Annotated in this window: 104 protein-coding genes (2 of these 104 cut by a window edge); 48 read left to right on the top strand and 56 right to left on the bottom strand. The window is 35.8% G+C overall.

Annotated features, from left to right (window positions below; translation table 11 throughout):
• Window positions 1-455, top strand: partial view of a T9SS type A sorting domain-containing protein gene (locus LF887_RS16430; RefSeq protein WP_236855337.1) — the end only. It extends 1411 nt beyond the left edge of the window; only the last 455 of its 1866 coding nucleotides appear in the window; its start codon lies beyond the left edge, outside the window; it ends in the stop codon at window positions 453-455.
• 81 nt (window positions 456-536) lie between these two features.
• On the opposite strand, the gene LF887_RS16425 is transcribed toward LF887_RS16430, so the two are convergent.
• The 9 genes from LF887_RS16425 to LF887_RS16385 all read right to left on the bottom strand — a co-directional run bounded on the left by LF887_RS16425 (window position 537) and on the right by LF887_RS16385 (window position 11362).
• A complete protein-coding gene (locus tag LF887_RS16425; RefSeq protein ID WP_236855336.1) occupies window positions 537-1568 on the bottom strand; it encodes a YncE family protein in 1032 nt (343 codons plus the stop codon).
• Window positions 1569-1598: 30 nt separating this feature from the next.
• Window positions 1599-2378 (bottom strand): phosphatase PAP2 family protein, encoded by a 780-nt coding sequence (locus LF887_RS16420; protein ID WP_236855335.1) that lies wholly within the window; start codon window positions 2376-2378, stop codon window positions 1599-1601.
• Window positions 2375-5302 (bottom strand): efflux RND transporter permease subunit, encoded by a 2928-nt coding sequence (locus LF887_RS16415; RefSeq protein ID WP_236855334.1) that lies wholly within the window; start codon window positions 5300-5302, stop codon window positions 2375-2377. Before LF887_RS16415 ends, LF887_RS16420 begins: the two co-directional genes overlap by 4 nt.
• A gap of 105 nt (window positions 5303-5407) precedes the next feature.
• On the bottom strand, window positions 5408-6334 hold the full coding sequence (locus LF887_RS16410; RefSeq protein ID WP_236855333.1) for an efflux RND transporter periplasmic adaptor subunit: 927 nt from the start codon (window positions 6332-6334) through the stop codon (window positions 5408-5410).
• A 2-nt stretch (window positions 6335-6336) separates the two neighbouring features.
• Complete coding sequence (locus LF887_RS16405) at window positions 6337-7602, bottom strand: TolC family protein (protein ID WP_236855332.1); 1266 nt, start codon at window positions 7600-7602, stop codon at window positions 6337-6339.
• A 155-nt stretch (window positions 7603-7757) separates the two neighbouring features.
• Window positions 7758-8186 (bottom strand): hypothetical protein, encoded by a 429-nt coding sequence (locus LF887_RS16400; RefSeq protein WP_236855331.1) that lies wholly within the window; start codon window positions 8184-8186, stop codon window positions 7758-7760.
• A gap of 79 nt (window positions 8187-8265) precedes the next feature.
• A complete protein-coding gene (locus LF887_RS16395) occupies window positions 8266-9516 on the bottom strand; it encodes a sensor histidine kinase (RefSeq protein WP_236855330.1) in 1251 nt (416 codons plus the stop codon).
• Window positions 9517-10191, bottom strand: coding sequence for a response regulator transcription factor (locus LF887_RS16390; RefSeq protein WP_236855329.1), 675 nt, complete (start codon window positions 10189-10191; stop codon window positions 9517-9519). It lies immediately after the preceding gene.
• Between the two features lie 244 nt (window positions 10192-10435).
• Complete coding sequence (locus LF887_RS16385) at window positions 10436-11362, bottom strand: ClpXP adapter SpxH family protein (protein ID WP_236855328.1); 927 nt, start codon at window positions 11360-11362, stop codon at window positions 10436-10438.
• A 268-nt stretch (window positions 11363-11630) separates the two neighbouring features.
• Here LF887_RS16385 and LF887_RS16380 point away from each other — a divergent pair, with 268 nt between their 5' ends.
• Entirely contained in the window at window positions 11631-12329 is a 699-nt protein-coding gene (locus tag LF887_RS16380; RefSeq protein WP_236855327.1) for a DUF1826 domain-containing protein, read from the top strand.
• Window positions 12330-12440: 111 nt separating this feature from the next.
• Here the strand turns inward: LF887_RS16380 and LF887_RS16375 are convergent, their stop codons facing one another.
• On the bottom strand, window positions 12441-13289 hold the full coding sequence (locus tag LF887_RS16375; RefSeq protein ID WP_236855326.1) for a sialate O-acetylesterase: 849 nt from the start codon (window positions 13287-13289) through the stop codon (window positions 12441-12443).
• A gap of 11 nt (window positions 13290-13300) precedes the next feature.
• Window positions 13301-13855, bottom strand: a complete 555-nt coding sequence (locus LF887_RS16370; RefSeq protein ID WP_236855325.1) for a TetR/AcrR family transcriptional regulator — start codon at window positions 13853-13855, stop codon at window positions 13301-13303.
• A 386-nt stretch (window positions 13856-14241) separates the two neighbouring features.
• Here LF887_RS16370 and LF887_RS16365 point away from each other — a divergent pair, with 386 nt between their 5' ends.
• Together LF887_RS16365 and LF887_RS16360 are read left to right on the top strand one after the other, a co-directional pair.
• Window positions 14242-14853 carry a hypothetical protein gene (locus LF887_RS16365; protein ID WP_236855324.1) on the top strand — a complete coding sequence of 204 codons (612 nt, stop codon included), beginning with the start codon at window positions 14242-14244 and terminating at the stop codon, window positions 14851-14853.
• A gap of 173 nt (window positions 14854-15026) precedes the next feature.
• Window positions 15027-15464: a hypothetical protein gene (locus LF887_RS16360; protein WP_236855323.1), complete on the top strand. Its 438-nt coding sequence runs from the start codon at window positions 15027-15029 to the stop codon at window positions 15462-15464.
• 160 nt (window positions 15465-15624) lie between these two features.
• Here LF887_RS16360 and LF887_RS16355 read toward each other — a convergent pair whose 3' ends face one another.
• Window positions 15625-15765, bottom strand: coding sequence for a hypothetical protein (locus LF887_RS16355; RefSeq protein ID WP_236855322.1), 141 nt, complete (start codon window positions 15763-15765; stop codon window positions 15625-15627).
• A 144-nt stretch (window positions 15766-15909) separates the two neighbouring features.
• On the opposite strand from LF887_RS16355, the gene LF887_RS16350 reads away from it, so the two are divergent.
• Entirely contained in the window at window positions 15910-16677 is a 768-nt protein-coding gene (locus LF887_RS16350; protein WP_236855321.1) for a hypothetical protein, read from the top strand.
• A gap of 525 nt (window positions 16678-17202) precedes the next feature.
• Here LF887_RS16350 and LF887_RS16345 read toward each other — a convergent pair.
• The 7 genes from LF887_RS16345 to LF887_RS16315 form a co-directional block, all read right to left on the bottom strand.
• Window positions 17203-18455, bottom strand: a protein-coding gene (locus tag LF887_RS16345) for an IS3 family transposase (RefSeq protein WP_236855320.1) whose coding sequence is annotated in 2 segments (ribosomal slippage) — window positions 17203-18128 and window positions 18128-18455 — 1254 coding nt in all. Because the reading frame shifts where the segments join, the coding sequence is not laid out codon by codon here.
• 148 nt (window positions 18456-18603) lie between these two features.
• On the bottom strand, window positions 18604-18768 hold the full coding sequence (locus LF887_RS16340) for a hypothetical protein (protein ID WP_236855319.1): 165 nt from the start codon (window positions 18766-18768) through the stop codon (window positions 18604-18606).
• Window positions 18769-19071: 303 nt separating this feature from the next.
• On the bottom strand, window positions 19072-19386 hold the full coding sequence (locus LF887_RS16335; protein WP_236855318.1) for a carbohydrate kinase family protein: 315 nt from the start codon (window positions 19384-19386) through the stop codon (window positions 19072-19074).
• Between the two features lie 209 nt (window positions 19387-19595).
• Entirely contained in the window at window positions 19596-20228 is a 633-nt protein-coding gene (locus LF887_RS16330; RefSeq protein WP_410680177.1) for a hypothetical protein, read from the bottom strand.
• A gap of 56 nt (window positions 20229-20284) precedes the next feature.
• Window positions 20285-20521, bottom strand: a complete 237-nt coding sequence (locus LF887_RS16325) for an alpha/beta hydrolase (protein WP_236855316.1) — start codon at window positions 20519-20521, stop codon at window positions 20285-20287.
• 93 nt (window positions 20522-20614) lie between these two features.
• The gene (locus tag LF887_RS16320) at window positions 20615-21502 is read right to left on the bottom strand and encodes a helix-turn-helix domain-containing protein (protein WP_236855315.1); all 888 of its coding nucleotides are present in this window, start codon (window positions 21500-21502) and stop codon (window positions 20615-20617) included.
• Between the two features lie 196 nt (window positions 21503-21698).
• Window positions 21699-22655: a DUF6624 domain-containing protein gene (locus tag LF887_RS16315; RefSeq protein WP_236855314.1), complete on the bottom strand. Its 957-nt coding sequence runs from the start codon at window positions 22653-22655 to the stop codon at window positions 21699-21701.
• Window positions 22656-23992: 1337 nt separating this feature from the next.
• Here LF887_RS16315 and LF887_RS16310 point away from each other — a divergent pair.
• From LF887_RS16310 to LF887_RS16255, 12 genes are all read left to right on the top strand, one after another.
• Complete coding sequence (locus tag LF887_RS16310; RefSeq protein WP_236855313.1) at window positions 23993-24451, top strand: hypothetical protein; 459 nt, start codon at window positions 23993-23995, stop codon at window positions 24449-24451.
• Between the two features lie 5 nt (window positions 24452-24456).
• Window positions 24457-25725 carry a SpvB/TcaC N-terminal domain-containing protein gene (locus LF887_RS16305; RefSeq protein ID WP_236855312.1) on the top strand — a complete coding sequence of 423 codons (1269 nt, stop codon included), beginning with the start codon at window positions 24457-24459 and terminating at the stop codon, window positions 25723-25725.
• A gap of 125 nt (window positions 25726-25850) precedes the next feature.
• Complete coding sequence (locus LF887_RS16300) at window positions 25851-30809, top strand: RHS repeat-associated core domain-containing protein (protein WP_236855311.1); 4959 nt, start codon at window positions 25851-25853, stop codon at window positions 30807-30809.
• A 2-nt stretch (window positions 30810-30811) separates the two neighbouring features.
• A complete protein-coding gene (locus LF887_RS16295; RefSeq protein WP_236855310.1) occupies window positions 30812-31357 on the top strand; it encodes a hypothetical protein in 546 nt (181 codons plus the stop codon).
• Window positions 31358-31579: 222 nt separating this feature from the next.
• On the top strand, window positions 31580-32032 hold the full coding sequence (locus tag LF887_RS16290; RefSeq protein WP_236855309.1) for a hypothetical protein: 453 nt from the start codon (window positions 31580-31582) through the stop codon (window positions 32030-32032).
• Window positions 32033-32175: 143 nt separating this feature from the next.
• On the top strand, window positions 32176-32583 hold the full coding sequence (locus tag LF887_RS16285) for a DUF4304 domain-containing protein (protein ID WP_236855308.1): 408 nt from the start codon (window positions 32176-32178) through the stop codon (window positions 32581-32583).
• A gap of 156 nt (window positions 32584-32739) precedes the next feature.
• A complete protein-coding gene (locus LF887_RS16280) occupies window positions 32740-33204 on the top strand; it encodes a hypothetical protein (RefSeq protein WP_236855307.1) in 465 nt (154 codons plus the stop codon).
• A 182-nt stretch (window positions 33205-33386) separates the two neighbouring features.
• Window positions 33387-34277, top strand: a complete 891-nt coding sequence (locus LF887_RS16275) for a hypothetical protein (RefSeq protein ID WP_236855306.1) — start codon at window positions 33387-33389, stop codon at window positions 34275-34277.
• Window positions 34278-34279: 2 nt separating this feature from the next.
• A complete protein-coding gene (locus tag LF887_RS16270; RefSeq protein WP_236855305.1) occupies window positions 34280-34837 on the top strand; it encodes a hypothetical protein in 558 nt (185 codons plus the stop codon).
• A 96-nt stretch (window positions 34838-34933) separates the two neighbouring features.
• Entirely contained in the window at window positions 34934-35542 is a 609-nt protein-coding gene (locus LF887_RS16265) for a DUF4304 domain-containing protein (protein ID WP_236855304.1), read from the top strand.
• A 77-nt stretch (window positions 35543-35619) separates the two neighbouring features.
• Complete coding sequence (locus tag LF887_RS16260; RefSeq protein ID WP_236855303.1) at window positions 35620-36063, top strand: DUF4304 domain-containing protein; 444 nt, start codon at window positions 35620-35622, stop codon at window positions 36061-36063.
• Window positions 36064-36363: 300 nt separating this feature from the next.
• Entirely contained in the window at window positions 36364-36549 is a 186-nt protein-coding gene (locus tag LF887_RS16255; protein ID WP_236855302.1) for a hypothetical protein, read from the top strand.
• Window positions 36550-37059: 510 nt separating this feature from the next.
• Here the strand turns inward: LF887_RS16255 and LF887_RS16250 are convergent.
• Genes LF887_RS16250 through LF887_RS16220 form a run of 7 tightly spaced genes read right to left on the bottom strand, consistent with a single transcriptional unit; the run spans window position 37060 to window position 43639 of the window.
• The gene (locus tag LF887_RS16250; protein ID WP_236855301.1) at window positions 37060-37221 is read right to left on the bottom strand and encodes a hypothetical protein; all 162 of its coding nucleotides are present in this window, start codon (window positions 37219-37221) and stop codon (window positions 37060-37062) included.
• Complete coding sequence (locus LF887_RS16245) at window positions 37218-38267, bottom strand: serine/threonine-protein kinase (protein ID WP_236855300.1); 1050 nt, start codon at window positions 38265-38267, stop codon at window positions 37218-37220. The genes LF887_RS16250 and LF887_RS16245 overlap by 4 nt, the downstream gene beginning before the upstream one ends.
• 3 nt (window positions 38268-38270) lie before the next feature.
• Complete coding sequence (locus LF887_RS16240; protein WP_236855299.1) at window positions 38271-38738, bottom strand: hypothetical protein; 468 nt, start codon at window positions 38736-38738, stop codon at window positions 38271-38273.
• Between the two features lie 20 nt (window positions 38739-38758).
• Window positions 38759-40420 carry an LlaJI family restriction endonuclease gene (locus LF887_RS16235; RefSeq protein ID WP_236855298.1) on the bottom strand — a complete coding sequence of 554 codons (1662 nt, stop codon included), beginning with the start codon at window positions 40418-40420 and terminating at the stop codon, window positions 38759-38761.
• Entirely contained in the window at window positions 40417-42096 is a 1680-nt protein-coding gene (locus LF887_RS16230) for an McrB family protein (protein ID WP_236855297.1), read from the bottom strand. The genes LF887_RS16235 and LF887_RS16230 overlap by 4 nt, the downstream gene beginning before the upstream one ends.
• Before the next feature lie 5 nt (window positions 42097-42101).
• Window positions 42102-43406, bottom strand: coding sequence for a DNA (cytosine-5-)-methyltransferase (dcm, locus tag LF887_RS16225; RefSeq protein WP_236855296.1), 1305 nt, complete (start codon window positions 43404-43406; stop codon window positions 42102-42104).
• A 14-nt stretch (window positions 43407-43420) separates the two neighbouring features.
• Entirely contained in the window at window positions 43421-43639 is a 219-nt protein-coding gene (locus LF887_RS16220) for a helix-turn-helix transcriptional regulator (protein WP_236855295.1), read from the bottom strand.
• Window positions 43640-43821: 182 nt separating this feature from the next.
• On the opposite strand from LF887_RS16220, the gene traM reads away from it, so the two are divergent.
• Window positions 43822-44259 (top strand): conjugative transposon protein TraM, encoded by a 438-nt coding sequence (traM, locus tag LF887_RS16215; RefSeq protein ID WP_236855294.1) that lies wholly within the window; start codon window positions 43822-43824, stop codon window positions 44257-44259.
• 135 nt (window positions 44260-44394) lie between these two features.
• Here the strand turns inward: traM and LF887_RS16210 are convergent, their stop codons facing one another.
• The 12 genes from LF887_RS16210 to mnmE form a co-directional block, all read right to left on the bottom strand.
• On the bottom strand, window positions 44395-45123 hold the full coding sequence (locus LF887_RS16210) for a hypothetical protein (RefSeq protein ID WP_236855293.1): 729 nt from the start codon (window positions 45121-45123) through the stop codon (window positions 44395-44397).
• Window positions 45124-45153: 30 nt separating this feature from the next.
• Window positions 45154-46485 carry a GIY-YIG nuclease family protein gene (locus LF887_RS16205; RefSeq protein WP_236855292.1) on the bottom strand — a complete coding sequence of 444 codons (1332 nt, stop codon included), beginning with the start codon at window positions 46483-46485 and terminating at the stop codon, window positions 45154-45156.
• 14 nt (window positions 46486-46499) lie between these two features.
• On the bottom strand, window positions 46500-46709 hold the full coding sequence (locus LF887_RS16200) for a hypothetical protein (protein ID WP_236855291.1): 210 nt from the start codon (window positions 46707-46709) through the stop codon (window positions 46500-46502).
• A 10-nt stretch (window positions 46710-46719) separates the two neighbouring features.
• The gene (locus tag LF887_RS16195) at window positions 46720-48537 is read right to left on the bottom strand and encodes a type IV secretion system DNA-binding domain-containing protein (RefSeq protein WP_236855290.1); all 1818 of its coding nucleotides are present in this window, start codon (window positions 48535-48537) and stop codon (window positions 46720-46722) included.
• A 4-nt stretch (window positions 48538-48541) separates the two neighbouring features.
• Window positions 48542-49384 (bottom strand): relaxase/mobilization nuclease domain-containing protein, encoded by an 843-nt coding sequence (locus LF887_RS16190; RefSeq protein WP_236855289.1) that lies wholly within the window; start codon window positions 49382-49384, stop codon window positions 48542-48544.
• A complete protein-coding gene (locus LF887_RS16185) occupies window positions 49381-49683 on the bottom strand; it encodes a plasmid mobilization protein (protein WP_168237402.1) in 303 nt (100 codons plus the stop codon). Before LF887_RS16185 ends, LF887_RS16190 begins: the two co-directional genes overlap by 4 nt.
• A 124-nt stretch (window positions 49684-49807) precedes the next feature.
• Window positions 49808-50638, bottom strand: coding sequence for a toprim domain-containing protein (locus tag LF887_RS16180; RefSeq protein WP_236855288.1), 831 nt, complete (start codon window positions 50636-50638; stop codon window positions 49808-49810).
• A gap of 214 nt (window positions 50639-50852) precedes the next feature.
• Window positions 50853-52082, bottom strand: coding sequence for a primase-helicase family protein (locus tag LF887_RS16175; RefSeq protein ID WP_236855287.1), 1230 nt, complete (start codon window positions 52080-52082; stop codon window positions 50853-50855).
• Window positions 52083-52170: 88 nt separating this feature from the next.
• Window positions 52171-52455, bottom strand: coding sequence for a helix-turn-helix transcriptional regulator (locus LF887_RS16170; RefSeq protein WP_168237404.1), 285 nt, complete (start codon window positions 52453-52455; stop codon window positions 52171-52173).
• Between the two features lie 99 nt (window positions 52456-52554).
• On the bottom strand, window positions 52555-53379 hold the full coding sequence (locus tag LF887_RS16165; RefSeq protein WP_236855286.1) for a hypothetical protein: 825 nt from the start codon (window positions 53377-53379) through the stop codon (window positions 52555-52557).
• Entirely contained in the window at window positions 53376-54515 is a 1140-nt protein-coding gene (locus LF887_RS16160; protein ID WP_236855285.1) for a site-specific integrase, read from the bottom strand. Before LF887_RS16160 ends, LF887_RS16165 begins: the two co-directional genes overlap by 4 nt.
• A gap of 160 nt (window positions 54516-54675) precedes the next feature.
• On the bottom strand, window positions 54676-56061 hold the full coding sequence (gene mnmE / locus LF887_RS16155) for a tRNA uridine-5-carboxymethylaminomethyl(34) synthesis GTPase MnmE (RefSeq protein ID WP_236855284.1): 1386 nt from the start codon (window positions 56059-56061) through the stop codon (window positions 54676-54678).
• Between the two features lie 451 nt (window positions 56062-56512).
• Between mnmE and LF887_RS16150 the strand changes: the two genes are divergently transcribed.
• Both LF887_RS16150 and LF887_RS16145 read left to right on the top strand, forming a co-directional pair.
• The gene (locus LF887_RS16150) at window positions 56513-57529 is read left to right on the top strand and encodes a hypothetical protein (RefSeq protein ID WP_236855283.1); all 1017 of its coding nucleotides are present in this window, start codon (window positions 56513-56515) and stop codon (window positions 57527-57529) included.
• 19 nt (window positions 57530-57548) lie between these two features.
• A complete protein-coding gene (locus tag LF887_RS16145) occupies window positions 57549-58055 on the top strand; it encodes a hypothetical protein (RefSeq protein WP_236855282.1) in 507 nt (168 codons plus the stop codon).
• 200 nt (window positions 58056-58255) lie between these two features.
• On the opposite strand, the gene LF887_RS16140 is transcribed toward LF887_RS16145, so the two are convergent.
• Entirely contained in the window at window positions 58256-58726 is a 471-nt protein-coding gene (locus LF887_RS16140) for an Lrp/AsnC family transcriptional regulator (RefSeq protein WP_236855281.1), read from the bottom strand.
• Between the two features lie 143 nt (window positions 58727-58869).
• Here LF887_RS16140 and LF887_RS16135 point away from each other — a divergent pair, with 143 nt between their 5' ends.
• The 8 genes from LF887_RS16135 (at window position 58870) to LF887_RS16100 (ending at window position 71230) form a co-directional block, all read left to right on the top strand.
• On the top strand, window positions 58870-60261 hold the full coding sequence (locus LF887_RS16135; protein ID WP_236855280.1) for an MFS transporter: 1392 nt from the start codon (window positions 58870-58872) through the stop codon (window positions 60259-60261).
• Window positions 60262-60381: 120 nt separating this feature from the next.
• Window positions 60382-61131 (top strand): metallophosphoesterase, encoded by a 750-nt coding sequence (locus LF887_RS16130; protein ID WP_236855279.1) that lies wholly within the window; start codon window positions 60382-60384, stop codon window positions 61129-61131.
• A 110-nt stretch (window positions 61132-61241) separates the two neighbouring features.
• On the top strand, window positions 61242-62156 hold the full coding sequence (locus LF887_RS16125) for an AraC family transcriptional regulator (RefSeq protein WP_236855278.1): 915 nt from the start codon (window positions 61242-61244) through the stop codon (window positions 62154-62156).
• Between the two features lie 216 nt (window positions 62157-62372).
• On the top strand, window positions 62373-63518 hold the full coding sequence (locus LF887_RS16120; protein ID WP_236855277.1) for an efflux RND transporter periplasmic adaptor subunit: 1146 nt from the start codon (window positions 62373-62375) through the stop codon (window positions 63516-63518).
• A gap of 9 nt (window positions 63519-63527) precedes the next feature.
• On the top strand, window positions 63528-66668 hold the full coding sequence (locus tag LF887_RS16115; protein WP_236855276.1) for an efflux RND transporter permease subunit: 3141 nt from the start codon (window positions 63528-63530) through the stop codon (window positions 66666-66668).
• A 17-nt stretch (window positions 66669-66685) separates the two neighbouring features.
• Window positions 66686-68098, top strand: a complete 1413-nt coding sequence (locus LF887_RS16110; RefSeq protein ID WP_236855275.1) for an efflux transporter outer membrane subunit — start codon at window positions 66686-66688, stop codon at window positions 68096-68098.
• A gap of 59 nt (window positions 68099-68157) precedes the next feature.
• Window positions 68158-68709 (top strand): DUF2652 domain-containing protein, encoded by a 552-nt coding sequence (locus LF887_RS16105; RefSeq protein WP_236855274.1) that lies wholly within the window; start codon window positions 68158-68160, stop codon window positions 68707-68709.
• 355 nt (window positions 68710-69064) lie between these two features.
• Window positions 69065-71230, top strand: a complete 2166-nt coding sequence (locus tag LF887_RS16100; RefSeq protein WP_236855273.1) for an outer membrane beta-barrel protein — start codon at window positions 69065-69067, stop codon at window positions 71228-71230.
• A 318-nt stretch (window positions 71231-71548) separates the two neighbouring features.
• On the opposite strand, the gene LF887_RS16095 is transcribed toward LF887_RS16100, so the two are convergent.
• The 5 genes from LF887_RS16095 to LF887_RS16075 all read right to left on the bottom strand — a co-directional run bounded on the left by LF887_RS16095 (window position 71549) and on the right by LF887_RS16075 (window position 77674).
• The gene (locus LF887_RS16095; protein ID WP_410681167.1) at window positions 71549-73759 is read right to left on the bottom strand and encodes a glycoside hydrolase family 3 C-terminal domain-containing protein; all 2211 of its coding nucleotides are present in this window, start codon (window positions 73757-73759) and stop codon (window positions 71549-71551) included.
• 296 nt (window positions 73760-74055) lie between these two features.
• Complete coding sequence (gene metQ / locus LF887_RS16090; protein WP_236855271.1) at window positions 74056-74865, bottom strand: methionine ABC transporter substrate-binding lipoprotein MetQ; 810 nt, start codon at window positions 74863-74865, stop codon at window positions 74056-74058.
• Between the two features lie 114 nt (window positions 74866-74979).
• The gene (gene metI, locus LF887_RS16085; RefSeq protein ID WP_236855270.1) at window positions 74980-75636 is read right to left on the bottom strand and encodes a methionine ABC transporter permease MetI; all 657 of its coding nucleotides are present in this window, start codon (window positions 75634-75636) and stop codon (window positions 74980-74982) included.
• Window positions 75629-76657: a methionine ABC transporter ATP-binding protein gene (locus LF887_RS16080; protein ID WP_236855269.1), complete on the bottom strand. Its 1029-nt coding sequence runs from the start codon at window positions 76655-76657 to the stop codon at window positions 75629-75631. The genes metI and LF887_RS16080 overlap by 8 nt, the downstream gene beginning before the upstream one ends.
• Before the next feature lie 18 nt (window positions 76658-76675).
• Complete coding sequence (locus LF887_RS16075) at window positions 76676-77674, bottom strand: EamA family transporter (protein ID WP_236855268.1); 999 nt, start codon at window positions 77672-77674, stop codon at window positions 76676-76678.
• A gap of 629 nt (window positions 77675-78303) precedes the next feature.
• On the opposite strand from LF887_RS16075, the gene LF887_RS16070 reads away from it, so the two are divergent.
• The 3 genes from LF887_RS16070 to LF887_RS16060 all read left to right on the top strand — a co-directional run bounded on the left by LF887_RS16070 (window position 78304) and on the right by LF887_RS16060 (window position 81401).
• Window positions 78304-78600: a GNAT family N-acetyltransferase gene (locus LF887_RS16070; protein ID WP_236855267.1), complete on the top strand. Its 297-nt coding sequence runs from the start codon at window positions 78304-78306 to the stop codon at window positions 78598-78600.
• A gap of 167 nt (window positions 78601-78767) precedes the next feature.
• Window positions 78768-80378, top strand: coding sequence for a Na+/H+ antiporter (locus LF887_RS16065; protein WP_236855266.1), 1611 nt, complete (start codon window positions 78768-78770; stop codon window positions 80376-80378).
• Between the two features lie 438 nt (window positions 80379-80816).
• A complete protein-coding gene (locus LF887_RS16060; RefSeq protein ID WP_236855265.1) occupies window positions 80817-81401 on the top strand; it encodes a Crp/Fnr family transcriptional regulator in 585 nt (194 codons plus the stop codon).
• Between the two features lie 182 nt (window positions 81402-81583).
• On the opposite strand, the gene LF887_RS16055 is transcribed toward LF887_RS16060, so the two are convergent.
• Window positions 81584-82240: a DUF1349 domain-containing protein gene (locus LF887_RS16055; RefSeq protein WP_236855264.1), complete on the bottom strand. Its 657-nt coding sequence runs from the start codon at window positions 82238-82240 to the stop codon at window positions 81584-81586.
• Window positions 82241-82388: 148 nt separating this feature from the next.
• Here LF887_RS16055 and LF887_RS16050 point away from each other — a divergent pair, with 148 nt between their 5' ends.
• From LF887_RS16050 to LF887_RS16030, 5 genes are all read left to right on the top strand, one after another.
• Window positions 82389-83147: a response regulator transcription factor gene (locus tag LF887_RS16050; RefSeq protein ID WP_236855263.1), complete on the top strand. Its 759-nt coding sequence runs from the start codon at window positions 82389-82391 to the stop codon at window positions 83145-83147.
• A gap of 113 nt (window positions 83148-83260) precedes the next feature.
• Window positions 83261-84136: a pirin family protein gene (locus LF887_RS16045; protein ID WP_236855262.1), complete on the top strand. Its 876-nt coding sequence runs from the start codon at window positions 83261-83263 to the stop codon at window positions 84134-84136.
• Between the two features lie 58 nt (window positions 84137-84194).
• Complete coding sequence (locus LF887_RS16040; RefSeq protein WP_236855261.1) at window positions 84195-84923, top strand: M17 family peptidase N-terminal domain-containing protein; 729 nt, start codon at window positions 84195-84197, stop codon at window positions 84921-84923.
• A 90-nt stretch (window positions 84924-85013) separates the two neighbouring features.
• On the top strand, window positions 85014-85439 hold the full coding sequence (locus tag LF887_RS16035; protein WP_236855260.1) for a hypothetical protein: 426 nt from the start codon (window positions 85014-85016) through the stop codon (window positions 85437-85439).
• Window positions 85440-85564: 125 nt separating this feature from the next.
• Complete coding sequence (locus LF887_RS16030; protein WP_236855259.1) at window positions 85565-87691, top strand: type IA DNA topoisomerase; 2127 nt, start codon at window positions 85565-85567, stop codon at window positions 87689-87691.
• A 219-nt stretch (window positions 87692-87910) separates the two neighbouring features.
• Here LF887_RS16030 and LF887_RS16025 read toward each other — a convergent pair whose 3' ends face one another.
• The 3 genes from LF887_RS16025 to LF887_RS16015 form a co-directional block, all read right to left on the bottom strand.
• Complete coding sequence (locus LF887_RS16025) at window positions 87911-90520, bottom strand: TonB-dependent receptor (protein WP_236855258.1); 2610 nt, start codon at window positions 90518-90520, stop codon at window positions 87911-87913.
• A gap of 634 nt (window positions 90521-91154) precedes the next feature.
• Window positions 91155-91580: a hypothetical protein gene (locus LF887_RS16020; protein ID WP_236855257.1), complete on the bottom strand. Its 426-nt coding sequence runs from the start codon at window positions 91578-91580 to the stop codon at window positions 91155-91157.
• Window positions 91581-91599: 19 nt separating this feature from the next.
• Window positions 91600-92469, bottom strand: a complete 870-nt coding sequence (locus LF887_RS16015; RefSeq protein ID WP_236855256.1) for a helix-turn-helix domain-containing protein — start codon at window positions 92467-92469, stop codon at window positions 91600-91602.
• Between the two features lie 103 nt (window positions 92470-92572).
• Here LF887_RS16015 and LF887_RS16010 point away from each other — a divergent pair, with 103 nt between their 5' ends.
• The 4 genes from LF887_RS16010 (at window position 92573) to LF887_RS15995 (ending at window position 96566) form a co-directional block, all read left to right on the top strand.
• A complete protein-coding gene (locus tag LF887_RS16010; RefSeq protein ID WP_236855255.1) occupies window positions 92573-93979 on the top strand; it encodes an aldehyde dehydrogenase family protein in 1407 nt (468 codons plus the stop codon).
• Window positions 93980-93997: 18 nt separating this feature from the next.
• Window positions 93998-95548 (top strand): GMC family oxidoreductase, encoded by a 1551-nt coding sequence (locus LF887_RS16005; RefSeq protein ID WP_236855254.1) that lies wholly within the window; start codon window positions 93998-94000, stop codon window positions 95546-95548.
• 136 nt (window positions 95549-95684) lie between these two features.
• The gene (locus LF887_RS16000) at window positions 95685-96107 is read left to right on the top strand and encodes a PaaI family thioesterase (protein WP_236855253.1); all 423 of its coding nucleotides are present in this window, start codon (window positions 95685-95687) and stop codon (window positions 96105-96107) included.
• A 114-nt stretch (window positions 96108-96221) separates the two neighbouring features.
• Window positions 96222-96566 (top strand): phage holin family protein, encoded by a 345-nt coding sequence (locus LF887_RS15995; protein WP_236855252.1) that lies wholly within the window; start codon window positions 96222-96224, stop codon window positions 96564-96566.
• A gap of 105 nt (window positions 96567-96671) precedes the next feature.
• On the opposite strand, the gene LF887_RS15990 is transcribed toward LF887_RS15995, so the two are convergent.
• The gene (locus LF887_RS15990; protein ID WP_236855251.1) at window positions 96672-97538 is read right to left on the bottom strand and encodes a chitobiase/beta-hexosaminidase C-terminal domain-containing protein; all 867 of its coding nucleotides are present in this window, start codon (window positions 97536-97538) and stop codon (window positions 96672-96674) included.
• 202 nt (window positions 97539-97740) lie between these two features.
• On the opposite strand from LF887_RS15990, the gene LF887_RS15985 reads away from it, so the two are divergent.
• A complete protein-coding gene (locus tag LF887_RS15985; protein ID WP_236855250.1) occupies window positions 97741-99735 on the top strand; it encodes a S9 family peptidase in 1995 nt (664 codons plus the stop codon).
• Window positions 99736-99859: 124 nt separating this feature from the next.
• Window positions 99860-100351 carry a DNA-deoxyinosine glycosylase gene (locus LF887_RS15980; RefSeq protein WP_236855249.1) on the top strand — a complete coding sequence of 164 codons (492 nt, stop codon included), beginning with the start codon at window positions 99860-99862 and terminating at the stop codon, window positions 100349-100351.
• Window positions 100352-100416: 65 nt separating this feature from the next.
• Here the strand turns inward: LF887_RS15980 and LF887_RS15975 are convergent, their stop codons facing one another.
• The 6 genes from LF887_RS15975 to LF887_RS15950 all read right to left on the bottom strand — a co-directional run bounded on the left by LF887_RS15975 (window position 100417) and on the right by LF887_RS15950 (window position 107521).
• Window positions 100417-101451 (bottom strand): phosphotransferase enzyme family protein, encoded by a 1035-nt coding sequence (locus LF887_RS15975; protein ID WP_236855248.1) that lies wholly within the window; start codon window positions 101449-101451, stop codon window positions 100417-100419.
• Window positions 101442-102350, bottom strand: a complete 909-nt coding sequence (locus LF887_RS15970; RefSeq protein ID WP_236855247.1) for an NDP-sugar synthase — start codon at window positions 102348-102350, stop codon at window positions 101442-101444. Before LF887_RS15970 ends, LF887_RS15975 begins: the two co-directional genes overlap by 10 nt.
• Window positions 102340-103737: a Gfo/Idh/MocA family protein gene (locus LF887_RS15965; RefSeq protein ID WP_236855246.1), complete on the bottom strand. Its 1398-nt coding sequence runs from the start codon at window positions 103735-103737 to the stop codon at window positions 102340-102342. Before LF887_RS15965 ends, LF887_RS15970 begins: the two co-directional genes overlap by 11 nt.
• Before the next feature lie 191 nt (window positions 103738-103928).
• Window positions 103929-105002, bottom strand: a complete 1074-nt coding sequence (locus LF887_RS15960) for a serine hydrolase domain-containing protein (protein WP_236855242.1) — start codon at window positions 105000-105002, stop codon at window positions 103929-103931.
• Window positions 105003-105235: 233 nt separating this feature from the next.
• The gene (locus tag LF887_RS15955) at window positions 105236-106771 is read right to left on the bottom strand and encodes a hypothetical protein (RefSeq protein ID WP_236855241.1); all 1536 of its coding nucleotides are present in this window, start codon (window positions 106769-106771) and stop codon (window positions 105236-105238) included.
• A 57-nt stretch (window positions 106772-106828) separates the two neighbouring features.
• Complete coding sequence (locus LF887_RS15950) at window positions 106829-107521, bottom strand: AIM24 family protein (protein WP_236855240.1); 693 nt, start codon at window positions 107519-107521, stop codon at window positions 106829-106831.
• Between the two features lie 595 nt (window positions 107522-108116).
• Between LF887_RS15950 and queA the strand changes: the two genes are divergently transcribed.
• The 5 genes from queA (at window position 108117) to LF887_RS15925 (ending at window position 113441) form a co-directional block, all read left to right on the top strand.
• A complete protein-coding gene (gene queA, locus LF887_RS15945) occupies window positions 108117-109166 on the top strand; it encodes a tRNA preQ1(34) S-adenosylmethionine ribosyltransferase-isomerase QueA (RefSeq protein ID WP_236855239.1) in 1050 nt (349 codons plus the stop codon).
• A gap of 113 nt (window positions 109167-109279) precedes the next feature.
• Window positions 109280-110314 (top strand): 23S rRNA (adenine(2503)-C(2))-methyltransferase RlmN, encoded by a 1035-nt coding sequence (rlmN, locus tag LF887_RS15940; RefSeq protein ID WP_236855237.1) that lies wholly within the window; start codon window positions 109280-109282, stop codon window positions 110312-110314.
• A 74-nt stretch (window positions 110315-110388) separates the two neighbouring features.
• Window positions 110389-111339, top strand: a complete 951-nt coding sequence (locus LF887_RS15935) for a sterol desaturase family protein (protein WP_236855236.1) — start codon at window positions 110389-110391, stop codon at window positions 111337-111339.
• A gap of 172 nt (window positions 111340-111511) precedes the next feature.
• Window positions 111512-112387 (top strand): hypothetical protein, encoded by an 876-nt coding sequence (locus tag LF887_RS15930; RefSeq protein ID WP_236855235.1) that lies wholly within the window; start codon window positions 111512-111514, stop codon window positions 112385-112387.
• A 76-nt stretch (window positions 112388-112463) separates the two neighbouring features.
• Complete coding sequence (locus tag LF887_RS15925) at window positions 112464-113441, top strand: polyprenyl synthetase family protein (RefSeq protein WP_236855234.1); 978 nt, start codon at window positions 112464-112466, stop codon at window positions 113439-113441.
• 1 nt (window position 113442) lies between these two features.
• Here the strand turns inward: LF887_RS15925 and LF887_RS15920 are convergent, their stop codons facing one another.
• Entirely contained in the window at window positions 113443-113736 is a 294-nt protein-coding gene (locus LF887_RS15920; protein ID WP_236855232.1) for a hypothetical protein, read from the bottom strand.
• A gap of 136 nt (window positions 113737-113872) precedes the next feature.
• Between LF887_RS15920 and LF887_RS15915 the strand changes: the two genes are divergently transcribed.
• Window positions 113873-115343, top strand: the 5' portion of a protein-coding gene (locus LF887_RS15915) for a thiamine pyrophosphate-dependent enzyme (RefSeq protein WP_236855231.1). Its footprint extends 962 nt past the window's final position; the window shows 1471 of its 2433 coding nt (coding positions 1-1471); it begins with the start codon at window positions 113873-113875; the stop codon falls past the right edge of the window.

Here is a 115343-nt window from a genome sequence, read left to right as displayed (position 1 = left end):
ACATTCTTAGTAATGTTGGTTCTCAGGATGAGTTTACGGCTATTGCTGTAGATAATGATGGAAATTATATATTGGGAGGCCTTTTTCATGATCAGTTATTTACTGATCCTAATGATGGGGTTGCTACTATGGGAGTTAATGTTCTGGGCGGAAAATCTCAATCTTTTTTTACAAAGTATGCTAAATCAGCTTGCAGCCAGATGTCCGTAGAGGAAACTGCTGCTCAGGCCGGTATACAGTTATATCCGAATCCTGTACAGGATGTTCTTACGATAAGAAGTAAAGATCCGTTGGTTTCTTATGAGATCTACGCTGCAACAGGACAATTAATCAAGCAGGGAAATCTAAGTATGATGCAGGAGAAAATAGCATTATCCTCTCTTCAGACAGGAGTATATTACATAAAACTTAAAACCAAATCTTCTACAGTAACAGAGAAAATACTTAAGAAGTAAAAAATAAGACTGAAAACTAATAACATTATAAAAAACAGTACTTTCTTTTGATAGTACTGTTTTTTTATGATTTAATTATTTTTAAGGTTTGCCAGTTCCTGCTATCCCTACTTCCAGTACCTGAAATGTTCCGGGTAATATTGCGGCTCTTCCTCTGCTGTCTTTTTCTTTTGTACTAAAATCAGCAGTGGGAAGATAAAGATGATGAGTGGAGGGATCCAAAGCTATGGTACGTGCTCCTTTTTTAGTTTCAATATTAGGAAGAGAGGTGTACTGATTGGCATGGTCCTGATGGACCACAGAAATAGTTCCTTCCCCATTTGATGTATAAATAGTATTAGACGCAGAATCAAATACAACTCCATCAGAGCCTTCTCCAATAGATGTTTTTTTGATCACTTTTCCTGTATTGGAATCCAAAATAACCAGCATTTTGTCACAGGTGCTGAAGAGTCTGTTGGTTTTGGTATCTATAGCAAGTCCGGAAGGTTCCTCTTCCTTATCCAGATCCCAATGATGCAGGACGGTAAAAGTCTTCACATCAATAACAGCCACTTCATTTTTATCTTCAATATTAACAAATATTCTCCCTTTATTGTCGCTCACGGCAGTTTCCGGTTTTCCGCCAACATCTATGGTCCTGATAACGGCATTGGTTTGAGGATCAATAATACTTACATCATTACTTTTTCCATTACAGACAATTAATTTTTTTGAAAAAATTTCATAGAATATTGCATCCGGATTTTTACCGGTAGGAATTTCACTGATGACCTTGCTGGTGTGAGTATCGAATACTTTTACCATATCCAGTTTACCACAGGAAATATAACCTTTGTTGGTGTCCGGGACAAAAGCTATACCATGAACTCCATTGGTATCTGTAATTTCAGCAACAGGGGAGCCTGTTACTTTATCGATGATATTTACCCGGCTGCCATGACTTACATACAGACGGTTATTTTGAGGATTGAGGGATAAATAGTCCCAACCGCTGCCATCTCCACCGATTTGCAATGTTTTGAGAACTTTCAATGGATTATGATTTTGAGCATAAATGTTGAAAGATAGTGTAAGAAATACAGCGGTGAGTGAAATGGATTTTATTCTCATAGTTGAATGGGTTTTTAAATTGGAAAAAGATTAAAATTGTTTTACCAGGCCAATAGAAAATTGCTTATTGCTGTAGCCCGGAAATATAAAAGCCTGATTTTTTTTGTTTTTACCGCCAATGTGAATCTTATCATAAAGCCAGTAAGATAGAGTAGTAGAAAGGATACCTACCCCAGCTCCGGCAGCCACATCACCCAGCCAGTGTTTGTTGTTGTACATTCTGAGGATTCCCGTTCCCGTAGCAACGGCATAGCCTGCAACGCCTATCCATGGTGAAACATTCCAGTATTCCCTGCGCAGAAATTCGGCAGAAGCAAAGGCGATAGCAGTATGTCCCGAAGGAAAAGACTGATTATTGCTTCCGTCAGGTCTTTCCTGGCGGGTCAATCTCTTTGTGGGAATAACAATAGCTGTAGAAATTCCTATAGACATTGCATATACAATCAGTTCTTTTTTTATGGAACTTTCCCCTTTTATACCAAATGCCTGAAGAGCAAAAACGGCAGCGCCAGGCAGAAACTGAGTATAATTGTCAATTGTGGTACGGAAGGTCGGATGATCCTCCATTATTTCATTTCGGGTATCGAAGTTGACCTTTTTAAACCATTTGGTCTCTGTAGCCAATACTCCATACGTAATCAATGCACCCGGAATAATAAACTGCCTGGCTTTTAGTTTGAAAGGCGCCTGTAAACTGTCTCTGACAGTAGCATTAGTAGTAATGGCAGCACTATCTTTTGCTGAGGTAAGAAGGCTGTCGTTTTGTGCGGATATTGCAAAAGGCAATAGAAAGAAGATTAGAAATTTCATTCTTCAGTTTTTTTTAATTGAATTTTGTTTAATAAGGTTGGAAAGACAATCAGTAAAAGAGGCAGGGCAATCAGAAAACCACCGATAACCGCAATGGCTAAAGGCTGATGCATCTGAGCACCCGTTCCAACTCCTAATGCGAGGGGCATTAAAGCAATGATCGCTCCTAATGCAGTCATTAATTTTGGACGGAGCCTTGTACTGATCGCATATATAATAGCCTGTTCTCTACTTTTGGAAGCCAGGCTCTCATGAAATTGCAGATAAGTGAAAATGGCATTTTCCCCAATGATTCCCACCATCATAATCAATCCTGTGTAGCTTCCCACATTCAAAGGAGTACTGGTGAGGTACAAAAGAAATATTCCTCCGGATATCCCCAGAACGGAAATAAATAAAATAAGAAGGGCCACCGTAATATTTCTGAACAGGAAAAGCATCACAGAAAATACAAGCAGACAAGAAATTCCCAGAATAATAAGAAGTTCCCGGAAAGATTGCTGCTGTTCCGCATAAGCACCGCCATAAACAATGGAGTAACCTGCCGGAAGCCTGATCTTCTGATCCAGTTGTTTTTGAATCTCTTTAATAGTACCTCCAAGGTCCCCGTTATCCAATCTTGCGGTTACAATTCCAAGCGTCTGAAGATCTTCTCTGTTTACCTCTGCAGAACCACTGGTAATATTTACATTAGCAAATTCACTTAACGGTTTTAATGTTCCGTCAGGTAAAGAAATCATGCTGTTGTTGATCTCATTAAGAGACTGATTGGTTTTGCTGTTGTACAGCAGCCGGATAGGAGTAAACTGAACCTGGTCAAAGATATTTCCTGCAACATTCCCATCCAGGTTGGCCTGAAGCTGACTCTGAAAATCCGGCAATGCAATTTTATACTGAGCTAAAACAGGAAGTTTTGGAGTAATAATCATTGAAGGGCCTGCAATGACAATTCCGTCAAATACGTCGGCAGTACCATTCACCTTTCCTACAATGTCAGCTACCTTTTTCGAGTAATTTTCAATAACTTTCTGATCAGCACCAAAAATTTTAATCTCAATAGGCTGTACACTGCTCATGAGATCACCCAGCATATCTGAAATCACCTGTCCGAAATCAACCGTTAAAGGAAGTCCTGAAGCATCTATTTTTGACCGGATTTCATCGGTAACCTCAGCAGTGGTTTTGCTTCTGTCTTTTTTTAGCTGAATCAGGTAATCACCCGTATTGGGTTCTGTGATAAAAAAGCCCATCTGTGTACCTGTTCTTCTGCTGTAGGCCGCAACTTCAGGATTGGAAACGATTATCTTTTCCACTATTTTCAACTCCCGGTCTGTTTCTTCCAGTGAGGTTCCCGGGGGCGATTTATAGTCCAGAACAATACTGCCTTCATCCATTTCCGGTAAAAATCCTGTACTGATATTAGGTAAAATAAAAGCAGTAACCATAATAAGAAACACAATGAAAATATAACTGAAAAGTGGTTTTCTGATAAAAAATCCAACCCATTTTCGCTCTTTAACATCATGATGCTGCAGGTTTTTTTCTTTTGTTTTTCCGGAAGAAAGGAATAGATAGATTACGGGAAGCAATATCCAGGTGGCAAAGAAAGAACAGATTAAAGTAACAATCATGGTATTCGTCATGACTTTGAAATAAGCTCCGGCAACACCGCTCATCAATATGAAAGGTAAAAATATGACGATTGTACTTAATGAAGAACCCACCATTGCTTTTAGGAGATAATTGATGGCTTTCTGAACCAATGTTCTGGAAGACTCTTCAGGATGTTCTTCGTGGGTACGGTGTATTTGCTCTACCACCACAATGGCATCATCTATAATAAGGCCGATGGCAGCAGCAATGGCTCCTAAAGTCATAATATTAAAAGTCTGCCCAACAGCATAGAGAACCAGCATGGTAAGACTTAATGTAATAGGAATCGTAATCAATATGACAGCACTGGCTTTCCAGGAGCGAAGAAAAATAATGGCAACAATAATCGCCAGTACAAGGCCGATCCATAATGCATCTGTTACACTTTTTATAGAATCATTTACAAAATCTGCCTGTACATAATAAGGTTTTAACACTACATCTTTCGTCAGGGTTTTCTGCAAATCCTCAATTTTGGCATTCATAGCTTTGGTCAGTTCCACTACATTCGCATTGGGCTGCTGAATGACAGCAATGAGGATGCTTTCTTGTCCATTGGCATTAACCTTAATATATTGTTTTGCCTGATGAATATTGATTTCAGCAATATCTCCCAATAAAACAATTCGGTTGCCGTTGTTGCTGATCACCAGATTTTTAAGCTGGTTTTCATTCCGGATCTGTGCATCCGTAAGGGTAAGGTAAAGATATCTGAAATCTGAAGAATATCCATTTGATTTAATAAAATTGGTGGTATTAATTGCCTGTTCAACAGTGGCTGAAGTAATCCCCAGACGGGCCATCATCTGTTGATTCATCAAGACCCGGAACTCTTTATCCTGCCCGCCGATCACTCTTATTTCGCTTACACCGGGAACCTGAGAAAGAAAAGGCTTGATGGTATACAGAGCAAGCTGTTTCAGGGCTATAGGATCTTTAGTATCAGAATTTAAAGAATATCCCATTACCGGAAGAATGGAAGGATTCATCTTTTCTACAGTAATATTGGCTTCCGGAGGCAGCTGATTTCGGACCTCATTGATGCTGCTTTCCACCTGCTGTTTCGCCAGGTCTACATTCACCTTCCAGGACAGGAATGCTGAAATTTCGCAATTCCCTCTGCTGGTTGTACTTTTAAGAATCTCAAGGTCAGGTACTTTTTTTATTGCATTTTCCAATACCTTGGTCACCCCTACAGTCATCTGGCTGACAGGTTGCTGTCCTACGTCTGCGATCACTTTTATTTTCGGGAAAGTGACCTGTGGAAACAAAGCAGACTGTATTTGCGTATAGGAATAAATCCCCCTGAAAGTATCAGAAAAATCAGGATCAGCAGGGGACTTTTGTAGGTTACAAAGAATGATTTTTTCATCAGATTAAGGGTTTTTAATTTTTACAGCAGCCGTATCGCTTAATCCGAAATTTCCAGAAACGATCACTCTGTCTTTTGTGGTAATATTCCCTGATTGTATCTGAATATATCGGTCTGTTTCAGCTCCTTTTACAACAGGTGTTTTTACAGCGGTGGTATCGTTCATCATTTTCATTATCCAGAAAGAAGACTGGGTTTCATCACTTAATACAGCCATTTTAGGAACAGATAAACCATAGGCCGTTGATTTGGAGAAAGTAACAGTCCCAATTAAATTTTCAGGAATAGTGCTGCCTCCTGCTATCTTCAAAAGGACTTTTACCGTCTGGGAAACCGCATCTACGGAAGGCATCACTTTGGCTATTTTAGCAGGCAGGCTGTTGCCATCGGGTAATTTTACCGCGAGAGAATTTTGATTTTTTATCAGCTGCAGATATTCATAAGGAACATCCACCACAAATCCAAAGCTGGAAGCATCCGTTACTGTTGCGAGGATTTCACCGTCCTGTACATAATCACCGATCTGATGATTTAACATTACTACATATCCGGTTGCCGGGCTTACCACAGTGGTCGCTCCATTGAATCTGAAGGACTGATCCAGTTTATTAATCGTATTACCTAAGGCCCGCGATTCTTTGGTCTGCAAACCGAAAAGTACAGAACCCCGGCCTATCCGGTCTCCAAGCCTTACATTCATACTCGTGATATACCCTGTACTGTTGGCTTTTGCATCCGATTTCAAAAGATAGGTTGCTGTAGCATTCAGGGTGACTTCATTATGAAGCTGGATGGTATCGGAAGGATAGGCAATAGCTACTTCTGTTTTAGGCTTTGCTTCCGGTTTTGCTTCTTCGGGAGCTGCAGTATCATTTTTCTTACAGCTGAATGTAAGAATACTCACTAATATCAGGTAAAATAACTGTTTCATGATTATTGAATAATTAGGTATTGCATCTGGTTCTGCAGGTTAAACAAAGTGGCATTGTACTGAATAATATTACCCTTTAGGCTCAATAAATTATTAATGGATAAAATAAAATCCACCATTCTTACATCTCCGGTTGGAAGCTGTTTGGCATTAGCTTCTACCAGCGTCTTTGCATAGTTGATCTGCTGGTTGGCTGTTCCTATCATTTTATAATACTGTTCCATCTGATTTTGAATCTGAAAAATTTGCTGCTGGTATTGTCTTTCTGTTTGTTCCAGATATTTTTGCCGGGTTTGTAGGGCCAGTTGATTTTGCTGCAGGAGCATTTTTTTCTGATGGCCGTCATAGATTGGAATAGAAACTCCTACACCAACTCCCAATCCGAAGTTTTTGTAAGGAGTTTGTATAAACGAAGATTGATATCCGCCATCAGAAAATGCAGTAATCTTGGGCTTATAATTGTATTTTATAATCTCACTGTCATTTTTTATTTTCAGACTGTCCGCTTTAAAAGATTGGTGATAAACGCTTTCTTTAAAATCTACTGGATTGAGGGTTTTATCGATATTGGGAGTATTCAGAGGAGAGAAATGAGTATCAACAATGCCACACAGATAATTAAGCAGGGCATAATTGCTTTGCCATTCAGCTTGCTGCTGCTCCAGGGTGAGTTCGTTTTGCTGAAGGGTAACTTTGAAGGTCAGATAATCTGTTTGTTTAAAAACGGACGATTGCGTTAGTTTTTTCAGAACCACATCTTCCTGACTAAGCAGACTGATGATTTCCTTACTGAGTTCATAACGCTGCTGGCTGGTGTAGGTGGCAATGTATTGATCCGTAATCTGTTTGTTTAAAGTCTGAATGCTGAGATTTTTCTGGGCCAGAATCTGGGCAATACCTGTATCATAAGCTTTTAACCTTGTATCAAGATTATTCCGGCTGATAAATTCTTTGGCAACTCTTACACCGGCAAATAAAGACTGTCCGTTCGTCAAAGCATTATCATATCCCCATCCTTTTATGTTCGGTGAATATCCTGCATTGGCTTCTCCGGTTACGATAAAACCGTAGGCAGATCTTAATTTTAAGCTGTCGATTTTATTGGACATCACCTGATTATTATAGTCATTGAGTAAAGGGCTGTTGGCCTGCGCTGCGGTAATAAAATAAGGAAGGGCATGCTCTGTCTGTGCCTTTACGGAAAAACAAAATAATAGGGTGGTCAGAACAATAAACCAGTGGGTAGGATATGGGTAGGTTGTGTTCATACAGACTATTTCAAATTGTTACATCAAAGATGAAACAGAATTCTGTGGAGATTCTGAATTTTGCGGAGTTCGATCACTTTTATGAAATCATTAAGCCATCAAAAAAACCGACTGTTTCCAGCCGGCCTTTTATCAATATTCCATTCTTCTATGGACTAATCTTTTTGGAACTTTACAAAATTCCCTTTGGTATCAAATAAAGCATCTCCTCCTTTTACCTCAGCTTCGTACAGAACAGTACCATCTGATTTTGTGATTTTTGAAGCTTCCTTTATATTTCCCAGTTTATGTTGTGCAGTATATTGAGCTACAGGGCTGGGAAGCTGATTGATGGCTATTTCTGTTTCATTTTCTTCTACGATACCTGATGCAGAATAAAGTACACTCATTTTTTTTCCATTCTGTTGAAATCCGGCTTCATACTTGCCATCTTCTTCTTCCCATTTGGCTTTAATGGCAGGATGACTTTTTTGAAATGCTTTTTCAACAGCCAAAGGAACTTTAAGCTTTTCTTTTTTCTCTTGTGCAAATGTTATGGTGCTGAATCCTGTCATCAACAGTATGATAAAAGTTGTTGTTTTCATTTTACCCATTTTTTAATTGTTGATGTAAAACTGAACAGATATTCTGTAGAGATTCTGAATTTTTTCGGATAAAGACAATTTAATTGAAAATAATACTGAACGTATGGTGCTGATCAGTAAAGTGATACTGGATTTCGTAGTGATAAAGATCGCAGATCTTTTTGCTCATCTCCAGGCCTAATCCGATACTGTGAGTGTTTTCTGACTGTTTTTTAAACCGTTGAAACAACTCTTTTTCATCAAGCTTTTTATTTGCCGGATTGGAGACTGTAAGTTTTTTCTGAGAAGTTTTTACAGAAATAAGACGCCCGTTTTCTGAATGCCTTATTGCATTAGACATGATATTTCCGATTAATATATCAATAAGGATTGGATGGGCTGTAATCTCTATTTCACTGTCCAGCATAATTTCCCATTGGATATTTTTTTGTTCAGCAGGCTCTTCATACTGATGCAGTAATTTTTGAATAACATTTTTAATTTTTACTTTTTCGGTATCCGGAAACTGATTGTTTTCGATTTTAGTCAGCAATAAAAGAGTCCGGTTGAGACGCTGCATTTTATTTCCTGCAATAGAAATATCCTCAATTAATTCTGCCTGTTCCTGAGATATAGGGGAGGTCTGCATCAATAGTTCCACTTTACTCTGCATCACTGCTATGGGAGTCTGAAGTTCATGAGAAGCATTTTCCGTAAATTCTTTTTGGGTCTTAAAGAGTTTTCGGTTGCGTTGTGTAAGATCTTTAATGGAGTTTCCAAGGTTTTTAAACTCTTCAATACGGGTCGGCATAAACTGATACTCCTCATTACTGTCTACCCGGTAAAGATTCAGTTTATGGACAATATCATTAAAAGGTTTCCAAAGATTTTTGGAGAGACGAAAATTAATAATCATAAGGCCGGCCAGCAATACAATAACCAATACCAATTGAAGAACCAGAATGCTGTTAAGAAGATCTTCATCCTCTATCATAGATTTTTGAATCCTGATTTCGTAAGGTTTACCATTTACAATCGTATTGGAAAGTAAAATCCTGTGCATCACCGTTTCATTATCATCAGGAATAAAAACAGGCTGGCTGTATAGAGAATCAAAAACCTTTGGATTATTCGAAGGGCGGACAATAATGCTGTTTTCGAAAGAAATAAAATTATCGGGAATTGTTGTTTTTAACTGCTTTTTTATCCATTCCTTTTGATGATGCATATTTTCATCCAGACTTTTCAGCATCAGATATTGTAAGGAGAAATAGAAGACAGGGATGGCTATCAGCAATATAAGAATGGAGTAGATAACATAACGGCGTGATATGTAGTGGATTAATTTCATTTAATATTCAAATTTATATCCCATTCCGTAAACAGATTTTAAATAGTCAGTACTTCCCGCAGCGCCCAGTTTCTTTTTCAGATTTTTGATATGAGCATAGATAAAATCATAATTGTCATAGACATCAGCGTTTTCTCCGGAAAGATGTTCTGCAATTGCTGTTTTGGAAAGAACCCTGTTTTTATTAATAGCAAAATAAAGCAGTAAATCATACTCCTTTCTTGTTAAATCAACTGTTTGCTGATGAACAGTAACGGTTTTAGCTACCGTATCAATGGTAATTTCATGAAATACCAGCACATTCCCCCCGTTAAATCTACGGCGGCGGATTACAGCGGCAATTCTTGCGCTTAATTCTGATAAATGAAAAGGCTTCGGAATATAATCATCTGCTCCCAGCTGTAATCCTGCGATTTTATCATCAATGGAATCTTTGGCAGAAATAATAATCACTCCGTCTGTTTTATTATCCTCTTTTAAAGTCTTTAAAACATTCAGTCCATTGCCGTCAGGCAGGGAAATGTCAAGAAGAATGCAGTCGTAATCATAAGAATCTACTTTTTCAAGGGCCGTGTTAAAGTTAGGAGCAACTTCACAAAGGTAATTCTCCTGTTTCAAATAGGTAACGATACTTTTGCTCAGTGCTGCTTCATCTTCAACGACCAGTATTTTCATAGAATAAATGATTTTACTCAAAATTAGAATTAAAATCTGAATGAAAACTGAATTTTATCAATCATTTTTAGGAGTCATTTCAGGATTGAATTGATTAGTGACGAAAACTGCCTATTTTCTCTGCTTCATTCTTTTTCAGTATAAATTCAATTTAGTAAAATGAAACCTGTATTTTTATATAATCAGACTGGCTTTTATATAATTAGCAAATAGTGAAATGATCATTAAAAAGAATGGATCACTGTTACAATTTCCATTTCCATAGGGCTCCGTTCTTCGTTGAAATCTTCTCTAACCGTCCATTTTCTGAAAGGCTGTTCAGTGCTTTTTCACTTTCGTTCCTTGGTGTTCCGGATAATACAGAAAACTCCTTTGCGGTAAGAGTGGGGTAGATCATAAAAAGGGATTCCCAGTTTTTGTTGTAATCGATTTTTACTGCTTTAGGAAATAATTTTAAGATTGTTTCTTCGTAAGAAGCATAGGGCTTTGAACCATATACGATTTCTTTATTTCCAGAACTGTCCATAAAAAAAATAGTAGGAAAGCCTCTTACTCCAAATTCTCTGGCAGTTTGCAGATCTTCATAAAAAAGGGGTTCTGCACGAGACTCAAAATCTGTTTTTAATTGGTTGGTATCTAATCCTGCATTTTGAGCTGCTTGAGCAATATGTTCCCATTGGGTAATATTTTTCTTTTGTAGAAATACCATTTCCCTTATCTCACGCAGAAACCGTATTGCTTTTCCTTTATCCTGAAGCTGTGCAGCTTTGAAGGCTATAGAAGGAGGGTAAGAAGAATGTAAGGGATCTTCCAGCCATACATCACCATCAATAGGCATGTCATAATAAACACTTACCTCATCCCAATGATGGGCTACGTCAGAAGGTTTGCTTATTCCTCCGCCATTATAGCTCCAGTCTGGCAGCAATCCTCCCATATGGTATTCAATTTCAATAGTATTACCATATTCAAGTTTCAGTTTTCTGAGCTGTGGTTCTATACCCCAGCAGGAAGAGCAGATAGGATCGGTAAAGTAGACAACTTTAACCGGTTTGTTTTTTGAAGGAATATTTTCTGAAGTAAAATCATTAGACCGGGTATCCGGCATTTCACAAATTCCAGTTTCAGGATTGCATAAAAGCGGGTTGGTATCGGATGTTTTGTGTGTCATTTTTTTATTGTTTTGCCCTGTACAACTTATAAAAGCAATTAACAAGATGGTTATTACAGTTTTTTTACGGATCATGTAGAAAGATAAACAATTTATTGCTTATAATGGGTATAACTTTTTTTCTGAATAATCATTCTATGTTGAAACAGAGTATTACAATTTACCGGACCCGGATAGTGAGAAGAAATGTTCGTCGGCTTAGCATTATCTTCTGACCTATTCATTATTTTTGTAAAGAAATAAAAGGCTAAATTTTTTATTCTAAAACATGGACAATAAATTTTCTGACAACAGCCAGGTCGGCGTAGTTTCTACTTTTTCTGAACTTGTAAATACCCATTTTCATGGACTTATAAATGCTATTTGCTGGCATAGAAAGCTGTCCGGAGATTTTGAAGAAATTGTATCTAAGCTTCAGTTAAAAGAAAATATTACAGAAGTTTCCATTGATGATCTTTTAAAGCTGCAGTTATCGGAAAACGGAAATGCTGCAAGGGAAGTTATCTTAAATGATTTACAGTTATTAACTGCTTTCGGAGCATCCCCTTCGCTTAATTTACTCAAAAACTATGAACGGGATCAGGAGTTCGATTTTATTTCAACAGATGTATATTCTTACCATGTTGACCGTTCGCCTGTTGGGACAGATACTTTTTTATGTACATATTACGGTGCTGCGAGTGATATCATACCCAATCATCAGGTGGAGCAAAAAATCCTGATTCCTGAAATCAGGGAAAAGCTTAAAGAATTACATGACGGCCCGGAAGCAGAATTTGAAACCTTCCTGAAAGACTGTTTCTTTGATTTACATTATCAGCCTAAACAAAATGCCCAGCCCACCAATTTAGGTTCAGGATATCTGTGGAGATTAGCGGTTGATCATCCGGCTCAGCAGGTTTTACCTTGTGTGCACAGAGCTCCTGTAGAAAACGATGGTGAATATCGGCTGCTATTGATCTGCTGAATAATTATTTGAGATAGGGAAGAATTTTATACTTAATTATTGCTGCAAGAGAGGTATCGTACGTAAAAAGTCCCTATAAATAGAGACTTCTGTGAATTTGTGATTTTCGTATTATTCCTGACCTATTGAAGTCAATTGTTCCAGATAATTCTTACTGTCAATATTTCCCAAAGCAAATTCCTGTTCTAGCAGTTTTACTTTTTCTGTCTTGGTATAAGGACGGTTATAGATGATGTCCAATACTTTACCTTCATCATTTACAGGATCAGAAAGATGTTTCAGATCACGGTAAGCATTATAATACCTTAGTCCCAATAATCTTTGTGATAAAGCATTGAAGTGGATTCTATCCGGATTGGAGGTAAGCCCTTTTGCAGTAACAAAATACGAGTTTTTGTGAGTATGTGCAAAATCCTGCAATGCCTGATTGACCAGAGGGTAAGACCTGAAATACTGTCCGAATATCCCATTGGTAAGATAATCTCCCAAACCACCGATGATAAGGGGAACTTCCGGAATATTTAATTCCTTACGCAACGCATCAATAATAACAGAAAACTTTTCAACATATTGAGCTGCCTTTTCAGGGGAACAGTCATTCTCTCCCTGATGCCATAAGACACCTTTTAGTGTGCTTGTTCGTTGTGCAAGTATGGCCTGTGATACTGCATTTTGAAACAATGCACCGTCAATAGCCCAGTCATCCAGACTTGTTCCTCCATCAGCACATGGAATCAATCCAATTTCATCTTGTTCATTATCCAGTCTCCAGGAAGCGGCAAATGAGGCCGCAAGTCCCACACCAGAACTGGGGCGGTCAAAATTAATCGGTTCAGACATGATCTGCCATAATCCGTTTCTCTGCATTTTAATATGTTCATCAAAGATTGATGGAACTTCTTTTACATAACCACGGCCAGCCATATTAGATTGGCCTATCATTAAAAAGGAATGTATCATTTTTTATCTGTTTATTGTATCCCTATACTTCTGCTGAATGAGTACCATGCCAGTTTCTTTACTTCATTCGGGGCAATATCCCCTGATCTGAATGCCGTGATGGTAGCTGTAATTATACTGGTGAATAAAATTTTTATCCACGGTAATGGTAAACGTTCATTGATCAGCTTTTCTTTTTGCAACTCCTGTATTGCACGGAATAAGTTGTTTCTTGTTTGTAAATAGTCTTTAGTTTTTTCGCTTTCAAAAGCTTCAGAGGAAGGCTCTACCTCATTCAGCTTAATGAGAAATGCATACTTTATCCCGCTGTCAATTCCGGCGTATAATAAGTGTTCCAATTGTACCAGCGGATTAGCAGAACTGTTGCAGGCTTTGATGGCTGCCTCTTCCCAGGACAGCATCATGTTTTTATTGCAGGCTTCCAGCAGTTCGTTGCGGCTTTTAAAATACCGGTGTAAAGTCCTTCTGCTGAGGTTGCAGCTTGCTGCTATTTCTTCAAATGTTGCCGAAAAATTCTCATTTAAAACGGATATAGCCGTCTCAATAATTCTTTGATGAGTATCCATTGTTTTTTTATTAGCTCAAATTTACGACAAATGTCTCAATGTTGAGACATTTAATTTTGAAATACTATGTTAATACTTACAGTTTTCAGAATACAGCACTGGTGATGATATTATATTATTCTGAATTTGTGAAGGGGGTGTATACCTGTAAATAATACAATATTGTAGGAGATCGTTTCAGCTATTAGTATAAGGCAAGGAACTAAAGGAGACGTTTATATATGACTATGGAGACAGATTTTACATAGCGGATCTGAATATAGGATGTTATTGATCTAAAAGGGGGCTGAATTTTCTACCTTGTGGTAAATAGTTTTTAGCTCCCTTTATGACCATTTGTAAATATTAAAAATTAATCGTAATATACATTATCTAAATGATTTACTATGAACATTCTTAAAAAAACAAATATTTTTTTATTACAAATATTAGCTGTATCAGTGCTGTTTTTCCTGTGTATTGCTTGTAATAAATCCAAAGTTGATCATCAGAAAAATGCTGGGGTAACTCCATCCAATTTGTCTGAAAATTCAGACAGTACTGTTGTTTTTTCCCGAGCAGGGCAGGGGCAGGTAACGATTGATAATAAATATTGTAAACATCTGGATGAGCCTACCAGAGCTATTTTGTTTTATTATGCAAGCAAATTCAATACAGGGTTTGATAATGCAGGCAACCCTTTACTGGCTGCTGCTTTAGAATCAGGAGGAAAAAAAATCGACGGTAAAAAACTTATTGATAAATGGTTTAAAGGGAATGACCTTGCTAAACTGAAAGAAGCCAATGTGAGTGCGGTGCTCCCTGATGGTGCATCCAATTCTACATGGTTTACTTTTATTTCAGTTGTAAAGGATAAAGATGTACGTCGGGTTTATTTTAGAACTTTGGATACAGAAAACGAAGAAAAGTATAGAGAAGCTACAGATCTCTTCCGGATTTCTGGTAATCATATAGAAGTTATCAAAATACATGATTTTGGCGATTTGCAAAAAAAATAATTTGTAAAAGTATAAACCGGAATATTGTTTCAAATAACATCAATTTGTTCCAAAAGGATTTAAAATATTAAAGTGGGTTGCAAATAATAGTAAATATCAGTCTTTTCGGAAACCCTTTTTCAGTATTGAAAGGAGGTTGTTACTTTTAAGAAATTAAATAATAATAAAAACTGATGAAAAATTTACCATTTGCAGAACCTGAAAAAAAACCACTCTATTTACCCATGCAAAAAGTATGGTTTGATGAAATTGAGACAGGCAAAAAAAAAGAAGAATACAGAGAGGGAACAAATCATTATAAATCCAGATTTTTTAAATCTGATAAAAATGGAAACCCGATTGCAATTCGAAATTACAGCACTGTATTACTGCAGGAGGGGTATAACCCTGGTGCACGCCGGATGTTGATTGAAGTTAATTCTATACAATATGATGGCGATTTCACGATATTTTTAGGTGCAATCATAGAAAGATTGAATTTTGACCGTTCTTCTGCCCCGAAACGTAAACCTTCATCTAAACCTCGTCAGCCTGGAGAAGCCAGGAAAAAAGCGAAAACTACCATTGAGAAAATGCTTTCACGCCGTTTAAAACGGTCAAGGAGGACTTAAAATAAATGTTCTTGAGTACTTTATTTAAAGAATGGTTGAATTTTATTTTTCTGTCCTACCTAATTTCATTCAATCTGAAGCTTAATGGAAATTGAATTAAAATAAGGATTTATTAATTTTAATTACAAATAATTTAATGGTTAAAAGCAATAATGTTAATTTATTTATGATTCAGGTCATAATAAAGAATGTAATCACTTCTTACATTTGAAAACATGAAAATTTCATATTTCTGACAAATTACACTTTTGCCTCCTGATACCCCGGGAGGCTTTTCTTTAAGAAGTCTTTCTGGATCCATCGAAAGAGACGAATGTTTTTTGAAACGCCCTCTAAACTGATTGAATAAAATCCGTGATTGCTGTTTAAATTTATTTACTACATTTGAGAAGCTAAACCTTTAATGTATTCAGTATATAGTAATTATGAAAACTCAACTTACATAATGAAGAATAACAATACAATAGATCCTATAGAAGCACGTAAACAGAGGATAGCCAGGCAGAAGGGGAGCCAGGCTGCATTGCTGGGTGTTTTGATCGGTCATGTTATGATTTTATTAGGCGGCGTATTAATCGCTCGTTCTATATTTGGTTTTTTGGAGCAGGATATGACGAATTCGGATGAACCTCCCTTAGCAATCTTTAGCATGGCTGCCGGGCTGCCATTTATAATCTGTGGTCTCTTTGTACACATAAGTGCCAGCCGCAGATATACCGGGAAACTACTTTCATTTCCTGGGATTGGACCTGGGCCTGTTCTTTTCACAGGGATTGCCATTGGTGCCTGGTGGGGTGCTTTATCGCTAACAAAGATGGGTGTATTATGGATTATTCCTGTGATACTGACTGTTATTGCCGGATTACTCTTGATAACTAGCATCCTATTAAGAATGAAGCGATCAGCAAAGTATGAAACTCTTACCCGCATGATCACTGAAGGGAAAATAATTCCTGCGCTCATTACCGATATTCCGGAAATTGATCCTAGTTCAGGCGGTCTCATCGGAACAATTACTGTGAAATTTACCGACGTGGACGGGGTGGATCGCTGGGTTCAGAAAACCGGCCAGTGGAAACGCAGCGATCTGCCTAAGACAGGAGATGCAGCAACTGTCCTTTATGATCCGAAACAGCCAGAAAATCTTTCCAGAATCTGGGTGGGACCACCGGGCTCAACTACAATAGCAGATTTTACTCTTTGGCATTCATGAGCTGTATAACTAATTTCTCAAGAGTTTACAATATTGAATTTGAGAAATTGGATTGAATAATTTAATGCTAGTACTAGATTATTGAAGAATAGAATTTCTGTTTATGCTTAAGATCAGCAATTAAAACAAGCTCAACGGCTTTGGTCTTGAAAGCCGGATCATCAATTTTTCGCTCTCGGTTTCATATGTTTGTTAAAATTAAGCTTATATTCTTAGCTATATTTAAGCTAAATGATATATCCAAGTCTGAAACAGATGCCGTCTTTACTTGATGAAAAAGACTACTACCCCATATCAAAACAATTCATTTTTCCTTGAGGAAGAACTAAACCGTAATCTCTCATTGTTTAAAGCTTTAGAAAAAGTCTCAGAAAGGAAAACCTAAACTCGAGAACATATAAAAGTAGTGAAGCCTGCTTTGAATAGGTTTAAACTAAACATAATAAAATTAGAGTTGGAGTATCTAAAGATTAAGGATATGACTAGTCCTGAAAAAGGTTGACTAGTTTTATAAGTTAAATATACTTAAATCAGAGTAGGGATTTTCCTATTCTGATTTTGTTTTTTATAGGTTTTTAATTTCACATTATTTTTCATGTGTACTTGGCTTGGAATATTATAATGTAATGAAAAATGGGGTCTCAAATTATTATAATAGTAAATTGATTGATCAAGCTGTCGAGAGAGATTTTTAAAATTTTCAAAAGTACCAATCAATCCAAATTCATATTTTAGAATGCCATTCACTCTTTCTGCTACAGCATTTTCATAAGGATCCGAGTTCTCTGTCATACTGATAAGAATATCATTCTTCTTTAGCATTTCGGTATATTCTTTACTACAATACTGTAAACCTCTGTCTGAATGATGAATTAAGGGATGTTTATATACCCGATTCCTTATGGCTTGTTTTAATGCCTTCAATGTAGAACTGGTCTGTAAATTATCACTCAATTCATATCCTACAATTTTTTTTGAATAAGCATCAGTAATCAGGTGAAGATAATAATTCCTCTCTTTAGTTTTCAGATAGGTAATATCTGCTACCCAAACCTTCTCTGAACATTTCAATTCTTTTTCTTTGATGATATTGGGATATTTCTTCATCCAATGTCTGGAGTTCGTTGTTTTAAAGTAACTGTGTCTTCTGGGAATTAAAAGATAATTTGATCTTAAAATCTTAAACAATCCATCTCTTCCTATTTGAATGCTTTCTTTGTTAAAATCATTTTTAAGTAAGAAATAAAGTTTCCGAGTACCTATTTTAGGCATCTTTTTGCGAATTGATACTACTAATTCTATAATTCTTTCTTGATTATTATTTAAACTCGGCCGGCTCCTTCTTTTGTAATAAGCTTGTTTACTGTATCCAAACAATCGGCAGATATCTTCTACTGGAAGATTCGTATGTGCCTTTATTTCCTGGATTGATTGGAACCAGACTTTTTTACAATTTCAATCTTTAATTCACGTTCAGCGATTTCTATAAATTTCCTAAAGACCTTGAGTTCTTCTTCCTTTTTTGATAAAGCTGCCTCAAGCTCTTTAATCTTTTGTTTCTGTGGGTCTTTCATGGGCCTGCCTTTACTTATTTGTTTTTCATAAGTAAAGTTACCATATTTTATTAACCATTTCGGAATACATGAATTACCACGGATATTGTATCGTGTTTGCAATTGGGATTTTGTATATAATCCCCGTTCATATTCAGAGACAACTTGTCTTTTGAAGGCCTCACTGTACTCATGTACAGGACCTGATGTTTTTTTTGAATCCATAACGCTGACTGGTTTTATTGTTTTTTAGTCAACTTTTTTCAGGACGAGACAATAAAATAAAATAACCCCTGTTGAAACAGGGGCTTTTTTCTATATTTTCGGTAACATACCACATTCTTATGTGGACCATGGAGTAATCAATTCCAATTTAGGAAACCTCATTTTTGGGTTTAAAATTTCTTCCGGCCCCTTGTCTTAGAAAGGTGATTTTCCCTTGTGTCTGCTTAGCTTTTTCAAGAACTTCCATAGCTCTTGTTCGTTCATTCATTTTACCTGCGTGCGTTATACTACCTTGATTTTCAAATTTTTTCATATCTCAATATAATGAATTTATTTTAGAAAAACAAATTTTCAGATTATTCATTTGTTTTTTAAGCTTCGGGTTTAAACTTTCCTGACGCGACTTTCCTGCTTATTGGTGGATCTAACTTTAAATCAATCCTTACTTTTTTTAGGAGAATCATATTCTTTTAGCAAACGCCCGTTTTCATCAACCATACAAAAGATAATATGATAGAAAATAGCATCATCATAAAAAAGCCGATGATGCCAAATATTTCGAAGGGTTTCAGCTCAAATTGTTGGTTTTTCATAAATTTTTCTATCTCAATGCTTTCTATTTCGGATTGGCACCAGGATGGCTTGCTATGATAGCACCGACAGCACTGGCAAAATCCGATACTTTTTCAGGTTCTTTATCACTGGTCAGTTTTGCGATAAGGGCGGCGAGATAAGAATCTCCGACACCTGCTGTACCTACAACTTTCATCATGAAGCCCTTACGGTAGTAAAAAGAATTTTCCCAAAGCAATATTGAACCATGTTTTCCTCTTGTTACACAGATTGCTTTTGTATTGGTGTTTTCTGCTATAAAAAGGATGTTCTCCTCCGGATAATCTGCCTGGAACCCAAGCTCTGAAGCAACTAACAATTTGTTTGTATCGTTACAGGCTTACCCTATTTTAGAATATTGAGGGTCGCTGAATGGTACGCTTTACCCAGTGCGTAATCGTCCAAATATATTTAATGTATTTATTTCTGTTTGCATTATCTTAATTTTTATAATACAAAGGTAAAAACAAAGCCCTACAACGATTTTGTTGTAAGGCTCAAATACCTTTAAAAGAATGAAAAATTGCACTAGACAAGATGTTTATTAAAAAACGGAACAATCTGTTCCAATGCTTTTCCGGTAGCTTCTTTTCCGTCATACAAATCATAATGGCTTGCTTCGGTAACAACTTGAATGCTCTTTTGTTTTGATGCTGCTTTGTCAAACAGTTCAAAGCCATCCCTATATGAGCCAAATGCTCCTACTTTATCGCCAACTACCACGTGAAGCGGCTGTGTAAGTAATAAATCTGCTAAATGGAACGCATCAAAAGCCATTGCTTTATCAAGACTGTCCACGCGTAAATGGTTTGGAGAATTAGGGTGCTGCGCTCTGGGTGTTTGATAGTAATCTACAGCTTCAATAATGTCGATGTCGTTCATTCCTGCAGCTTTTCTGTCTTCCTGCGAGTTTGGTCTGTACACCGTAATGGCAGGGTCAGCACCTCTTGCCTGTGCCGTACGTTGCTTGGCAATTCCCTCCAGAGTTTTAATAGCGGCATCAGCGGTATAATCCCCCTCACGAAGCAAACGTCCGTAATTTGCGCCAACAACGGTTACAACTGCCTTAAACCGTCTTTCGGTCATTGCTGCATTAGCGGCATAGCCACCTCCGCCACAAACTCCCAAAACACCAATTTTTTCTTCATCCACATAATTCAAAGTTGTTAGAAAATCCGCTGCACAACGGAAATCCTCTACACGGGTTGCAGGGTCTTCTAAAACCTTACTTCGCCACCGCTTTCTCCCTGATTGGAAGCATCAAAAACCAGTGTAATAAAACCAGCTTCTGCCAATGCTTTTCCATAAATATTTCCGGCTGTCTGTTCCTTACAACTGCTGATAGGGTGTGCACAAACAATCGCCTGATATTTTTTCGTTTCATCAAAGTCTTTCGGGAACTGCAAGATACCTGCTACGTCCCAATTTCTGTTTTTGAATTTTATTGCTTTCATTGCCATTTATCTTTAATAAGTTAGTGAACAGTACAAAGATAGTCTGACTTGAAAACTCAATCCTTAAAGTAATTACGGGAAGACTTTAATTATTTACTGATTTCGGAACACACTTGGGGAAATGCCTGTTTCCTTTTTGAAAAACGTGGCAAAATAGGACGGATATTCAAACCCTAAACTAAAGGCTATCTCGCTTATGCTTAAAGAAGTTGTCCGTAATTTGTTCTTTGCTGTCTGTATGAGCAGTTGATGTATATGTTCCTGTGGCGAACGCCCTGTATAATGTTTTATGAGGTCGCCAAAATAATTGGAAGATAAACTGGCTAAATCCGAAAAGTAGGAAACCGATGGCATTTTCATGGCATTCTGTTCATTGTCATAATACGCTTCGAGGTTCTTGTAAAAATCGGCTACCGTAATGTTATACAGTTCCTCTCTTGTATCAAACTGCCTGCTGTAAAATTTCTGGATATAGGATAGAATAAGCGAAGCATAGGAAATCACTATATCCTTAGAAAAGCTCTCGTTGCCTTCAAATTCTTTTAATGCTTTTTGGAAAAGGTCGGTAATTGTTTTTTCTTCCTCTTTGGTAATAAAAAGTGCTTCGTGATTGCCGTAGTAAGTAAAGCTGTATTCTTTAGCAATTTTTCTGAACAAACCTGCATCAATCAAAATATGATACCCCGAAATTTGATGTTCTAAATCCCATTGAAGAAAATCCCCCGGCTGGTCCAGATATACAAAGGCATCTGCCTGATCGAATAGCGTCTGACCAAAATTCTTGTCTTTATCAAAGTTGAGCTTGATTGCTAAAAAATAAAAGTCGAGCTCAATGGGAGCCGATTTTCTTCGCATATTCTTCTGCTTATGGTATTCCGCCAAATGAATATGATTATTCTTAAAGCCGCTTATATTAGTGTATTCAAGAAACTCTTTTATGGTGTACTTTTTCTTCAATGCTTTATCAATTGTAAGCTGCAAAGTTAAAAATTAATGAGGCAATGAGCTTTAATTTTTCACTGAAACACTTTCAATTTTTACGGTGATATGTGAAGAATACAATGCAGAAAGAAGTCATCTTGACTTAAAAAAAATATTTTATTTGAAATAAAAAAACCGCTTAAAACTAAACCCTAAACCTGCTATTTTTGCAAACTGCTTGTAGCAGACGTTTTTTCTATTTATTTAATTTTTCTAATTCAGGTAATTCACTTTTATACTTTTCAACATCCCAAATTAAATTCCAATTTTTAACATAATCAGAGATTGAACCTAAGCCAACTTCTGTTCTTCTTTTATCTACATGGTCAGGATCAATCAAAGGTAAAACATATTGATTATTAGTGTTTGGATTGGTTCCTATCTGACTTCCATATATTTGTTTTCTACCTTCTCGGATTTCTATTCTGTCAATTAACAAAGCTAAAGAACCTGGGTTTGCATTTCCTTTTGTTACAGCTTCTCTCATCATTGGTAAATATTTTTTTTGCGTTTCCAGATCTGAATGTTGAATGACAAGAAATATCGCATTATTGGCTTGTGCGCCTACTTTGTCTTTGCCAACCCAACCTTTTTCATCTAATATTTTTTTTACTTTTAATAAGTTAATTGAGTCTTTCTGAAGTGTTATTTTCCAAAGGTCTTGCATTTCTTTAGAATCATCACTGAATTTTTTTAGAGTTTCATGGATTTGCATCCTATATTTTTGGTCTTCTTCAAGAATTATCAATAATTCAGCCTGCAATGGTTTGTCATAATTTGCTTCTACTAACTCTAATTTTTTTTCTAACTTTTCAATCGTTTTTCCCCATTCTTTTTTTGAATGTAAATTTTCTAAATCAGTATCAGAATTTAAGTGCTTTAGATTTGTCCAACCTTTTTCTATTGATAAGTTCAACCATTTAAATGCTTTTTTTGTATTTCCTGCTAAAGAAGATGCACATGCGCCATTATACAGGTGACTTGGATTTTTGCTTTCAATTTTAAAAGCTTTATCATATAAATCAGTAGACATTTTATAATCTTTTGTTTCATATAATTTGTTGGCTTCACTTATTAATTTTGAATATTCTTGAGCATTAACGCTTGTGAATAAAAATAAAAATAATAACAAAGTATAAATATTGTTTCTCATTTTTTTCTGTATTAACTTCTAGATGTTTTCGTTCTGTTTTTTTAAAGGGTCTGTTAACTTCCAAATTTACACATTAAACCTGGTTAAACTTTCGTTTCTCAGAAAAATAAAAGCTTAAATTTTAATTGTTATGTTTTTGAACTTTATCAAATTTAATTAAAAAAGTCGTTTTTCAAAGAAGCAAATTTTAGAGCAATATTAAGTATCTGGCGACGTTCCTAATCAGGATCAACTTGATTTTTTAAATGAAGCATTTAGCAAAGAAGGTCAATTAGAAATCATTGCAAAAAGAAGGGAAGAATTTTTTTCATAAAATTAACCTTAAAAAAGCACAATCAATTCAATATTGAAGTGATTGCGTCCTGATATTTTAAAACACTTTAGATCATTTAAGCTATTATGAGATAAGATTTGTCAAAAACTCACCTGTGTTACTATGCACCAGGTATGTTTCTTTGGTTGATTAAAGTGTTTAATATCCTGCATTCTTTCACCCGGCAGATCTTGACTGGTAACAATTAAAATAGTTTTATAGTCTTGTTTTAATAGGATAGTATCACATTAAGATCAGCTTCGAAATAATAATAAATAGATTTTATTTCATTTTAAAGTGAGTGGTTTTAAAAAAATAGTTTACATTTGAGAGACAGACTTTTACGATTACCTTAAAATGACGGCTGTCAGACTCCGTGGTTTTTTACGGATTGTATATCTGCTTTAAAGCACGTAAAGTCGCTTTGCAAAAACACCGAATGATAGAAAAGAAATTAGGTAATCCCAATATTTCCTGTACTTAATTTCTTTGAACATGTGCGCTAAGTTTTTTACCTTATTCTTGCCGCGCAGGGCTTTTAAAGCCTCAGATTTTTATGTTTACTTTTTCTTTTATCAGAGTCTGATTTTTTAATCAGGTTATTTTATCGCTTTTACATATAAAAAGATAGGGTAGCATTATTTTAATTACCGTAAAAACCGGGATATAAAAGTATCGTGATTTTACGGATTGTAGAAAATCTCTGTAGTGCATAAGTTCGCTTAAGAGAAAAATAACACAAGATGAGAGAAAGAAATTATGTTCCACACCTAATTTCTTGTATGCACAAATTAAGGTCCTTCCTTATTTCTTTTGTGCAGGACTTCTAAAGTCTAAGGTCTCCCGTGACTGATTATAACAGATCCTGATTTTAAATCAGGCTATACCATCATTCTTTAAAATAAACATATGAAAGTATTGTGTCTTTCAGGGTAAATCTATCCTGTTATACAAACCCATATCAAAATATTTTCTCTATTAACTGGGAGTTAATATTTATTTTTTACATCAAAAATTCAAATCAATGAAAAAAAATTATTTAAGTGCATTATTCTTATGCGCTACCCTAAGTACGCTCAGTGCTCAGCAAACTGAAGTCTACTTCAAGTATGACGAGGCGGGCAATCAGCGCTATCGTGGCCCTGATGACATTGCTGGAAAAGCTTCAAAACACCTTAAAACTACTTCCCTTTCCACAAGCCAGTTGATGGATGAAAAAACCTTTTGGAAACAGGTACGGCTTTACCCGATTCCAGTAAATGATATGCTTACCATCGACTGGAGCGAGGAAACAGACAGGCTTATAGAATCAGTTTCTCTCTATCAGCACAGTACGGTACACTGGAAATTTCAACAGCAGAATATTCCAGGCCTTAATAGACAGTTAAAAATCAATATGACTGGCTATGATTGGGGGATATATGTTCTTCGCTTCACCCTGAAAGACGGTAGAATCTTCAGTAAAAACATCACCAAAAGATAAAGGCTATGGAAAAAAATTATCATCAGAAAATACAGCTGTTTTCATCGCTCGTATTATCTTTCATTTCAGTGTTCTGCTTTGCCCAGAATTTCCATGATACTAAAGGAAATATTGAAGTAAACAGAGTTGGACAGCTGCAGTTTTCATTGCCCCTGGACCTTACTCCGGGAATAAAATCAGTATCACCACAGATTAGTTTGGTTTACAACAGTGAATCAGGTAATGGTATAGCTGGATATGGATGGAGAATTTCAGGAATAACCACAATCAGCAGAACATCTAAAAACATAGAAAATACCGGAGAGGTAAAAGGACTTCAGATGGACTTCTCTGATTATTACAGTTTTAATGGTAAAAGACTGGTACTCAAATCAGGAGAATATGGTAAAGACGGCGCTCAGTATGTAACAGAGAAATATTCCAATGCGAAATTTAAATCTATAGGAACTGCCGCTGGATGGTATGGTCCGGAATATTGGGAAGTGACTTTTGAGGACGGTTCTCAGGCCTGGTATGGCCGTAGTGCAGATGCCAGAATTCCAACTGAATATAATATAAGTGAATGGCAAGATCCACAGGGAAATTATATTTCATACAATTATGTACAGGGAACTGGTGCTGCCCTGATAAGCAGCATAAGGTGGGGTGGTAATAAGGATATGAACACGCCTCACATGAACACCATACAGTTCACCTACAATGACAGAGATTTAAAAGAAGAATCTTATGTACAAGGACTCAGATCTTACCAAAACAAGATTCTTTCCGAGGTAAAAGTAATTACAGGTAATAATCAGTTTAAGAGATACAGCATAGAGTATACAGGTAATGGAACCAATTACCAGTTTGCTGGAAAAATTACTGAGTATAATGCCAATAATGAACCTGCGAATCCTGTAACTTTCAACTATCCTCCTATGGTAAATTCTTCTTATGCAGAGTATACTGCGGAGCCTGAGCCTTTTAATGATGTTAAGTTGGTAGGGGATTTCAACGGAGATTCTTATCTGGATTTTCTGATGAATAACGGTACAGTAAAGCTGGGTGCATTCAATGAGACTTTTTCAACTGTTTCTACAGGTAAAAATTTTGCCGGTAATGCTAAAGTAGTCAGTACATTATTAGATGAAGAGGGACAAGTGTATAACGGGAATGGGATTGTTGAATATAAAGACAGCAGAATTTATGGCTATATTTTTAGAAATAATGATTTTGTAAAAGTATTCGATAAAAGTCTGGTAATACAGTATTTCACGGATCAGGTGATAATTTAATCCTTGAAGTAGGTGATTTCAACGGGGATGGCATCCCTGATGCCTTTCTTGATGATGGAGCTCCGGCTGGATTTAATGTAAAGGGGATTGTAGACCTTAAAAATCCAGCTATTCCATTAATTTCCTTGCTGCTCGCTCCGGGAATCAATGAAAATATTTATAAGGAACGGAAGTATCTGGATATAGACGGAGATGGAAAAGTGGAAATTATCAATGTCTCTGATTCACAGTATACCGTTTTTGAGTTTGTAAAATATGACGCTACGCAGTACCAGCAAAAAATAAGGTTTTCCGGAAACCTGCTTGAAACTAAAGACCCTGAATTTCCGGTCTTATACGGAGATTATAATGGCGATGGAAAGCTTGACTTTGCGATTCCTGTTACAGATTATGCCATAGGAAAACCTGACGACTGGAGATTTTACATAGGAGTAGACAATGGGTTTGTCCCTTTCCTGAAGAAGAAATTCTTTACCTACAGGAAGTTCCAAAAGGAAATGACCGGTAATTATGCCAAATTTGCAAAGCAATATTTCTTTTCGGTTACGGACATGAATAAGGATGGAAAATCTGATATTGTTCAGGTCTTTTCCTATAATCAGATCAACCTATTCAATACCAACTACAGGAATTTCGGGTATACGGTAAGTGCTAAATTGGCTAATGGATCTGACGTTAACGGTACTCCTAATTTTACTTCCAACTGGTCATTCCAAAGCCCGCAGTATGAGATTCAGGACCTGTTGGATCTTACGCTGTTTACTCCAATTACCAATTCTATAAAATCCGGGAATAATTATTACAATGTTTTTTTATACTGGAAGCAGTTCCTAAAAAAAATAAAAGGACCTACTGCTGTTTCTGAGTTAGCAAGAGTGGCTTCAATTACCCAGGGAGGCGTAACTACCTCTGTAAAATACCTGGAAGTAGTTCCCGGTAATACAACTACTCCTGATTTTTATAAGAAAGAAAAGAAGGAGCTTTATCCTTACTACTCCATGGGCAGGGTCGATCAGGCCTATGCCGTTTCCCAGCTTGCAGAAGAAGGAAGAAAGCAGGATTTCCGTTACAGAGGGCTTATAGGAAATCTGCAAGGAAAAAAATTATTGGGTTTTCATCAAATCGCCCGTTCATCATGGTATGCTGAAGGTTTTGAAAACACCAAAATATGGTCGGGATCACAAATAGATCCAATTTTGGATGGAGTGCCAGTAAAAGAATGGAGCATTAGAACGAACAATGAAAGTATTATTTTTCCGGCAGATATTTCAGAGAATAATACCCAGCTGTTAAGCTTTGAATCTGTAGAATATAAAGCAGATAAGCTGCTGAACGGTCAGGTAGTTACTTCTGTACCTTCGGGATATCAATCCAAAATTGTTACGGCAATTGTTCCTAAGTTTACCAAAACAAAAGATTTCTTAACCGGGACAATCACTCAAAAAGTAACGACTTATGAAAACTATTATCTGCCTTCCAAAATAGAAGTGAGTACCAATTACGGTTACGCTGTATCTACCACAGAGTTCGACTATGCCCATAATATCTGGGGTACAGGAAAAGACTATTATTTAGGAAGACCTACCAATAAGGCTGAAAAAACGGAAGCTTATGGTGATATACAAAATACCTTTACTACTTATTCCTATGTGAATAACCTTTTAAAAAGCAGCCAGTTTTTCCCTGGAAATAATACGACCCAAGCAGTGACTGAAGGATATTCTTATGATGGGTTTGGAAACATTATATTCAAAAAAACCATATCTGGTATTGATGGGAATTCAAAAGCTCAGAAAGATGCGTATGATTCTACAGGAAGGTTTATTGTTAAAAAAACTGATAATCTAGGACGAGAAGCGCAGTTTACCTACAACAGTCTAGGGCAGATACTAACCCAAACAGATCCGGATGGCAACACTTTAGCCAATACCTTTGATGTGTGGGGTAAGCTGGTAAGTTCTGCTTCCAGCCTTGCAGGAACAACGACTTACAAGTACGCTAAAGACAACCAGTACAATGAAATGATTACCCGCAATGATCCTGATGGTGATGTTTCAAAAATTTATACCAATAAGCTGGGACAGGAATATAAAACATCTTCCAAAGCCTTTACACAGGGACAATATGTGTCTAGAGACATTCAATATGATATATTGGGTAGGAAACTCAAGGAATCAGAGCCTTATTTTGAAGGGCAGTCTGCCAGCTATTGGAATACTTTTGTTTATGATGATACCGTATTTCCGCCAAAGGTAAAGAGTACAGCATTTACCGGAAAACAAACAGAGACTATCATATCAGGATTTACTACAACGGTAAAGGAAACCAGTCCACTGGATTACGGAAGGACAACTTCCCAGACAATGGATGCTTTAGGAAATGTCATATCATCAACCGATAAGGGAGGTACGGTACAGTTTTCTTACAATGCCGAAGGCCAGCAGATCCAGGCCAAATACGCACAGCATATTGTGACCACCAAGTATGATGACTGGGGGAATAAAATACGGGTAGAAGACCCTTCTACCGGGGTATATGAATATCAGTACCTTGGTTATATGGGATCACTTTCAAGAGTTAAAAGCCCAAGAGGTGAGAAAAGATATAAGTATAATACCCTGGGACAACTTATCAGCCTAGAGGAGAAATCTACCACGGGTAACCAAACTGAAAAGATGATGAGTTTTTCCTATAATAATAAGGGAAGACTCAATGAAAAAGCAGGAATCTCCAATGGTAAAAAATATATTTACACAATAAACTATGACCCTCAGGGAAGGACAGTTTCCTCTTTCCAGGAGACCCCTGAAGCATATTTCTCAGACAAAAATATTGTTTATGACAACAATGGAAGGATAAGCTCATATGAAAAAGCAATACAGACTTCCACAGTAACAACCAATGTTGCTGTAGAAAATCTGTACAATGCATGGAATGGTGAGTTGTATCAGGTTAAGGATAAGACTTCAGGGAAAGTTTTATGGGAGCTGAAAGAAATCAATGCAAAAGGACTGCTCGTAAAGGCTAAATTGGGAGCGGCTGAGATTAATAATGAATATGATGGTAATGGATTTTTGGCAAATGTCAATCACTCCTCATCTGTAAAACCGAATATTCTTAATATTTCTTACACCTTTGATGCTATTAGAAATGAACTCAAAAGCAGAACATCGGGAACTATTGAAACTGAATATTTTGATTATGATGATAACAACCGCCTGGTAAACTGGACCGATCCGGTGACAGGACTTAAGCCTTCTACCAATAGAAATACATATGATGTAAAAGGAAGAATCATGGAAAATGATCAGGTTGGAAACATCAAGTATGAAAATGCAGACAAAATATATCAGGCGACCGGAATGACTCTAAACAATGAGGGAATGGAAAATTATGACCAGGATCTTGTTCAGACTGTTCTTTACAATGAGAATAATGACCCGGTATATATTGCTGGGGAAAAAGGTTCTGTAGCATTTCAGTATGGACTGACCGGTATGAGACAAAGGGTGACGTGTAAAGGAGTTTTTAATCCGGAAGATGACGGAGAATTCACCAAGCTATACAGCGAAGAAGGAAGCTTTGAAGTAGTAAAAAACAATATAACTGGAAAAGAAAAACACATCATTTATATTGAGGGGAATGCATATGAGAGTAATATTGTATTTTTGAAAAACTTTGATGAAAGTAACGGATCATTTAATTTTTTGCATAAAGACTATCTGGGAAGTATCTTAGCTATTAGTGATGAAGCCGGAAAAATGCTTGAGCAAAGGCATTTTGATGCATGGGGCAACTTAACCCATCTGCGTATCGGAAAAAGTAAATTAGCTGTTGGTAAAGCTAACATAACCATTCTGATAAACAATTCCGAAGGAATGCTTATAGACAGAGGCTATACCGGACATGAGCACTTTATAGACGTGGGAATTATCCACATGAACGGAAGACTCTACGACCCGCTGCTGAGAAGATTCCTGAATGCGGATGAAAATATCCAGGATCCTTTTAATACCCAAATCTACAACAGGTACGGGTATGTAATGAATAATCCAATGATCTATAATGATCCTAATGGAGAGTTTGCATGGATTATTGTAGGAGCAGTTGTGGGAGGCTACTTAACAGGAGTAAAAGCTAATGGCTCATGGAACCCTGTACAATGGAATTGGGGAGCTACCTGGGGGAAAATAGCAATGGGTGCTGCCGTAGGAGCATTTACCGGAGGGGTTGGAGCCGCTGTAGGTTCTGCTGCTCTTACCGCAGCCGCATCATCCGGAATACAGGGAGGTCTTTTAGGAGGAGCCATTGCCGGAGCATCTGGAGGAGCTGCTGCAGGTGCTATCAACGGATTTGCAACCGCAGTAATGTTTGGGGAAAATGTAATAGAAGGAACCATGATGGGTGGTTTGTCAGGAGCCGCTATAGGAGGTGCTGGAGGCGCACTATTAGGAGCTGGAGGGCAGATTGTCAAAAATATAAAGGCGGCTGAAATAGGTGCTCCGCAAGGAACAATATTAAAGGGCGCTCCTATTGCTGAAGGTAGAAGTGCATGGACCTTCAATAACACCCCGAAAACTACTACGGTAGGAATAACTCCAGTGAAAACAACCCCTGTGGTAATTGGAGATATTGGTGAGAGTGTTGATCAACTTGCCGGCTACAATCTTGTCAATGAGCAGCCAGTTCCAATATATAAGGAAGGACCTCAAACCATTTATAAAGGTGAGTACTCAAGTAGTAAAGGTGGAAGGCTGGGAAATGCAGAAACAAGAGCGCAGTTAGCAGAAATATCGACAGAACTGGAAAGTAGAGGGTATACTATTACAAATGGAGGTGGAGAAAGAAATGGAATAAGACTTCCAGAAGAATACTTAAAACCACTAAACGGGGGAAGAAAAGGAGGTTCTTATCTTGATATTACTGCTACGCATCCTAAATACCCTACCTTAAGGATAAATACGGTAGATGTATTGAAGGATGGTATTACCCCTAATGCAAGAGAATTGAGGAATGCAATAAGAATTAGAACCCAAATTCAACCAGGAGAACATTTATTATTAATACCTAAAAAATTGAAATAAATATGAATAGTAAACAAGTTTTGTTTTTTGCAACTAAATCAGATATTGAACAAATTATTATTTCTATTGAGACATCTTATCCAATCAAATACTACGAGATGGGATTATTTGATATAGAATCTGATAAATATTTTAACACGGTTTTGGAAGTTCCGGATTTTGGGGTCGCTAAATCCGGAGACTGGAATAGAGATTTAAGATTAATGGCAATTCCTAAGAATTTGCCAATGATTATAAGACCTGTTAATCAAAGAAAAGGGGGGATAAAATATGCTATTGATCCTATTTTAAACCATATAAGCATATGTTTTCAATTTGGAGGAATATACAAGGAAGGTATTTTACTTGCTGGAACTTGTTTTACTACTAACCTCAATGATTTTTCCTTACAGGTTTTTAAAGACTTTTCTTCTAAAATCAAAAAGAGCTTTAAAAAAATCGATATGTTCTACGTAGGGCCAGAAGCAGAAGAAAAGCTTAGGGAAGGCTGGCGACTGGTACAGAATGAAGGTTTCGCAAAGGGATATGATTTGACTTTAAAAGGGTAGCATAAGCATTATTTCAGGCGGTATGAAAACATATCGCCTGTTTTTCACCCTATTCCTTACCTGAATAAAATAGTTTTAAATAGTAAAATTAATATTATAGACATTTTAAAAGAGTTAAAAAAGGAGCCGGAGATATAATTCCAGGATCAGTAAGGAGACACTTTAATTTACTATAACATGCTAAGGCCTACTTGTAGGCTTTATTGTATAAAAAAATAATTTATGAACAGTAAAGAATTTAAAGAAATATTCGGAGAAATAGCAAAAAATAATGCATTTGAAAGTGCTTTTGGAGGTTGGTTTAATGATGGAGTTGATAGTATCGTAGTACTTGATTTACAGAAATCAAACTATGGAGAATATTTTGAATTGAATATTAAAATTTATGTTCAGGGTATGTTTGGTAATAATTATTTTAGAAATAAAGATTTGGTAAAAAAAGAGATAGGAAATGTTTCAAGAAGGCAACCGTCTGAATATAGATCTTTATTTAATTTTGATGAACCAATGAATGATCAGGTAAGAAAAAATAGATTAGAACAATTTTTCACTGAATTCATTACTCCTTTTACAGAAAGAGCATTATCTATTTCGGGACTTTTAGAACTGGAAAAGCGTAAAGAAATTCATATTACGCCTGCTGTAAATGAAGAGTTAAATAGACTTTTAAAGTAACTATTTATAAAACACATACTTTTAAATCAGGGGCTGCCTGTATTTGCGGGGTAGCCCTTTTTTATAAAGTGCTTTTAAGTCTAAGAAATTATAAACATGTTTAGAGGTTTATTGTTAAAAAGAGATTTATCGAAAAACAAGAATTGATCAAACTTTTAGATGACATATTTATTACGGCTGGATTTAAAAGGAAGGGTAATAATTGGGTAATGAATGGAGAAGAAATTAATAAGATAATTAATCTTCAAAAATCCCAGTATAATAATTCATTTTATATTAATTATGGTTATGTAATAAATAGGTTACCATTAAACGGTTTTGTAAATCATGTAGATAATCGTTTAAGTTCAGCAAGCAATTTAGAAGATATACGAATATCAGAAAATATGAGAATAACCTATTTATTGAGTCTAGAATCAGACATAGCGGATAATGACAGGCTTGTTCAGTTGAAAGAACTCATAAATGATAAAGTATTAACTGAAATGAATTCCACAAACAATGAGCAGGATTTATTAAGCATTTTAAAAAATGGAATTACTTCTAAGTAAATACCAGAAACGAGATATACTCAAAAATTTATGCAGGATAAATATATGGAGCCTATCAAGAAATTCGAAAATAGGAAAGACGCATGGGATTGGGAATTTAATGAGAATCAAATTAACAAAGGACCTTGGAATAAAAATAATCATTAATATAGAAACATGGAAGAGAATACAAATATATTAGGTTGCTTTATGAAAATTGGATTTGATCCTAACTTAAAAGAAAATGAATTTACGGCAATATCGGAAGCATTTAGACCTTACATTTGGGGAGAAAAAGGCATTAGTAAAGAACTGAAAAAGCTTCACTGGAAAGATTATGGCAATGATTTAGAATTAGCTCTATTTCAATTTCATGTAAAGCCATATATAACAGAGCTCCAATATATAAAAGAAATAGAATCCTATCGCAAGAATGAAAAAGCTATAGGCATTCCTATCATCGTAAATGATGAAAATTTCTTCAATAAAACAGAAGAAGGTAGGTATGAATTTTTAAAACAATCTATTTTGCAGAAAATGGATTTGCTTGCAGAAGTTGTGAAGAAACGAAAACTGGACACCAATATGGATTTATTAAAATCTAATTTGGAAAAAGTTTTGCAAGAATTCATGATCAAGTAGTAATTTTTTAAATGAAGCTATCCGGATTTTCGGATAGCTTGTTTATACTTTTGGGGTCAGCTCACGAAACGGAAAATATTTAGGGTTAAGGATGAAATCTATCATAATATTATTTTAATAGATAAAAAGCTGATTGTGCTATATTTTCCTTTTTCGTTGATCTACCTTTTTTATTCGAATGTATGTTGAGAGAATTTATACTCCTTTCAAAAGACTTAATAAAAAGTCCAATAGGAGATATAAATGAAAATGAAACAGATCAATATAGGCGAATATTTGACTTTGATAATCCATTAGATGATTCTTTAAGAATTGAAAAATTAAAAGAATTATTTACGACCGCAGGTGCTATTAGTGGATTTGCAACCGCAGTAATGTTTGGGGAAAATGTAATAGAAGGAACCATGATGGGTGGTTTGTCAGGAGCCGCTATAGGAGGTGCTGGAGGCGCACTATTAGGAGCTGGAGGGCAGATTGTCAAGAATATAAAGGCGGCTGAAATAGGTGCTCCGCAAGGAACAATATTAAAGGGCGCTCCTATTGCTCAAGGTAGAAGCGCATGGACCTTCAATAACACCCCGAAAACTACTACGGTAGGAATAACTCCAGTGAAAACAACCCCTGTGGTAATTGGAGATATTGGTGAGAGTGTTGATCAACTTGCCGGCTACAATCTTGTCAATGAGCAGCCAGTTCCAATATATAAGGAAGGACCTCAAAAAATATATGAAGGGAATTATACAAGCAGTAAAGGAAGGCTGGGAAATGCAGAGACAAGAGCACAAATATCTGAAATTTCATCAACGTTGGAAAGTAGAGGATATAAAATAGAATTTGGAGGGCAAAGAGGCTTTAAAGAAGAATATCTCAAGCCTTTGAATGGAGGAAGAAAAGGAGGCTCTTATCTTGATATTACTGCTACGCATCCTAAATACCCTACCTTAAGGATAAATACGGTAGATGTATTGAAGGATGGTGTTACTCCTAATGCAAGAGAATTGAGAAATGCGATAAGAATAAGAACCCAAATTCAACCAGGAGAACATTTATTATTAATACCTAAAAAGAAATAATTATGGCAGGCAAACAATTAATGTTTTATGCAACAAAAGAAGATTTAATTCCAATATTATCCCATATAGAATCTATATTTGATATAAAATATGTATTGACAGGTCTATTTGAATATAATATTCCCACTATTTATGAATCATATGAGGAAATTCTAGACTTAGGATATATTGATAATCCATACTATGGATCATCTCAAAATAGCTTAATGATAATGGAAAAAAGTAATGAGGTTATCGTTCGAGATATTCCCCAAAGAAAAGGAGGTATTTTATATGCGGTTGATCCAATGAAAAATCTTCAAAGTATAGAACTGAGATTAGGAGGTATTTATACAAAAAAAGAAAATATATTGGTCGTAAGTAGGACTGCTTATGTTAACGAAAACTCATTTTCAGAATCTACCTATAAAGAACTTATAAAAAAGATTAAAAAATCTTTTAAGAAATATGATTTTATGGAATGGATTGGTCCGAATGCAGAACAAAAACTAAAAGAAGGTTGGCGTTTAGTAGAGGACGCAAGGCGTTCAACAAATTATGATTTGAGATATAAGGGATAGCATAAGCATTATTTCAGGCGGTATGAAAACATATCACCTGTTTTTCACCCTATTCCTTACCTGAATAAAATAGTTCTAAATAGTAAAATTAATATTATGGACATTTTAAAAGAAATTATAAAATCTATTACTCCATTTCTCAAAGAAAAAGGATATAGTAAAAAAGGAAATAGTTTTCACTTAAAGTCAGATAACAATTTTGGAATTATAAATTTTCAAAAAAGCCAAGATGGTAATAAAGATGAAGTAAAATTCACAATTAATTTTGGTGTGTATTCAGATCTTTTAGGAAAATTTGTAGATTTTGATTATGATGCTTCAAAAGTACCAGATGTATGGTCATGTCATTGGCAGGCCAGAATTGGTCAGTTTATGCCTAGCAATCCTGACCATTGGTGGTCTATTAAGGCGTCAGATTCTCTTAATAGCATCAATTCTATTCTCATCTCTAATATTCAAAATATTATTTTACCTGAAATTGATAAACGCTTAACAGATGAAAGTCTTATGAAGAGTTTGATAAAAGGAGATTTTATTAGATCAACAGCTGTCGAAGAATTTAAATATTTAACCATATTTTTAAAAGCTAAAGGAGATATTGAAGCCTTGAATAAAGCTGTTGAAAAATTCATGCAACAACCAGACGGTAAGAAATATCCTGATATAGTTAAAGAACATTTGGAGGAAATAGATTATAGTAATTAACTAATTAGCGGTAGCACATTGAAAAAATCAATGTGCTACTCTTTTTTCTTATTTAAACAACTTCAAATAGAAATTTTATGGAAAAACAGGAACTTACAAATATAATTACCGAAAGTTTAAAGCCTCTAGGCTACAAAAAGAAAGGAAATTATTGGATTAAGAATAGGGAAGAAGTTAATACAATGGTTAATTTACAGAAATCACAATATGGAAACTACCTTTATATTAATTATGGATATATTTTAAATTCAATTCCCTTGGATGGATTGATGATGCATATTTATAAGAGAGTTGCAACAACAGATAAAGTAGAAAATAAATTAATTCATGATTTATTAAATTTTGAATTTGATATTTCCGATTCTGATAGAGAGGAGGAATTAAAAAGAATTTTAAATCAATATTTGGTTATTCCTATTACGACCATTGAAACAGAAACAGACATTTTAAAAGAGTTAAAAGAGGAGCCGGATTTAGATATGACTCCAGGATCAGTAAGGAGACACTTTAATTTACTATAACATGTTAAAGCCTACTTTTGTAGGCTTTACTGTATAAAAAAAATTTATGAATAGTAAAGAATTTAAAGAAATATTCGGAGAAATAGCAAAAAATAATGCATTTGAAAGTGCTTTTTAAGAGTAATACAAAATTTATGGTTGAAGAAATCAAACCAATTCCAAGCCCTATTAACCCAAGCGAAAATATAATATTTATTAAATTAATTGAAAAATAAAGATGGAAAATAAAGACAAGAGAGAGAGAGATTAGAACTTCTATTATCAAGAAATGAAATTTTAAGAGAAAAGCTATTTTTTGATGTGCCAAAAAACATAGATATAGATAAATTTAAAAAAGACAATGAGGCTGAATACAAAGAATACTATTCTAATACAGAAGAAATCAGAACGTTAAAACTGGAATTAATGACACCCGAAGAGAAGTTAGAATACTACCGTCAAAAGGAGCTTGCTAAAGAGAAATATAAAAAATCTGATTTGAGCTAGTTATGATTTACTCTGACAGTCATTTATATTTAAATATTTAACCTTATGAGTGGGTATTTACTCTGAAATATAGCCTTGACCCTTACGGGTTGAGGCTTATGTTTTTATCTAGATAAATATCGACAAACAGGAAGATTAAAAAAAATCTGCTACATAATACCAATACATACTGCAAATTTATATTAAATAAATCCCTCTCAAACCATTCTAACCACTCTAATCGGGAAGAATCTACTAAAAAATGGACCATGCCAATTCAAAATTGGGGTATTGTTCTTAACCAGTTTATGCTTATTTTTGAACAAAGGCTCAGATTATAAAATCCAAGCCCTAACTTTTTAACTTACACACTTCGTGAGATAGTGTCGATTAAACGCAGTATTCATAAGGGATTGTAGAGACAGGCTATTTCCCGATACAGAATCTAAAAAACACTTTATTAATAATGCTTTACAACACTTAAGTTGTACGAAAGATGTACAAAAAAAATATTTCAATTAAAATAAAAATTTAATCATCAACCTTCCGTTTAGTAATTTTTATATAGTTATTATCTAATTTAATCTTAACATTATTTTTATTTAAATCTTTTTTAGGCATTACGAATTTAGGGACTGTATTTTCAGCTCTCGTTAATCCATTTTTATTATATTTTATTGCCTTGATTTTCACAATTTCAATGCTTGCTTTATTTTAGAAAAAACGTTAGAATTAGTCAAATTATTGTGACAATGAGATGTTTCACGTTGTTCTCTAGCAGTAGAATTATTTGTTTTAGTCGTAAGTATACTAATGTTTTTTGGATTTCCAAAATCTACCACCACTTTATATGTGTGAGTACCATTATCTCGCTCCCAAGTATGAATTACTGGTGTTTGTGAAAACCTCCAGTCTAAATTTTCATCTATATCACTCAATTCATTTATTAATTCCAAAACAGTTTGGTGTCTATCTGCAATATTTAGATTCATTGCTTTATTTACAACTCTTTGCAGTTTTAATGGGATATGGGGGAGATAATCTGTTCTATCAGGGAACCTTCCCGTAGTTATTGCATTTATGTAATCAGGTTGGGTTTTAAAGCTATGTAGTTGATTATGAAAACATTCTTCCCCATTTAGTAATCTATATATAGTTAGTCCTGCTAAATAAATATCAAAATGAATGGTTTTGTCGGAACTTGTAAAAGTTTCAGGAGGAACTTGTTTACTATAAATTTGTTCAGGTGAAGCAAATCCAAAACTGTTCATTGCCTTTGTCAATCCAAAATCAGATAAAAGAGCTTCATCATTATCGGAAATCAAAATATTATCAGGTTTAACGTCAAAATGAATTAATCCTTTTGAATGAATATGATGTAATCCTGATAAGAACTGTATTGAATAACGAATAATTTCTCTAATTGTTAGGTTTTTTGTAGCAATAAGTGATTTAAGTGAGCCATTCTTATAGTATGGCATAGCTATATAAATATAGTCAGTATCTGAACAACCATAATTTACCTTAACAACATTACTATGTGAGGATGCATAAAGCTTTTTCGCTTCTTCGTAATACTCCGTGGGATTAATAATTTTACTTTTCTCAATTTTTTTAACGACAATTTCTCCGTCAAGTTGTTTGTCGTGTGCTAAAAACACCTGTGAGTTTTTCCCTTCCTGACCTATCTCTTTTGTTGTTTCAAAATTTAGCTCCGTTGTATGTAGTCCTAATGGCATAATTTAAATATTTAAAGCACTAATTGCAGACATTAAACTCTCTCTTTGTTCTAATGAAAAATTTTGCCAGTTTTCTATTTCCATAAAACTATCTTTACCTTCGGCAAATGGTTTGAAAGTGGCTCTTTCTATTCCAAGGTTGGCACTTATACTGGAAATTTGACCAACATAATATTTAACAATAGTTGAACTTGCAAATAATTCTTGAATAACTCCCTCAATATAAATTCTTGTAATATTGATGGACTGTGCATTTGATTCAGTAATTCGAATACAAGCATTGGTAATGCTAAATTCATTAATTATGTCACAAAGTGTATTTCTTAAAAATTTCAATTGTTCTGGAATATTTAGCGCTTTAGGATTGTTTATTTTATCCACCAATGTAATTTCCAATTCTTCATTTTCGTATGTGACAACTGAAAAGTACACAGTAGAAGGCGTTACCCTAATTCCTATTGATTTTCTCATAATTAATTGACTTGATTTTGTTAATTCAGTTTGTACTCAGCACTTTCTTCTAATTCAGCTTGAATTTGTAAAATTACTCCATCAATGTCAGAGCCTTTTTCAAAGGCTAAAATGACTTCGTTTTCAAGTTGTGACGGCTTGTAAATTTTGCCATTTAGCAGTTTAAAATGCTTATAGATGAAATTCTCTTCAATCGGTTTGACTTTATAAAACTGATATTTTTCATTGATAAAAGTTACTAACTTTTCTCTGAATATTTTTTGCGTATCTTTTTTAAAATTGTTTTTCAAAGTTGAATTTCTTGATAGATAGCCCGAAAGCACAAACAAGAAATTGATGTTGTATGATTGAACAAATAATGTATCCCTATCGAAAAGTCGGTTTTCGAAATGAAATTGCATTATTGGTTTTCCTGTCTCGTTCAAATATGATTTAGAAAAATCAAAATCTTTATTTACAAAGGCAGAAATGAAAAAATTCGGAGTGATGTTATATCCTTCCGTTTCGTTTTCTCTGTATCTTATTCTTTGGTCTAAATCTCCTTTATTAAATAAATCAATATTATACTGAATTACATTTCTGGCATAAGTAAATTGTTTTGCCTTTGAATTTTTCCCTACGCTATTTTGAGGTTTATAATATTTACTGTCTCCAACAAAATAGATTTCATCTTCAATCAGAAGTGATTTATATTTGTAAATATGGTCAACCTGTTTTCCGTCAGCGTGATTTTTTAATTCGGAAAATAACGTACTATCTCCGATTAAATCATCAATCATATCCTCGAATACAATATTAAAATCCTTGATTAGAAGAATTTCTTCAATTTGTTTCTTAGATTGGGTTCTTTCACTTCGTTCAAAGTAGGTAAATAGCAAATTGTACAGACAAATCATTTTGTCCGAAAAGTATTTGTACTTAATATTTTTCAATAATCTGCATCCTCTTCTTAAAACCGTCTCAAATTGATGCCCTTTAATTAGAGTATAATTTTGAGGGATTTGAAAATTAAACGCATACTTTTCTTTAATGTGATTTAGCGTTGAATAAAAAAGTATGAGTAACTCTTCGTCATCATTTACTCTTTTTCTTGTTGTTGCTAAATCAACATAAATTGGCTGGTTATTATGAATAATTGGCTGTTTTTTGTTAATAGTTTTGTGCCAATTGATTTTGTTTTGTTGTGAGTGTGCTGTTTTTGCAATGAAGGTAAATAAGTCCTGATTTTCCTTATGAAACCTCAATAAACTTAAAATAATGTCAAGCTCAGTACTTGAATTTTCATCCAAATTGGTTACAATTTGATTGATAAATTGATTTTCTGAAATCGAATTGTAAAAATGTCTTCTGTTGAATTGCTGAATTGCCCGATATAACCAAGTTGAAATTTCAAAAATCAGCTTGTCTTTTCCTGTTTCAGTTAATCTTTGTGTTGTTTCAAATGTTGGATTGATTAAAGATTCTGGCGTAAACTCATCAAAAGCTAGATTATGTTCATTGATAAAAACTTTCGGAAATATGATGATAACATCGCCTTTTCCCTCATTTATCTGCGGATTGAAGTAATACCCAACAAAGTTGATTTTTGATTCAATACCATTAATAGGAAAGTAGTACCTTTCAGTTAAAAATTTTGAAAGGTCTTCCGTTTTGTAATGATATTCTTCAAATAATATTATCATTGTTCAGGTTCTAATCCGTTGAATTTCAAAAATGCTTTTACAATATCTGTCGCATTTCCGTTATAAAGTTCTCCAAATTGGAAATCTATTGGATTATTTTCTTCGAGTTCATATTTAAAAATTGAACTTTGAGTTCCAAATTCATCTTTGTAAACTTCTGACCATAAATAAAACAAGACTTTAGACCTGAATTGGTCGAATGTTATATTTCTGTCTTTAGGGTTTACAAAGCGGTTTCCAAGTTGTTTGTCTTCACTACCTGTCAGTTCTTTAATTTTCGGATTGATGTTCTCTATAAATTTACCCCAATTATATGTACTATCTCCGATAACGATGTTTAAAGAATTCGCATCATCATAATTGATTGGTACAAACTCCCAATCCCAACGTCTTTTGAATGCACTATCCATTGGGAATAAAGATTGGTCAGAAGTGTTCATCGTTGCCAAAATGTAAAGATTATTTGGCAGAATGATTTTATCAAAATCTTCTGTTTGAATTATCGCTTTGTAGCTTTCCACTGCTTCCGTATTGACAGAACTTTCAAATACAAATTTTAGATAATTTGCTAAATCCTTGTCACAATTGATTTCATACTTTGAAAAGCCATTATCATCCCTATCTAAACATTGAAATAAGTCTCCGAAAATTTGAGCACAATTTCCCCTGTTAATTTCTTCAATGACTAGAAAATATGGCTGTTCAGGATTTAGCCAAGCATTGCAATATGCTTTTGTAAATGCTTGCGGAACAAATTCATATTTGATGTTGATTCCGTCCATTACAGGCTTATAGCTTCCTACAAAAGAATGATAATCTGTTTCAGGATGGAATGTTGTTCTTGTTCGATTATGACCATTTGTTCTTATTTCAATTTCTCGACTTTTTCCTGTTCCGGGAGAGCCATAGAAAATGATTTGATGAGATAGTGAGGTTTCATGACTGAAATTATCTGCAATAGAGTTTTCAGTTCTTCCAATTTTATAATATTCTGTGATATTGAAATTAGCAATTAATAAACATTTCAGGTTCTCCTGACCTGAATAAAGAGGCTGAATAAATGGACCTCTTGTTAATTCTCCAGGGTTTGCAGTAATAAGACTACTATCAAATCCTAATGTGAATTTTGAATTATCCGTAATATTGAAATGATTTTTTAAATCTGAAAATAAAGAGTTTCTGTCTAGTATAGAAGATGAGAAATCAATATTTATCTCATTTTGAAGAGTAAAATAAACATTAAATACATCCGTTAGATGATAAATATTAAGAAATTTTTCAATAATATCTTCGTAAGAAAAATCATCTTCAAATTCTTCATTCTGTAAACAAATACAAGCTACATTTTTCAATGGAAGTTGATTGCTTTTTAACAAAATTTGAAAAACATTAGAAGCCCAGTAGTTTGGAAATATAATATTCAATGTGTCTTGTGAAGTAAAAGCCTTTTTATTGTCCTCATCAAAAAAGAATTTATCTTGTAAAGAGCTCGATAAATGACTAGAAAAGACATTGTACTGATAATTCGACTCAACAGAATTTCCAGTTTTAATATTCAAATGTCTTAAAATCTCAAGTATTCCAAAGAATTTGTTTAAAGAAGCCCGGCTAATCTCCCCTTGCTCAATAATATTTTTCCAAGATTCAAAAACTGTTGATTTTGATAAATACTTCATCTTTTCTATTTAGTTGTTTCTAACATTTTTTTGATTATTGCTTCCAAAACAGGAACTGCAACAGAGTTTCCAAGTTGTTTGTAGGCTTGATTATCCGAAACAGGGAATTTGAAGTTATCAGGATACCCTTGCAAACGTTGTGCTTCTAATACCGATAATTTTCTTTGTAAATCCCACAATTTAGGTACTCTGTTAGCAATAATTGTAGGAGCATAAGTTTCCTGACAAGCATAAAAGGCTTCTTGTATTTGTGTTTTTGCAATATCACCAATATGAAATCTTAAAGCTCCATCAGGCTTTTGGTAGGAAAAAACACCATGCTTCCCTTTTTTTGTGTTGGGCTTATATTTTGAATTGTCGTGTTGAACACGTTCTTCATTTGATTTAAAGTGAAATTCTATTCGCTCAATTTCAAATGGCGTTAATTTCAATTTTCTGTCGCTATTTGCCTCAGTATCTATAATAGATTTAAGCTTTACACCCCTCTTGTTACCTTTGGGGAATTCAAAATCAACTTTATCTCTAAATCCCACACAATACCATCTTTCACGATATTGAGGCAATCCAAAATCGTAGCTGTTTAATATTTCCCACTTTATAGTATATCCTAATTCAGTAAGCGAGTTTTCAATTACTCTTAGTGTTTGCCCACCATCATGAGATTTAAGACCTTTAACATTCTCTAATAGAAACATTTTGGGAGTAGTATTCTTTAAGATTTCCAAGATGTCAAAAAATAGCGTTCCTCTAGTTTCGTCGAATCCTTGTTTTAAACCTGCATAGCTAAAAGGTTGACAAGGAAAACCTGCACATAAAAGGTCGTAGTTTTTTGGAATAAATTTTTTTGTCTCGTTTTTGGTAATATCTCCAAATGGAGATTCACCAAAGTTAGATGCATAAGTTTTTTGTGCAAATTCATCCCATTCACTTGAGAAAACACAATTTCCACCAAGATTTTGAGATGCTAATCTAAAACCACCAATTCCTGCAAATAAATCAATAAACCTAAATTCAGGTTCCTCTGGCGATGGAAATGGAATATTTTCTATTTTATAATTGAATAATAGATACTCCATTGCATTTTCGGCAACAGAATTAGTTACTTCAACCTCAGGGTATTTCAATTCTAATAAATGTTTTAAGTACTGATGTGCACCTTTTTTGTAATATTTCGATATCCCGTTTTTACTATTATGCAGATAATGTGTCAATGACGCTTTTCCATAATCAAGGCTTTCGATTAATTTAGTTTTATAGGTTTTGTCATTAATTTCTTCTAATGATATCTTTTCTACTAATTCTAATTCCATTTTCATTTTACTATTTATGAAAGTTTTGCAGGAGTTTTAATTTTTTTTATTTCTGTCAATAATTCTTTAGCTTCGACATCTAATATTCTTGCAATTTCAAATAATATTTCAACTCTTGGTTGTTGTCTATTTTGAGTATAAGAGTTAACCATATTATAACTCTTTCCTAATTTTTCCGCAAGCCACTTTTGCTTAATACCTTTTTCTTCTAAAACTTCTTTAATTCTATTCATATTATTTAATAAATAGTTTTGACTTGGCTAATTTAGTGTTTTTTTATATCTCAAAAAATGAGATATAAAATGTGTTTCTTTTTTGATTTAACATATTAACATTAAATTTATTTAAAATTAAAATGTTACTTTTATAATATATTACAAAACCATATTTTTCACAAAATTAAATCATAAAAAATATGAAAAAAATAATAACAGCTATATTCCTAGTTATAGCATTTTCAGTATCTGCGCAAACATCTATCAAGACGGATGATAAGACCAAAATATCTTCAGAGAGTTTGCCGGATAAACAAATAAAAGCACGTATGTTAACCAGTGGTAAAATTCAAACCGGAAGCTCTTTAACATTGATTCTCTCTGAACCGACTTCAATTGCTGGTGTATCTACTAAAAAAGGACAAACAATATCTGGAATTGCAAGAGAACAAGATGGGAGACTTTATGTTGATGTTAGTACTGTCAAAATTGATGGTAAAGTTTATCCCGCTAAAATAAAAGTATATTCAGATAATGGAATAGAAGGATTTGGTCTTAATGGAAGAATGCCCAATTCTAAAAAGCCAATTGAAATTCCAAACACTGGTATGCATGCTATCGTAATGATTTATAGTTAAAATAATAAGTCCGACATATCTAATATGCCGGATTCATTATTTAAAAGTTAAAATTTTGAATAAAGGAACAACGAATGGCAAGCGTTTTGAAAAAACGAGTAGTCTGAGGAAGTGACGACTGAAAAATTTATTCGTCTAGAAATGATTTTTATTTAATTTATGTAGTAATATTGCGTTTTTAAGGTGAATGTAATCCTTATTCTCATTATATAAAACCTCCTTTTTTCTTTTTGAAAATTTAGCTATCAAATTATTTGTCAAACTAGGGATATATTTATTATAGTGGTCAACAAATTTTACAATTGCTGAAAAAGAACTAAAATAATATTCTTGAGAATTTAGTTGAATTATCCATAATGAAAACCGATAATATTTTCCGTTACCACTTTCTTCAATTAATGGATTAAATTTTTCTTTTACAAGAAATTGAAATAAATTATACATTTCCTGATCAAAAATATGTTCAACTACATCACATGTTATAAGTTCAAGGTTACTAAATTTAGCTTGTACATTTCTATGGTTTCCTCCTGCAATAAAATATTTTGAACCGTATTTAGAATAACCAAAATCATTTTTAGTCAGTTTTTCACTCCGACTAAATTCTAGAAAATTTTGATAATTATATTTTTCAGAAAATTTTTTCATATTATAAACCAATTCAATCCATAATGAACCACTATAGCTAGGGTGTAACGTTCCGATAACATCTTTGATATAAACAGAGTGTTCTTTTACTATTCTGCTTTTATTATAAAATTTGTAATTATCTATTTCAGATGAATCCAAAAGTTTTTCAAAACACCAATCCTCTAATTTAAAATTAGGATTAAATTTTTTTACGTTATTTATGAGCACTTCCATTTTATTTGTTAAAAATTATTATAATTTTTCTCATTCCCATGTCCATTCTTTTTTATCAAAATCATTTTCAAAATCATCAGGTATTTCCTCTTCATTTATAGCCTTTAACGATTCTACTTCTACTTTTACTTTTGTATTTTTATCTAATTTGACCTTTAACTCTTTACAAACAATTTCGATATCATCAAATAAACAGTAATATGTTTGCTTATCTTTTTCAAGCTCAATATAGCAAAACGATACGTCTTTTACTTCAAGTGAACTGATAAATTCTTTTTCACTAGTGTTTAATAAATGATATTTATATTGGAAAATGTAACTTTTAGAATATTTATCCGTGTCATTGAAAAATAGTCTTACTCCATTTTCATCCAGTCTTGTTATTGATAGGAAATTTAAAACTCGTAAATAATTTTCGACTTCAAAAAAACAGAAGCAAAACCTTTCCTTATAATCAAAATCGATATTCCCAAAAATAGAAACCCGTAAATTGTGGTTTTTTGCATTTTTTAAAAACAATAATTCATCCTTGTTAAGATTTTCAAAATATCTAGACAAAGAATAAACATTAAGTTCTTTGTCTAACTCCATTTCAATATTGGAATAAGAAATATCAGTTTCTATAAATAATTCATTAGTAGAATTATGACTATCAAAGAAAAAAGATCTTATAAGTTCTGTGATTTTTACAATATAAAGATCTCTTTCAGCAAAAACTGAATCTATATAATCTTGAAGCAGATCTTTGATTTTATTGTTGGCTGTTGTATTTCTAATAATCCTTAAGCATTCAATAATCTGGTTATTTTTTATATTCTCGATACTGAAATTAGGTTTTCGTTCAAAGTATTTAAAGTCATCATCAGCATAGTATACCATATTTCGATAATTTGCCCTTTTTGTTCTCATAAATTTTGCCAAGTCAATACTATCCGGATAGCCAATTCCTCTTCGTTCTGATTTTATTTGCTCTAAAAGATTGATTGCATTTTCTTTTAAGATCGCATAGTTTTCATAAGGAAAGTCTCCAGTCTTAAAAACATTAGAATATTTTACACTATTATTTTTTATTTTTTTGAGCAAATCAATGCTAGGAACATGTCCCTCTTTTAAACTCTCAATAAAATCCAAAACAATTTCTTTTTTATAAAACCATTCACCTGCAATATTTTGTTTCGAGAATAATCTTTTAATACGTGATTCTAAGGAACTTAAATCAGGATAATGGTATACATTGATGATTTCATTATCTTTTATACCTGAACCTGTTTTAATATTATTAAATCTACTTTTAAAATCCTGTGTAATTCCTACTTTAATTTTCTGTTTAAGTTCAATTACATAAAAATCTTTGTTTTCCATAATTTGATATTTTGTTATTTGGTTTTCTTTATAAAAATGATGTTGTTTTCAATTCGTTCTACTGTGGTGGTAATATGTCTGCCATTCAGATTAAAAGTATAGTAGTCTCCAATCTTAGGTTTAAAATCATTATCATATCGCTGAGTTTCCCTTTCTACCAAAATTATTTTGTCCGGTAATTCGAAAATTTGCTTTATAGTATAATTGATATGTCTATTATTCATTGTGTAATGTTTAAATTAAGTTTTTGCTTTCTTCAATAATTCTGAAATAATTTTCACTCATTTCTTTATCACTGACAAATTCTTTATAAGTGGGTTTGTCAGATGCAAAGTCTTCTAAAAATTGAGTTTTTAAAAACTCTTTTGGTTCCCCTTCAGCTATGATACCATAGAATTCTCCTGGGTTAAGATTAATTAAGTCACTAACTTTTACTCGGTCTCGTTCTTGAATGTTTTCACTTTTACTTTTGCTATCATTACTTTGAATGTGTATTACAGTTCCGCTTGTTCCTGTTCCTGTATTCTTATTAATAAAAGTTCTATCCTCTTTAGAAAATAGGGTTTTAACCATTTCTGCAGTCTTTCCATTAGTGACCCTACCAAAGAATTGATTTCCTAAATTAGAAATAATGATTTGCGCTTTATCTTGTCCATAATTGTCAACTAGCTGACTAAAGTCCTGTACTCCAAATATTGTCGCAATTTTATTGCTTCGAGCTGTGGCGGGAATTTGCTCTATGTTAGGGATGTAAATTGTTGGAGCTTCATCTAACAATACAATACTTTTCTGCTGTTGTGGTTTGTTCATTTGTCGCATACCCACACTTATAATTAGAGAGATTACAGGCGCATAAACCTGCGGAAGTGTACTATCATTCCCTAAACATAAAAATGTTGGATTCTTGGGATTATTTAAATTCAAATCAACATCGTTTTTTGACAAAATCCAGAATACATCTTTTGTATTTAGCTGTGCAACAGCTGTCTGAATGGTAGACAATATACCTGCAACTTGATTCTGTGCTTCATTTTCTAATGATTGTCGCAAGGAAGAAACCATTCCTCCGGCTTCATAATTTTGGGAAATTTTTAATAATAGTAATTTAATATCAGTGTGTAATAGTAAGCTAATTACATGAGGCAAAGTACAATATTCAGGATGTTCCTCTTTTAGCCACCATATTACTCCTGCAATAATCATTTTAGTATTATTTGACCAAAAATCAGCTTTCTTAATACTTTCAGGAATAAGGTTGTTGACCAATGCTTGTGAATATTCAATAGCAATAACGCTTTTTGTTAAATAGTGGGGTGCAATCGGATTGATCCTATCGCTTTGTTGAGGGTTTTTAAAGTCTACATTTTTAAGACAAACATTGCCATTGTAATAACTTGACCTAACCTTATTTGTTAATTCAGGACTTTTAAAATCGTAAAGAATACCTGTATATTCTTGCTGTGAAATTTGTTTGATAATAGGCTCAAAAATACTTGCACTCTTTCCAGAACCTGCACCACCTTGTATGTAAATTCCCCTGAATGGATTAGCTAGTTTTATGATTCCTGATTTTGTTTTAAAGTTTAAACTTTCATCATCAACCTCTTTTGCGAATTTTTGTATATGAGAATATTTTAGCTTGGGCTTACTTAGATCCCGGATAAGATAAAAAGCGGATATTAAAATTGGAGTAAAAATCAGAATTACTCCCAAATTTCCTAAAGATGATTTTGTTTTTTCTCCAATAAGCCCCGTTAAAAAGATAGAAAGTACTGTGAAAATTCCAACATATACGAGACCAGTTGGAATGCTCTTAAACTTCCCCAACTTATATACAATATGCCAGAACGACAATCCTAAAAGTGAAAAGCATATATTTAACCAAATTGGGGCTTTAACAAATAACCCTAAAGGCGAATGTGAATATTTTTCTGGTAAAAAATATTTAGTGACTGGTGCAGTAATAAACATAAAGTTTACTGCTATAAAAGCTATACAAGTAACAACTGCTAAAGCTTTTAATATCTGAGGTAAACAACCTAATTGATTCATAATTCTAATTTTTACTTATTCCTAAACTTTGTGATTTCTCTTTATTTTTTGAAGTTTCTAATTGTTTTTTCCGACTATTATCCAAAACAGAATTAAACTTATAATCCAAATCATACTTTAATTCTTTAGCCAGATTATTAGCAGACATTTCTCTTTTAATTTCAGACATCTTAAATTCTTGTCCTGATTTCTTATCATTTACAGTGAAACCTTGTATTTCCCCCTTCCTATTAATGGTTGGCTTTATTTCATGTCCTAAAGCTTTCATGTATTCCATATACTTGGAAAAAGTTTGGGGTTTGATCTTCATTACTTGGCTATGAGATTCAAAGATTTGTTTCTTTATCTCTTTGGACTGCATAATTTTATTTTCCTGATTTTTATGCATGATATCCCTTGCGGAGATTAACCCTCTTTCTTTTGCTATTTTGTGAACAGTATTTTGAGCTTTAAGAACAATGAAATTGTCTTTAATTGCCTTGTTTTTTTCGTCTATACGATTGATCAATAAATGAACATGTTTATGATTCTTTTCCGTATGTACAATTGCTAAGTAAGCTTGCTTTTCAGGGTTTACACCAATTCCTTTCATAAAATCATGGCTGATTTCCTTTAGCTCTTTATCTGTTAAATTCTGTCCGTCTTTAGGATCTGGGCTAATGTATGCCGTAAAGAATTTTTTATCACATGTGTAGTTTTCAGATTGCTGGATTCTGAAACTATTCATAATCTCTGTGGATGTTTCTCCATAAATGAGATTTCGATCTAATTCATATCCTTTATGCTCGGCAATTAAATAATCGACACCCTGCCGGCTTCCTCTTATGGATTTTGCACTTGCTGTCATCTTAGGAATTTTTGAATTTCAACTTTAATTTGTTCATTAATATTTTTTAACTCAGAAATCAGTTCCTCTCTATTTTCCTTATTTAAAATATTAGTTAGGTTTCGGAGCGCTGTACTGATAAAAGTCAAATTTTTCCAAGCTTCAATTTCTTCTTTTGAAAAGCGGAAATTCAAACTCTTATCTAACGAAGCTTTTCTTACATATTCAGAAGTTTTAAGACCTGTTTTTTCAGCCTTATCAGAAATCATTTTCTTTTCATTTTCTGAGACTCTGATTTCAATTTTCTTATTCCTTTTCATTGTAAAATTTTTGCGACCAACGGGAGCAAAACGAGAAGCCTTTAGGACTGAAAAACGAAATGTAGCGTAGCGGAATTTGGTTTTGTCAGGACAAAGGCACTTCTCGACCTATGCACCGTAATAACTAAAATGTTTTTTGCTTGTCAATAAAAAAGTCATTAAAATCTTTGTAGCCTTCGTATAGTTTTGAGCAATCTTCAGCATTAGAAAAACAAGATAAAATTTCGTTTTTTGACCTTTCTCCTGCCTTATCATTATCCAGAAAAAGCTTTATTGAGCTAAAATTTTGCAACTGTGTTTTTGCTTTTTCAAGCATAGAAACCGAGTTTAAAATCAATAAACTTTCAGCATTTGAAGTAGTAAATTCAAGGTATGAAAGAGCGTCCATAAATCCTTCAAAAACCGAAATTGAAGCATCTGATTTTTGAATAAAAGAAATATCTTTTGAGGTACATCCTTTATAAAAACTATTGCGTAATTCATAACCTCCGGAAAGGTTTCTAAAACCTATTGCATATAACTTCCTATTACTGATTGTAAATTTCACCTCATTAAGTAGATGATAAGATTTACTACTAATCCCTCTACTTTTAAGATATTTTTTGAGATAATAATTAGAAAGTGGTTTGACTTCAGTAATATTAATATTAGCTTTTGATAAATCGTTTTGCCTTTGAAAAGAAAAATTAAAGTTTTTTTCTTCTGCCCATGATAAAGCCTCGGAAACAGAACAGTTAAAGTATTTCACAATAAAGTCTGCCGTTTTTCCTCCTTTGCCTTCAGAAAATAGATACCATACGTTCTTATGTCTATCTATCTTAAAAGATGCTTCTGTTTCTAGTCCAAAAGGATTAAGAAACCAAGCTTCTTTTTCATTACATTTTACAGGTAGGTGTCCAAGCGAAGCCAGAACTTCTTCCAGTCTTATATTATTATTTAGAGTTTGGCAATTCATAAAATTCGGGTTTATATTAATTGGAAATTTGATGAATTGATGAAAAATGAAAGTAAGTGGCTTGTTTTCAGATGTTTATTATTTCATCAAATACTCATCAATTCATCAAACAATTGTTTAATTGTCTCATCGTTATCTCATCAAAAAGTGTTAATTTTTATTTTGATGAGCTTTTGATGAATTATAATTTGTTATTAATTAGATGTTTATACATCTATCTCATCATTTCATCAGAAATTTCTGTAATGAAATTTCTGTTTACTGTAAAGTATCTTCCAATCTTATTTAGCTGATAAAAGCTTCCATTATATTCAATATCATATTTTACATAGGCTAAAGAATTATTTTTCGGTTCTATTTTCCAGTTGTTCTTCAATAGTTTTCTAACATCAGACACCGACCAGTATGCTTTAAACATAGTTTTTAACATTGATACTATATCCGTTGGAGTAAACTGTATTTCGTTTTCATCAAAATTTTCAAAAATCTCATTGAAAAGTTCTATCATTTGTCTCTCAAGTTTATTGTTGTTTCTCCAAACCAGTTTTCGTAGTGCATCGGTTTTAATTTCATTAGGAGAAAACCACATTCTTGATTTTTTTTCTGTTGTAAATGGATGTGTTAACAGAAAAGAGAGGAAATAGGGGATTTCATTGACCAGCTGATGTAAGAACTCTGTATTTTCTTCTTTGATAGGTTTTACTTTAATAATCCAAAACCGGATTTCATTTTCGTCTATCTGGATAAAATTGTCCTCGTTATTCGAACAAAGTATAAACTTTGCGAAAAAATCAATTTCTTCTCTGTCGTGCCCCTTTCTTTCAATTTTATCTTTATCCGTTGTGGAAAGATATTTTAAACGTTCTGTGATTTCTTTTCTGTCAAAAAATACTTCATCAATGGCAACAATAAGTTTAGCTGTCCAATCTGCATTGAATTGAGAACTAAAGGAATCCCCTTTAATATAGGTCATATTAAGTCCGAAAATAGCTTTAAGCCACTTTATCATTGTCGTTTTTCCGGTCGCTCTCTCTTTACTTACTAAGCAAAGTATTGGTAGATATTGAGTAGGGAGTTCTAGAAGGATTTTTAGGTAATCTATCCCCAGGAGAAATTGATTGCCAAAAATATGTTTTAGAAATAAAATTGATTTTTCAATTTTTGGAGAATCTATATCAACTTTTTCTTCAACTGGTTTAAATGGCAGTTCATTGTAAGTATTGTAAAAATTACCAATTATCCTCTCATAATTTAGATTGTCGGGAATACAAATAAAATCATCAAGTTTAGGAATATTACTTATAAAATCTTTACCATGATCAGTAATTATTGTTTCTCTGTTCCATTTTGACATTAGAGAAATTGTATCACCTGATATTGTTGGTTTTCGAATGATCTTATAGTATGATGTTCCCACACGTATATATGGATTTTCCTCGTTCATAAGTAATTGGATTATAAATCCGTATATTTGTACTACGGATTGATTAGACAAAAGATATAAGCGTAACTACTGCAATAGTTGCGCTTTGTTATTTTTGAGATTTGAAAATATAATTTTCAGCTTCTTCAGTAATTTCCGTATCGGATTTAGAATAGTTGCTTCTTAGCCAATTATCTATTTTAGACTTTTCAAAGAATAAAGTCTTGCCGTTTGGTTTTGAATAAGGAATAATATTAGAATGTACGAGCTTATAGATATACGATTTACTAAAACCTGTATAATCTGCAAGTTCTTCAACATTAAAAATACTTTTTGCACCGACTAACAATTTTTCAAGTCGGTTAAGCTTTTGTAAGATTAGGTTACTTTCCATTGCTTGTTTTTTTTGGATTTATGACAGCAAAGGAAAGACTGTGATGTAAGTGAAAAAATACTCTGATACTCTAAAAGTCCCTTTTAGTAGGAGTTTAGACTATCTTTTTAGAGTGTTACGAGGTAATATAAAGTTGGTGTATGCTCCATTAATAGTATTAAAGGAAATCTCTTTAATTTCTTCTTCTTCAAATTTTACAAAATTATCCGTAATGAAATTCATTAAGGCTTTTCTTTTCTCTCTCGAAAATTTAATTTCACCTCCTTCAATTACCGCATGTAACACTAAAAAAATTCCGGTATATGTAATGCTATTTTTGCCAGAAGTTCCAACCCATTTAATTCTAGAGTCCAATTTCTCTCCTTTTAAAAGTTTTTTAAAATCTTCTATTGAGCTTTTATCTATATTACTTTTATTATCATCTATTAGAGAATCTAAAACTTTTGAATCTGATATCATAATCTTGATATCATGACTAACAATATTTTTAAGTTCAGGAAGAATTAGGGTTTCAAATTTTTTAGACCAAATTAATCTTCCAACCACAAAAGAACCAATGAGAAGGTAAAAAATAAGTGAAAGACGATTTAGTATTAGTACATAATCATTTTTGTTACTTGGAAAGTTTGTAACGACTAGATATAATACTCCAAAATAAACTATATATATAAGTATTCTTGGTCTTTGAATTCTTTTATCCCACCAGCTGTTATCTATGCAAAGAAAATAATTTAGAATCCATTTAATATTAACTTTAAAAAAAGGATAAAAGGTAAATAGTATACAAGAAAACAAGAGTAGTTTTAATAAAAAAACTCTATCTTCTAAAGAAAAGAAATAAATTCCCCAGAGTAGAAGTGCTGAAATAGCAATAATTAAAGCAATAAATAAATATGCCTTGATTATAAAACGGTTCTTTTTCATAATTTAATTTTAAGTTCAGGAATTATTTCGGCGGTCTCTTTCATCTTTTTATCTACAATTTTGGCATAAATTGCTGTTGTTCTAATTTCACGATGACCTAATCTTTTAGAGACAGTATAAATATCTGCTCCGTTTTCTAATAATAAAACAGCATTTGTATGTCTTGCACTGTGAAATGTTATATGTTTTGATATACTTGCCCTATTACACCATCGGACAATTTCAGTATTATAAACCATCCCATATTTAAGTCCACGAAAAACCCTATCTTCCGGAGACTGTCTTTCACCAAGTAGTTCTCTTGCTTGTTGAGAAATGTATAAATATTCAACTCCATCTGTTTTTTCCTGGCGGAAGTTGATTTTGCTTATTTCTCCCTCGTCTCTTACCTCTGACCAAACCATTGTATTAATATCACTCCATCGAAGCCCACTTAAACAAGAGAACAGAAAAGCACGTTTGAGTACATCATATTTACATTGAGTACTGGCTAGGGCTTGCAACTCATCAAATGTTAAGTATTCCCTTTGACTTTCAGCCTGTTCAAATGATTTTATTTTACTGGCATAATTGATAGAAAGGTAGCCTTCATCAAAAGCGTTCCTTAATGATGCTTTAAATTTGTTGAAATAAGAATATTTAGAATTTTGGGATAATGGAAGATCACTCTTAGTTTTTGCTTCGTTGTCAAAATAATTTCTAATCTTTTTAATAAAGTTTTCCTCAACTTCATCAAAAGTAAAGTTTGGTGATATGATTTTCTTTAAATGCTGTAGGGTAGAAAACCAGTTTCCATAATTGTTAGAAGTATCTTGTTTCTGTTTCTCTTCTGTCTTTTCAGAAAAATACTCAAGAAATCTTCTTTTGGATTTGCTAGTGTTCTTTATATCAAATTTTCCCTGTACATATTCTGCTTTGCGTATTGAAAGAATATTTTCTGCCAGTTTTTCATTTTCTTTATTCTCTTTTTTTTCTTGAGCAGTTTTAGGAAATTGGTATAAATAAATTTTTAAATACTCAAAATCCCTAAGATGAATCCTTTTTCCTGACGAATCACTTGTTGAGCCTTTATAGTATTCAATATAAAGACTAACCATTCCATTTTTAAGTAGCTTTTGTTTAAGAGTAATTTTCATACAATATTATTACAGATGTACACTTGTACACCTTTTATACTGAAAGGTGTACTAAAGATGTAACAAAAGTAAAAACAAACTCTTAAATAAGAAAATAAAAACAGGTTAATTTACTGTAAATCAAACAAAAGAAAACAAGGGAAACTAAAAGAAAATGAATTTATTTCCCGATACAGAACTTAGAAAAGATATTCCCCAGCACCTCATCATTCGTTACTTCCCCGGAAATTTCCCCGAGATGTTCCAAAGCATTTCTAAGCTCGTAAGCCAATAGTTCTGTGGATATCTGGGAAGAAATAGCTTCTTTTACTTTATCTACGGCATCCAGAGATTTACGTAGGGCTTCAAAGTGACGTTGGTTGGTAATCACAACATTACTTTCTTCAGTCTTTAAATGCTCCACATAAGAAGATAGTTCATTTTTAAGATCCTGAATGTTTTGATTTTCCACTGCTGATATTTTAATAAAATCAAATTCGTGGCCAATTGCATTTCTAAAGATATCTTCTACAACTTCATATTTGGTTGGAATTACTTCATCAATTTTGGTGGCACAGATAATAAGTTTCAGATCATCCCTTAATAAAGATTGAATCATTTCAATATCTTCTGAGTAATCCTCAGTAGCGGCATCGGCCAGGTATACAAGGATATTGGCATTCTCTACCTTTTCTTTGGCTTTCTTTACTCCAATAGCCTCAATTTCATCTATCGTATCACGAAGTCCTGCCGTATCGATGAGTCTGAAAGCGTGGCCTTTGATATGAAGGATTTCTTCAATAGTATCACGGGTTGTTCCGGCAATATTACTTACAATCGCTCTTTCTTCTTTCAACAAAGAGTTGAGTAGAGTAGACTTTCCGGCATTTGGTTTTCCGATGATGGCAACGGCTGTTCCGTTTTTTATGGCATTTCCGTATTGGAAACTTTCAATCAGGGAGTTTAATTTTAATTCGATCTTATCCAATAACCCATTTAGTGCAGTTCTGTCTGCAAATTCTACATCTTCTTCAGCAAAATCAAGCTCAAGTTCAATAAGGGAAACAAAATTCAGAAGATCGGTTCTTAAAAACGATATTTCGTTGGTAATTCCCCCTTTCAGCTGATTGATAGCCACCTTTCGGGAAGCTTCATTTTCAGAGGCAATCACATCGGCAATTGCTTCAGCCTGGGAAAGGTCAATTCTGCCATTGATAAAGGCGCGGAGTGTGAATTCTCCGGCTTTAGCCATTCTAGCTCCATTTTTGATCAGGGTTTCAAGAATACGTTTTCCGATATGCGGAGAGCCGTGAAAAGCAATCTCAACAGAATTTTCAGTGGTGAAACTTTTCGGAGCCAGAAAAATAGAAAGCATTACTTCATCAATAGCTTCTTCTTCATCCATGAAATAGCCGTAATGAATGGTATGAGATTTCTGTTTTTCCAGCTTTTTTGCCGGAAAACTTTTCTGAACTATTGGTAATGCGTTATCTCCTGAAACTCTGATAATGCCTAAAGCACCTATTCCATTGGCGGTAGCCAGTGCACATATGGTATCGTTATTCATGCTGCAAATTTACACTTTTTAATGTTAATTTCTCACGAGGACTGTTATTCAGATTATCTATTGTTTTGTTTAAATAAAATAATAGTGATGTTTTATTATATAAATAAAATTCAGAAATGTTTTTATGATTTATTGTGTTGGCAATCAGAGTGATATGTTTTGATATGAAGTGTGCTTTTTATTCAATAAAAAATCAATATGTATAAAAAATAACATTGAATTTTTAAATAATATTAGAAATAACTTACAATTAAGTGTAACTTTTCAATGATATAATGTATTGTTCATAAATAGATTATACAACTGTTGAAGATGAGTTTGGTATGTTAATTGTTTATTAGCCGGTTCTTGATATTGAATAATTATATTTTTGGCTAAAAAATGATAATAATTTGTTAAAATTTTATAAATATACATGAATAGCTTATTTATTTTAAATATTAATAAAAAAATGATTTTTTTATTAATGCTTGTCTTTTACAGTGTTGCCGGCGCGCAGTGTATTCCCTATACAGGGCAGGCAATGACAAGCGGGAGTACCTATTGTCTAAACGGAAACCTTACTGTGGGAAGTAATATAAGTATACCGAATGGGGCAACACTTATTATCCAGTCCGGGCAGTTGCAGTCCGTGAGTATCCAGGTTGATGGAGTGTTGGACATCAGTCCGGGAGCAAGTGTAAAGTCCATAGGTTCTATTCTGATAGGAACATTTGGAAGTAATCTGAGTTCAAAGGTCATTTTGGGAGAGAAATCATTTTTATCACTCGGTGGATCTGTAGTTCAGGGAGACCCTTCTTTTTATGGAAATTATCCTAATGTGACTTCCACTATTGAAATGGGGACTAATAGTGTAGTGGAAATATGTGGAACATTTACTCAGCAGTCAACCACTTACCCTTCTGTTAAATATGTAGGGATACCTACCGGTAAAGCTTACTGTATTGCTAAAGCAGATGTAAGCGGCGGGGGCGGCGCTTCGGTGATCAGTAATGACAGCCAGATTGTAGCAATTGCTATGGGATCTGTAACTGGTCTGGGGATGGGGAATTCGAGCTTCTGCGGTCCCAATGCAACACAGGCTCTGTGTCCCGCTTTATGGCCTGAAGGTCTGTCAGGAGATAAATTAAGCTGTGGTAACGCACCTATTATTATTGATGATATGGATGGGGTGTGTACTAAGCTGCCTACTTCAGGAACTCCGGATGGCTTTACCAGTTTTGGAATTACTGTACAGCAGAAAAGCTCATCATGGCCGGGGAATATTCCTAATGGTTTTCTGGCTATGGAGTCAAAAGATAAAGGTTTTGTGATTACCAGAGTGCAGCATGTAAGTCAGACCCCGCAGCCCGGAGATGCTATCGCTGAGCCGAAAGAAGGAATGCTTTTATACGATATCCAGGACAAATGTGTAAAGCTCTATAACGGGACCCAGTGGAAATGTGTAGAAAAGAGCTGTAATGATTAATTTAATTGATAAAGTTAGTATGAAAAATATAACAATAGCAGTTGCTCTGATTTTTTTTAATATTTCTTTTGCTCAGGTAGCAATAGGGAAACAAACAGTTGACGGGAATAGTACAGTGTTGGATTTTGATAATATATCAGGAAATACAAAAGGGGTAATTCTTCCTGCAACATCGGGATTTCCTACAGGATCGCTGGTAAATGGAACGTTTATTTTTGACGTTACGGATAATAAGATTAAAATGTATGAAAATGATCTCTGGAAATCTTTATCAGATGCTGGTGACTCAAGTTCGGTTGTTGCCAATAATTCCTCAGAACTTGGAAAGGGAGTTGTTATCGGGAACTCTTCCAGTACGGCAGATGGGGTGTTGGTGTTGGAAGCTCCGGATAAGGCCATGATTCTTCCTCAGGTTGAAAAACCTCATCTCAATGTGAAGAACCCGTATCCCGGAATGATATGTTATGATACAGCGAGTAAGACATTAGCGGTTTTTGACGGGAAACTCTGGAATTATTGGAAATAAATTTGGTGCAAATACAGGATTAAGTCTGATTTCTAAACTTCACGCTTACAATAAAAGCATAATAACGGATTTGTACATTTGTACAGAACAACTTCCCTGATTAGAAGAGGTTTTCTCAAAAGTACCTTCTCTTGGACTCCCGTAGGACAGTTTTTGTCATTTCTGAGATTTTACCTTTTGAGACCGCTTCTTTTTATTTATTAAACAATCTGTGCGCTTTCCTTTATGCTGCTCATAACGAAAATACTCTTCGTCTGTCCAATGCCTTCAATTTCAGAAAGCTTGTTCACAAAAAACTCATGAAACTCATCCATATTTGGAGAAAGTATTTTAAGCATAAAATCAAAGTCTCCGCTGATGTTATAGAATTCCACAACTTCTTTCAGTTTACTGACTTCCTCAATGAATTTTCCCGCAGTTTTTTTATTGTGGACATTCAGTGCAATCATACAGATCACCATCATTCCTTTATTCACTTTCTTACGGTCCACCACGGCTGTGTATTCTTTAATGATTCCCTGTTTTTCCAAACGTTTAATACGTTCATGAGTAGGAGTGGGGCTCAGGTTGATTCTTGCGGAAATATCACGCACACTCATTTTAGCATCTTTCTGAAGAAGGCGTAGGATGGACAAGTCTTTTTCATCCGGAATATAGTTTTCTGCTGCCATTTTGTTCTGTTTTAGAAGTTATTATTTGTAGGAACAGGTGTTTTGTTCTTTAAAATATTTTATATTTTTAATATTGTTCCAAATTTAATGTTAAATTTTTATATATGTTCTGTTAATTTTAATTTTGCAGGAAATTTGAATATATGGATACGAGGAAGAGTGTAATATTAATACTGGCATCAGTAGGAACTTTTGTAGAGGCGTTGGATATTGCTATTATTAATTTAACGATTCCCGCTATCCAGAAACAGTTTCAGATTGGAGCAGAGACCGTTCAGTGGCTGCAAACCCTCTATGTATTATTCTTTGGAGGATTCCTGATTATTGGCGGTAAGCTTTCCGACCAGATTGGAAGAAAGAAAATGTTTATGTGGGGAGCTTTGATTTTTATGCTGACTTCCCTGGGTGCAGGTTTGTCTGAGAGATTTGAAGTGCTGGCTGTATTCCGTGCCCTGCAGGGCTTGGGAGCAGCTTTAGTAATGCCTTCAGCCTTATCTATTGTTACCAATACTTTCAGAGGAGAACAGGAACGGAATCGTGCAATCGGAATTTTTAGCTCTTTTGCGGCAATTGGTTCCGGTAGCGGACTTTCGGTAGGAGGAATTATAAGTACTTATATGAGCTGGCACTGGGTTTTCCTTATTAATGTACCTGTTCTTCTTATAACGCTGGTGCTCTCATATTACTATCTGCCTGCAGATGAGAAAAATGAAACCGGTCAGAAAACAGATCTTATTTCCGGACTCATGATGGTACTGGGGCTTTTAAGTTTAACGTATGGAACCCATGAGCTGCTTCATATTAATGAACAACCCTTCCTTGTGGTAGGTTCGCTTATTCTTGCTGTATTTCTTTTGATCATGACGTTTTTCCGCTTAAAATCTGTTGCAGAACCTTTATTTGATTTAAAACTTTTTAAGCACAGGTCGCTGGTGGTTTCTAACTTGGCTTTCTTTGCCCTGGGAGCATTTTTTATCGGATTTTTATTCCTTATTTCCCTGATGCTTCAAAAAGATATGGACTATAGTGCTGCTTCTGCAGGGCTGATGCTTGTTCCCTTCAGTGTTGTATCGGCATTGACTGCAAAGTTTATTTTGCCTTATATTTCAAAAAGGCTAAGCTCTTCCCAGATGGGCGTGTTCGGATGGCTCTTTATGCTGGCGGGAGGATTGCTGTTATTAACATCAGTATATACAGGACACCCGCTGTCATTAGTTTTATTAGGTGCAGCATGCATTTCCGGAGTAGGAATGACATTTTGTTTTACAGCCCTTTCAGTAATGGGAATTCAGGATGTTGAACCTTCAAATTACGGATTGGCATCAAGTTTGAGTTCTACAAGTTACTTCCTGGGAGCTGGGATTGGATTATCATTCATGACCTTAATGAGCCAGGTCTTTCCTTCGGAATTTGCTGTAGGAAGCCTGAATCTGATTATCCTCATAGGGTATGCTCTTCTGGCGATCGGAATGTTATTTTATTTTATACTAAGAAGCTTAAAAGTGAAGCAGGCTGATGTAGCCGTTTTACCATAAGCGGCCTTAAAATTACACAAACTATATGAGAGAGAATCGGTGCTTAAGGTGTCGGTTCTTTTTTTTTCTACTTTTTTATTAATCTTTTGCCGGTTTTTTTCTGTTGCCTACTTTTGTGATATGAAAATACAAATCATCAGTGATCTTCATCAGGAATTCGGAAGTACGGAATTGTGTTTTGATAATTCCGATGTTGTTGTGCTGGCAGGAGATGTCAATCTGGGGACAAAAGGGATTGACTGGATTAAAGAGAAAATATCCGATAAACCGGTGATCTATGTCTTAGGTAACCATGAATATTATAAAGGTTCTTATCCAAAAACTCTGAATAAAATTAAAGAAGCTGCCCGGGATTCAAACGTCTTTGTGCTTGAAAATTCTTTTGTAGACATTGAAGATATCCGTTTTCATGGTGCGACTCTGTGGACTGATTTTTCAATCTTTGGAAATCCCATTCATTACGGAATGATCTGCCAGCCCAAAATGAATGATTACAAAATGATCAGGAGAGATCCTTCTTATTCTAAAATGAGAACAATGGATACCTTTAAAATTCATCAGATTTCAAGACAATGGTTAAAAGAAAGCCTTGAAACGTCAAAAGGACTCAAAAATATAGTGGTTACCCATCATGCTCCAGATATCCGGTCTGTTCCGGAAGAGTATAAAGAAGATCCATTGACTTCGGCCTACGCTTCCAATCTGGAAGATATAATAGCAGAATACCAGCCATTGTATTGGATTCATGGGCATATCCATACCCCAAACCGTTACAAAATAGAAAATACGGAAATCATATGTAATCCTCATGGTTACATCGATGAAAAATATAATGGCTATGAAAAAGAACTGATCATTGAAGTTATGTAGTAAAACTGTAAAAGAATAGATGGACGCATCCTGTTATTGGCTTCTTTGTTCTTTTGCGATTTCTCCTTTTACCGACAAAAGTATTACCTTCGTGTTATAATTTCCTTTCAATGGCTAAAAAAATCCTCCAGGAGCCTGAGTTTGTTTCACAGTTGGCTTTTGATGAAGTTTTGCAACAGGTAGAATTTGATCTTAGGATCAAAGAATTTGTGGTGATGGAAATTGACAGGGAAAATTACGCGATAAAGCCTAATATTCCTTATCGTGCAGACTATTTCTGTATTTTTCTCGTACAGCAGGGAAGTGTAAGCTTCAGGCTTGATGATAAAAGCTATGAAGTTTCAAAAGGAGATATTGTTTTTTGTCCCATTTCCGAAACATTTTGGGTGGATCAGATTTCTGACGATTACCATTCAAAATATATCTTCTTCTCACTGGACTTTATTTCTGATGCGGGTTTTAATTATAAATCCAATAATGTTCTGAAAAGTCTATCATCAGATCCTACACATATTATCAGAAATGAGCCGGATGTGTACAGGAAAATAACCTTTCATCTAGATGAACTGAAGGTTCTGAACAATAAGGAAAAAGAAAATTATTATTTCAATGAAATGATCTGGCATCACTTTTCGCTGGTGATCTACGAAATTGACAATTATTTTAAAAAGATAGAGAAGCCTCATGTGGTAACCCATAGAGAAGATGAGCTCACAACTGGTTTTTTTAAGCTGGTTCAGGATCATTTCAAAGAAGAGCATAACGTTCAGTTCTATGCTGATAAGCTTTGTATCAGTAGGAAATACCTTACAAAAGTGATCAATAAAGCCGTACTGAAATCCCCAAGAGATATCATTCATCAGGTGCTGGCAGTAGAAGCCAGGCTGCTGCTCAGGAATCCCAATCTTAATGTCAGTGAAGTGGCTGCCCAGCTTAAATTTTCTGATCAGGCTTCTTTCAGTAAGTTCTTCAAAAAGCATACAGGGAGATCTCCTTTGGAATATCGTAAAGATGATTTGTATTGATAATGAATGGGTTGTATTTGTAGGTGTCTTTTTGATAAAATCGTGTCTTTTTTTGATTCAAAATAGTAAATTATCTCATTTATTTTATCTATAAATGATATTTCTCATGTTTTCGAAAATGAGGAGTCTTTTTGACAAAATAAGGAGTTTTTTGAATAATCCTATTGAATTTTTTTCGCTCGATTTTTGTGCGGAAAATTTAAAAGGAATATTGTTATGCAAAGATTTTTTATTCAGAAATCAACCATACTTTTCCTCTCGCTCATTGTTTTGGCGGGATGCAGGAAAAATAATCAAAATCAGTCTTATCAACAGCAGGCACCGGAGCTTCCCGTAGAAATCGTGAAGCAGGGAGATGCTTCTGTTTCCAGAGAATATGCAGCATCCGTAGAAGGAATTTCCAATGTGGAGATCAGACCACAGATTACAGGATATTTAAGCAAAATTTTTGTAGATGAAGGAGACTTCGTAAGGGCAGGGCAGGTATTGTTCAAAATTGAAGATCAGATATTTCGTGAACAGTTGAAAAGCGCACAGGCAGCTTTGATTACTGCACAGGCTAATCTTTCAACTTCAAAAATTGATCTGGACAGGAAAAATGAACTGTTTAAAAATAAAATGGTTTCGGGGATTCAGGTCAAAGAAGCAGAGGCTGCTTATAATGCGGCAAGGGGAGCGGTAAGCCAGTCGGTTTCTTCCATCGAATCTGCTAAGATTAATCTTAATTTCTCTACGATTAAAGCTCCTGTAAGCGGGTTTATCGGAAGATTCAATTATCGTCTGGGAAGTCTTATGACGCCGGGTAATCAGGATCCGATCACTTTGTTGTCGGATATTCATCAGGTGTATACCTACTTCAGTTTAAGTGAAAATGACTTTAATAATTTTCAGAAACAATATGTGGGAAGCAGCATTGATGAGGTGATCAAAAACACCCCTACGGTATCGCTGTTGCTATCCGGTGGTGAAAAATATGCCGAAGCCGGGAGAATTGATGCCGTGGAAGGGCAGTTTAACAAAACTACAGGTTCTATTACTTTGAGGGCAAAATTCAATAACCCGAAGAATCTTTTAAGAAGTGGAAATACCGGGAAAATCCTTTTGGACCAGTTTTACAGCAATGTGGTTCTGCTTCCGATTGCTTCTACCAGAACCATTCAGGATAAAGTTTTTGTATTCACAATCAAAGGCGGGAAAGCGGCAATGCTGCCTGTTGAAGTAAATGGAAAAGCAGGAGATAATTTCATTGTATCCAAAGGTCTTAAAGCTGGGGATCAATACATTGTCAGCGGTTTCGACAGATTGCAGCCGGGGACTCCTGTAGTGGCGCAAAAGAAAAATGCTCAACAGAAAAAATCGTAAGAAAAAATCATGTTAAAGAAAATTATAAAAAGACCCGTACTGGCAACGGTTATTTCCGTATTGCTGGTTATTCTGGGGGTTGTCGGCATGGTCAGTCTGCCGATTACCAAATTTCCGGATATTGCACCGCCTACCGTTATGGTAACTGCTGCTTATCCGGGAGCCAATTCCGAAACCATTGCAAGATCAGTAGCACCGCCACTTGAAAACGCGATCAATGGAGTGGAAAATATGGACTACATTACTTCTACAGCGAGTAATGACGGAACATTAAGTATTACCGTTATCTTTAAACTGGGCACAGATCCAGATCAGGCGGCCATCAACGTTCAGAACAGAGTAGCACAGGTAACCAACCAGCTTCCGGCAGAAGTGATTCAGGCGGGAATTACCACCGTAAAAAGACAGAACAGTATGATTGCGATGGTTTCGCTGACCAGTAAAGATGGTTCTATGAACGATCTTTTCCTTGAAAACTATGCGAAGATCAATATTGTACCGGAACTGAAAAGGGTGAAAGGAGTAGGAGATGCCATGGTTTATGGGAATAAAGATTACTCCATGCGTATCTGGCTTGATCCTAATAAACTGACTTCATATAACCTTACACCTTCGGACGTTTCCCGAGCCATTCAGACCCAAAACCTGGAAGCAGCACCCGGAAGATTGGGGGAAAGAAGTAAGGAAGTCATGGAATACGTCCTTCGTTACAAAGGAAAATTCACTGAGCCGGAACAGTATGAAAATATTACCATTAAAGCACTGAATGACGGTTCTGTTTTGAAATTAAAAGATATTGCCAAAGTAGAATTCGGAGCATACAGTTATACGGTTTCTTCCAATTACAACAAAAAACCTTCTGTGACGATGGCTATTTTCCAGATGGCAGGATCTAATGCAAATGAAGTACAGATCGCCCTTCAGGAAAGAATGAAAGAACTGGAAAAATCTTTCCCCGAAGGAATGGATTATGAAATCCCGTATGCTACAAAAGAAGCATTGGATCAGTCTATTGAACAGGTAATTCATACCCTGATAGAAGCATTTATCCTGGTGTTTATTGTTGTATACATTTTCCTTCAGGACTTCCGTTCAACTTTGATTCCGGCCATTGCAGTTCCGGTATCTATTGTAGGAACATTCTTCTTTATGAAAGTTTTCGGATTCTCTATCAACATCCTGACACTGTTTGCACTGGTGCTGGCCATTGGGATTGTGGTAGATGATGCTATTGTGGTGGTAGAGGCCGTACATGCCAAGATGGAACATAAAAAACTGAACCCCAAAGCGGCAACCATGTCTGCAATGAGTGAAATTACAGGTGCTATTGTTTCCATTACCCTGGTGATGTCTGCGGTTTTCGTTCCCGTGGCGTTCATGAGCGGTTCCACAGGATTATTTTACCAGCAGTTTGCATTAACCTTAGCGATTGCTATTGTTATTTCTGCGATCAATGCACTGACGCTGAGCCCCGCATTGTGCGCTTTATTTTTAAAACAGCATCATCCGGAAACTCATGAAAAAATGAATTTCAAAGACCGTTTCTTTGCAGGATTCAATGCTGGTTTTAATAAACTGACATTCCGGTATGGGAAAGCTGTCCTGTTCCTTTTAAAAAGAAAATGGATCGCATTGATTATATTTGTTGTATTCGGTGGATTATTTGCGTGGATGTCTGTGACTACCCCTAAAGGATTTATTCCGGATGAAGACCAGAGTTTTATTATCGTAACCGCTAATCTTGCTCCCGGGGCTTCCAAAGACAGAACTTCAAAAGTGGTTTCAGATACAGAAGACCTCCTGATGAAAAATCCGGCAGTAGAAAAAGTAATTTCGGTAGATGGACTGAATCTTTTCAGTGGTTCTATGTCATCTTCAGCAGCTTCTATTTTTGTTAAATTAAAGAAAGGAGGAGAAAGAGGGCCTGTTCATAATATCAATGACATTATAGGACAAACTCAGGGAATGCTTTCTAAGGATAAAAGAGCCAATTTCCTGGTGATTAATACACCTACTGTAGACGGTTTCGGAAATACCAGTGGTATGGAGCTTGTGCTTCAGGATCGTACAAACGGAGAACTTCAGAACTTAGGAAATATTTCCTATGGAATGATGGGAGCGCTTATGCAGAGGCCGGAAGTGGCTGTAGCTTTTACAACATTTGATGTTACCTATCCGCAGTTTGAAGTACTTGTGGATGAAGTGAAATCTGCTCAGCTGGGAGTAAACGTTTCTGATGTGCTGGGAGTAATGCAGGGATATTACGGAAGTATTCAGGCTTCGGATTTCAACAGATTCGGGAAATATTACAGAGTACTGGTACAGTCCACACCGGAGACCAGACAGGATAAAGAATCTCTGAATGGTGTTTTCGTTAAAAACAATTTAGGCCAGATGGTTCCTATCAATACCCTGGTAAGCCTGAAGCAGGTAACAGGTGCAGAAGTGGTAGACCGTTTCAACCTTTTCAATTCTTCTAACTTAACAGTAATGGCTGCTCCCGGATACAGTACCGGACAGGCAATGGCTGCGGTAGAAGAGGTGAGCAAACAGGTACTTCCTCCGGGATATACTTATGATTATAAAGGAATGAGCCGTGAAGAAGCAGGTTCCAGTTCACAGTCGGTAATGATTTTCGGATTGTGTATTGTATTTGTATTTTTCCTTCTTTCTGCTCAGTATGAAAGTTATATTCTTCCATTAGCGGTACTTATTGCTATTCCTGTAGGATTATCAGGTGTGTTTGTAGGAATTACGTTTGCCGAGCTTTCCAATAACATTTATGTACAGATCGCTTTGGTAATGCTCATAGGTCTTTTGGCAAAGAATGGTATTCTGATCGTGGAATTTGCGATTCAGAGACGTAGAGCAGGGAAAAGTCTTATTGCATCGGCTGTTGAAGGTGCCAAAGCACGTCTGCGTCCTATTTTGATGACTTCTTTAGCATTTATTACAGGATTGCTTCCATTACTGTTTGTGGTAGGTCCTTCAGCAATGGGGAACCATTCTATTGGGTATGCAGCGATTTCGGGAATGCTTTTCGGGACAATCTTAGGAATTTTTGTGGTTCCGGTTCTCTTCGTGGTATTCCAGGCTTTGCATGAGAAAATCAATGGGAAAGAAGTAACGGATGCTGACTGGGAATATTAATTCAAATGATTTTAAAAATGAAAATTAAAAATATAGCCTATATCGCGCTCATTTCGGGTACAGCTGTTTCCTGTAAGGTTCAGCAATATGAACAGCCGGAAATCAAAATGCCTGAAGCTTATAGAAGTGACAGTATTGTGGCAGAACAAGATGAAAATATAGCGAAGATCAGCTACAAAGACTTTTTCAAAGATCCCGTTCTTGTAGGATTGATTGATAAGGCCATGATACAGAATAATGATCTTCAGGTGGCCTTAAAGCAGATTGAGTTTGCTTCATTAGCTTACAATCAGAGCAAATGGGGAAATATTCCTACAATAAGTGCCGGAGCCAATGCCAATATCAACCGTCCGTCAGACAACAGTATGAACGGAATGATGGCAGGACAGTTCATGGGAAAAAGATATATGGAAGATTATACTACATCTGTCAATTTTTCATGGGAAGCTGATATCTGGGGGAAGATTAAAGGAAGAAAAGAACAGGCTTTAGCTGAATATCTTAAAACTCAGGAGGCGGCAAAGGCTGTAAAGACACAGGTTGTGGCTGCAGTGGTTCAGGGGTATTATAATCTGCTGATGCTGGATACTCAACTGGAAATTACAAAATCTAATCTGACCTATGCTGACAATACCCTGAAGTTTCTGACTAAGCAGCAGGAACTGGGGCTTACAACAGCTTTGGCGGTGCAGCAACAGGAAATTGCAAAAGATCAGATTCTGAAATCTGTTCCAGCTATTGAAAGTTCTGTGACCTTGCAGGAAAATGCACTGAGTTTACTGACGGGCTCAATGCCCGGGAAAATTGAAAGAAGTGCAAGCCTCAATAATGTACAGTCTCCGGATCATATTGCAGCAGGGATTCCTTCAGAATTGCTAAGCTACAGACCGGATATCAAAACAGCCGAGCTTGGGGTAAGAAAAAGTGCAGCTGCCATTCATGTTGCAAAAATGAGTATGTACCCTTCATTGAATATTACCGCTCAGGGAGGAGTGAATGCTTTCCAGATCAGTAAATGGTTCAGTGTTCCCGGATCTCTTTTCGGAATGGTTGCCGGAGCAGTTGCCCAGCCTATTCTGAACGGGAAACAGCTGAAAACACAGTATGAGCAGTCTAAAGTATTGGCAGATCAGGCCGAAATAAGCTTTAAGCAATCGGTCTTAAAAGCCGTGGGAGAAGTGTCTGATGCATTGGTACAGATTCAGAAACTGGAAGAACAGCAGAAAATTTCTGAAGGACTGGTTGTGAAGACTAATGAAGCTGTTAAGAAAGCTGATTTGTTATTTAAATACAACTCAGCGACTTATGTGGAAGTAATCATTGCTCAGACCAATAAGCTTCAGGCAGAATTGGAACTGGCTTCTCTGAAAACCCAGAGACTGAATGCCATAACAGCCCTCTATCGCTCTGTAGGAGGCGGATGGCAATAAAGTAAAATTGAATCTGCTTCGTCTTTAAGGATGAAGCAGGTTTTTAATCTATTATCATTATGAAGACAACTATACAAGAGGGGATCATTCTTATTCCGGATTTCAGCGGATTTACAGAATTTGTATTCAATACGAAACTGTATACCGGTGAATATATCGTGAGGCAGCTATTGTCTACACTTATTGATGTGAATGATCAGTATTTTGAAATTTCTGAAATTGAGGGAGATGCTATTTTATTTTACCGCTACGATGAAAATCCTTCTTATCAAAGGATTTCCGGAATGCTTTTGAAAATGAGAAATGCCTTCAACAGGAAAATAGAAGAATTATGCAAAAGCTTAAGTACCACCATTGATCTGTCTCTAAAGTTTATTGTTCATTATGGGTCGTTTTCACAATATAATATAGGGAATTTCAGAAAGCTATACGGAAAAACGATTGTAGAAGCCCACCAGTTTCTGAAAAATGGATTGGCAGAACAGCCTTCCTATGCCCTTTACAGTAATTCCTTCCTTGAAAATACGAAGAATCAGGAACCTGAGTATAATCAGGATAAACACCACCTGCCGGAAGTAGGTGTTATCCATTATTTTGAAAGTTTAAACTAGCATATTTTTTAATATTAATCCTTGTAATTTTGCTATTGCTAGCAGCCCGGGTGAGATCCGGGCTTTTTTTGATGAAAGTTTATTGAACAAGGACTTTGGATCCGTTTAACGGGAAGTATTTATAGATGATTTTTAAATAATTTTTTTTTGCGTTAGAATGAATTTTTTAAGATATTTTATTATGAAGTTTATTGATATTATTTCATTTTGTTAGTGAATTAGTATTGCTTTCATGTTTATGTTTGAGGGATTATTTGTTATATTATTGGGAATTAGATATTTATTTCATTTTTTTTACTTTTAGATGTAACAATTAGGGGGAGATAGTGGTCTTATAGATAAAACTAAACTTCTCATGAAAGTAATTTTATTTCCGATCGCGGTATTAACGGGTTCTTTGGCATTTGCCCAGGCCCAGACTGCAAAGGATACCGTAAAAACAAATGCAAAAGAAATAGAAGCGGTTACCCTTGTTGCCAGAAAACCCACAGTAGAATCCAAAGTAGACAGAACCGTCTTCAATGTAGCAAACAGTGCTATTCTGGCTGGAAACACTACCTGGGATGTTCTTAGAATGACTCCCTTGGTAAGTATAGATAATAATGATGCTGTAAAAGCAGAAGGACAGACCGTCACTGTATATATTAATGACCGTAAGTCGGTTTTTACAGGGAAAGAATTAAAGGAATATCTAAAAACAATTCCTGCTGATAACCTGATGAAAATTGAAGTTATTACCAGCCCGTCTTCACGATATGAAACTTCCGGATCCGTTATCAATATTGTCTTGAAAAAGAGAGATGATGAAGGGATGAAAGGAAGTATCTCACTGAATAACAGACAAAGTACCAAGAATTCTCAATATACCAATTTTAATCTTAATTATCATAAGAAGAAATTTACCCAAACATTCATAGGGAGCTATAACAATGGAAGCTACGTGCAGAAAAATGAAACACTGGATACCCGTTATAAAACTAACAGGATTAATAAAACAAGTGTTGAAACAGAATCAAGAAATGAAAGCCCTTCTCTTTCTTCCACTTCAGAATTTGAGCTTAATGATAAAAATAACATCGGGCTTGTTCTGGAGTATTTTCAAAACCGAAGCTTGTCATTCGGAGAATCAGACGGGAGACTGTCAGAAGATGGAAAGCCTGATAACTTCTATCACCAGACTCAGAATACATGGGGATTCAGCCGTACTTTAGGAACCAATTTTTTCTATAAATATTATGATAAAGAAAAGAGTAAAATATTAGACATCAATATAGGAACTAATTATTCCGGGTATGATAATGATAACCTGATCAACAAGCAGGGGTCGTCAAAACCTGAAGAGCTGGGAGCAATCAGCAACAGTCAAATGCGTAATTATTACCTGAAAGTAGATTATACCCAGCCGATAGGGAAATCAGGAGGAACGCTGGAAGTAGGAGGTAAAACAGATTTTAATAATAATATTATTCCTAACAGTCTCTACGGATTCAGTATGAATGATGTCAAATCGGAATATTATAATCTTGCGAGAAATGACCGCTTTTATTATGAGGATAATATAAGCTCTTTATATGCTAATTACAGTAAAACGTTTTTTAAAAAACTGGAAACCAGAGTAGGACTTCGGTATGAGTATATTGACTACAAGGTGGGGCAGGATGTTGCAGGCACACAAAGAAAAGATTCGTATGGTACATTTCTTCCCAATTTGTTGGTGAAGTATACCTTTTCGGATAAATATGATGTCAGCCTTACTTATAACCGCAGCATATGGAGACCATGGTATTCCGAGTTTAATCCTTTCCTTGTTCCTGATATTAACGGAACGTATTCCAGAGGAAATTTATATCTGAATCCTAATCCCAATGACCGTCTTTATCTGAAGTTCGGAATTTTGAAGAAATACTTTATTTCTGCAAGATATATGCATACCAATCAGGATTATTGGACAACCTATGCCACGGAGAACGGGAGAACGGTTTCTGTGCCTGGGAACTTTGATGGTAAGGTAGAGAAATATTATTTGTTCGCTAATACCAATCAGAATTTTATGAAAAATAAACTGAACGTGAATGTTGGATTTGGATGGTATTATATTAACAATAAGGATTTTAATGAAAAAAATCAGATTGGGGGTAAAGATTATATCAGCTATTGGGGCGGATCTGCAAATGTATCTTACACCAATCTTTTCAATAAAAATATTAATCTGAGCGCATGGATGGAAATTGCCAATCAGAATAACGGAAATTCATATGCCAATAATACCAATGTTTTTCACAATATTTCGGTAACCAAAATATTCCCTAAAACGCAGATGGAACTAAGTATGCAGCTGATGAATATTTTTAAAAGACCTTATTCTGATACCACTACCTACAGCCAGGACGGAACGTTCAGGGATTATTCAAAATGGGATTGGTATGGGGTTTCACTTACTTTTGTGAAGCGTTTCGGAAACCAGAAGGTAAAAGAAAATACGAAGACCGATGTAGAGAAAAACTCCGGCGGAGGAAAATAATTCAAAATCTGTCAGAAGAAATACAAGCAGATCCCAGTAATGGAATCTGCTTTTTCATTGTATGGAACCTGAAAGTTTTAAGAGGGAAGAAGTGAGAGACGGAGTATTTCTATCTATGAAAAAAACTGCCTGATTCCCAATAAAAAAGGATGAGGTTTTTAAGTGTACACCTATTCACAAAGTATCTTCAAGTCAAGGGTTGCTATTTTTGTGTCTGTAAGAAAAATAAAAAAACAGATTCCCATCGGAATCTGTTTGCATTCTATCAAATAATTATTAAATAGAAGAGCTTTGCGCTCTCAACTTTCAATTTTTTACTTATTTCAGAGTGAATTTCACTTTTGTTTTAATAGCATCTGAGGAATTTCCGATCTGTGCTTCGAAGTCTCCGGGTTCAGCTACCCAATCGTGTTTGCCGGCATCAAAATAACTTAATGCGGTTTTATCAATTGTAAAAGTTACTTCTTTCTGTTCGCCAGGATTTAAGAATACTTTTTCAAAACCTTTTAATTCCTTTGCAGGACGTGGAACAGATGATTTTAAATCACTGATGTATAGCTGGGCAACTTCCGCTCCGGCTTTTTTTCCGGTATTTTTTACACTTACTGTAAAAGTGATTTTACCGTCTTGTGAAATCATAGTTTGATCAGCCTTTGCTTTTCCAAACTCGAAAGTCGTATAACTCAGTCCGTGTCCAAAGCTGAATAATGGTTTTATATTTTTAGTGTCGTGCCAGCGGTAACCTACAAAAATACCTTCGTTATAGGTAATATTGATTGGGTTTTTCTGATCCTTTCCTTTTCCTGCAGCCAGCTCATCTTTCTGTCCAGGATATTCTCCCAGCTGATGTGCTGAGTTGTCTTCAAGTTTTACAGGGAACGTAAACGGAAGTTTTCCTGAAGGATTAGCATCACCTGCTAAAATAGCTGCAATGGAGTTTCCTGCTTCAGAACCAAGGTACCATGCCTGTACTACAGTTGGAACTTCTTTGATCCATGGCATTGCTACAGCATTTCCGGTCACTAAAACAACAGCCAGGTTTTTATTGGCTTTAGCAAGAGCAGTGATCACGTGGTCCTGATTGTAAGGAAGTCCGTAGCTTTTTCTGTCATTTCCTTCACTATCCTGGAAATCAGCTTTATTTAATCCGCCTACAAAAATTACATAATCTGATTTTTTTGCCAATTCTACAGCTTCATTGATCAGTTCAGATTCTGAACGGGTATCTTTTAAATCCTGTCCGGATTTTACGCCATTATATTCTCCGCCAATATCTCCCACATAGCCTCTGGCATACTGCACATCAGCCTGTTTTCCAAACCTGGATTTGATTCCGTCTAAAGGGAGTGCTTCATATTTTACTTTTAATGAGGAAGAACCACCACCGACCGTCATGATCTTAATGGCATTTTCACCGATAACAGCAATTTTTTTAGCCTTATTGATATCAATAGGAAGAATATTTCCTTGGTTTTTCAGTAAAACAATTCCTTCTTCTCCAATTTCCTTTGCGATTGCTTTGTGCTCTTCAGATGCAACATTTCCAAAAGGCTTGTTGCGGTTCATGGTGGTTTTATAGGCAAGGCGAAGCAGTCTGGTTACTTTGTCATCAAGTTCTTTTGTTCCTACTTTTCCAGCCTTAATCAGATCAAGATAAGGTTTGGCAAGATAGTAATTGTCGTAAGCATTTTTGGTTCCGGCAGAAAGCCCGTTGGTCCATGAGCCGAATTCAACATCAAGGCCATTGTGAATAGCCTGCTCGGTATTGTTTACAGCACCCCAGTCGGAAACTACCACTCCTTTATAATTCCATTCTTTTTTCAAAATATCATTTAAAAGGTACTGGTTCTGGCTTGCATACTGGCCTTTGTACATATCATAGGCCCCCATGATCGTCCAGGAATCCCCTTCAGTTACTGCTGCTTTGAAAGGCGGAAGGTAGATTTCATAAAGGGTTCTGTCGTCTACATTTACATTACTTGTGTGACGGAACATTTCCTGATTGTTCAGGGCAAAATGCTTTACAGAAGTTGCCACACCATTAGACTGTACTCCTTTAATATAAGGGACTACCATTTTTGAGGTCAGATAAGGATCTTCCCCCATATATTCAAAATTTCTTCCGTTTAAGGGTGTTCTGTAGATATTAACTCCAGGGCCTAAAAGAATATCTTTTTTTCTGTAACGGGCTTCTTCACCCAAAGCTTTGCCGTAGTTCCATGACATTTTTTTATTCCATGTTGCAGATAAAGCAGTAAGGGCGGGATAAGCGATGATAGAGTCGTTGGTCCATCCTGCCTGGTCCCACTCGTCCCACATGACTTCAGGTCTTACTCCATGAGGGCCGTCTGTTGTCCAGAATTCCGGAATTCCCAGTCTCGGAACACCCGGTGAACTGAATTTAGATTGCGCATGAAGCATAGCTACTTTCTCCTCCAGAGTCATTCTGGAAAGTGCATCCTGAATACGCTGTTCTACTGGTTTGGATTCATCTAGATATACCGGTAGAGTAGTATTGGTCTGAGCCATATAAGAAACAGAAATAAAGGTGAATAAACTTATAATGACGGTTTTCTTTAACATAATGCCTTTCTATTTGATAAGAATAACAAAAGTAAAGAAAATTTTTATTATCTCAAATTGAGAAAATAAAAAAATGAATAATAAAAAACTGCCACATGATTGATTGACAGTTAAAAGTTGAAAATTCATCAGGAAGTTTCCGGAATATTTAAAGAAGTAAAGAGGGGAAAATTGAGAAAGAAAAAAAATAAATGAAATGATTTACCCTTATCCACTCTCGTATTGTCATCCACTCCAATTCATTAATCCCATCCTTTTACCGCTCCTCCTTTGAAGATTTCCTTAGCTTTCTTTTCCACTTCAGGAGATTCGTAGGCTTTTACAAAGTTTTTAACTTTTTGGCTGTCTTTGTTGTCCGGTCTTGCTACAATTACATTGACGTAAGGAGAGTCTTTATCTTCTACAATGATTCCTTCCTTTTCCTGATTTAATCCGGCCTGAGCTGCAAAATTGTTATTGATAATTCCTACTACAACATCTCTGTCTTCCAGAACCCTTGGAATCTGTGCGCCTTCAATCTCCATGATTTTAAGCTGTTTAGGATTGGCTGTAATATCAGTGACTTTCGGAAGGAGCCCGACACCGTCTTTTAATTTTAAGAGACCGCTTTTTTGCAGCAGAAGTAAAGAACGTCCGCCATTGGTAGGGTCATTGGGAATCACAACGGTACTTCCATCCTGAAGCTGGCTGATATTTTTTATTTTTTTAGAATAAGCTACAATAGGGAATACAAAAGTATTTCCTACCGGTACGAGGTGGTATCCTCTCTGCTTGGACTGTTCACTTAAATAAGGAATATGCTGGAATGCATTGGCATCAATATCTCCATTAGTCAAAGCTTCATTAGGAACTACATAATCATTAAAAGGAATAAGCTCTACTTCCAGATTGTATTTCTCCTTTGCAACTTTTTTGGCGACTTCAGCAATTTCCTGCTCCGGGCCATAGGTGATCCCTACCCGAATAAAGTTGGGGTCATCTTTTCTTCCTGAACAGGCGTTGAACAGAAGTAATCCGGCTGTTAAAAAACTTAAAATCTTTATTTTTTTCATTTTATTTTCTATTTAAACAGATCTAAGGAAAAGAAAGCGAATCGGGAATATATTATTTTCCACTCCACATTCTCCATTTTTCATTTTCAACTCTCCAATCCTATAAAACATTTTCTATCTATGGTCAAAACTTTTTGAAAGCCTGTCTCCTGCGAACTGGATAATGAAAACCAAAAGTACAAGCAAGATCAATACGGTATTCATAATGACAATATCATACCCGATATATCCATATTGGTAGCCAACCTGCCCTAATCCACCGGCTCCTACAGCACCTCCCATCGCTGAGTATCCTACAAGAGTGATCAAAGTGATCGTTGCATTATTGACTAATGAAGGAAGTGCTTCGGGAAGCAATACTTTTCTGATGATCTGTAACGGAGAAGCTCCAAGGGATCTTGCTGTTTCTATAAGACCTTGTGGAACTTCAATAAGGCTGTTCTCAACAAGTCGTGCAATGAACGGAGCTGCTCCTACACTTAAAGGAACCAACGCTGCATTCACTCCAATAGAAGTTCCCGCTAAAATTCTTGTAAAAGGAATCATCCATACAATTAGAATGATAAAAGGAATAGCCCGGAAAATATTAACCAGAATAGATAAAATTCTGTGGTAAAAAGTGTTTTCCATCAGCTGTCCTTTTCTTGTTAAAAACAACATAATCCCAACCGGAAGTCCCAGTACAAATCCGAAAAATCCGGACATAAACGTCATATACACTGTTTCCCAGGTTCCTTTTGCCAAAAGGGCAATTACCGCATCACTAAGCATATCCTTTTACTGTATTTTGAATTTTATTCTGATTAAAATAGTAGATAGCCTGCTGATTTTCTTCCGCAGCTCCCTGAAGTTGCAGCAGCAGTTTTCCAAAATTGGAATCTCCCAGATATTCCACGTCTGCTTTTAAAAGTTTATAAGGGATTTTATATTGGTTGTACAGCGTTGAAAGAAGCTCTTCAACACTGATGTTTTCATTAAGTTCTATTTCGACCAGCGGAAATAAACCATCCTTTGGCTCTTTCTGCAGTCGGTTATTGAGTTCCTGTGGCAGGGTCATGATGTCTGAATTTATAAATTGACGGATTACCGGATGTTCCTTATCCGAAATAATCTCGCTTAAAGTTCCTTTTGTTACTAATTTTCCTTGGTCTATCACTGCTACATGATTGCAGACTGCTTTGATGACCTCCATTTCGTGGGTAATTAAAAGAATCGTAATTCCCAGTCTCTTATTAATATCCCTTAAAAGCTGTAAGATAGACTGTGTTGTAGCAGGATCTAGTGCACTGGTGGCTTCGTCAGAAAGCAGCAGATGGGGATCATTAGCCAATGCTCTTGCAATAGCTACCCTTTGCTTTTGTCCTCCGGAAAGACTTTTAGGATAATCGTTGGCTTTATCTTCCAGTCCAACAATTTTTAAGAGTTCATTGACTTTTTTATTGATTTGATCTTTACCTTTATTATCCAGCTCCAGAGGCAGAGCTACATTATCAAAAACAGTTCTTGAAGAAAGAAGATTGAAATGCTGGAAAATCATTCCTATTTTTTTACGCTCTTCAGCCAGTTGCTTAGAACTTAGCTTAGTGAAATCCTTTCCATTAATAATGATCTGCCCTTCATCTGGTCTTTCCAATAGATTTACCGTACGGATCAGTGTACTTTTACCCGCTCCTGAAAATCCGATAATCCCTACGATATCACCTTTTTCGATATTGAGGCTCACCTTATCCAGTGCCTTGAAGGACTGCTTTTTCTGATAAAATGTTTTTGATATATTTTTAATTTCTATCATTCTGATATTGTATACTTTTTAAATTGGCTGATATCGTCTGCCTGCTCTGTTAAAAAATCTTCTTAGTCTTCTGATTTTAACCTTCGACCGTTTTGAAAGCCTGAAGTACTTGGTGACATTCGTCAGAAGTACTCCCAGTAATATGATAGATAAACCATATAGCTGGCCTCCATTAATGCTTTGATGGGCAACAATCCAGCCTGCAATAACCGTTACAATAGGGTTAATGTAGGTATGGGTGCTTACTAAAGCGGCGGGTTTTACGGACAATAGCCAAATGTACGACAAATAAGCGATTATCGATCCAAAGAAAATCAAAAACAGAACCCCGAACCATGCTGATAAAGGAACAGCTGAAATAGAAAAACCAGTCCATTCTTTTCTTATAAAAGCAATAAAAAAACATACTAATCCCGCTACTATAAGCTGTTGTGCAATATTCATAAAAGTGGATTGTGAAGCCGGATTTTTCTTAGAATATAATGAACCCAGCACCCATGCTACGGAACTTAATCCCAATACGATAAATGCCGTAATACGCAGATGGCCGTTGCCCACCGCATGAGCTGCACTTGAATGGACACTTCCTTTTAAGAATAATATTAATCCTGCAAAACCAATTGCCAAACCGATTGGAATAAACTTATCTGTAAAATAATATTTCCAGTTTTTTTTGTCAATAGCGATGAACCAGAAAGGACCGGTTGCTATTGAAATTGCAGCTTCAGAAGCAGTTACATATTGTTCGCCCCAGGCTACAAGTCCGGTTCCCCCGGCAAGGATAAGAATTCCTGTGACTGCATTTTTTTTCCAGTTGATCAGTGAATTTGCTTTTTCTCCTCTTGAAAGAAGATATCCTATCATCAGAATTCCGGCAACCAGAAATCTCAATCCTGAAAGGATGAAGGGGGGGAAACCTTTTAAGCCAAATGAAATAGCTAAAAACGTAATTCCCCATATCACATAGATATTTGTAAACGCCAATGGAATCAACCATTTGTTTTTAGAATTGCTCATTTTTATTTTTTTAATGTTGTTTGTTTTTCAATAAAAAAGGCCCTACATCGTGGTAGGGCCTTTAAAAAATATGTCATATAAAAGTAAGGTCAACCACAGTATTCTTGATGTATAGGCATACAGGTAACCATCATCATTGTTTTGATGGTATGTTTCTTTATTGAATTATTCTTGAATTCTGCCTTCATTTTGTTTTATTTCCTGAATACGTTTGCAAATATATAATATAATTTTTATTAGTCCACTAAAAAAGTAGACTTTTTGAATATTAAATTATTGTTAATGGATTAATGGTTTGATTTGTAGTGTTTTGGTGTTTGTTTTTAATGCTCTCTTAATTAGGTGAAGCTATTTTAAATATTTTAAAAACCAAATTTTATTAAAATACAGCGTTATAAAAAAGATAAAATAAGATGTTTTTTTTAAGAATTATATAAAGCAGTAGGTGGTTTTAAATGAAAAAGTATTTACTAAACCAGTTAAATGGACACCATTTCCCTGAGCTGTAATTTAGCATTAAAATTAAAGATATAAATGCAGTAAAAAAGGACTGCTACCGAACTTATCATAGGTCATCGGACAGAACTATAAAGAATACTAATTTTGAATCAATAATTAAAAACAAAAAAATGGAAAGAACAGAAATCGTTTTAGAAGGAAGAAGAGGAGAAATTCAACTTTTTTCAGACAACCATAAAGCAGGAAAAATGGATATTTCAGTGATCGGGCAGAAGCTGACAGTATACCATACTGAGGTTAATCAGGAATACGAAGGAAAAGGTTTTGCCAAAATTTTATTAGAAAGACTGGTGTCCTATGCAAGGGAAAACGATCTGAAAATTGTCCCTTTATGCCCTTACGTCCATGCTCAGTTCAAAAGACACCCGGAGGAATATAATGATGTTTGGATGAAGGAGGAATTATAAAGAAGATGCGGGTAGGAGGGTTGGAGAGAATGGATAATGAAAAATGGAGAATTAAGAATTGCCAATTTTTCTTTTCTTCTTTTTACCCCTCTTTATCCTTCTTCAGCTTCTACAAAGACACAACCTCATCATTTCAACTTTCAACTCTCAATTTTTAGCTTAAAAAAATGCACGAACAACTACTTTTAATTCTGGGACTCCTATTAATCGTTATGCTTCTGGTTATGCTGGCACAGCGCATCAAAATTGCGTATCCTATTTTTCTGGTCCTTGCGGGACTGGGTATCAGCATGATTCCGGGTGTTCCGGTTTTAAAACTGGATCCGGAGATTATATTTTTAATCTTTTTGCCCCCGCTTTTATATGAAGCGGCCTGGTATACCTCATGGAATGATTTCTGGAAGTGGAAACGTCCCATCAGCCTGCTGGCTTTTGGATTGGTATTCCTGACTTCTTTGGTGGTGGCTTTTACTTCCCGGATGCTGATTCCCGGTTTTACTTTGGCGTTAGGGTTTTTATTGGGGGGAATTGTTTCTCCGCCTGATGCGGTGGCTGCAACAACGGTCTTAAAAGGATTAAAAGTTCCCAAACGAACCATCGCCATATTGGAAGGTGAAAGCCTGATCAATGACGCCTCTTCACTGATCGTCTTCAGATTTGCACTGGCTGCTGTAATGACAGGTGTTTTTTCCATGCATGAAGCAACAGGTCAGTTCTTTCTTGTGGCAGGGATGGGAATAGTAGTAGGAATAGTGGGTGCCCATATTTTCTATGCCATTCACAGGTTTTTGCCTACGACACCGGCCATTGATGCCGCTCTTACGGTAATGACTCCTTACATTTTGTTCCTTTCTGCTGAACATTTTCATTTTTCAGGGGTGATGGCTGTGGTGAGCGGAGGTTTGTTTATGTCTTTCAGGGCCCATGAGATGTTTAAAACTGGAACAACAAGGATCAATATGACAGGCGTATGGAATACCCTGATCTTTGTAATGAACGCATTGGTTTTTGTTTTAATTGGCCTTGAACTTCCGGACATTATCGACGGTTTAGGAGAAACTTCCTTAATGGATGAAATACAATATGGCTTAATGATAAGTCTCATCGTCATTGTGGTACGCCTTTTATGGATTTATCCGGTTGCTCATATTCCTAGATGGCTGAGCAAAAAAGCCCGTCAGGATCCGAGCCCGGGATGGAAAAATCCTTTAATAATAGGCTGGGCAGGAATGAGAGGAGTTGTTTCTCTGGCTACGGCACTTTCTATTCCGGTGATGATGAATAACCAGGCTCAGTTTCCGATGAGAAATCTTATTATTTTTATTACCTTCATTGTTATTTTTGTGACATTGGTTTTTCAGGGACTGACGCTTCCGCTGATTATTAAATTAACCAAAATCGGAGAGATTGATTCTATTCTTCCTTCCCACGAGCAGCAGGCAGGAATTCAGATGAGACTTGACCAACTTGCTGTGAACAGGCTTAATAAGGAATATGAAAGTTCAATAGAGAGCAACAGTCTGGTTGAAAATCTTAAAATAGCATTGGAAAATGATATCACACTCCATCAAAATCATTTAAGTTCCATTGAAATGTGCAGCAACAGACAGCATGATATGAAAGAATACCACAAGATCATGCTTGATATTTTTGAGCATCAGAGAAAAGAGCTTTTTAAAATGAAACGTGAAAAACTGTTCAGCGATGCTGAAATCAGAAAAGCAGAATCACAGCTGGACCTGAATGAATTGAAGATAACGGGAAATAAACATCTTTAGGAGTTGAAAATTGAAAGTGAGAAATTGAAAATGCATACCTGGAAATGATTAATTTTACGTGCAAATGATTCATTGCCCACTTTCAATTTTTAATTTTCAACTATTAAAACAATTACAATGAAAACACTCCATTTTTAGTAATCGGAAAGAATCAGGAGATTCTGGCGGTCTTAAAAAGAATTATTGAAAACAACGAAGGCTGGGCAGCTGAAATCCAAAGCGATGAACACTTCTGTTATGAATATATAAAAGAAAATAAAGTAGATATTGTTCTTTTAAGTTCAGGTCTGGAGGACGAATTTGAAAAAGATATTAAAGTATTCTGTGAGAATTTGGATAAGGACGTAAAGGTAATTGATCATTATGGCGGAGGAAGCGGTCTTTTAAAGAATGAAGTTTACAGTCTTTTTCCTAATTTGCAGGGATAAACTTTGATTCATGTTTGAAAATATCACCAGAAACATTACAAGATTCATCACCATTACAGAGGAAGAAGAAAAAATATTTACAGACTTACTGACCTGCCAGTCGTTTCCTAAAAAGACTGTTTTATTGAAAGAAGGGGAGATCTGCCAGTTTGAAGGATATATTCATAAAGGGTGTGTGAGAATGTATTGTCTGGATGACAGCGGTTCTGAAGTGACCTTATTATTTGCCATTGAAGACTGGTGGATCAGTGATATCGCTTCTTTTCAGGATCAGAAACCTTCTAAAGTGTATATTGAAACGCTTGAAGATTCGGAAATCTATATACTGAACCCAACAACGAAAGAAAAACTGTTAAGTGAAGTTCCGAAATTTGAAAGAGTGTTCAGAATGCTGGTACAGAGAAACCTGACAACACTTCAAAGCCGCCTGGTGAATACCATTTCAAAAACTGCTTCAGACCGGTATCTTGAATTTATCAAGGTCTATCCTTCCATTCCGCAAAGAGTGGCCCAATATTATATTGCTTCCTATCTTGGTGTTTCAAAGGAGTTTGTGAGTACCATCAGAAAGCGTCTTGCTTCAAAAGAGAAATAGGTACAACTTTTTAATAAAAGAAGTACCTACAGGAATGAAATAATTTAATCATCAATCCAAAAATCCTTAATCAACCTTTACCTGTTTATCCTTTTCCACAACCACAAGGTTTTATAGGATAAAGGCTGAGTTTACTTTAGCTGATTTTAGAGGATTATGTATCAAATTTCATATGATTGATATTATTTGTTTTTGTTGAGCCACTCCAGTCTTCTCTGATCAGGAAGGTGCTTTACCTGAAAATGTTCGAATTTTGCATTAAAACCATTCCCATCCGGACAGGCAGCCATTAAACCGACCATAACAGGAGTGTTGTCCTGAAGATGAGCATTTCTCATCATGATATAATTTTTGTCGTCGAAGGAATAGAAGATCTCAACGGCATCCAGGCGTCTGACCGCTTTGATCCAGACGGCCTGTGGTTTCTCTTTCAGTTCTATGACACTCCAGTCACTTGTGGTATGGGTAACTACGGTACTTAAATTATATTTTCCATCTACATATTCAATTCCAAATTTAATGTAATTCTGAGGGTCCGTACGAAGCATCAGTCCCATCTGGTCAAAACGGACTTTATAATCACCTGTAATTTTTACTTTGACTTCAAATTCACCACCATAGGTTGAATAATAAAACGGAGCATCATCCACCGTAAATCCATAATGTGAAATACGCCAATAGTCACTTTGCGGAGTAACAAACATGGATAATGAATTATCCTTTATTTCCCATTTTTCAGGCTCATTGAACCAATTCATCTTTTCTAAACGCTGCGCTCTGACATTGTGCAGGAATCCTGTCATGAAAGACAGTGATGCTGCTAGTAATAATTTTTTCATTAAAAAAAGTATAATATAAGCTTAGTATAAAACAGGAGGTTATTGAGTGAAACTGATCCCCTGTTTCATAGAATGATCATTAAAAAATCTATATTTACAAAGGTAATTTCCCCAAAAAAAGAATTCAATAGTTAGAAATAACCATACGATGAATATTAAAGCTAAACTTGACAAAGCATTATTAGACCAGTCTTTTGAAAACAAGGATACCTCCGGAATATGGTTAAAGTACCGGTCCGTTGCAAAAATGTATTCCGAAATTGAAAATGCCATCTGTGTGCTGACAGACCTTAAAACCAGAAGAAGCACCATTCACTATGGCGGTATGAGTTCGCTGATCGGGGATGACCGTTGTGGGGAAGAAATAGAAATATCTTCTATTTGGGAAGATGAAATACTCAGTAAAGTACATCCTGAAGATGTCAGAAAAAAGCTGGTTCTGGAACATTATTTTTTCCATTTTTTGAAAGAGGTTCCAATGGCTGAGTGGACAGATTATTATATGGCTGTTAATCTTAGAATGCGCAGTCATTCAGGAGAATATCTGACGGTTTTGCACCGTATGTTTTATGCTGTAGAAGAAGATAAGGTGAGGCTGGGGCTTTGTATTTATAATATATCCGGAAACAATGTGAATGCCCTGCTTCACGAAAATGGGGTGATTGTGAATTCCATGAATGGTGCTACGCTGTATTACAATGAATTTAAATATACCGATGTACTGTCGGCAAGGGAAAAGGAGGTGCTTTTGCTGATCGCTCATGGTAAAATGAGTAAAGAAATCGCAGAATCACTTGATATCAGCTTAAACACCGTCAACAGACACCGGCAGAATATTCTTCAGAAGCTGCAGGTAAAGAACTCCATTGAAGCTTACAGGCTGGCTAAAGCAATGGAACTGGTTTAGACAATAAAGGAAAATATTTTTTTATTAAGGTGATTTATTAAACTAGTTAAATGTGCAGCCCTTTTCATTTATCTAAATTTGTCATATCAAAAACGAACAAATAACTACTTGATATGGACAGAAAGGATTTTATAAAAAAAGGACTATTGGGAACAGGAATGTTTGTAGCATCTGCTTCTCTTGCAAAAAACATGGAAAATGAGATCGACGAGATTGAACCATTAGAACCTATCGGCTACAATCATCTTCCCAATACGGAATCAAAAATCAAAGAAAATTCTGTTATCCATAAAGCCGATTCAAGAGGAAAAGCGGATCACGGATGGTTATTAAGCCAGCACACATTCAGTTTTGCCAATTATCATAATCCTGAAAGAATGCACTTCGGAGTTCTGAGAGTGCTTAATGATGACAAAGTAGAAGGGGGAAGAGGTTTCGGTACCCATCCTCATGATAATATGGAGATTATTAGTATTCCATTGGAGGGCGATCTTGAACACAAAGACAGCATGGGCAATACAGCCATTATCAAAAGTGGAGATATACAGGTGATGAGCGCGGGAACGGGAATTATGCACAGTGAGTTCAACAGAAACAGTGATCAGTCCGTAAAATTCCTGCAAATCTGGGTATACCCGAATAAAAGAAATGTAACTCCAAGATACGACCAGATCACTCTAAACAAGACAAAAAGCCATAACCGGTTTCAGCAAATCCTATCTCCCAACGCGGATGATGAAGGGGTATGGATTCATCAGGATGCATGGTTTCATCTGGGGACTTTTGATAAAGATACAGAAACGGTTTATGAAATTAAGAAAAAAGGAAACGGGGCCTATTTCTTTATCATTAAGGGAAGCGCAGAAATTGAAGGTCAGAAAGTTGAAGAAAGAGACGGGTTCGGAGTCTGGGATATCAAAGACCTGAATATTAAAATACTGCAGGAAGATACAGAGATCCTGATCATGGAAGTTCCAATGACTTTATAAAATAAAGATCAAAAAAAGAACTTTCTGTCGGCAACAAAATAACCAGCAACAAAAAAATATGAAAACTATTCTAAGCCAATCACTAGTAATTGCAGCTTTAGTATTCTCTGCTTTAAATTTTGCACAGACAACCACTACAGCTCCTCCAAAGACCGCTGCCATAGGAACTTCCAAAAACTGGGGCTCGGTAGACGGAATCTCCATCATAGGTTGGGTACAAGGTCCTTCTTCAGCCAATACTGATCTTCAGGTAGCCTGTGTTTTTGAATATACGGAAGGTGACATCTTCAATGCTCCGGCTTTACCAGCCAGTTTAAATGGTTTGGTACACCTGGACGAAGCTTTAAAAGGTGAACTGACCAATATCAGAAAATCAGGACAGTTTCAGGGACATTCTTTGGAAACGATTTTAATAACGCCTCCCGCAGGATCAATGTCTGCAAAGAAATTATTGCTCATCGGGCTTGGTGACCGGAACAAATTCACTCCTGATCTGATGACTTCCGTAGGAGAGGTGGCAGCCCGTGAAGCAATGAGATTAGGGGTTGCCAATTTTGCTTTTGCCAGCGATCTTAAAGATGCCGGAATAGACTCTCCAACTGCCTTGATAGCCGGAAATGTAGTAAGAGGAATTGTCCATGCCAACCGTTCTGAAAACTATCTGAAAGAACATCAATTATCCACCACCAAAAAAATAGAAAAAGTATATCTGCTGTCCGGCCCTGCCTTCTTTGAAACCGCAGGCGGTGGGATCTCAGAAGCCATTGCAGAAGTGAAAAAGAAATAATGAACTTAGTTTCGTTACTATTGTTGATGGAGCCCTCTTTTTTTAAGGGGGCTTTTTGTTATATTTACTTTTTAAGAAAAAGATATGGGATTGGGACTCGAAATAAGTTTTGTATTTGATAAAGAGGAGCCTTTGTGGCAATATCTGGACTTGAGAGATCAATACCATTTTGACGGAAGAGACGGTTTAAATCTGGTTATGGCCGATGAGAGTCCGGAAGATGATGACAGATTATTGTATCAAATAGAAAGAGTCTTACATATTGACCTGAAGATATTGGATTTCTGGACTTTTTATGAAGAATATATTGATCTGGAGGTTTTAAAATCTAATCTGGTAGAATTGAAGAATGCATTGAAAAACCAACCTGATTTCTATAAAAAGATAGCGTATGGACATGATATTGAAGAGGGTTATCTGAAGGAGAAGTTTGCTGAGGATGTTAACTTTCTTATTGAAAGGCTGGATCTGAATATAATAAACGGTGCAGAAAAAGTAATGTTTGTCAGCTCATAATTATTAATATTACTGGCAGGTTTGTGATATTCGTGTGTATAACTTATCAAAGATCAACTCCCAACTAAATTAGTTAAAGTCAAAAAAAATCCCGATTTTTGCAGCCCTACAATAAACCCGAGTTCATGAAATTATGTATTGCCGAGAAACCCAGTGTTGCCAGAGATATCGCCAAAGTATTGGGCGCTACCACGCCTAAACAGGGCTATATGGAAGGGAACGGCTATTGCGTGACATGGACGTTCGGACACCTTTGTACCCTGAAAGAACCTCACGACTACGGACCTCAGTACAAATCCTGGAATTTATTTCTGCTGCCTATTATTCCAAGCAGCTTCGGTATAAAGCTGATCCCGAATAAAGGCGTTGAAAATCAGTTTAAAGTGATTGAAAGATTAGTCGAAGAATGTGATGAGGTCATTAACTGCGGGGATGCCGGGCAGGAGGGAGAATTGATCCAGCGTTGGGTACTGCAGAAGGCAAAATGCAACAAGCCTATTCAGCGTTTGTGGATTTCCTCTTTGACGGAAGAAGCAATCAAAGAAGGTTTTGCCAGTTTAAAACCCGCGGAAGATTATAAAAATCTTTATCTGGCCGGAAATGCCAGAGCTATAGGAGACTGGTTATTGGGAATAAATGCCACAAGACTTTTTACTAAAAAATTTGGTGGTAATAAAGCTGTTCTTTCCATTGGAAGAGTTCAGACGCCGACATTAGCCATGCTGGTTCAGCGTCAGAAAGAAATTGATGCTTTTAACACAGAAGAATATTGGGAACTGAAAACGAAATACCGTGACGTTATTTTCAACGCAGCGATTGACCGTTTAAAAACCCTTGACCGTGCCGAAAAAGGACTGGAATACCTTAAAGTAAATCCTTTTGAAATTGTTTCTTTTGAAATTAAAGAAGGAAAAGAGAAAAATCCAAGACTTTTTGATCTTACCGGACTTCAGGTAGAAGCCAACAAAAAATATGGGTATTCAGCTGAAAATACGCTGAATTATATACAGAGTCTTTACGAAAAGAAACACGTAACCTATCCACGTGTTGATACTACCTATCTATCGGAAAGTTTATATCCGAAAATAGGAGGGATTCTTCAGAAGATGTATCCCTATCAGGATTTGATTGCACCATTGCTGGAAGCACCGATTCCTAAATCAAAGGCTGTTTTTGATGATGCAAAAGTAACCGATCACCATGCAATTATTCCTACCGAAATTCCACCGTCTCAAAACCTGAGCAGGGAAGAAAAGCTGATCTATGATCTTATTGCCAAACGCTTTATTGCTGTTTTCTACCCGGAATGTAAAATTTCAAATACTTTGGTGGAAGGGAAAGTAGGAACCATTCCTTTCAAAACCAGTGGAAGACAGATTCTGGAACCGGGATGGAGAGCCGTTTACGCAAAAGAGCCTAAAGAAGAATCTACAGATAAAGAAAAAGAAAAGGAAGAAGAGCAGACTATTCCTGAATTTATTGTAGGAGAAACAGGGCCTCACGATCCCATGATCCATCAGGGAAAGACCACCCCGCCAAAACCTTATACGGAAGCAACCTTGCTGAGAGCAATGGAAACAGCCGGAAAACAGGTAGAAGACGAAGAACTGCGTGAAATGTTGAAGAATAACGGTATCGGAAGACCATCTACCCGTGCCAACATTATTGAGACCCTTTTCAAAAGAAAATACATCGAAAAGAAAAGGAAAAACCTGATCGCTACCCAAACAGGAATCCAGCTTATTGATACTATTGAAGATGAGCTTTTAAAGAGCCCGGAACTTACAGGAGAATGGGAATCTAAACTTCGCAGAATTGAAAAAGGAGAGTATGAAGCCAATCTTTTTAAAGAGGAGCTGATCCAAATGGTGACAGAGCTTACTGATAAAGTAGTGTATGGGAAAGGAAAAGTGATCACCCTTCAGGAAGAAGAAAAAGAAGTGGTGAAGGAAAAGAAAAAAAGAGAACCCGCACAGAAAAAAGAACTTCAGTCCTGGGAAGAAACAAAATGTCCGAAATGCAAAGAGCATAACCTGATCAAAGGTAAAACCGCTGTGGGCTGTTCCGATTTTAAAAACTGTGGCTTTAAAATCACTTTTGATATTTTCGGTAAAAAACTGTCTGATAAACAGCTTTTAGATTTGGTTTTAAAAGGAAAAACTTCAAAACTGAAAGGATTCAGCACCCATTCGGAAAGCATAACAGAAGGAGTATTGTCATTAACTGATGATTTTCAGGTACTGCTTTCGTAATGTTTTGACTCTAAAATCTGCTAAATAAGGAAGAGATTGTCATATCTAAATTCATTTGTCCATCACAGCTAATCATTGATACAGAAGAGTTTTTAAATGCCTAAGATATTGAAGTTTTAAACATTGTACATATAAAATATGAGTTGATACATTAGATCAACATAAGAAAACCCGCCATGAAAGGCGGGTTTGATTGTTTCAGTACTTATATGGATTCTATCAGAATCTCAACGTGGCTGCAATAGACCAGGTTCTTCCAAAGCCTAAAAATCCTGTATTCCCATCAGCAATTCCCTGATAGACTCTACCTGCGTCCTGGTATGTTCTTCCTGCATCCGGACCACTGGCAATCTTATCACTGGTGAAAATATTAGAACTTAGCTCAGAAATATAATATTTATTGAATAAATTGTAGACGTTAGCTCTTAATGTTAAAGATTTTTTCGCGTCAATCGTGAATTTATAAGTAGCACCTACATCAAATAAATGATAGCTTGGCAATCTTACAATCCCTTTTTCTCTTGCTGCTTCAGTAAGGAAGTTGATCGGGTTGAATTGTGCATATAGTTTGTCATAATATTCCCAGTTGGCATCAATGCTGAAAGCTTTGGTAATATTGTAGTCAGCACCAATGCTTGCTGTTGTTTGTGCAGCATCTCCTACCTTCAGATCCTTAATGTTGATCATTCCCGTTGCTCCGGAAACCTCCTGATTGTTCTGAATATCAATGATGTTGAAATTTGCATTTCCTTTGTATTTCCAGTTTCCTAATGATACCATCCCTCTAAGCCTAAGGTTAGTAAGAGGTCTTGCTTTTGCTTCCAGCTCAATTCCCTGGTGAACCTGCCCTACATTCAGAGCATTGTAGAAATAAGCATTACCAAGTTTTAATTGGGAGAAGTTGGCAATATCTGCTGGAGTAGCATTGAATGTTCTTGAAATAAACCTGTCATCCCATTGTGTCCTGTAGGCGTTGACATTAATATCCAGATAACGCGATTTGAAACCATATCCCAGCTCCAGAGAGAAGATTCTCTCATTCTTTGCATCATTGTAGATGTTTTGGTTAGATGGAAATAACGCATTGAATAACGGCTGTCTTGAAATAACACCAGTATTGAAAAATACATTATGATGCTCGTCTATATTATAATTGGCACCACCCTTTACAATATAACCTGTTTTATGATACCATTTGGTTTCCTGGTTTCCAGGAGTATACAGCATATAGTCTCTTCTCTTGTAATATTGCTCGGAAACTGATCCCTGAACGGATGCACTTAATTTTTCAGAGCTATATTCAACCATTCCATAGATACCGGCCCATTTTACTAAACCTTCATTATAGATTGATACTTTCTGTGCATTATTGAGCTTCGTGAGAGGTTCCGGTTTTACGGTACGGTCTATATAATAACCCTTTGGAGCATTTACCGTATTAGGTACAAATAATGCATCTGAGCCCAGCATATCAGTAACGATGTCATAAAGAGCTCCTTTGTATGTTTTAAGGTCAATACCTCCGTTAAAGGTCCAGTTATTTTTTTTGTAATTAAGATCTGCAATTACTCCATACCAGTCATGAGAATTGATGCTTTGTTTTCTCACGATACCATTGGTACCGTTCAGAGTAGCTACATATTGTCCGTTGTAGTCACCAGGAGAACCTGCAGGAGCAGTAAAGGTTGATTTCTGGAAAGTATTTCCGTTATAATCTGTTACCATACCTCCTCTGTTATAACGGTAGATCATATCCCAGTTGATAGTTCCGTCTCCACCCGCACCATAATTCATGAAGTTCATGGTTTGTCCGCTGGCATTTTTAATGGAACCATTAAGTCCCGTACCACCGCCGCCACGTCCCCATGAGCCATAAACAACTGTGGATAGTTTCAGATTATCATTAATATTCCAGTCCCAGTTCAATGAGGCAATAGGCTTATGATAGAAGTTGGGGGCTAAATTGAATTCAGAACCATTCAGCATTCCTGTTTGTGGATTGTATCTTCTTCCGTAGCTGTCAAGCTGGCGTAAAGTGGCTACATTAGCTCCGGTTGCAGAAGATCTTCTTGTATCGTGTACCTGTGGTGCTCCGGTTGCAATCAAATTGAATGCATGCTTCTCATTCGGCTTAAATCCTGTAGAGAAAAACCATGAATATCCTTCTCCTTTGGTTCCGTTAATATAACCGTCACCCTGCCAGCGGGATAGTAATACCGTTGTTCCCCATTTGTTTTTTAACCCTGAAGAATACATTGCTGATAGTCTGGAGTAATTGTCGTTGCCCACTTCTCCTTTTATCATTGCTTTTTGCTCAGAATCGGTAGCTTTGGTTACAATATTGATGGTTCCCCCTACAGACGGAACTACAAATTTAGAGGCTCCCAAACCTCTTTGAATCTGAATAGAGCTCGCAATATCTGCTAACCCGGTCCAGTTAGACCAATATACAGTACCTCCCTGCATATCGTTAACAGGCTGTCCGTTGATGATCACCGCAATATTGGCGCCATCAAAACCTCTCATGTTAATTCTGCTGTCTCCAAATCCGCCACCTACTTTGGTAACGTACACGGATGGAGTAGACTTCATAATTTCTGGGAACTCTCTATTTCCCAATTTCTCCTGAATTTCAGCTGCCTTAATGTTGGAAACTGCAACAGGGGTTTTTCTTTCTTTGGCGGTCTGGGAAAGGTTTCTTCCCACTAACATCACCTCATCAATGGATTTAGACTTTTCTAATGAATCCTTCGTACTCTGCCCGTAATATAAGGCTGCCGTTGGTAATACAAGCGCTATGAATAGTCGCTTTTTGAAAGTAATGCTCATGAAATAAACTAGCGTTTTTGATTTTAAGGCTGCAAAGATGGATATTTATTTTTGAATAGAGTATTAAATCTTTTTGAAGTGACTTAACAAACAATGTAATCAATGGATAATACAGCGTTTTTTCAACTATATTAATTTATTTTAATCTATTCATTTAGATGCTATTGTGTCGGTAAATTAATAAAAAAACAAAGCATTAAAACTGATGAAATTTATTTTACAGGTATAGTTATCCCATTTTCTCAACCACATAGGATAATGAATTTGCGATGCCTGTGTGTCCAGCTTTAGAATTTCAGAAAAGGCTCTTTACAATTCTTTTGATTAATGTATTCCTATGTTTTCTCTCAGATCATAGATAATACAATAACTATTTCGAATGTTTGTCAGTAGGTGCTTGTGATGATATGCAAGATCTACATGATTATTCATGTGAATGCGTTCCAAATAAGAAATAAATTTTAATCCCTCAGTTAGAGTGATTTTTATGTCTTTTAATAATTGCTTTCTCCGGATTGAGCGTATGGCATTCAGGTTTTAGTGAAGACTTACCTTGATCTTAGAGTTCCTTTTTAGGATATAATTTGCGTACTTGTGCTTAGCCAATTATTAAAAAAGTTGAAATAGATTCAATTTACCGGAACAATTTATCATACCATCTGTCAATATCTGTTTTGATATCTTCATGGTATTTACATAAAATGATAGCCAGTTCCAGTTCTGACCTTTCAGATTTATAGGTATTTAGAGTAAGATATCCATAGAAGTTGCCATCCTGATCAACAATAGCGGGAGGGTAGGACGCATAGCTGCTCCATGGCGAATAAGTGCTGTAAGAGCTTCCATAATTTCCATAAGAATTCCAGATCGATTTTGAACTGAATGCATTCCCATAATCACTATACTTGTTCCAGACTGAGTTTTTATCAAAAGTATCACAATTTAAACATCCCAAATATTGATTCTGATCAGCGCCTCCATACAAATGAAGGGTTTGTGCCTGAAAAAGGCAGCATACCAGAAAGCTTACAATCGTGAAAACTTTTTTGATGTTCATCATGAAGGCTTCTTTTACAGATTTAATTTATTTTGAATTTTTTCGGAGATTTTCCGGTGATCTGAGTGAATTTTCTGTAAAAATATTCCAGCGTATTAAATCCGGATTCGAAACATATATTTTTAATCCCAATTTCCGGGTTACTGATCAATAACTGCTTAGCATGTTCTATTCTTAATTGAATAATATATTCTACAGGAGTACAGTTGTAAGAATGTTTAAACTTTTTAAACAGATTCGCTTCGCTCATTCCTGCAACCCCGGCCAGCTTTTTTATCGTAATAGGTTCTTTGTAGTTCTGTTTGATGTAATGAACCACCTCCTGAAGTCCGTTTTGCATATTTTCAGCTTTATCAGTTTGCAGCAGAATATGTTTGGCATTGGTCTTCATCAGTTCATAGATCAGTTCTTTAAGGCTTAAGCTTAAAAGAAAATCTGATGTTCTGGAGATACTTTCGTCTATTCTTCTGTTATAAAGATTCGTAAGGCTTCTCCATAAAGACTCATCCGAACTTACAAATTTTTTCACTGCATTCTCTTTCATCATAATTCCTGTTCTGTCCCAGTCAGGATGCCAGCTCTCAATAACTTCAGAAAAAACACTGTCAATATACTCCTGCTCTATATCCAATACCAGACACTTCGTAGGCTCCCGGAAAACAGGATGGATGTCTATGCTCAGCTCTTTATTGCAGGGCGGAATAAACACACTTCTCTCATTAAACTCAAAAGTTTCTTCCTCACTTCGAATAATCTTATTACCACTCAGCATAAGAGTGATCACAGGTTTTTCAAAAAAGAAAGGGAAATCATGGCATACTACGTTCGTTTCGAATACATTCAATTCTCCGAAAGGAATACTGAAAACAGTTCTTTCTTCGATCTTTTCCATTATAGCATAGAGTTTAGGTTAAAAAATATAGAGAATAAGCAAATGATTTATATCATGTTTTCGTCATTTTCGGGGTATGTAAAATACAAAATTATTTAGAACAATGGAAAATACATCATTCATAGAAAAAGCCAATACCGTAGATACTGCTTTTTTATCCTTAAACCCCTCTACTTTAGAGGTTATTGGTGAAGTTGCCAATACTTCCGTGGAAGAGATAGAAGCCAAAATCGGAAAAGCAAAAAAAGCCCAAAAGCTATGGTCAGCAAGGCCAGATGAGGAAAGAAAGGAAATCTTACTGAAAGTGGCGGAAGCCTTACAAAACAATTCAAAACATCTTGCAGAATGGATCACACGAGAACAGGGGAAACCTCTCAGCGGTCCGGGAGCCAATTTTGAAATGCAGGCTTGTGTAGGCTGGACGCAGGTTCCGGCCTCTCTGGATTTACCGGAAGAAATTGTTTTTGAAGACGAAACCAGAAAAGACATTCTATACAGAAACCCAATTGGCGTTGTAGCAGCCATTGCTCCATGGAACTGGCCCTTGATGATTGCGATCTGGCAGATCATTCCGTCTCTGAGAATGGGGAATGCCGTGATTATAAAACCCTCAGAATATACAACGTTCTGCAGTCTGGAAATGATCAGAGTGATCAATACTGTACTTCCGGAAGATTTATTACAGGTCGTTACCGGCAGAGGTGAAGTGGGAGGTTACCTTACCTCACATCCGGAAATCGGAAAAATAATGTTTACAGGCTCTATTGCCACAGGGAAAAAAGTAATTGAAGCTTCTGCTAAAAATATGGCACGCTTAACACTGGAGTGCGGCGGGAATGATGCAGGAATTATTGTACCGGGACTTGATGTGGCAAAGCATATAGAAAATCTTTTCTGGGGTGCCTTTCTAAATATGGGCCAGACTTGTGCCTGCCTGAAAAGACTCTATGTACATCAAGATGACTATGAAAAAGTCGTGAATGCACTGGCGGAATATTCTTCTCATATTCCAATGGGGAACGGAGCAGAGGAAACTTCTGTTTTGGGGCCTATACAGAATAAAATGCAGTACGATAAAATCCATGATCTTATCCTTGATTCCGAAAACATAGGGGCAGATTTCCTATTTAAGGGACAGAAGCCGGATCTGGAGGGGTATTTCATTCCGGTAACCCTTGTTGGAAATGTTGATAATGGTGATAGAATCGTAGATGAAGAGCAATTCGGGCCGGTTCTGCCAATTATTAAATACAAAACGCTAGAAGAAGCGATCAGTAAAGCTAATGATTCGGAAAATGGATTGGGGGCCTCAGTATGGAGCGATGATCTTGACCAGGCACAGAAAGTGGCTGCTCAACTGGAAGCAGGAACGGTGTGGATCAATCAGCACGGTGCTATTAACCCTTTTGTTCCATTTGGGGGTGCAAAAAAATCCGGTTATGGCGTAGAATTCGGAATCGAAGGCTTAAAAGCGGTAACGGTTCCTAAAGTAATCAGTATCAAAAAGTAACAAATCAAATTAAAACTCATGAAATACGATTTTATAGTTGTCGGATCCGGTTCGGCAGGAGCTGTAGTAGCCAATAGATTAAGTGAAAATGAAAATATAAATGTACTCCTGTTGGAAGCAGGACCGGATGATCAGGTTTCTGAAGTTCAGGACCAGTCAGGCTGGCCTGCCATATGGAATACCGAAAGAGACTGGGCCTATCAAACCGTTGCGCAGGAAAGTGCGGGAGGAAATTCCCGGTATTGGCCTCGCGGTAAAACATTGGGAGGTTCAAGCTCTATCAATGGAATGATCTATATCAGAGGCCACCAGCAGGATTATGACCACTGGGCCTATAACGGATGTGTGGGCTGGGACTGGGAAAGTGTTTTGCCTTATTTTAAAAAATCAGAAACTCATGAAGACGGTGAAGATCAGGTGCATGGAGGGGAAGGACCGCTTTTTGTAAGCCGTATCAAGCATCCGAACGCAATTTCAATAAGTGCGATCGAAGCCTGTAAAGAACTGGGATACCCTTTAACAGATGATTTTAATAAAGAAATCTGGGGAGCGGGGCTTAATCATCTGAGCGTAGGAAAAGACGGCAAAAGATGCTCTACAGCAAAAGCATTTTTAGATCCTGTTAAATCCCGCCCGAATTTGGATATTCAAACCAATGCCATGGGGCAAAAGTTATTGTTTGAAGGAAACCAGTGTGTAGGAATTCAGTACCTAAGAAATGGAGAAGTACTGGAAGCAAGAGCAGATAAAGAAGTCATTGTATCCTGTGGAACTATAGAATCTGCCAAACTTCTGATGATTTCAGGGATTGGAGATAAAGAAGAGCTGGAATCAGTGGGTATTTCAGTAATAAAGGATTTGAAGGGAGTAGGTAAAAATCTTCAGGATCACCTTTTGACGAGCGTTATTTTTAAAGCTAAAAAAGAAATTCCAGCTCCGGAAGCCAATTTGCTGGAAGCACAGCTATTCTGGAAAAGCAGAGAAGAAATGGTTTTCCCTGATCTGCAGCCTTTGTTTATGGGACTTCCTTATTACAGTCCCGGATTCACAGGTCCTGAAAATGCGTTTACTTTCTGTGCCGGATTTATCAGACCTGCCAGTAAGGGATATATTAAACTGACCTCTTCCGATTCTTCTGCACCGCCGGAAATTAATCCGATGTATCTTTCTGAAGAATCCGATCTTGAAGCCCTTTACCGCTGTGTAGAAATCTGTCGTGAAATGGGAAGGACAGAAGCGATGAAAGAATGGAATGACGGTGAAATTTATCCGGGGGAAGGTAAAACCAAAGAAGAAGTGATTGATTATATCAAAAAATCATGTTCTACCTATCATCATATGACCGGAACCTGTAAAATGGGTATAGACAGCCATTCCGTGGTTGATCCCAGGTTAAAAGTATATGGTGTAAAAGGACTCCGCGTAGCAGATGCTTCCATTATGCCGGATGTAGTTTCCGGAAATACCAATGCCCCTGCAATTATGATTGGAGAAAAAGCTGCTGATATGATTAAGGAAGATTATCATCTGAAAACTTCAACCGCCTCTGAAGAGTTATTGTTAGTTTGAGATAGCGTGTGAAAACGCAGATGAAGAGCCGTTTCCGTGACTTGTGAAACGGCTCTTTTGTATAATTTTTGCTTATATTTCCAAATATAATTGAGTGAAAATACTATAGCACTTACCTTTGTTTAAAAATAAATTCATGACACCAGAAAAAATAAAACTCATTACAGACAGCTTTGAACGCTCAGAAACCCTGAAGTTCTATAAAGCAGAATTACTGGAAGTAGAAACGGATTTTATCTCCATGAAAATTCCCAAAATGGAACTGATGACCCGAAAAGCAGGGATGTTCAATGGAGCTATGATTGCATCATTGGTGGATGTTTCTTCCGGATATGCCGCAGTAAGCCACTATCCCGAAGACTGTTATGTAGTAACCGTGGAGCTGAAAGTAAATTACCTCCGCCCTGCAATAGGAGATGCTCTTATTTCCAGATCGTATGTCATAAAAGGTGGAGCAAAGATCAGTGTAATAAGGACAGAAATTTATGTTTTGGATGAAAAAACATCTTCAGAAAGTCATGTTGCTACTTCTCTGGTTACAATGATGAAAATAAAATAAAGTCATGGTATTACCGAACAAATATCCATGAATAAAGGGTTTTGTGAAAAAAAAAATATTGAAATGGAATGGCTTTTGCTCAATAACCCCCATAAACATTAAAAAATTAACGAAATGAACTTAATTATCAGATTGTTTGTGACAGCCATAGTTGCATACCTTTTAACCAAAATTTTACCGGGAGTACATTTTGAAGCATTCTCTTCAGCAATCATTTTTGCCATTGTATTAGGGGTCCTGAATATATTTGTGAAACCTGTTTTAAGTCTTTTCGGACTTCCATTGACGATTATCACCTTAGGATTCTTTGCATTGGTGATCAATGCTGCGATTGTTCTGATTGCAGACTACTTCATAGACAGTATGGTTGTGGATGGCTTCTGGTGGGCATTTATCTTTAGTATACTATTATCTCTTGTCACTTCTCTGGCCAACTCAATGTTTTCAGATGGAGATTAGAAAAAAATAAATAATATTTTAAAAAGAAAGAGTTCTGTACTGTACAGAACTCTTTCTTTTTTATTAAATATAATCCTTCATTGCTGTAATAATGGATGTATTCTTTTATTTCTTAATGAATTTCAGTAAAACCAAATCGCCCTGTGCATCTTTAAGTTTTAGGAAATAATTTCCTGAAATAAGATGATTGATAGAAATTTCTTTTGTAAACTGATCCTTTGATACTGTTTTTCCGTTAACATCTATAATCTCGTATTCCTGGAAAGGCCTGTCTGTATTTACTTTTAAAATATCTGAAACAGGATTTGGATAAACCTTGATCAAAACATCTTTACCTTTGGGTAGAATTTCCTTACTTCCTAAAAACAAGCATGAAGGCGGAGTAGAGATAATTCCATCCGTAAAATCATAGTACAAAGTACTTCCCGCCGGGATCATACCGGTACTGATCGCTTGAGGAAAATTTTCATAAGGGAAGCAGTTATTAAAACTTACATTGGCATTTTCAAAATTTCTGTTGATCTTGTACCAGCCTTCGCATCCTGCAGGCTGCATTGTCACTCCCGGCCAAAAAGCATCTATTACAAATCCGTTAATTGAATTTGGGTTAACCATATCAATCATTACACAGCTTCCGGATGTCCATGTAGTAGGAGCTTTAAAATAAATATCAGCAGTAGGAATACTTCCGGTATAATATTTTTTACTGATTACAGCTGAAGATGCCCCCTGTCCGTTAACGAGAAATGCCTTGATCTCTTTATTCTGGTTAATAGGAATTTCCACACTGTTGGTTGCCGAACTTGAACTTAGTGTTGGTGTGCTTCCGTCAGTAGTATAATAAATCGTTCCGTTTCCCGTAATAGTGGCCTGATAAGAAGTATTATAATGATTGGCATAAGGACTTATCGTTATCTGCGAAAAAAACAATGATGATAAAAAGAATGACGCAAGAAGAGAGATTTTTTTCATGAAAATGGGTATTAGTTTAGTTTTTATAAAATTATAAAAATTTACCAGAGCATAAATCATTTATTTCATTTTTAGAAAACTTAAATGTTAATTCTTTCGTTCATTTTATTTTAATAGTTAACTTTGGCAATCTTTGAATTTAATAAAAGGATTTATGAAATCACTCGCATCTCATAGCTCCGTTAAAAATGAATAGCAACATATGAAACTTAAGTACAGTCTGCTGGCTCTGGCAGCTCCGCTTTTAATGAACGCACAACAACTAATGACGCCTGAAATTCTTTGGACTTTGAAAAAAGTAGGAGTACAGGCAGTTTCACCGGATCAGGCTTCCCTTATTTATAAAGTTGGACAGGTAGATCTGAAAACAGAGAAAACAAAAAGTGAGAACTATTTTCTAAATGTTCTTAATAATCAGTCCTCTAAAATCGATTTCGGCAAAAAAGCGCTGATTCAGTGGGATAAGAACGGTATTTATGCGCAGGAAGGGGACAAGATCTATCTTTCTAAAGATACCGGAAAAACCTGGACAGAATTTTATACAATCGGAGAAGCTGACAATATCGTTATCTCTCCGGATGGTAAAAAAATAGCGTTCAGCAAGCAGGTTTTGGTAGAAAAATTAATGGGAAAAGATAAATATGCTGATACTCCTAAAACCACTGCTCAGGTATATACAGATCTGAACCACAGACATTGGGATTACTACAACGAAGGAAAATACAACCATGTATTTGTAGTGAATATTTCCGATAAAGCAGATGCAGCCAAGGATCTTTTGGAAGGAAAAACATGGGATTCACCTCAGAGACCTTTCGGGGGTGCTGAAGATTTTATCTGGAGCCCGGATTCTGCACAGCTTTTATACGTTACAAAACCTAAAAGCGGTAAAGAATACTCAACCAGTACAAATACAGACATCTTTGCTTATGATATGGCTTCAGGAACTACTAAAAACCTGACAGAATCAAACAAAGGCTATGATGTTAACCCTAAGTTCAGCCCGGATGGGAAATCTTTGGTGTGGCAAAGTATGGCAAGAGACGGCTATGAGGCGGATAAAAATGATGTGAAAATCATGGATTGGAAGTCTGGGAAAACAACAAATCTTACTTCCGCCTGGGATGAAAGTGTTTCAGGAGATGTTCTTTGGGGAGCAGATTCAAAAACAATCTACTTCACTGCTGCATACAGAGGAACAAAACAACTTTTCTCTTTAGATTCAAAATCTTCAAAAGTACAGCAGATTACCAAAGGAGACTTTGACGTTAATGAAATCTTTACAGATAATAAATCTTCCCTTGTAGTAGGAAGAACAGATGTAAACCATGCTACAGAACTATTCTCTGTGAACCTTAAAAATGGAGAAATGAAGCAGGTGACCGAAGCTAACAAAGATGCTTATGCTAAATTAGCCCAGGGGAAATCTGAACTGAAAATGGTAAAAACCTCAGACGGGAAAGAAATGGGAGTATGGTTCCACTATCCGCCCAACTTTGATCCGAACAAAAAATATCCTACGTTGGTATACTGCCAGGGAGGTCCACAGTCTGCACTGACACAATACTTCAGCGTAAGATGGAACTTTGCCCTGATGACCGCAAACGGTTATATCGTAGTAGCTCCAAACAGAAGAGGTATGCCGGGATGGGGTACGAAATGGAATGAAGATATTTCTAAAGACTGGGGAGGGCAGCCAATGAGAGATTATCTATCTGCAACAGATTATGCTAAAACATTACCATACGTAGATGGAGAAAGAGTAGCTGCTGTAGGAGCAAGTTATGGAGGATACAGCGTATTTATGCTGGCAGGAATTCATGAAAACAGATTCAAAACATTCATTGCACACGACGGATTATTTGATATGAAATCGTGGTACCTTACTACAGAAGAACTTTGGTTTGCCAACTGGGATCTAGGTTCACCGTGGGAAAAACCATTGCCCAAAGCATATACAGAATTTAACCCAAGTAACTTCGTAGAAAAGTGGAATAAGCCGATTATGATCGTTCAGGGAGGAATAGATTTCCGTGTACCGTACGAACAGGGGCAGGAAGCTTTTCAGGCTGCAATACTAAAAGGACTGAAATCTAAACTGGTGTATTTCCCGAACGAAAATCACTGGGTACTTCATCCACAAAACGGATTAGTATGGCAGAGAGAATTCTTCGATTGGCTGAAGGAAACACTTTAATAATTAATGGAGAATTAAAAATTAAGAATTAACATTAATTCTAATATCAATAGAAACGGGCTTTGGCCCGTTTTTTTATGATTAAAAATTCAAATGGCTTTAACCAAAATTTATATATTTGAATATGCAAAACCGGATTTCTTCATTTTCTGCAATTATTGATGATCAGTCTGCAATTTTGATCTTAGGATCCATTCCCGGAGTGAAATCGCTGGAAATGCAGCAATATTACGCCCATCCGCAAAACAAATTCTGGAAGATCATTTTTGAACTGCTGAAGGAAGATTTTACCGAAGATTATACGCAAAGAATTGAAACCATAAAGAAACATCATATTGCCCTCTGGGATGTCATTGACTCTTGTGAAAGAAAAGGAAGCCTGGATTCAGAAATTAAAAATGAAGAAGCCAATCAGATTGCAGAATTACTGGAAAACCACCCAAATATCAAAGTGATTTTTTGTAATGGCGGAAAATCTTATAAAAATTTGCAGAAACTCTTGGGAAAAAATTACAGGCTGCCAGTTATTTTATTGCCCTCAACGAGCCCGCTTCATACAGTTTCCTTTGAAAAAAAGATTGAAGAATGGAAAAGGATTATTGAGTTTCTTGTATGAGAGCGTTAGAATATTGTAATTTTAAAATACTTAAAATAACTAAAGTGTTAAAAATATTTTGTAGTTTATTCACTTCCAAGATATTCTCTCAACCCTTTCAACAACTGAAGCTGATTCTTAGTCCGGTCCAAATTATGTTCAGAATATTTTGTAGAATAATAAGTACTCCCATTCAGGTAATCGGTTAAAAAACGAAGCTCCTGAATATAAATGGCGACTTGTGCGGCATAATCAAGGTTTTGAGATTCTGATGGCGTCAATTTTTCCTTTAGATAGAATAAAAAGCCTTCTTTTACAACCTTATACATTTCTGGGTTGAAATTGTTTTCGGCACTTCCGTCATCTTCATAGGTTGTATTGGTATAGGACTGGATCATCGTTCCAAAATCATATAAAATAGTAGAAATCATCATGGTGTCCAGATCAATTACAGCTAACGGATGATGATTTTGATCGAAGAGAATATTACTTATTTTTACATCTGCATGGATGATTCGTTTCGGGATTTGATTGCTTTTCTCCATTTCTATCCAATGATCCGGTAAGGACAGAAGTTGGTTGGTGATTTCTATTTCAGCCTTTGCATTTTTTCTTAAATGAGGAGCTGCGTCTTTTAGTGAATTTTTGTAATCTGCTACTCTTTTCTCAAAATTGAGAAAATCAGGAAGGGTATCTTCAATAGCAGGTAGTTTTTCAGTATTTACGATGGTAAGAAAATAACTGAAGGTTTTAGCTGCTTCAAAAGCGGTCTCTAAAGATGGAGCAGTAAGGAATGTAATACTGTTTTCCACGAAGCTTAGCATACGCCATGACTGTCCATTTGAATCTTTTACCAGAAGTTGATGGGTAAGGGAAGGGATAGGTTCTATAATTTGAAATTGATAATTATTTGACCTGAGAAGCTCATTAATCATTACATGATTCTTGATGACTACCTCCGGCTGTTTAAATACATTTTGATTGATCTTTTGCAGGATAAACTTTTCTTTCCGGTCAAGATCTTCCAAAAGGTAAGTTGTATTGATCAGCCCCTCAGTGATAGGAGAGAGGCTGTAATTATTTGAACCTATAAACTGGATAATAATATCATTTATTTCCATACATTTTCCGGATATCTGTTTTTTTGAATCTCTGCGGTCAGAAAATCTTTAATATTCTTTTTATCATCAGCATAAGTGACGCCCATCCATTTTGAAGGTGAGGACTTTACCAAAACCTTTACTTTTTTTTCATCCATCATTCTTTGTACAGCAGAAGGAATATAAAATTCCTGTGCAGGACTGGGGTCAGACTCTATAAAATCATAGAAATAGGCTTCTAATGAACAGAAAATACGGGGATGAAAAATGAAAAAATTCATTGATACCAATGTATCAGGTGATATTTCTATGTTTTTTTCATTCTCTGTATAAATGATAGAGCTGTTGATCTTTCGGATAGAAGTCTGCTCATCTACCGTGATCAGATAATTTTTATCATCCAGTGTACAGATTCCTCTTGCTACCGCCCCATGACCGCTTAATGTGGTTTCCACGGGATAAGCAATCATGCCAAACTGCGACTCGGAAATATGATGATAGTCAATTTCATGAGCCGCAATCTGATAGGCTTCTTTACCATAAAAATCATCAGCATTGATCATCACGAAGGGTTCCTGTATGGTGTATTTGGCACAAAGAACAGCGTGACCGGTCCCCCATGGCTTTTCACGTTCAGAATAATCAAATCCCTGCACCGGAATACTGTTGATTTCCTGATAGATCCAGTGCAGTTCAAACTCTTTTGTTTCAGATATGGTATTGAGCCGTTCAATATAACTCTGAGGAATTAGTTTATTGACAATAATAACAATTTTATTAAAGCCGGCTTCCAGAGCATCAAAAATAGAATATTCCATAATCGGAGAACCATTGCTGAGTATTCCGTCTACCTGCTTAAGGCCTTTGTAACGACTGCCCAATCCTCCTGCTAATATAAGTAAGGTCTTCTTAGAACTCATCGGTCATTCCAAATACAGGTTTACGGGTTTTCCATTTTCCATTGGTAAAATCAGGGATGTCAACTACCTGGCCGCCTTTGGCAATAGACTCTTCGCTCAATGGAGTGATAGAATACCACAAAGCAAGGTCATATACATCCATCGGAAATTCTATATTTCGTTTGATACACTCAATGAATGTATTCATCACAAAGAAATCCATTCCACCATGTCCTGCGCCGGCAGCGGTAGTCTCAAACTTTTTCCACATTGGATGATCATATTCTTTCATCCATTTTTCAGTATTATCCCAACGGTGGGTATGGTTCATTGTTTTTTCAAAATAGATGTGCCCCTGGTTGAAATCTCCCCAGCCGAAATCCTGCCACAATCCTTCAGTTCCCTGTACACGGAATCCTAAATCATAAGGTCTCTGTAAGCTGGTGTCGTGGGTTAAAAGTATTGTTTCTCCATTGGCACAGGCAATCTGTGTTGTGACAATATCTCCCTGGTTGAATTTTACTTTTGCACTTGGGTGATTTTCCCCTCCCTTAGGATGTTCTACAATATATTTATGCAGTCCCACCGATTTTGAAGAAAATGAAGATAATCTCGTTAAACGGTTTCCCCGGTTGATATCCATCATCATCGCAACCGGGCCCAGTCCATGAGTAGGATAAAGCTCCCCGTTACGTTTTACATAATGTTCGGTTCTCCATTTTGCCTCACTGAAACCTTTCTCACCAAATTCAGTTCCTGAATTGTAAGGCGTAACTCCGTCATTGAAAAGAACCCCTCTCAGATCATGCTGATAACCGCCCCTTCCATGAACCAGCTCTCCGAACATTCCTTTACGTACCATATTCAGAATAGCCATAATATCTCTTCTGTAGCAGACATTTTCCATCATGAAAATAGGAACCTTGGTTTCCTCATATACCTTCACAAACTCCCAGCAGTCCTGGAGCTTTATAGCTCCTGAAACCTCCATTCCCACAATCTTTTTAGCACGCATTGCCTCAACGCCCTGAGTAAGATGCCATTCCCATGGAGTAGCGATCACAACGGCATCTATTGCTTTTGATTTTAAAAGATTGCGATAGTCGTATTCACCATTTGAAAACTCCTGGGCAGCGGTTTTATTATTGTCTTTTAATATTTTTTGAGAGGCTGCAAGCATTCTTTTATCAGGGTCCGCAAAAGCTATGATCTCTACATCACTGCGTTTCGCCAGCAATTTTACGTGTTCCTGTCCGCGAAGCCCTACTCCAATAAAGCCGACACGGACTTTTTTATCAGTTTTAAAATCATTGGAATAGGCAAATAAAGAATTGGGTAAAACCAAAGCTCCAAAGCTTGCCAAAGTTGCAGTTTTTATAAAACTTCTGCGGGAAGTACTGTTCTCCATCTATTTTTTTCTTAAATATATTAAAACTTTTGGAGAGAGAATTGAAAGTTGAAGATGGAAATTCGAAAATTAAAAATGGCGAGTGATGAGCTTTTTTTTAAATATAATTACAGACCATTCATTTAAAATTTGTAAATGATAACCAAAAACTCATCACTCTCAACTTTCCATTTTCAATTCTTAACTCTTAACTATTTACCGTAGTACGCCATAATCAACTTCTCCCGCATTGTATTCAGATATTTGATGTCTTTTGTATTGGAGAGAATAATTAAAGTAAGGTTTTTATCTGTTAAGTGAACCCAGTTGGCACTATGCCCATAGCCTTCACCCTGACGTTCTACAAATATTGTATTGACTGATCCGAACTGTTTTGGATATACCCAGAAACCAAGAGCTGTATCTTCAAGGTTCTTATCGGGAGTAAGCATGGTTTGCAATGTATTTTTGCTGAATAAAGTAGGGCTGAAAATGGCCTGGTCAAAAATAAGAAGATCTTTAGGAGTGGAATACATTGCTCCGGCCGAATAAAAATTGTCAATATAAGTATTGGTAGGAGTATGAAGAGCAAAAGCATCTTTTTCGTCAGCACAATAGCCTTCATCAATGTTTTTAATAATATCATTATGATGCAGAAATCCGGTGTTCTGCATATTGAGCGGAATTAGGATCTGCTCTTTGAGAACCTGTTCAAAAGGCTGATGATATATTTTTTCAATAATCTTTCCGAGAAGTATGAAGTCACCATTGTTGTAGCTGAACTTCGTGCCGGGCTTGTCAACCAGTTTTTCAGAGAGGTAAGTCATAATGAAATCATCCAGATCCCAGATGGTATTATCATAAGCCTGGTGAATAAGTTCGGGTGAGCTGAGGTCTTTGTTATCTCTGCCGCTGCTGTAGGTAAGAAGGTTTCTTATTGTTGCCTTTGTTGCGGCTTCACCTTTGTATTCGGGATAATAAGTGGAAATAGTAGCATCCAAATTAATTTTTCCCCGTTCGTAAAGCTGCATGATCAGAGCGGCAGTAAACGTTTTGGTAAGTGAGAAAATAGGAAACCTGGTTTCATCGGAAAAAGGAATGTCATAATGTCGGTTTGATAAACCTTTATAAGTAAGTAATTCAACCTTTCCGCTTTTGGCGACCAATACAGAACCGTTGAAATTATCCTTTTTTACACATGAATCGATCACTTGTCTGACTTTTTGAATCTGTGGATAAGCAAGGTGAATCATCATTAATAGCAATCCTGAAAGTGTTTTTTTCATAGATAATGTATTTTGAATATAACGCTGAATTACTTCTTATTAAAGATAATCAATAATTGTATTATTTACGTTAAGGATGAGGCTTTATAGTTTAATTAAACTTGGAAGAGAGAAGATAGAAGAGGAAAACTACTGTAGTGAGTGGTCTTCCTCTTTTATCTATTTAAAGACAATTTCATTTATTCCTTTTATAATAAAATGCCTGTAAATTCAGGAATGATATGACATAAGATTTATTGACCTAACCATGCTTTCCTTAAAGCTAACTGTTTTGAATCAGGGTTAGGTAAAAGACTAACTTTTCCTGTAGATTCATCATAGTTGAAACCAGCTTTTGTAAGATATTCTTTCAGAGGAACAGGTTGAGTACCTTCTATAAAATCTTTAAAAAATGTACGTATTTCCGGGTAAGTCATTTTTGCAATTTCATCAAAAAGCTCATCATCATTGAAGTATTTACCTTTTCCGTATTTCTTCATCAACATCTGCATTAGATTCTGAGTACCTATTTTCCCATCAGAAAGTTTTCTTAATCTGATATCTAAACATAAGCCTAGTAAGGCTCCTTTTTGATAGAAATTCATATACTGATCCTGTCTTTCCATTGCATTCTTACTCAGATCCGTAAAAGACAGTTTGTTGTCAAACTCTTTCATGCCTTTTATTTTTTCTTCCAGGCTTTTTTCAAAGTCGTCCAGACTGATCATTTTTTGTTTTATAGGCATATGGATGGTGGCATATTCCGTCATACCTTCATATAACCACAGATGTTTGGACATAACAGGATTGAGAAAATCATAATGCTGAATTTCTTCCGAATGGATGTTAAGAGGAGTGATGATATGGAAAAACTCATGAGAAGCCACTCTGCTCAAAGCATCAGGGAGAAAATTCATATTTCCGGCACTGTACAGGCATATTGTAGATTTGGAATGTTCCAGGCCGTCTCCCATATATCCTCTTTCATTTGAAGATTCATAATAGATCAGGAAAGCATATTTATTTACCGGTAAGGTTCCTCCCAGATAAGCCTGCTGGTTTTTTAAAATAGTTTCCAGCTCCCGGGCTATTTTCTGTGAATAATGACGTTCTTTTTTATCGTAAAATGATACTAGTACTTCGGTATGGCCTATTTTAATCCATGTCGTATCAGGAACACAATATAAAACGGGAGAGTCCACGAGTTCCCGGTAATCTTTTGCCCAAACAATATCTGTATTTTCATTTTTCTTTTTATAATCCAATGCAGAAGAAGCATAAAAGTCTTTGTTTTTTGTAACGTTAATTTGGTAAGGAACATCTTTTATTTCTTCAAAATATCCTACTAAAGAATTATAATTGATAACGGAAACACTATCTTTTTTAAACATACTGCCGGGAGATTTTGCCCCTTGGGTATCCTGTTTTAAAGAGTTCCATCCACCTGCTACCTGATATGATATTTTGCTGACATGCTTAAGGTCCTCTACCAGCCAGCTGTTTTTATCCAAACGTTCCGCAGCTATTTTTTTGCCATTTTTATCAGTCGCAGTGAAGTTCGAAATATATTGCCCAAAATCCATAGCCTGATAAAATCCAGGGACCAGTTTGGGAATAATAAACTTCCCTTGTTTAAGATTATTCCTGGGCGGAGTAAAAGAAACAGATACCTCATTATCTGACATATGAAGAAGATCTATATTGTATTCGTACTTTTTCTTTGAGGTCTGGGCAATGATTATATTGGGAAATATAATGATTACAAAGAATAGTTTTGCAAGTGTTTTCATATCATTATGATTTCATGTACTCTGTATATTCAAAATTACTTTTAATAATTGTCTACTTTATTTTTCCATATAATAGACTTCTTCATAAGGCTGTATTAAGACCCATCCATGTCCGGAAAACTTCATTTGAAACTCTTCACCGCTTCCTCTTCCGATAAGGCTTTTGAAAGAAACATTGGTTTTCAGCTCAGGATTCAGGTTTCCGGACCATGCCACTGTTGCGTTGGGATCTGTGAAAACCGGACTGTCCGGAGTAACCAGCAAAGTCAAAGGATCTCCGTGTGTCGTTATGGCAATATGCCCCGTTCCCGAAAGTTTCACCTGGAAAAGACCGCCAGACATCATACCTGCAATGCTTTTAAGCATGGTAATATCACTTTTTACACTTTGTTCATGCGCTAAGACATCATTTCCGTTCACGCATACCGATTCATTATTCAAATAAAGAATACGTACTTTTTTCCCGGAGTCTGCTACATAAAGTTTTCCTGTTCCTTCTGCTTTCATCAGCTTGCTTCCTTCACCACTGATGGCTTTCTTCAAAAGATTTCCAATACCTCCGGAGAGCATTCCCTGTCTTTCGAAGCTGATATTTCCAACATAGCTTACCATACTGCCTCTCTTTGTCCATACCGCTTGGTTATTCAGATTGATTTCCAAAAGATGTTTGGTTTCCAGCTCAAAGTAGTCTCTTTGCTGAGGATTTTCTTTCGTCTCGTTGATGAATGCTTCTATAGAATATTTACTCATGCTTATATTTTTTTATCCGTTGTTTTTATAGTGTTGCTGTCTTATTTTGTCGAGTTTACCCCCTCTTTTGTTACATTTAATATTCAGATTTACCAACTAAATACTTTTTAAACCGGACAAGTTTTGCTGAAAATACTTTAGCTGTTTTTTCATTGATGATGGTTTAGGATCATGTATTCATTGACTATTAACTGCAGAAATAATAGTTCTTCTATACGATTTTGAAGCCTTATAAGGTATGTTTTCACCTTCTTAAGTGCTTTATTATGGCTATTTATATAATAATTTCATTTTTTTAAATGGAAACCAAAGTATTATAGATCTATCCTTTTCAAACTATCATATCCAGTTGAAAGTAGTAATGATATGTTCACCAGAATGCGGATTATTAAATAAATAGATTTTGCAGATCGGTAGGATACCGAAATTTAATTTTTGCCAAAATAGCCTTTCTGACGTGTTAAATACCCCATAAAATGAGCGTTTTGAATTTGATTGTAAATAATACTTGACAAAGGGGTGTTCAATGTCGTATATTTGCACTCCGAAAATTACACCAAGTAATTTCAATAATTTTTAAACCGTAATTTAAAAAATGAAAACATCAGATTTTAATTTTGATCTTCCTGCGGAATTATTAGCAGAGCACCCATCAGAGCACAGAGATGAAGCAAGATTAATGGTTCTTGATAGAAAAACACAAACTATCGAGCACAAATTATTCAAAGATGTGGTGGATTATTTTGATGAAGAGGATTTGTTCATCTTCAACAATACTAAGGTTTTCCCTGCACGTCTTTATGGAAATAAAGAAAAGACAGGTGCTAAAATTGAAGTTTTCCTTTTAAGAGAACTTGATAAAGAAACCAGAGTATGGGATGTGTTGGTAGATCCGGCAAGAAAAATCAGAATTGGTAACAAATTATTCTTCACTGAAGACGAATCTTTGGTAGCTGAGGTTATTGATAACACTACTTCAAGAGGAAGAACACTTAGATTCTTATTCGATGGTTCTTACGACGAATTCAGAACAAAACTAAAAGAATTGGGAGAAACTCCACTTCCAAAATATATCAAAAGAGCAGTAGAGCCGGAAGATGCAGAAAGATATCAGACGATCTATGCTAAAATAGAAGGAGCAGTTGCTGCACCTACAGCAGGTCTTCACTTCTCAAGACATTTGATGAAAAGATTAGAGATCAAAGGAATCAATTTTGCTGAAGTTACTCTTCACGTAGGATTGGGAACCTTCAACCCAATTGAGGTAGAAGATCTTTCTAAGCACAAAATGGAGTCTGAAGAGATCATCATTGATGAGAAAAATGCTGATATCATCAATAAAGCTGTAGATTCTCACAGAAGAGTATGTGCTGTAGGTACTACTACAATGAGAGCTTTAGAAACATCTGTTTCTTCAAATAAAAAGATCTCTGCTTTCAACGGATGGACTAATAAATTTATTTATCCACCTCACGATTTCGGAGTGGCGAACTCAATGATCACTAACTTCCACACACCGAAGTCTACATTATTAATGATGATTGCTGCATTTGCAGGAAGAGACTTCGTAATGCATGCTTATGAAGAAGCCGTAAAAGAAAAGTATAAATTCTATTCTTACGGTGATGCAATGTTAATTCTATAAATTATGTAGTAATGTAGAATGTACAAAGTAGATGTGTTTTTTTAATTGCTTTTAAATTAACAGAATACATTCAGAATATTACTTTGTACATTTTACATTATACTTTTACAACAATGAAAGATATTCGTATATTATCACTAGACCAGCTTAAAGACTACTTTGAATCTTTGGGGGAAAAGCCGTTTCGTGCGAAACAGGTCTATGACTGGCTATGGAGTAAAAACCTCCATTCGATCGATGAAATGACGAATCTTTCGAAGTCTCTTCGTGAAAAAATTTCGGAAGAATATACCATTAACCCTGTTTCCGTAGATCTTCTTCAAAAAAGCTCAGACGGAACCATTAAAAACGGTGTGAAGCTTCATGACGGATTAATGGTGGAATCTGTTCTGATTCCAACAGAAACAAGAACTACAGCTTGTGTATCTTCACAGGTAGGCTGCTCGTTAAACTGCGAATTCTGCGCTACAGCAAAACTGAAAAGGATGAGAAACCTTGAAGTTGCTGAAATTGTAGATCAGGTTGCGTTGATTGACAGCCAAAGTAGAATGTATTTTGACAGACCCCTTTCCAATATTGTATTTATGGGAATGGGAGAACCGATGATGAACTACAAAAATGTAGTGGAAGCCATCAAAAAGATTACCCAGCCGGAAGGATTGGGAATGTCTCCAAGAAGAATTACCGTTTCTACATCCGGAATTCCAAAGATGATTAAAATGCTTGCCGATGATGAGCTGCGTGTAAAACTGGCACTGTCTCTTCACTCTGCTATCGAGTCAAAGCGTAATGAAATTATGCCTTTCTCAGACAAATTTCCATTGACGGATATTATGGAATCTCTTCAGTATTGGTATCAAAAAACCGGTTCTGTAGTTACTTTTGAATATTGTGTTTGGAAAGGTATCAATGACGGAGACGAAGACATTAAAGCTTTAATCAAATACTGTAAACAGATTCCTTCTAAAGTAAACCTCATCCAGTACAACCCGATTGGAGATGGAAAGTATGACCAATGCAACAAACAGGCGGAAGAAAACTATATCCGCCAGCTTGAAAATGCAGGTATTACAGTAATGGTAAGAAGAAGCCGTGGAGGTGATATTGATGCTGCCTGCGGACAGTTAGCCAACAAAGCAACAGATTAAAATTTCCTTAAAAAAATCCCAAAATCGCCCTGTAAAATAGCTCAAAGTCCTAACTTTGCACAAATTATTTTGTGATGATGGATTTTATAATGAGCGAGAACGGGCTGGAAAATGTTTATGCATGGTCTATTCCATTGCATGCAACGGTTATTTTAGCTGAAATGATTTACAGCCACGTTTCAGAGGCTAAGCTGTATAGTGGGAAAGACCTTGTTACGAATGTTTATCTGGCATTGATGAACTTTGGTCTGGACCTCATCATGAAGGCGTTTGCAATGGGAGTAATGTTCTTCTTTTATGCTCACAGACTTTTTTCATGGGACCTTAGCATCTGGTATCTGTTAGCTTGTTTTATAATTACAGACTTTGCTTACTATGTACTGCATTATGTGGACCACCGATCCAGAGCATTCTGGGCCGTTCATATTACCCATCACAGCTCAGAATATTTTAACCTGACAACAGGATTCAGAAGTCCTGTATTGCAGCCGCTTTACAGATATTTATACTTTTCACCCCTGGCATTTTTAGGATTTAATCCCTGGCATATTATGGTAGCTTATGCTATCGGGCAGGTTTATGGAACATGGGTACACACGCAAACCGTAAAGACTATGGGGTTTCTGGAATATATTTTGGTAACTCCTTCCCACCATCGTGTACATCATGCCTGTAACGTGAAATACCTGGATAAAAATATGGGTATGTGCCTGATTATCTGGGATAAGATATTTGGAACCTTTCAGAAAGAAGACCCCAATATTCCGGTCAAGTATGGTATCTATCCCAAAATGCCGGACAACAGACCGGATACCGTTCTTTTTTATGAATGGAGAAAAATCTGGAAAGATCTTAAACAGCCGGGATTAAAATTCACGGACAGAATCAATTATATTTTTAATTCTCCGGGATGGAGACATGACGGAACGGGAAAGACGGTAAGGCAATACCAGAAAGAGTATTTCGCAAGACAGGCTGGAAAGAAAGAACAACAGGAAAATCAGAAAGAGCAGAAAACTGCTTAACTTCTTTTTTATATCAATAGAAATCTAAGGAAAAACGGGCTTTTTAGCCCGTTTTTCTGTTGTATAAATAAAAAAACAAGAAAAAGTCCGCAAATAAGTTGATTCTTGCTTATCAGTTTTCATAATCCTAACCTCTTACCCCTACCTCAATCAAAAGCCCTATTTTTGTTTTATGAAAAAATTTCTTCTGATTATCACTCTTATCATTGCTCAGTCTGCATTTTCACAGCAGACCGATTTTCTGAAAATAAAAAAATACAGAGTCAGCCATTTAGACGACAGAATTCAGGAAACTTCCGGTCTTAATTTTTTGAATGGAAGACTTTTTACATTCAATGACAGCGGGAATGCACCGGAACTGTTTGAAATCAACAGAACATCGGGTGAGATCGTCAATGTTTTAAAAGTTAATGGTAAAAATAAAGACTGGGAAGCCCTCACCAGTGATGGCACTCATTTTTATATAGGAGATTTTGGAAATAACGGAGGGAGGAGAAAAGATCTTGAAATTTATAAAGTACTTTTTCAAAATGACAGTCTGCAGAATAGCAGTATCAGAAAAATTCAGTTTCAGTATCCGGAACAGGAAGACTACACTTCCGGGTATCTGCACACGGATTTTGACGGGGAGGCGATGGTATTTGCCCACGGAAAACTTCATCTTTTTACGAAAGAATGGACTTCAAAGGCAACGACACATTATGTGATTGATCCTGAAAAATATGAGAAACAAGATGCTGTAAAGATAGAATCTTATAGAACCAATTTTGTGGTCACAGACGCCTCTTATTTTGAAAATAAACTCTATCTGGTGGGATACACAAAGAAAACAGAGGTTTTTCTGGATGTGTTCACAGAAACGGAAGAAGGTATATTCTTCAAAGAAGCTCCCAAGCACTATTATCTTGGAAGTGCATTGTCAATAGGTCAGATCGAGGGAATTGCCGTAGATGAAACCGGAATCTATATTTCAGGAGAAAAGTTCAAATCTCCATTAGGAAGTACAAAACCGTCATTCTATTTTATTCCAAAAGATCAACTCAAATAGTAATTTTATCTTAAAATTGAACTAAAAAAATTATCTTTGTGAGAATTAATAATTATTCACCCAGCATTCGCAGATTGTGGCAAATACAGTAGAAGAGATTAAACGACCGATCAATGATGAAATGAAACTTTTTGAACAGAAGTTTTATGAATCAATGCAGAGTAAAGTAGCTTTATTAGATAAAGTAACCCGTTTTATTGTGACCACCAAAGGAAAACAGATGCGTCCTATGTTTGTATTTCTTTGTGCTAAACTGGTAGGAGAGGTGACGGAAAAAACATATCGTGGCGCTTCCATGATAGAACTCATCCATACAGCAACTTTAGTACATGATGATGTGGTGGATGAAAGTTTCAAGAGGCGTAATTTCTTCTCTATCAATGCTTTGTGGAAGAATAAGATTGCGGTTTTGGTAGGGGATTACCTTTTGTCCAAATCGGTACTGTTATCTACAGATCATAAAGACTATGATCTGTTGGGTGTGATTTCAAGAACAATTCGTGAGATGTCTGAAGGTGAGCTTCTTCAATTGGAAAAGGCCAGAAAATTAGATATTACAGAAGATGTTTATTATGAAATCATTCGTCAGAAAACAGCTACCTTAATTGCGGCATGCTGTGAAATAGGAGTGCTTTCCAACACTACAGATGAAGCGCTTGCCAAAAAAATGCAGGACTTCGGTACTTATACAGGAATGGCTTTTCAGATCAAAGATGACCTTTTTGATTATCTAAGCTCCAATGTAATTGGTAAACCTGTAGGAATAGATATTAAAGAACAAAAAATGACCCTTCCTTTGATTCATACTCTGAAAATAGCTGAAGAAAAGGACAGGAAATATTATTTCGATACAATAAAACGCTATAATAATAATCCCAAAAGAGTTAAAGAACTTATTGAATTTGTTAAAAACTCAGGAGGATTGGAATATGCAATTACGGTGATGAAAGACTTCCAGCAGAAAGCCAAGGATATTCTTAATGAATTTCCGGATTCTGAAGCAAGAACATCGTTACATATTATGCTTGATTATGTAATTGAAAGAAAATTTTAAATTAAATAATTTTAAGGGTTACAATAATAACGGCTAGAACTATACAAAATAAAGCGATTAAAAATAAATAATCCGCAATAGTCTCAAATGTGTATTCCCGCTTTCCATGGCTTGTTCTGATAGCCAGAAACGAGAAGAAGCAGCTGCACGCGAAAAGGATACAGGCAAACCCTGCAAATTCATCCAGATACGTACTCTGACTTATTCTAGCGATTTTCAAAGAGGTTATAATAATCAATGAAAATCCTAAAAGATTGCTTGAAGCATTCAAAATATGAGGTGACTTTTTTTCCATCTGTACAATTTTTTTCAAAATAAAGCACAATTTTTATTATTATCAAATTTTTAAAAAAGATTATTAAAAATTAAAATTAATTTAAAAAGTGTATATTAGCAAAATACTTGAAGAATAAAAACTTTTTTACTTAGCTATGCAAACAACCTATATTGAAACACAGCAAATATCCTTTCAAGATTTTAAAAATCAAATACTTGATGACTACAAGTTAGGAAGAATTTCTCGGGAAATGTCTTATCTTGGAAGAAGAGAAGTACTAACGGGGAAAGCTAAATTTGGAATTTTTGGGGACGGTAAGGAACTTCCTCAGCTGGCAATGGCAAAAGTTTTCAGAAATGGAGACTTCCGTTCAGGATATTACAGAGACCAGACTTTTGCATTGGCAATAGATGCTCTTACAGTAGAAAGTTTCTTTGCACAAATGTATGCAGATACTAGTGTGGAAAGAGAACCTGCTTCCGCAGGAAGACAAATGAACGGGCACTTTGCAACAAGAAGTTTAAATGAAGACGGAAGCTGGAAAGATTTAACAGCACAGAAAAATATTTCCTCCGATATTTCTCCTACAGCGGGTCAGATGCCAAGATTATTAGGATTGGCTCAGGCTTCTACAATTTATAAAAGTGTAAAATTCGAAGGTTCTGAAAAGTTCTCAAGAGAAGGTAACGAAATTGCTTTTGGAACGATTGGAGATGCTTCTACCGCAGAAGGTCATTTCTGGGAAACATTGAATGCTGCATGTGCACTTCAGGTTCCTATGATTGTTTCAATCTGGGATGACGGATATGGAATTTCGGTTCCTACAAAAAATCAGAGAGCAAAAGCTGATATCAGTGAAATGCTAAGCGGTTTTCAGAGAAAAGAGAATGAGAATCAGGGATGTGAGATTATTCAGGTAAAAGCCTGGGATTATCCTGCTCTATTGGATGCGTATGCTAAAGCAGAACATTTTGCAAGAACTGAAAGCGTTCCTGTAGTTGTTCATGTAATAGATGTTACCCAGCCTCAGGGGCACTCTACATCAGGATCTCACGAAAGATATAAAAATGAAGAACGTCTTGCCTGGGAAGCTGAGTTTGACGGATTGGCAAAATTCAAAGAATGGATTCTTAATTATTCCATTGAAATTGACGGGAAAGAGGAAGTTATTGCAACTACTGAAGAGCTGACTGCAATTGATGATGAAGCCAAAAAGATTGCAAAAACCGGACAAAAAATTGCCTGGGAAAATTATCAGAAATCAATTACAGAACTTACTCAGTCTATTGTACCTTTAGTGGAAAATCTTAAAGGACAGAATGCTGAAGTTGAACAATTTATCACTCAGTTCAATAAATTGGTTTCTAAAGCTAAAAAAGATGTATTCCATTTGGTAAGAAAATCTTTACTGGCAACCAGAGGAACAAATTCTCCGGAAAGAAATCAGCTGATTCAGAAATACAATGAGGTAGCAGAGATCGAAAAAGATAACTATTCTTCTCATTTATATTCTCAGTCTGAGTGGAAGGCAGAAAATATCAAAGAAATCAAGCCGGTATACTCTGAAAGTTCTGAAGATGTAGACGGAAGAGTGGTGATCAGAAACAATTTTGACAAAATTTTTG

It is taken from the genome of Chryseobacterium sp. MEBOG06, assembly GCF_021869765.1.
Lineage (GTDB): Bacteria > Bacteroidota > Bacteroidia > Flavobacteriales > Weeksellaceae > Chryseobacterium.
This window is presented reverse-complemented; position numbering and strand designations above follow the sequence as displayed.

Bases quoted from the DNA above. Each gene is read 5' to 3' on its own strand.
- LF887_RS16340 (WP_236855319.1), bottom strand. From the start codon at position 18,768: ATGAAAAAATTTGAAAATCAAGGTAGTATAACGCACGCAGGTAAAATG.
- LF887_RS16425 (WP_236855336.1), bottom strand. From the start codon at position 1,568: ATGAGAATAAAATCCATTTCACTCACCGCTGTATTTCTTACACTATCT.
- traM (WP_236855294.1), top strand. From the start codon at position 43,822: ATGAAAAAAATAATAACAGCTATATTCCTAGTTATAGCATTTTCAGTA.
- LF887_RS15985 (WP_236855250.1), top strand. From the start codon at position 97,741: ATGAAACTTAAGTACAGTCTGCTGGCTCTGGCAGCTCCGCTTTTAATG.
- LF887_RS16075 (WP_236855268.1), bottom strand. From the start codon at position 77,674: ATGAGCAATTCTAAAAACAAATGGTTGATTCCATTGGCGTTTACAAAT.
- queA (WP_236855239.1), top strand. From the start codon at position 108,117: ATGAAAACATCAGATTTTAATTTTGATCTTCCTGCGGAATTATTAGCA.
- LF887_RS16355 (WP_236855322.1), bottom strand. From the start codon at position 15,765: ATGGATCCAGAAAGACTTCTTAAAGAAAAGCCTCCCGGGGTATCAGGA.
- LF887_RS15920 (WP_236855232.1), bottom strand. From the start codon at position 113,736: ATGGAAAAAAAGTCACCTCATATTTTGAATGCTTCAAGCAATCTTTTA.
- LF887_RS16280 (WP_236855307.1), top strand. From the start codon at position 32,740: ATGGAAGAGAATACAAATATATTAGGTTGCTTTATGAAAATTGGATTT.
- LF887_RS16005 (WP_236855254.1), top strand. From the start codon at position 93,998: ATGAAATACGATTTTATAGTTGTCGGATCCGGTTCGGCAGGAGCTGTA.
- LF887_RS16160 (WP_236855285.1), bottom strand. From the start codon at position 54,515: ATGAAAATTACTCTTAAACAAAAGCTACTTAAAAATGGAATGGTTAGT.
- LF887_RS16120 (WP_236855277.1), top strand. From the start codon at position 62,373: ATGCAAAGATTTTTTATTCAGAAATCAACCATACTTTTCCTCTCGCTC.
- LF887_RS16395 (WP_236855330.1), bottom strand. From the start codon at position 9,516: ATGAAATTAATCCACTACATATCACGCCGTTATGTTATCTACTCCATT.
- LF887_RS16390 (WP_236855329.1), bottom strand. From the start codon at position 10,191: ATGAAAATACTGGTCGTTGAAGATGAAGCAGCACTGAGCAAAAGTATC.
- LF887_RS16015 (WP_236855256.1), bottom strand. From the start codon at position 92,469: ATGGAAAAGATCGAAGAAAGAACTGTTTTCAGTATTCCTTTCGGAGAA.
- LF887_RS15935 (WP_236855236.1), top strand. From the start codon at position 110,389: ATGATGGATTTTATAATGAGCGAGAACGGGCTGGAAAATGTTTATGCA.
- LF887_RS16385 (WP_236855328.1), bottom strand. From the start codon at position 11,362: ATGACACACAAAACATCCGATACCAACCCGCTTTTATGCAATCCTGAA.
- LF887_RS16180 (WP_236855288.1), bottom strand. From the start codon at position 50,638: ATGAATTGCCAAACTCTAAATAATAATATAAGACTGGAAGAAGTTCTG.
- LF887_RS16135 (WP_236855280.1), top strand. From the start codon at position 58,870: ATGGATACGAGGAAGAGTGTAATATTAATACTGGCATCAGTAGGAACT.
- LF887_RS16290 (WP_236855309.1), top strand. From the start codon at position 31,580: ATGAACAGTAAAGAATTTAAAGAAATATTCGGAGAAATAGCAAAAAAT.
- LF887_RS16315 (WP_236855314.1), bottom strand. From the start codon at position 22,655: ATGAGAAACAATATTTATACTTTGTTATTATTTTTATTTTTATTCACA.
- metQ (WP_236855271.1), bottom strand. From the start codon at position 74,865: ATGAAAAAAATAAAGATTTTAAGTTTTTTAACAGCCGGATTACTTCTG.
- LF887_RS16230 (WP_236855297.1), bottom strand. From the start codon at position 42,096: ATGAAGTATTTATCAAAATCAACAGTTTTTGAATCTTGGAAAAATATT.
- LF887_RS16000 (WP_236855253.1), top strand. From the start codon at position 95,685: ATGACACCAGAAAAAATAAAACTCATTACAGACAGCTTTGAACGCTCA.
- LF887_RS16150 (WP_236855283.1), top strand. From the start codon at position 56,513: ATGATTTTTTTATTAATGCTTGTCTTTTACAGTGTTGCCGGCGCGCAG.
- LF887_RS16195 (WP_236855290.1), bottom strand. From the start codon at position 48,537: ATGAATCAATTAGGTTGTTTACCTCAGATATTAAAAGCTTTAGCAGTT.
- mnmE (WP_236855284.1), bottom strand. From the start codon at position 56,061: ATGAATAACGATACCATATGTGCACTGGCTACCGCCAATGGAATAGGT.
- LF887_RS15965 (WP_236855246.1), bottom strand. From the start codon at position 103,737: ATGGAGAACAGTACTTCCCGCAGAAGTTTTATAAAAACTGCAACTTTG.
- LF887_RS16220 (WP_236855295.1), bottom strand. From the start codon at position 43,639: ATGAATAGAATTAAAGAAGTTTTAGAAGAAAAAGGTATTAAGCAAAAG.
- LF887_RS16350 (WP_236855321.1), top strand. From the start codon at position 15,910: ATGAAGAATAACAATACAATAGATCCTATAGAAGCACGTAAACAGAGG.
- LF887_RS16020 (WP_236855257.1), bottom strand. From the start codon at position 91,580: ATGATGAACATCAAAAAAGTTTTCACGATTGTAAGCTTTCTGGTATGC.
- LF887_RS16190 (WP_236855289.1), bottom strand. From the start codon at position 49,384: ATGACAGCAAGTGCAAAATCCATAAGAGGAAGCCGGCAGGGTGTCGAT.
- LF887_RS16030 (WP_236855259.1), top strand. From the start codon at position 85,565: ATGAAATTATGTATTGCCGAGAAACCCAGTGTTGCCAGAGATATCGCC.
- LF887_RS15930 (WP_236855235.1), top strand. From the start codon at position 111,512: ATGAAAAAATTTCTTCTGATTATCACTCTTATCATTGCTCAGTCTGCA.
- LF887_RS15955 (WP_236855241.1), bottom strand. From the start codon at position 106,771: ATGAAAACACTTGCAAAACTATTCTTTGTAATCATTATATTTCCCAAT.
- LF887_RS16185 (WP_168237402.1), bottom strand. From the start codon at position 49,683: ATGAAAAGGAATAAGAAAATTGAAATCAGAGTCTCAGAAAATGAAAAG.
- LF887_RS16360 (WP_236855323.1), top strand. From the start codon at position 15,027: ATGAAAAATTTACCATTTGCAGAACCTGAAAAAAAACCACTCTATTTA.
- LF887_RS16140 (WP_236855281.1), bottom strand. From the start codon at position 58,726: ATGGCAGCAGAAAACTATATTCCGGATGAAAAAGACTTGTCCATCCTA.
- LF887_RS16245 (WP_236855300.1), bottom strand. From the start codon at position 38,267: ATGCCATTAGGACTACATACAACGGAGCTAAATTTTGAAACAACAAAA.
- LF887_RS16405 (WP_236855332.1), bottom strand. From the start codon at position 7,602: ATGAACACAACCTACCCATATCCTACCCACTGGTTTATTGTTCTGACC.
- LF887_RS16420 (WP_236855335.1), bottom strand. From the start codon at position 2,378: ATGAAATTTCTAATCTTCTTTCTATTGCCTTTTGCAATATCCGCACAA.
- LF887_RS16410 (WP_236855333.1), bottom strand. From the start codon at position 6,334: ATGAAACAGTTATTTTACCTGATATTAGTGAGTATTCTTACATTCAGC.
- LF887_RS15970 (WP_236855247.1), bottom strand. From the start codon at position 102,350: ATGAGTTCTAAGAAGACCTTACTTATATTAGCAGGAGGATTGGGCAGT.
- LF887_RS16270 (WP_236855305.1), top strand. From the start codon at position 34,280: ATGGCAGGCAAACAATTAATGTTTTATGCAACAAAAGAAGATTTAATT.
- metI (WP_236855270.1), bottom strand. From the start codon at position 75,636: ATGCTTAGTGATGCGGTAATTGCCCTTTTGGCAAAAGGAACCTGGGAA.
- rlmN (WP_236855237.1), top strand. From the start codon at position 109,280: ATGAAAGATATTCGTATATTATCACTAGACCAGCTTAAAGACTACTTT.
- LF887_RS16295 (WP_236855310.1), top strand. From the start codon at position 30,812: ATGAATAGTAAACAAGTTTTGTTTTTTGCAACTAAATCAGATATTGAA.
- LF887_RS16095 (WP_410681167.1), bottom strand. From the start codon at position 73,759: ATGGCTCAGACCAATACTACTCTACCGGTATATCTAGATGAATCCAAA.
- LF887_RS15960 (WP_236855242.1), bottom strand. From the start codon at position 105,002: ATGAAAAAAACACTTTCAGGATTGCTATTAATGATGATTCACCTTGCT.
- LF887_RS16055 (WP_236855264.1), bottom strand. From the start codon at position 82,240: ATGAAAAAATTATTACTAGCAGCATCACTGTCTTTCATGACAGGATTC.
- LF887_RS16260 (WP_236855303.1), top strand. From the start codon at position 35,620: ATGGAAAAACAGGAACTTACAAATATAATTACCGAAAGTTTAAAGCCT.
- LF887_RS16275 (WP_236855306.1), top strand. From the start codon at position 33,387: ATGTTGAGAGAATTTATACTCCTTTCAAAAGACTTAATAAAAAGTCCA.
- LF887_RS16115 (WP_236855276.1), top strand. From the start codon at position 63,528: ATGTTAAAGAAAATTATAAAAAGACCCGTACTGGCAACGGTTATTTCC.
- LF887_RS15990 (WP_236855251.1), bottom strand. From the start codon at position 97,538: ATGAAAAAAATCTCTCTTCTTGCGTCATTCTTTTTATCATCATTGTTT.
- LF887_RS16375 (WP_236855326.1), bottom strand. From the start codon at position 13,289: ATGATACATTCCTTTTTAATGATAGGCCAATCTAATATGGCTGGCCGT.
- dcm (WP_236855296.1), bottom strand. From the start codon at position 43,406: ATGGAATTAGAATTAGTAGAAAAGATATCATTAGAAGAAATTAATGAC.
- LF887_RS16235 (WP_236855298.1), bottom strand. From the start codon at position 40,420: ATGATAATATTATTTGAAGAATATCATTACAAAACGGAAGACCTTTCA.
- LF887_RS16165 (WP_236855286.1), bottom strand. From the start codon at position 53,379: ATGAAAAAGAACCGTTTTATAATCAAGGCATATTTATTTATTGCTTTA.
- LF887_RS16370 (WP_236855325.1), bottom strand. From the start codon at position 13,855: ATGGATACTCATCAAAGAATTATTGAGACGGCTATATCCGTTTTAAAT.
- LF887_RS16010 (WP_236855255.1), top strand. From the start codon at position 92,573: ATGGAAAATACATCATTCATAGAAAAAGCCAATACCGTAGATACTGCT.
- LF887_RS16145 (WP_236855282.1), top strand. From the start codon at position 57,549: ATGAAAAATATAACAATAGCAGTTGCTCTGATTTTTTTTAATATTTCT.
- LF887_RS16045 (WP_236855262.1), top strand. From the start codon at position 83,261: ATGGACAGAAAGGATTTTATAAAAAAAGGACTATTGGGAACAGGAATG.
- LF887_RS16200 (WP_236855291.1), bottom strand. From the start codon at position 46,709: ATGAATAATAGACATATCAATTATACTATAAAGCAAATTTTCGAATTA.
- LF887_RS16070 (WP_236855267.1), top strand. From the start codon at position 78,304: ATGGAAAGAACAGAAATCGTTTTAGAAGGAAGAAGAGGAGAAATTCAA.
- LF887_RS16065 (WP_236855266.1), top strand. From the start codon at position 78,768: ATGCACGAACAACTACTTTTAATTCTGGGACTCCTATTAATCGTTATG.
- LF887_RS16325 (WP_236855316.1), bottom strand. From the start codon at position 20,521: ATGAAAGCAATAAAATTCAAAAACAGAAATTGGGACGTAGCAGGTATC.
- LF887_RS16100 (WP_236855273.1), top strand. From the start codon at position 69,065: ATGAAAGTAATTTTATTTCCGATCGCGGTATTAACGGGTTCTTTGGCA.
- LF887_RS16025 (WP_236855258.1), bottom strand. From the start codon at position 90,520: ATGAGCATTACTTTCAAAAAGCGACTATTCATAGCGCTTGTATTACCA.
- LF887_RS16170 (WP_168237404.1), bottom strand. From the start codon at position 52,455: ATGGAAAGTAACCTAATCTTACAAAAGCTTAACCGACTTGAAAAATTG.
- LF887_RS16205 (WP_236855292.1), bottom strand. From the start codon at position 46,485: ATGGAAAACAAAGATTTTTATGTAATTGAACTTAAACAGAAAATTAAA.
- LF887_RS16400 (WP_236855331.1), bottom strand. From the start codon at position 8,186: ATGAAAACAACAACTTTTATCATACTGTTGATGACAGGATTCAGCACC.
- LF887_RS15950 (WP_236855240.1), bottom strand. From the start codon at position 107,521: ATGAGTAAATATTCTATAGAAGCATTCATCAACGAGACGAAAGAAAAT.
- LF887_RS16125 (WP_236855278.1), top strand. From the start codon at position 61,242: ATGGCTAAAAAAATCCTCCAGGAGCCTGAGTTTGTTTCACAGTTGGCT.
- LF887_RS16040 (WP_236855261.1), top strand. From the start codon at position 84,195: ATGAAAACTATTCTAAGCCAATCACTAGTAATTGCAGCTTTAGTATTC.
- LF887_RS16310 (WP_236855313.1), top strand. From the start codon at position 23,993: ATGAAAAAAAATTATTTAAGTGCATTATTCTTATGCGCTACCCTAAGT.
- LF887_RS15980 (WP_236855249.1), top strand. From the start codon at position 99,860: ATGCAAAACCGGATTTCTTCATTTTCTGCAATTATTGATGATCAGTCT.
- LF887_RS16365 (WP_236855324.1), top strand. From the start codon at position 14,242: ATGAACATTCTTAAAAAAACAAATATTTTTTTATTACAAATATTAGCT.
- LF887_RS16380 (WP_236855327.1), top strand. From the start codon at position 11,631: ATGGACAATAAATTTTCTGACAACAGCCAGGTCGGCGTAGTTTCTACT.
- LF887_RS16265 (WP_236855304.1), top strand. From the start codon at position 34,934: ATGGACATTTTAAAAGAAATTATAAAATCTATTACTCCATTTCTCAAA.
- LF887_RS16210 (WP_236855293.1), bottom strand. From the start codon at position 45,123: ATGGAAGTGCTCATAAATAACGTAAAAAAATTTAATCCTAATTTTAAA.
- LF887_RS16080 (WP_236855269.1), bottom strand. From the start codon at position 76,657: ATGATAGAAATTAAAAATATATCAAAAACATTTTATCAGAAAAAGCAG.
- LF887_RS16060 (WP_236855265.1), top strand. From the start codon at position 80,817: ATGTTTGAAAATATCACCAGAAACATTACAAGATTCATCACCATTACA.
- LF887_RS15975 (WP_236855248.1), bottom strand. From the start codon at position 101,451: ATGGAAATAAATGATATTATTATCCAGTTTATAGGTTCAAATAATTAC.
- LF887_RS16305 (WP_236855312.1), top strand. From the start codon at position 24,457: ATGGAAAAAAATTATCATCAGAAAATACAGCTGTTTTCATCGCTCGTA.
- LF887_RS16240 (WP_236855299.1), bottom strand. From the start codon at position 38,738: ATGAGAAAATCAATAGGAATTAGGGTAACGCCTTCTACTGTGTACTTT.
- LF887_RS16175 (WP_236855287.1), bottom strand. From the start codon at position 52,082: ATGAACGAGGAAAATCCATATATACGTGTGGGAACATCATACTATAAG.
- LF887_RS16110 (WP_236855275.1), top strand. From the start codon at position 66,686: ATGAAAATTAAAAATATAGCCTATATCGCGCTCATTTCGGGTACAGCT.
- LF887_RS16050 (WP_236855263.1), top strand. From the start codon at position 82,389: ATGAATATTAAAGCTAAACTTGACAAAGCATTATTAGACCAGTCTTTT.
- LF887_RS16130 (WP_236855279.1), top strand. From the start codon at position 60,382: ATGAAAATACAAATCATCAGTGATCTTCATCAGGAATTCGGAAGTACG.
- LF887_RS15995 (WP_236855252.1), top strand. From the start codon at position 96,222: ATGAACTTAATTATCAGATTGTTTGTGACAGCCATAGTTGCATACCTT.
- LF887_RS16105 (WP_236855274.1), top strand. From the start codon at position 68,158: ATGAAGACAACTATACAAGAGGGGATCATTCTTATTCCGGATTTCAGC.